The 114,626-nt window shown below is 65.4% G+C and carries 99 protein-coding genes and 1 tRNA gene (2 of these 100 cut by a window edge); 68 read left to right on the forward strand and 32 right to left on the reverse strand.

The annotated features are described in order from the left end of the window. The 13 genes from A3CW_RS0106985 to A3CW_RS0107045 form a co-directional block, all read left to right on the forward strand. On the forward strand, window positions 1-1,689 hold the 3' portion of the coding sequence (locus tag A3CW_RS0106985; RefSeq protein WP_063750816.1) for a FimV/HubP family polar landmark protein. The gene continues 654 nt to the left of window position 1, outside the view; the window shows 1,689 of its 2,343 coding nt (coding positions 655-2,343); its start codon lies beyond the left edge, outside the window; it ends in the stop codon at window positions 1,687-1,689. A 16-nt stretch (window positions 1,690-1,705) separates the two neighbouring features. Beyond that, window positions 1,706-2,521: a tRNA pseudouridine(38-40) synthase TruA gene (gene truA, locus A3CW_RS0106990; RefSeq protein ID WP_028202919.1), complete on the forward strand. Its 816-nt coding sequence runs from the start codon at window positions 1,706-1,708 to the stop codon at window positions 2,519-2,521. A gap of 90 nt (window positions 2,522-2,611) precedes the next feature. Then, window positions 2,612-3,292 carry a phosphoribosylanthranilate isomerase gene (locus A3CW_RS0106995; RefSeq protein ID WP_028202920.1) on the forward strand — a complete coding sequence of 227 codons (681 nt, stop codon included), beginning with the start codon at window positions 2,612-2,614 and terminating at the stop codon, window positions 3,290-3,292. Between the two features lie 77 nt (window positions 3,293-3,369). Further along, complete coding sequence (gene trpB / locus A3CW_RS0107000) at window positions 3,370-4,563, forward strand: tryptophan synthase subunit beta (protein ID WP_028202921.1); 1,194 nt, start codon at window positions 3,370-3,372, stop codon at window positions 4,561-4,563. A gap of 21 nt (window positions 4,564-4,584) precedes the next feature. Continuing rightward, complete coding sequence (locus A3CW_RS0107005) at window positions 4,585-5,487, forward strand: DNA-methyltransferase (protein WP_028202922.1); 903 nt, start codon at window positions 4,585-4,587, stop codon at window positions 5,485-5,487. 53 nt (window positions 5,488-5,540) lie between these two features. Continuing rightward, window positions 5,541-6,350: a tryptophan synthase subunit alpha gene (trpA, locus tag A3CW_RS0107010; RefSeq protein ID WP_028202923.1), complete on the forward strand. Its 810-nt coding sequence runs from the start codon at window positions 5,541-5,543 to the stop codon at window positions 6,348-6,350. 156 nt (window positions 6,351-6,506) lie between these two features. Then, window positions 6,507-7,379, forward strand: a complete 873-nt coding sequence (gene accD, locus A3CW_RS0107015) for an acetyl-CoA carboxylase, carboxyltransferase subunit beta (RefSeq protein WP_028202924.1) — start codon at window positions 6,507-6,509, stop codon at window positions 7,377-7,379. Window positions 7,380-7,569: 190 nt separating this feature from the next. Beyond that, window positions 7,570-8,880 carry a bifunctional tetrahydrofolate synthase/dihydrofolate synthase gene (folC, locus tag A3CW_RS0107020; protein WP_028202925.1) on the forward strand — a complete coding sequence of 437 codons (1,311 nt, stop codon included), beginning with the start codon at window positions 7,570-7,572 and terminating at the stop codon, window positions 8,878-8,880. A 62-nt stretch (window positions 8,881-8,942) separates the two neighbouring features. After that, the gene (locus A3CW_RS0107025) at window positions 8,943-9,866 is read left to right on the forward strand and encodes an SPOR domain-containing protein (RefSeq protein WP_028202926.1); all 924 of its coding nucleotides are present in this window, start codon (window positions 8,943-8,945) and stop codon (window positions 9,864-9,866) included. A 7-nt stretch (window positions 9,867-9,873) separates the two neighbouring features. Next, entirely contained in the window at window positions 9,874-10,368 is a 495-nt protein-coding gene (locus A3CW_RS0107030; protein ID WP_028202927.1) for a CvpA family protein, read from the forward strand. A 125-nt stretch (window positions 10,369-10,493) separates the two neighbouring features. Further along, complete coding sequence (gene purF, locus A3CW_RS0107035) at window positions 10,494-12,038, forward strand: amidophosphoribosyltransferase (protein ID WP_028202928.1); 1,545 nt, start codon at window positions 10,494-10,496, stop codon at window positions 12,036-12,038. A gap of 139 nt (window positions 12,039-12,177) precedes the next feature. After that, window positions 12,178-13,374, forward strand: a complete 1,197-nt coding sequence (locus tag A3CW_RS0107040) for an O-succinylhomoserine sulfhydrylase (RefSeq protein ID WP_028202929.1) — start codon at window positions 12,178-12,180, stop codon at window positions 13,372-13,374. An 80-nt stretch (window positions 13,375-13,454) separates the two neighbouring features. Continuing rightward, the gene (locus A3CW_RS0107045) at window positions 13,455-14,330 is read left to right on the forward strand and encodes an MOSC domain-containing protein (protein WP_028202930.1); all 876 of its coding nucleotides are present in this window, start codon (window positions 13,455-13,457) and stop codon (window positions 14,328-14,330) included. A 15-nt stretch (window positions 14,331-14,345) separates the two neighbouring features. Here the strand turns inward: A3CW_RS0107045 and A3CW_RS0107050 are convergent, their stop codons facing one another. Together A3CW_RS0107050 and A3CW_RS0107055 are read right to left on the reverse strand one after the other, a co-directional pair. Beyond that, window positions 14,346-15,149, reverse strand: coding sequence for an AraC family transcriptional regulator (locus A3CW_RS0107050; protein WP_028202931.1), 804 nt, complete (start codon window positions 15,147-15,149; stop codon window positions 14,346-14,348). Between the two features lie 54 nt (window positions 15,150-15,203). Then, on the reverse strand, window positions 15,204-15,545 hold the full coding sequence (locus tag A3CW_RS0107055; protein WP_028202932.1) for an FKBP-type peptidyl-prolyl cis-trans isomerase: 342 nt from the start codon (window positions 15,543-15,545) through the stop codon (window positions 15,204-15,206). 155 nt (window positions 15,546-15,700) lie between these two features. Between A3CW_RS0107055 and A3CW_RS0107060 the strand changes: the two genes are divergently transcribed. Together A3CW_RS0107060 and A3CW_RS0107065 are read left to right on the forward strand one after the other, a co-directional pair. Continuing rightward, entirely contained in the window at window positions 15,701-16,465 is a 765-nt protein-coding gene (locus A3CW_RS0107060) for a sensor histidine kinase (protein ID WP_051481286.1), read from the forward strand. Window positions 16,466-16,592: 127 nt separating this feature from the next. Next, window positions 16,593-17,993: a hemolysin family protein gene (locus A3CW_RS0107065; RefSeq protein WP_028202934.1), complete on the forward strand. Its 1,401-nt coding sequence runs from the start codon at window positions 16,593-16,595 to the stop codon at window positions 17,991-17,993. Window positions 17,994-18,011: 18 nt separating this feature from the next. On the opposite strand, the gene treY is transcribed toward A3CW_RS0107065, so the two are convergent. The 8 genes from treY to A3CW_RS0107105 form a co-directional block, all read right to left on the reverse strand. Beyond that, window positions 18,012-20,906 carry a malto-oligosyltrehalose synthase gene (gene treY, locus A3CW_RS0107070; protein ID WP_028202935.1) on the reverse strand — a complete coding sequence of 965 codons (2,895 nt, stop codon included), beginning with the start codon at window positions 20,904-20,906 and terminating at the stop codon, window positions 18,012-18,014. Next, window positions 20,903-23,158 (reverse strand): 4-alpha-glucanotransferase, encoded by a 2,256-nt coding sequence (gene malQ, locus A3CW_RS0107075; protein ID WP_028202936.1) that lies wholly within the window; start codon window positions 23,156-23,158, stop codon window positions 20,903-20,905. Before malQ ends, treY begins: the two co-directional genes overlap by 4 nt. Then, window positions 23,155-25,056: a malto-oligosyltrehalose trehalohydrolase gene (gene treZ / locus A3CW_RS0107080; protein ID WP_028202937.1), complete on the reverse strand. Its 1,902-nt coding sequence runs from the start codon at window positions 25,054-25,056 to the stop codon at window positions 23,155-23,157. The genes malQ and treZ overlap by 4 nt, the downstream gene beginning before the upstream one ends. A 26-nt stretch (window positions 25,057-25,082) precedes the next feature. Next, complete coding sequence (gene glgX, locus A3CW_RS45520; RefSeq protein WP_081771551.1) at window positions 25,083-27,302, reverse strand: glycogen debranching protein GlgX; 2,220 nt, start codon at window positions 27,300-27,302, stop codon at window positions 25,083-25,085. 78 nt (window positions 27,303-27,380) lie between these two features. After that, complete coding sequence (gene glgB, locus A3CW_RS0107090) at window positions 27,381-29,597, reverse strand: 1,4-alpha-glucan branching protein GlgB (protein ID WP_028202938.1); 2,217 nt, start codon at window positions 29,595-29,597, stop codon at window positions 27,381-27,383. Further along, window positions 29,590-33,045: a maltose alpha-D-glucosyltransferase gene (gene treS, locus A3CW_RS45525; protein ID WP_081771552.1), complete on the reverse strand. Its 3,456-nt coding sequence runs from the start codon at window positions 33,043-33,045 to the stop codon at window positions 29,590-29,592. The genes glgB and treS overlap by 8 nt, the downstream gene beginning before the upstream one ends. After that, on the reverse strand, window positions 33,042-36,536 hold the full coding sequence (locus A3CW_RS45530; protein ID WP_063750813.1) for a maltotransferase domain-containing protein: 3,495 nt from the start codon (window positions 36,534-36,536) through the stop codon (window positions 33,042-33,044). The genes treS and A3CW_RS45530 overlap by 4 nt, the downstream gene beginning before the upstream one ends. Window positions 36,537-36,870: 334 nt before the next feature. After that, complete coding sequence (locus A3CW_RS0107105) at window positions 36,871-37,527, reverse strand: DUF1345 domain-containing protein (protein WP_028202939.1); 657 nt, start codon at window positions 37,525-37,527, stop codon at window positions 36,871-36,873. A 355-nt stretch (window positions 37,528-37,882) separates the two neighbouring features. Here A3CW_RS0107105 and A3CW_RS0107110 point away from each other — a divergent pair, with 355 nt between their 5' ends. From A3CW_RS0107110 to A3CW_RS0107125, 4 genes are all read left to right on the forward strand, one after another. Further along, the gene (locus A3CW_RS0107110; RefSeq protein ID WP_051481287.1) at window positions 37,883-38,458 is read left to right on the forward strand and encodes a sugar dehydrogenase complex small subunit; all 576 of its coding nucleotides are present in this window, start codon (window positions 37,883-37,885) and stop codon (window positions 38,456-38,458) included. A 71-nt stretch (window positions 38,459-38,529) separates the two neighbouring features. Further along, a complete protein-coding gene (locus tag A3CW_RS0107115) occupies window positions 38,530-40,131 on the forward strand; it encodes a GMC family oxidoreductase (protein WP_028202941.1) in 1,602 nt (533 codons plus the stop codon). 13 nt (window positions 40,132-40,144) lie between these two features. Then, window positions 40,145-41,548 carry a cytochrome c gene (locus tag A3CW_RS0107120; RefSeq protein ID WP_028202942.1) on the forward strand — a complete coding sequence of 468 codons (1,404 nt, stop codon included), beginning with the start codon at window positions 40,145-40,147 and terminating at the stop codon, window positions 41,546-41,548. 183 nt (window positions 41,549-41,731) lie between these two features. After that, window positions 41,732-42,472, forward strand: coding sequence for a metallophosphoesterase (locus A3CW_RS0107125; protein WP_028202943.1), 741 nt, complete (start codon window positions 41,732-41,734; stop codon window positions 42,470-42,472). A 37-nt stretch (window positions 42,473-42,509) separates the two neighbouring features. Here the strand turns inward: A3CW_RS0107125 and A3CW_RS0107130 are convergent, their stop codons facing one another. Further along, window positions 42,510-43,211 (reverse strand): RES family NAD+ phosphorylase, encoded by a 702-nt coding sequence (locus tag A3CW_RS0107130; RefSeq protein WP_028202944.1) that lies wholly within the window; start codon window positions 43,209-43,211, stop codon window positions 42,510-42,512. Continuing rightward, window positions 43,208-43,636: an MbcA/ParS/Xre antitoxin family protein gene (locus tag A3CW_RS0107135; protein WP_028202945.1), complete on the reverse strand. Its 429-nt coding sequence runs from the start codon at window positions 43,634-43,636 to the stop codon at window positions 43,208-43,210. Before A3CW_RS0107135 ends, A3CW_RS0107130 begins: the two co-directional genes overlap by 4 nt. Before the next feature lie 135 nt (window positions 43,637-43,771). Between A3CW_RS0107135 and A3CW_RS0107140 the strand changes: the two genes are divergently transcribed. Next, window positions 43,772-44,251 carry a hypothetical protein gene (locus tag A3CW_RS0107140; RefSeq protein ID WP_028202946.1) on the forward strand — a complete coding sequence of 160 codons (480 nt, stop codon included), beginning with the start codon at window positions 43,772-43,774 and terminating at the stop codon, window positions 44,249-44,251. 7 nt (window positions 44,252-44,258) lie between these two features. Here A3CW_RS0107140 and A3CW_RS0107145 read toward each other — a convergent pair whose 3' ends face one another. After that, window positions 44,259-45,110 carry a LysR family transcriptional regulator gene (locus A3CW_RS0107145; RefSeq protein WP_028202947.1) on the reverse strand — a complete coding sequence of 284 codons (852 nt, stop codon included), beginning with the start codon at window positions 45,108-45,110 and terminating at the stop codon, window positions 44,259-44,261. Between the two features lie 100 nt (window positions 45,111-45,210). On the opposite strand from A3CW_RS0107145, the gene A3CW_RS0107150 reads away from it, so the two are divergent. Beyond that, window positions 45,211-45,594: a tautomerase family protein gene (locus A3CW_RS0107150; protein WP_028202948.1), complete on the forward strand. Its 384-nt coding sequence runs from the start codon at window positions 45,211-45,213 to the stop codon at window positions 45,592-45,594. Between the two features lie 62 nt (window positions 45,595-45,656). Here A3CW_RS0107150 and A3CW_RS0107155 read toward each other — a convergent pair whose 3' ends face one another. Further along, window positions 45,657-46,208 carry a TetR/AcrR family transcriptional regulator gene (locus tag A3CW_RS0107155; RefSeq protein ID WP_028202949.1) on the reverse strand — a complete coding sequence of 184 codons (552 nt, stop codon included), beginning with the start codon at window positions 46,206-46,208 and terminating at the stop codon, window positions 45,657-45,659. 193 nt (window positions 46,209-46,401) lie between these two features. On the opposite strand from A3CW_RS0107155, the gene A3CW_RS0107160 reads away from it, so the two are divergent. Then, window positions 46,402-47,013 carry a DUF3313 domain-containing protein gene (locus A3CW_RS0107160; protein ID WP_028202950.1) on the forward strand — a complete coding sequence of 204 codons (612 nt, stop codon included), beginning with the start codon at window positions 46,402-46,404 and terminating at the stop codon, window positions 47,011-47,013. A 234-nt stretch (window positions 47,014-47,247) separates the two neighbouring features. On the opposite strand, the gene ppk2 is transcribed toward A3CW_RS0107160, so the two are convergent. Both ppk2 and A3CW_RS0107170 read right to left on the reverse strand, forming a co-directional pair. Further along, a complete protein-coding gene (gene ppk2, locus A3CW_RS0107165) occupies window positions 47,248-48,339 on the reverse strand; it encodes a polyphosphate kinase 2 (protein ID WP_051481288.1) in 1,092 nt (363 codons plus the stop codon). Window positions 48,340-48,533: 194 nt separating this feature from the next. After that, the gene (locus tag A3CW_RS0107170) at window positions 48,534-48,752 is read right to left on the reverse strand and encodes a YdcH family protein (protein ID WP_028202952.1); all 219 of its coding nucleotides are present in this window, start codon (window positions 48,750-48,752) and stop codon (window positions 48,534-48,536) included. 238 nt (window positions 48,753-48,990) lie between these two features. On the opposite strand from A3CW_RS0107170, the gene A3CW_RS0107175 reads away from it, so the two are divergent. Continuing rightward, entirely contained in the window at window positions 48,991-50,649 is a 1,659-nt protein-coding gene (locus tag A3CW_RS0107175; RefSeq protein ID WP_028202953.1) for a CHAD domain-containing protein, read from the forward strand. Between the two features lie 102 nt (window positions 50,650-50,751). Then, window positions 50,752-51,675, forward strand: coding sequence for a TOBE domain-containing protein (locus A3CW_RS0107180; protein ID WP_081771563.1), 924 nt, complete (start codon window positions 50,752-50,754; stop codon window positions 51,673-51,675). Between the two features lie 36 nt (window positions 51,676-51,711). Here A3CW_RS0107180 and A3CW_RS0107185 read toward each other — a convergent pair whose 3' ends face one another. After that, window positions 51,712-52,413: a phosphatase PAP2 family protein gene (locus A3CW_RS0107185; protein ID WP_028202955.1), complete on the reverse strand. Its 702-nt coding sequence runs from the start codon at window positions 52,411-52,413 to the stop codon at window positions 51,712-51,714. A 287-nt stretch (window positions 52,414-52,700) separates the two neighbouring features. Here A3CW_RS0107185 and A3CW_RS0107190 point away from each other — a divergent pair, with 287 nt between their 5' ends. Continuing rightward, complete coding sequence (locus A3CW_RS0107190; RefSeq protein WP_028202956.1) at window positions 52,701-53,882, forward strand: extracellular catalytic domain type 1 short-chain-length polyhydroxyalkanoate depolymerase; 1,182 nt, start codon at window positions 52,701-52,703, stop codon at window positions 53,880-53,882. Between the two features lie 101 nt (window positions 53,883-53,983). After that, window positions 53,984-54,163 (forward strand): DUF3563 family protein, encoded by a 180-nt coding sequence (locus A3CW_RS0107195; protein WP_028202957.1) that lies wholly within the window; start codon window positions 53,984-53,986, stop codon window positions 54,161-54,163. A gap of 94 nt (window positions 54,164-54,257) precedes the next feature. Here A3CW_RS0107195 and A3CW_RS0107200 read toward each other — a convergent pair whose 3' ends face one another. The 3 genes from A3CW_RS0107200 to A3CW_RS0107210 all read right to left on the reverse strand — a co-directional run bounded on the left by A3CW_RS0107200 (window position 54,258) and on the right by A3CW_RS0107210 (window position 56,640). Beyond that, window positions 54,258-55,061, reverse strand: a complete 804-nt coding sequence (locus tag A3CW_RS0107200; RefSeq protein WP_028202958.1) for a BPSS1780 family membrane protein — start codon at window positions 55,059-55,061, stop codon at window positions 54,258-54,260. After that, on the reverse strand, window positions 55,052-56,059 hold the full coding sequence (locus A3CW_RS0107205) for a homoserine kinase (RefSeq protein ID WP_028202959.1): 1,008 nt from the start codon (window positions 56,057-56,059) through the stop codon (window positions 55,052-55,054). Before A3CW_RS0107205 ends, A3CW_RS0107200 begins: the two co-directional genes overlap by 10 nt. A 173-nt stretch (window positions 56,060-56,232) precedes the next feature. Then, complete coding sequence (locus A3CW_RS0107210) at window positions 56,233-56,640, reverse strand: hypothetical protein (protein ID WP_028202960.1); 408 nt, start codon at window positions 56,638-56,640, stop codon at window positions 56,233-56,235. Between the two features lie 244 nt (window positions 56,641-56,884). Between A3CW_RS0107210 and A3CW_RS0107215 the strand changes: the two genes are divergently transcribed. Further along, the gene (locus A3CW_RS0107215) at window positions 56,885-58,381 is read left to right on the forward strand and encodes an AMP nucleosidase (RefSeq protein WP_028202961.1); all 1,497 of its coding nucleotides are present in this window, start codon (window positions 56,885-56,887) and stop codon (window positions 58,379-58,381) included. A gap of 102 nt (window positions 58,382-58,483) precedes the next feature. Here the strand turns inward: A3CW_RS0107215 and A3CW_RS0107220 are convergent, their stop codons facing one another. Together A3CW_RS0107220 and A3CW_RS0107225 are read right to left on the reverse strand one after the other, a co-directional pair. After that, window positions 58,484-59,011, reverse strand: coding sequence for a chromate transporter (locus tag A3CW_RS0107220; protein WP_028202962.1), 528 nt, complete (start codon window positions 59,009-59,011; stop codon window positions 58,484-58,486). Beyond that, complete coding sequence (locus tag A3CW_RS0107225; protein ID WP_051481289.1) at window positions 59,008-59,613, reverse strand: chromate transporter; 606 nt, start codon at window positions 59,611-59,613, stop codon at window positions 59,008-59,010. Before A3CW_RS0107225 ends, A3CW_RS0107220 begins: the two co-directional genes overlap by 4 nt. Before the next feature lie 100 nt (window positions 59,614-59,713). Between A3CW_RS0107225 and A3CW_RS45535 the strand changes: the two genes are divergently transcribed. Continuing rightward, a complete protein-coding gene (locus tag A3CW_RS45535; protein ID WP_051481290.1) occupies window positions 59,714-60,640 on the forward strand; it encodes a transcriptional regulator GcvA in 927 nt (308 codons plus the stop codon). 89 nt (window positions 60,641-60,729) lie between these two features. Here A3CW_RS45535 and A3CW_RS0107235 read toward each other — a convergent pair whose 3' ends face one another. Beyond that, window positions 60,730-61,497, reverse strand: coding sequence for an LOG family protein (locus A3CW_RS0107235; RefSeq protein WP_028202964.1), 768 nt, complete (start codon window positions 61,495-61,497; stop codon window positions 60,730-60,732). A gap of 1 nt (window position 61,498) precedes the next feature. On the opposite strand from A3CW_RS0107235, the gene polA reads away from it, so the two are divergent. The 3 genes from polA (at window position 61,499) to A3CW_RS0107250 (ending at window position 66,887) form a co-directional block, all read left to right on the forward strand. After that, a complete protein-coding gene (gene polA, locus A3CW_RS0107240) occupies window positions 61,499-64,300 on the forward strand; it encodes a DNA polymerase I (RefSeq protein WP_028202965.1) in 2,802 nt (933 codons plus the stop codon). Between the two features lie 255 nt (window positions 64,301-64,555). Further along, window positions 64,556-65,932: an NAD(P)/FAD-dependent oxidoreductase gene (locus A3CW_RS0107245; RefSeq protein ID WP_028202966.1), complete on the forward strand. Its 1,377-nt coding sequence runs from the start codon at window positions 64,556-64,558 to the stop codon at window positions 65,930-65,932. 82 nt (window positions 65,933-66,014) lie between these two features. Continuing rightward, complete coding sequence (locus A3CW_RS0107250) at window positions 66,015-66,887, forward strand: dienelactone hydrolase family protein (RefSeq protein WP_028202967.1); 873 nt, start codon at window positions 66,015-66,017, stop codon at window positions 66,885-66,887. A gap of 27 nt (window positions 66,888-66,914) precedes the next feature. On the opposite strand, the gene A3CW_RS0107255 is transcribed toward A3CW_RS0107250, so the two are convergent. Both A3CW_RS0107255 and A3CW_RS0107260 read right to left on the reverse strand, forming a co-directional pair. Beyond that, entirely contained in the window at window positions 66,915-67,784 is an 870-nt protein-coding gene (locus tag A3CW_RS0107255; RefSeq protein WP_028202968.1) for a sulfurtransferase, read from the reverse strand. Between the two features lie 139 nt (window positions 67,785-67,923). Next, the gene (locus A3CW_RS0107260; RefSeq protein WP_028202969.1) at window positions 67,924-69,030 is read right to left on the reverse strand and encodes an aromatic ring-hydroxylating oxygenase subunit alpha; all 1,107 of its coding nucleotides are present in this window, start codon (window positions 69,028-69,030) and stop codon (window positions 67,924-67,926) included. Window positions 69,031-69,337: 307 nt separating this feature from the next. Between A3CW_RS0107260 and A3CW_RS0107265 the strand changes: the two genes are divergently transcribed. From A3CW_RS0107265 to folE2, 4 genes are all read left to right on the forward strand, one after another. Further along, window positions 69,338-69,652, forward strand: a complete 315-nt coding sequence (locus A3CW_RS0107265) for an exodeoxyribonuclease VII small subunit (RefSeq protein WP_028202970.1) — start codon at window positions 69,338-69,340, stop codon at window positions 69,650-69,652. Continuing rightward, entirely contained in the window at window positions 69,649-70,530 is an 882-nt protein-coding gene (locus tag A3CW_RS0107270) for a polyprenyl synthetase family protein (RefSeq protein WP_028202971.1), read from the forward strand. Before A3CW_RS0107265 ends, A3CW_RS0107270 begins: the two co-directional genes overlap by 4 nt. A gap of 84 nt (window positions 70,531-70,614) precedes the next feature. Further along, window positions 70,615-72,516: a 1-deoxy-D-xylulose-5-phosphate synthase gene (gene dxs, locus A3CW_RS0107275; RefSeq protein WP_028202972.1), complete on the forward strand. Its 1,902-nt coding sequence runs from the start codon at window positions 70,615-70,617 to the stop codon at window positions 72,514-72,516. Window positions 72,517-72,678: 162 nt separating this feature from the next. After that, window positions 72,679-73,485, forward strand: a complete 807-nt coding sequence (gene folE2, locus A3CW_RS0107280) for a GTP cyclohydrolase FolE2 (protein ID WP_028202973.1) — start codon at window positions 72,679-72,681, stop codon at window positions 73,483-73,485. A gap of 76 nt (window positions 73,486-73,561) precedes the next feature. On the opposite strand, the gene tsaD is transcribed toward folE2, so the two are convergent. Next, a complete protein-coding gene (gene tsaD, locus A3CW_RS0107285; RefSeq protein ID WP_035512511.1) occupies window positions 73,562-74,590 on the reverse strand; it encodes a tRNA (adenosine(37)-N6)-threonylcarbamoyltransferase complex transferase subunit TsaD in 1,029 nt (342 codons plus the stop codon). Between the two features lie 169 nt (window positions 74,591-74,759). On the opposite strand from tsaD, the gene A3CW_RS0107290 reads away from it, so the two are divergent. The 5 genes from A3CW_RS0107290 (at window position 74,760) to dnaG (ending at window position 80,110) form a co-directional block, all read left to right on the forward strand. Beyond that, window positions 74,760-75,980, forward strand: coding sequence for a BaiN/RdsA family NAD(P)/FAD-dependent oxidoreductase (locus tag A3CW_RS0107290; RefSeq protein WP_028202975.1), 1,221 nt, complete (start codon window positions 74,760-74,762; stop codon window positions 75,978-75,980). A gap of 112 nt (window positions 75,981-76,092) precedes the next feature. Continuing rightward, window positions 76,093-77,070: a universal stress protein gene (locus A3CW_RS0107295; protein WP_154677876.1), complete on the forward strand. Its 978-nt coding sequence runs from the start codon at window positions 76,093-76,095 to the stop codon at window positions 77,068-77,070. Between the two features lie 142 nt (window positions 77,071-77,212). After that, complete coding sequence (gene rpsU / locus A3CW_RS0107300; RefSeq protein ID WP_013434742.1) at window positions 77,213-77,425, forward strand: 30S ribosomal protein S21; 213 nt, start codon at window positions 77,213-77,215, stop codon at window positions 77,423-77,425. A gap of 225 nt (window positions 77,426-77,650) precedes the next feature. Beyond that, the gene (locus A3CW_RS0107305; RefSeq protein WP_028202977.1) at window positions 77,651-78,097 is read left to right on the forward strand and encodes a GatB/YqeY domain-containing protein; all 447 of its coding nucleotides are present in this window, start codon (window positions 77,651-77,653) and stop codon (window positions 78,095-78,097) included. A 132-nt stretch (window positions 78,098-78,229) separates the two neighbouring features. After that, on the forward strand, window positions 78,230-80,110 hold the full coding sequence (dnaG, locus tag A3CW_RS0107310) for a DNA primase (RefSeq protein ID WP_028202978.1): 1,881 nt from the start codon (window positions 78,230-78,232) through the stop codon (window positions 80,108-80,110). Between the two features lie 21 nt (window positions 80,111-80,131). Here dnaG and A3CW_RS53245 read toward each other — a convergent pair whose 3' ends face one another. Beyond that, window positions 80,132-80,371: a hypothetical protein gene (locus tag A3CW_RS53245; RefSeq protein ID WP_169739095.1), complete on the reverse strand. Its 240-nt coding sequence runs from the start codon at window positions 80,369-80,371 to the stop codon at window positions 80,132-80,134. On the opposite strand from A3CW_RS53245, the gene rpoD reads away from it, so the two are divergent. From rpoD to A3CW_RS0107340, 6 genes are all read left to right on the forward strand, one after another. Continuing rightward, on the forward strand, window positions 80,253-82,661 hold the full coding sequence (rpoD, locus tag A3CW_RS0107315; protein WP_081771555.1) for an RNA polymerase sigma factor RpoD: 2,409 nt from the start codon (window positions 80,253-80,255) through the stop codon (window positions 82,659-82,661). The two genes, A3CW_RS53245 and rpoD, sit on opposite strands and share 119 nt — an antisense overlap. A 166-nt stretch (window positions 82,662-82,827) precedes the next feature. Next, window positions 82,828-82,915 (forward strand) — tRNA-Ile (locus tag A3CW_RS0107320). 422 nt (window positions 82,916-83,337) lie between these two features. After that, window positions 83,338-84,495 carry a CaiB/BaiF CoA transferase family protein gene (locus A3CW_RS0107325; protein ID WP_035512513.1) on the forward strand — a complete coding sequence of 386 codons (1,158 nt, stop codon included), beginning with the start codon at window positions 83,338-83,340 and terminating at the stop codon, window positions 84,493-84,495. 119 nt (window positions 84,496-84,614) lie between these two features. Further along, window positions 84,615-85,916: a CitMHS family transporter gene (locus tag A3CW_RS0107330; protein ID WP_028202981.1), complete on the forward strand. Its 1,302-nt coding sequence runs from the start codon at window positions 84,615-84,617 to the stop codon at window positions 85,914-85,916. Window positions 85,917-85,951: 35 nt separating this feature from the next. Then, window positions 85,952-87,118, forward strand: coding sequence for an acyl-CoA dehydrogenase family protein (locus A3CW_RS0107335; protein ID WP_028202982.1), 1,167 nt, complete (start codon window positions 85,952-85,954; stop codon window positions 87,116-87,118). Between the two features lie 57 nt (window positions 87,119-87,175). Further along, window positions 87,176-87,928 (forward strand): IclR family transcriptional regulator, encoded by a 753-nt coding sequence (locus A3CW_RS0107340; protein WP_028202983.1) that lies wholly within the window; start codon window positions 87,176-87,178, stop codon window positions 87,926-87,928. 53 nt (window positions 87,929-87,981) lie between these two features. Here A3CW_RS0107340 and A3CW_RS0107345 read toward each other — a convergent pair whose 3' ends face one another. Continuing rightward, window positions 87,982-88,200, reverse strand: a complete 219-nt coding sequence (locus A3CW_RS0107345) for a hypothetical protein (RefSeq protein WP_028202984.1) — start codon at window positions 88,198-88,200, stop codon at window positions 87,982-87,984. 238 nt (window positions 88,201-88,438) lie between these two features. On the opposite strand from A3CW_RS0107345, the gene A3CW_RS53250 reads away from it, so the two are divergent. After that, window positions 88,439-88,615, forward strand: a complete 177-nt coding sequence (locus A3CW_RS53250) for a hypothetical protein (protein WP_169739097.1) — start codon at window positions 88,439-88,441, stop codon at window positions 88,613-88,615. Between the two features lie 11 nt (window positions 88,616-88,626). After that, entirely contained in the window at window positions 88,627-88,806 is a 180-nt protein-coding gene (locus A3CW_RS0107355) for a hypothetical protein (RefSeq protein WP_028202985.1), read from the forward strand. 18 nt (window positions 88,807-88,824) lie between these two features. On the opposite strand, the gene A3CW_RS0107360 is transcribed toward A3CW_RS0107355, so the two are convergent. After that, window positions 88,825-89,037 carry a hypothetical protein gene (locus A3CW_RS0107360; RefSeq protein WP_028202986.1) on the reverse strand — a complete coding sequence of 71 codons (213 nt, stop codon included), beginning with the start codon at window positions 89,035-89,037 and terminating at the stop codon, window positions 88,825-88,827. 349 nt (window positions 89,038-89,386) lie between these two features. Here A3CW_RS0107360 and A3CW_RS0107365 point away from each other — a divergent pair, with 349 nt between their 5' ends. Beyond that, window positions 89,387-89,923: a Uma2 family endonuclease gene (locus A3CW_RS0107365; RefSeq protein WP_028202987.1), complete on the forward strand. Its 537-nt coding sequence runs from the start codon at window positions 89,387-89,389 to the stop codon at window positions 89,921-89,923. Between the two features lie 49 nt (window positions 89,924-89,972). On the opposite strand, the gene A3CW_RS0107370 is transcribed toward A3CW_RS0107365, so the two are convergent. Next, window positions 89,973-91,265, reverse strand: coding sequence for a D-amino acid dehydrogenase (locus A3CW_RS0107370; RefSeq protein WP_028202988.1), 1,293 nt, complete (start codon window positions 91,263-91,265; stop codon window positions 89,973-89,975). Between the two features lie 391 nt (window positions 91,266-91,656). Between A3CW_RS0107370 and A3CW_RS0107375 the strand changes: the two genes are divergently transcribed. Together A3CW_RS0107375 and A3CW_RS0107380 are read left to right on the forward strand one after the other, a co-directional pair. Continuing rightward, on the forward strand, window positions 91,657-92,769 hold the full coding sequence (locus A3CW_RS0107375; RefSeq protein WP_028202989.1) for an alkene reductase: 1,113 nt from the start codon (window positions 91,657-91,659) through the stop codon (window positions 92,767-92,769). 561 nt (window positions 92,770-93,330) lie between these two features. Next, window positions 93,331-93,801, forward strand: a complete 471-nt coding sequence (locus A3CW_RS0107380; RefSeq protein ID WP_028202990.1) for a ribonuclease — start codon at window positions 93,331-93,333, stop codon at window positions 93,799-93,801. 39 nt (window positions 93,802-93,840) lie between these two features. Here A3CW_RS0107380 and A3CW_RS0107385 read toward each other — a convergent pair whose 3' ends face one another. Next, window positions 93,841-94,794: a LysR substrate-binding domain-containing protein gene (locus A3CW_RS0107385; protein WP_028202991.1), complete on the reverse strand. Its 954-nt coding sequence runs from the start codon at window positions 94,792-94,794 to the stop codon at window positions 93,841-93,843. Between the two features lie 176 nt (window positions 94,795-94,970). Between A3CW_RS0107385 and A3CW_RS0107390 the strand changes: the two genes are divergently transcribed. The 5 genes from A3CW_RS0107390 to A3CW_RS0107410 all read left to right on the forward strand — a co-directional run bounded on the left by A3CW_RS0107390 (window position 94,971) and on the right by A3CW_RS0107410 (window position 100,301). Next, the gene (locus tag A3CW_RS0107390; protein WP_154677882.1) at window positions 94,971-96,092 is read left to right on the forward strand and encodes a M20 aminoacylase family protein; all 1,122 of its coding nucleotides are present in this window, start codon (window positions 94,971-94,973) and stop codon (window positions 96,090-96,092) included. Window positions 96,093-96,160: 68 nt separating this feature from the next. Further along, a complete protein-coding gene (locus A3CW_RS0107395) occupies window positions 96,161-96,955 on the forward strand; it encodes an ABC transporter substrate-binding protein (RefSeq protein WP_028202993.1) in 795 nt (264 codons plus the stop codon). Window positions 96,956-97,074: 119 nt separating this feature from the next. Continuing rightward, window positions 97,075-98,265: a porin gene (locus A3CW_RS0107400; protein ID WP_028202994.1), complete on the forward strand. Its 1,191-nt coding sequence runs from the start codon at window positions 97,075-97,077 to the stop codon at window positions 98,263-98,265. A gap of 177 nt (window positions 98,266-98,442) precedes the next feature. Next, window positions 98,443-98,712, forward strand: a complete 270-nt coding sequence (locus A3CW_RS0107405) for a DUF4148 domain-containing protein (protein WP_028202995.1) — start codon at window positions 98,443-98,445, stop codon at window positions 98,710-98,712. A 203-nt stretch (window positions 98,713-98,915) separates the two neighbouring features. After that, a complete protein-coding gene (locus A3CW_RS0107410; protein ID WP_245623556.1) occupies window positions 98,916-100,301 on the forward strand; it encodes a porin in 1,386 nt (461 codons plus the stop codon). Between the two features lie 98 nt (window positions 100,302-100,399). Here A3CW_RS0107410 and A3CW_RS0107415 read toward each other — a convergent pair whose 3' ends face one another. Continuing rightward, window positions 100,400-101,416, reverse strand: a complete 1,017-nt coding sequence (locus A3CW_RS0107415; RefSeq protein WP_028202997.1) for an ABC transporter substrate-binding protein — start codon at window positions 101,414-101,416, stop codon at window positions 100,400-100,402. A gap of 197 nt (window positions 101,417-101,613) precedes the next feature. Here A3CW_RS0107415 and A3CW_RS0107420 point away from each other — a divergent pair, with 197 nt between their 5' ends. The 12 genes from A3CW_RS0107420 to A3CW_RS0107475 form a co-directional block, all read left to right on the forward strand. After that, window positions 101,614-102,564 carry a LysR substrate-binding domain-containing protein gene (locus tag A3CW_RS0107420; protein ID WP_028202998.1) on the forward strand — a complete coding sequence of 317 codons (951 nt, stop codon included), beginning with the start codon at window positions 101,614-101,616 and terminating at the stop codon, window positions 102,562-102,564. A 256-nt stretch (window positions 102,565-102,820) separates the two neighbouring features. Further along, a complete protein-coding gene (locus tag A3CW_RS0107425) occupies window positions 102,821-103,861 on the forward strand; it encodes a Bug family tripartite tricarboxylate transporter substrate binding protein (protein WP_028202999.1) in 1,041 nt (346 codons plus the stop codon). Between the two features lie 72 nt (window positions 103,862-103,933). Beyond that, window positions 103,934-104,788 (forward strand): amidohydrolase family protein, encoded by an 855-nt coding sequence (locus tag A3CW_RS0107430; RefSeq protein ID WP_028203000.1) that lies wholly within the window; start codon window positions 103,934-103,936, stop codon window positions 104,786-104,788. A 134-nt stretch (window positions 104,789-104,922) separates the two neighbouring features. Next, the gene (locus A3CW_RS0107435) at window positions 104,923-106,929 is read left to right on the forward strand and encodes a tripartite tricarboxylate transporter permease (RefSeq protein ID WP_028203001.1); all 2,007 of its coding nucleotides are present in this window, start codon (window positions 104,923-104,925) and stop codon (window positions 106,927-106,929) included. A gap of 197 nt (window positions 106,930-107,126) precedes the next feature. Then, window positions 107,127-107,657, forward strand: coding sequence for a carboxymuconolactone decarboxylase family protein (locus A3CW_RS0107440; protein ID WP_028203002.1), 531 nt, complete (start codon window positions 107,127-107,129; stop codon window positions 107,655-107,657). Window positions 107,658-107,748: 91 nt separating this feature from the next. Next, window positions 107,749-108,756 carry a LysR substrate-binding domain-containing protein gene (locus A3CW_RS45540; RefSeq protein ID WP_051481291.1) on the forward strand — a complete coding sequence of 336 codons (1,008 nt, stop codon included), beginning with the start codon at window positions 107,749-107,751 and terminating at the stop codon, window positions 108,754-108,756. Between the two features lie 304 nt (window positions 108,757-109,060). Next, window positions 109,061-110,032: an ABC transporter substrate-binding protein gene (locus tag A3CW_RS0107450; protein WP_028203003.1), complete on the forward strand. Its 972-nt coding sequence runs from the start codon at window positions 109,061-109,063 to the stop codon at window positions 110,030-110,032. A 31-nt stretch (window positions 110,033-110,063) separates the two neighbouring features. Further along, window positions 110,064-111,089: an amidohydrolase family protein gene (locus tag A3CW_RS0107455; protein WP_028203004.1), complete on the forward strand. Its 1,026-nt coding sequence runs from the start codon at window positions 110,064-110,066 to the stop codon at window positions 111,087-111,089. Window positions 111,090-111,114: 25 nt separating this feature from the next. Further along, complete coding sequence (locus A3CW_RS0107460; protein WP_035512515.1) at window positions 111,115-111,960, forward strand: amidohydrolase family protein; 846 nt, start codon at window positions 111,115-111,117, stop codon at window positions 111,958-111,960. Between the two features lie 70 nt (window positions 111,961-112,030). Then, the gene (locus A3CW_RS0107465; RefSeq protein WP_028203006.1) at window positions 112,031-112,888 is read left to right on the forward strand and encodes an HpcH/HpaI aldolase family protein; all 858 of its coding nucleotides are present in this window, start codon (window positions 112,031-112,033) and stop codon (window positions 112,886-112,888) included. Beyond that, complete coding sequence (locus A3CW_RS0107470) at window positions 112,888-114,438, forward strand: acetolactate synthase large subunit (protein ID WP_028203007.1); 1,551 nt, start codon at window positions 112,888-112,890, stop codon at window positions 114,436-114,438. The genes A3CW_RS0107465 and A3CW_RS0107470 overlap by 1 nt, the downstream gene beginning before the upstream one ends. 60 nt (window positions 114,439-114,498) lie before the next feature. Beyond that, on the forward strand, window positions 114,499-114,626 hold the 5' end (the start) of the coding sequence (locus A3CW_RS0107475) for a type 2 periplasmic-binding domain-containing protein (RefSeq protein WP_028203008.1). Its footprint extends 766 nt past the window's final position; 128 of the gene's 894 nt are visible here — the first part of the coding sequence; it begins with the start codon at window positions 114,499-114,501; its stop codon lies off the right edge, out of view.

Here is a 114,626-nt window from a genome sequence, read left to right on the forward strand (position 1 = left end):
GCGGCCGCGCAAGGCGCGTCGGGCGCCGCTGCGGTGGGCGCCAGCGCCGCCGTTGCGGCGTCAGCGGCCAGCGACTCGCACGTGTGGAGCGGTTCGATCCAGGCCCCGGCCAGCGGCGCGGCAGGCGCGTCGGCCCAGGGCGCGAAGGGCGCGCCCGTGACGGTCTCGAGCCTGCAGCAGCTCCTCGCGTTGAAGAACCGCGTATTGATGGCGCTGCAGCAGCACGGCATCGGCAAACCGGCGCAGACGGCGGGCGGCGCGTCCGCCGGTGCGCCTGCTGCACAAGGCGGTGCGCCGGTGCAGAACGGCGCGGCGAACGCCGGCCCGGCTGGCGGTCAACCGGAAGTCTCGCCGATCGCCATGGGGGCCGTGGCGGCGATCGTCGTGGCGCTGCTGGCGTTGTTCGTGCGTCTGCTCATGCGCAAGCGCAAGAAACCCGCTGAGCAGGCGACTGAGGTCTCGCCCGAAGCGCACGAGCCGACGCCGTCTGCATCGGCTGCTGCCGCCGTTGCCGCCGCGCCTGTGGCCGAGGAGCCGCCGGTGTTGCACGAGCCGATTTCGCGCGCCGGGGATGAACCGGCCGTGAACGAAGCCGCGCCCGTGGAGGAAGCGGAGTTTGTGCCGCCGGTTGCGCCGGCAGAACCCGCAGCGGACGAAGTCGCGATCACGCCGGTGCCCACGCCAGCCGTCACTGCGGCGCCGCTCGAACACGACGAAGCGCTGCCGCCGATGCTGACCGAGACGCTGCACCCAGCCACCCCGCAAGCGCCTTCGGCTGCGCAGGAAGCTCACGCAGCACACGAACTGCCGCACGGCGTGGAACCGGGCGAGCCGCAGACGCTTGCCGACGCGACCGACGCCGCCAGCCTCGCCGCCGCGGTGGAGCTGGGCGCGGATGCGCTGCCGCCCGAAAGTCTCGGCGCGCCGCGCGCGGCCGAAGACGCCGAAGCGCTCGCGCGCACGCTGGAAGAACCGTCGCGCGCCGAAAAGCCTGCGACGCCCGATATCGCGCTCGACTTTGGCAACGGCGCACCGCAAGCCGCACAACCGCAGCAAGCCGCGCAAGCGCCGCAGGCCGAACCGGCCGCCGTGCAAACGCCGCCCATCACCGAAGCCTTCGAGCGCCCGCCGGCGCCGCTTACCGCACCTGAAATTCCGTCTGTGCCCGCAGTCACCGCAGAAGACATGAGCTACGCCGAAGTCCCGATCGCGTTCCCGCACGATGCAATAGAAGCGCTGGGCGGCCTCGACCTGCCCCTGCCGCCGCGCATCGGGGAGCCGGTCATGCCCACGGCGCCGCTGTCGACCGAGCCGGCCGCCACGCCCGAGGCCTCGGCGCGTCTTGCGTCGCCGTTCTTCGAGCCGCCTGCGCCGCTGGCGGGCCAGGCCATCGAGGCGGGTACGGCGGGCGCAGGTGCGCTCGCGGGCCTCGGCGCGCCGCGCTTTGGCGCGCTCACGCTCGACTTCGACCTGAACCTGCCGCCCGATTCGGCCGAGCCGCTGCCGGTCTTCACGCCCGAGCAGCTCGCACGCATCGCGCGCAACAAGCTCGACCTCGCGCATGAATACATCGCGCTTGGCGACGTGTCCGGCGCCCGCTCGCTCATCAACGAAGTGATCGAGTCGAACGACCCCGCCACGCGCAGCGACGCGCAGGCGCTGTTGTCGACGCTCGCTCCGCTTTCGTGACGCTGCTGCAAGCCGTATGCGTATCGCGCTAGGAATCCAGTACGACGGCGCCGCGTTCTGCGGCTGGCAGTCGCAGCCGCACGGCAAGACCGTGCAGGACGCGCTCGAGCGCGCACTGCGCGAGTTCGCCACCGTGCCGCTGTCCACCATCGTAGCGGGCCGCACCGACACGGGCGTGCACGGCCTCGGCCAGGTGGTGCACTTCGACACCGACCTCGACCGCACGCCGTTCTCGTGGGTGCGCGGCACCAACGCGTTCCTGCCCTCCACCGTGGCCGTGCAGTGGGCCAAGCCGATGCCCGAGGCGTTCCACGCGCGCTTCGCGGCGTTCGAGCGCACCTACTACTACGTGCTCTACGTGAACCCCGTGCGCTCGCCGATGCTGGCGGCCCGCACGGGCTGGATCCACACGCCGCTCGACGTCGATGCCATGCGCGAGGCGGCCGCGCACCTCATCGGCGAGCACGATTTTTCGTCGTTTCGCTCGTCGGAGTGCCAGGCGAAGACGCCGGTCAAGCATCTGTACCAGATCGACATCAGGCCGCAGGGCGACTTCATCCACTTCCGCTTTCGCGCCAACGCGTTCCTGCACCACATGGTGCGCAACCTCATGGGTTGCCTCGTGGCCGTGGGGCGAGGGCGCTATCCGGCCGCGTGGATGGCCGAGGTGCTGGCGGGCCGCGACCGCACCGTGGCCGCGCCGACCTTCATGCCCGACGGCCTCTATCTCGCCCAGGTAGGCTATCCTGATGAGTTCGCGGTACCTGCGCCGCATACCGCCAGCGTGCCGTGGAGCACGATCTGGAGCGACGCGCCCGAAGGCCGTGCCTGACGCGGCCCGGCGTATTGAGCACCGCGAGCAATCACGTCGCAGTTGAAGCATCGGGATTGAATCATCGAGACCAACACCGCAGCCAGAACCATGACGTCAGCCGAGCAACTCGCCCCCGCGCACCGCACCCGCATCAAGCTGTGCGGACTTTCGACGCCCGAGGCGGTTGCGTACGCCATCGACCTCGGCGCCGACGCCGTCGGATTCGTGTTCTATCCGCCCAGCCCGCGTTCGGTGAGCGTGGCGCAGGCGGTCGAGCTTACGCACGACCTGCCGCCGTTCGTTTCGGTCGTGGGCCTGTTCGTGAACGCCACGCCGCAATGGATGAGCGAAGTGGCGAGCAATGTCTCGCTCACCATGCTGCAGTTTCACGGCGACGAAACGCCCGAGCAGTGCGAGTCGCTGGCCTCCGTTGCCGGTTTGCCCTGGTTGCGCGCGCTGCGGGTGGCGGCCGATACTCAGCAGGCCGATTTGATAGAATCGGCTAATCGTTATTCATCAGCCAGCGGCCTCTTGTTCGACACCCATGTCGAAGGTTACGGCGGCGGCGGAAAGGTCTTCGATTGGTCACTTATTCCCGCAGGGCTCGCGCGTCGGGCCGTTTTGAGTGGTGGCTTGAACGCGCAAAACGTCAGTGATGCGATTCGCCAGGTGCGTCCGTTCGCTGTCGATGTCTCCAGTGGCATCGAGGTTCCGGGCGCAAAGGGCGTGAAGGATCACGCCCGCATGGCGGCGTTCGTGCGCGCAGTGCGCGAAGCGGACGCGGGATAAATCCGGGGCGGATGCCCCTTTGGCCGGCACGGCCCGCGCAACGCGGGTCCTCCCAAGCCCGGCCGAGCGAGTGACTTATGTACAATTTGCCAGATGAACGCGGCCATTTTGGCCCTTATGGCGGCGTATTCGCTGCCGAAACCCTCATGCAGGCGATCGACGAACTGCGCGAGGCCTACGCGAAATTCAAGGACGATCCCGACTTCCGCGCCGAATATGAGCGCGAGTTGAAGCATTTTGTCGGCCGTCCGTCGCCGATTTATCACGCACAGCGGTGGAGCGAGCTGCTGGGCGGCGCGCAGATCTATCTCAAGCGCGAAGACCTGAATCACACCGGCGCGCACAAGGTGAACAACGTGATCGGCCAGGCGCTGCTCGCCAAGCGCATGGGCAAGCCGCGCGTGATCGCCGAAACCGGTGCGGGTCAGCACGGCGTGGCCACCGCGACGATCGCGGCGCGTTTCGGCATGGAGTGCGTGGTCTACATGGGCGCTGAGGACGTGCGCCGCCAGGCCGCCAACGTCTACCGCATGAAGCTGCTGGGCGCGACCGTGGTGCCGGTCGAGTCGGGCTCGCGTACGCTCAAGGACGCGCTCAATGAAGCCATGCGCGACTGGGTCACCAATGTCGAAAACACCTTCTACATCATCGGCACCGTGGCGGGCCCGCACCCGTACCCGATGATGGTGCGCGACTTCCAGCGCGTGATCGGCGACGAATGCCGCGTGCAGATGCCCGAAATGACGGGCCGCCAGCCCGACTCCGTGATCGCCTGCGTAGGTGGCGGTTCGAACGCGATGGGTATCTTTTACCCGTATATCGAGGACACTTCCGTGCAGTTGATCGGGGTCGAGCCTGCCGGCGACGGCATGGACACGGGCCGTCACGCCGCCTCGCTCGCGGCGGGCACCGTGGGCGTGCTGCACGGCAATCGCACGTACCTGCTGCAGGACGAGAACGGGCAGATCATCGAGACGCATTCGATTTCGGCGGGCCTCGACTATCCGGGTGTCGGTCCCGAGCACGCGTGGCTCAAGGACATCGGCCGCGCGCAGTACGTCACCATCGACGACGAGGAAGCGCTCAAGGGCTTCCACGACTGCTGCCGCATCGAAGGCATCATTCCCGCGCTCGAATCGAGCCACGCGCTCGCGTACGCGGCGAAGCTCGCACCCACGTTGCCGAAGGAGAAAATCCTGCTGGTGAACCTGTCGGGCCGCGGCGACAAGGACATGCACACGGTCGCTGAGCGATCGGGCATCCAGTTCTGAGCGCCCGGAGCGACACAAGCGATGCGTGACGAGTTCGACGAGCCGCAGATGCCGGCGCCGGTGGGCGAGGTGAACGCCGAAGCGGCTGCTCTGGAGGCCGCCGAGGCGGTCGCCAATGCAGCCGCCGAGTTACCCACACTCGCCACGGTGCCGGAAACCATCCGGCTCCTGAACCGCGATTTTCTGACCGATGCAGCCAACTTGCCCGATGCCTCGATCGACCTGATCGTCGCCGACCCGCCCTACGGGCTCGGCAAGGACTACGGCAATGACTCCGACATGCGCTCGGGCGAGGACTTCCTCGCCTGGACGTATGCATGGCTCGACCTGGCGATTCCGAAGCTCAAGCCCACGGGCTCGCTCTACGTGTTCTGCACGTGGCAGTACGCGCCCGAGATCTTCGTCTATCTCAAGTCGAAACTCACGATGATCAACGAGATCGTCTGGGATCGTCGCGTACCCAGCATGGGTGGCACGACGCGCCGCTTTACCTCGGTGCACGACAACATCGGTTTCTTCGCGGTGTCGAAGGACTATTACTTCGATCTCGATCCCGTCCGCATCCCGTACGATGCCGTCACGAAGAAGGCGCGTTCGCGCAAGTTGTTCGAAGGCAGCAAGTGGCTGGAGCTCGGCTACAACCCCAAGGACGTCTGGTCCGTCTCGCGGCTGCATCGCCAGCACGCGGAGCGCGTGGATCATCCCACCCAGAAGCCCCTGGAAATCGTCGAGCGCATGGTGCTCGCGAGCTGCCCGCCGGGCGGCCGCGTGCTGGACCCGTTCATGGGCAGCGGCACCACAGCAGTGGCTTGCGCACGTCAGCAGCGCGAATTCGTCGGCTATGAAATCAACGAAAGTTACTGCGCGATCGCGCGCGAACGCGTCAGCGCGGCCGCCGCAAGCGCCGTTGCGGCCGGCGCTTGATGCGCCGCCGCCGGACCCACGCGCAGTAACGCCTAAAAGCTGAGGACCCTGAAATGTCCCGTATCAAGACCACGTTCGAGGCGCTCGCCGCCCAGGGCCGCAAAGGCCTGATCCCGTTCATGACGGCCGGCGACCCCGATCCCGCGCGCACCGTCGAGTTCATGCACGCGCTGGCCGCCGGCGGCGCCGATGTCATCGAACTGGGCGTGCCGTTTTCCGACCCGATGGCCGACGGCCCCGTGATCCAGCAGTCGTCCGAGCGCGCGCTCGAGAAGGGCGTGACGCTCAAGAGCGTGCTCGCCGACGTGAAGCGCTTTCGCGAAACCGACAGCAAGACGCCCGTCGTGCTGATGGGCTACGCGAACCCCATCGAGCGCATGGGCGCCGATGCGTTCGCGCAGGCCGCGAAGGAAGCGGGCGTGGACGGCGTGCTCGTGGTGGACTATCCGCCCGAGGAGTCGGTCGAGTTCGCGGCGAAGATGAAGGCCGCCGACATCGATCCGATCTTCCTGCTCGCCCCGACTTCGACCGATGAGCGCATCGCCGAAGTGGGGCGTGCCGCAAGCGGCTATGTTTACTACGTCTCGCTCAAGGGCGTGACGGGCGCTGCGAATCTGGACGTTTCGAGCATCGCGGGTAAAATCCCGGCGATCAAGAAGCATGTCTCGCTGCCCGTGGGTGTGGGCTTCGGCATTCGCGACGCGCAAACGGCCGCTGCCGTCGCGCAGGTGTCGGACGCCGTCGTGATCGGCAGCCGCATCGTTCAGCTGCTCGAACAGGCTGCGCCGGAGACGGCCGCCGACACGCTCACGCAGTTCATCACGGGCATTCGCGCGGCGCTGGACGAAGTCTCCGCCGGGTAGTGCTGCAGGCTAGCCTGGTTGGCTAGATTCGAGACTGCTGTAAAATCCACTTTTCGCCATGCGCGGTCGGGGTCGGAACCCGGTCGGTTTTACCGATCGGTTGACTGGGTCGATCCGCCGCGCCCGCGCATCACGAAGGTCAAGGAAGGAACATCAATGAGCTGGCTCGATAAACTGCTGCCGCCCAAGATCAAGCAAACCGATCCGAAAAGCCGCAAGAGCATTCCGGAAGGGTTGTGGATCAAGTGCCCGTCGTGCGAAGCGGTTCTGTACCGCAACGATGTCGAGGCAAATCTCCACGTTTGCCCGAAGTGCGATCACCACATGCGCATCAACGCGCGCGAGCGTCTTGACGGCCTGCTCGATCCGGAAGGCCGCTACGAGATCGGCCAGGAGATCGTTCCGGTCGACGCGCTCAAGTTCAAGGACAGCCGCAAGTACCCGGACCGCCTGAAAGAGGCGATGGACGAAACCGGCGAAACCGACGCGATGGTGGTGATGGGCGGCGCGATCCGCACGCTGCCCGTGGTGGTGGCCTGTTTCGAGTTCTCGTTCATGGGCGGCTCGATGGGCTCGGTGGTGGGCGAGCGCTTCGCCCGCGGCGCGCAAAACGCGCTCGAGCAGCAAGTGCCGTTCATCTGCTTCACGGCTTCGGGCGGCGCGCGCATGCAGGAAAGCCTGCTGTCGCTCATGCAGATGGCCAAGACCACGGCCATGCTGACCCGGCTGGCCGAAGCCAAACTGCCGTTCATCTCCGTGCTGACCGACCCGACGATGGGCGGCGTTTCGGCGAGCTTCGCGTTCCTTGGCGACGTGGTGATCGCCGAGCCGAAGGCGCTGATCGGCTTTGCCGGCCCGCGCGTGATCGAGCAGACCGTGCGCGAAAAGCTGCCGGAAGGCTTCCAGCGCGCCGAATTCCTGCTGCAGAAGGGCGCGATCGACATGATCCTGGACCGCCGCAAGCTGCGCGACGAAATCGCGCAAATGCTGGCGCTGCTGCAGCGTCAGCCCGCCGACGCGGTGGCTTGAACCCTGCTTTGAGCGATCTGCGGCGCAGCCCGTGCCGCAAGCCGCAACGCTTTACCCAACGCGCCGCGAGCGAAAGCAAGCGGCGCGTTGTCATTTCCGCGATAATGCCGTTCTTTCGAAGCGGAACATTCGTGTGAACCCTCCGCCGTTGGCGGCGTCTCACGCGCAGCACCTGGCAATTTCTATCCTGATGAGTACCTTTCCCACCCTCGACGCGTGGCTCACGCACCTCGAAACTGCGCATCCGGTCGGCATCGACATGGGGCTGGACCGCATCCGTCAGGTGAAGGACGCGCTGGACCTTAAGTTCGACTGCCCGATCATCACCGTGGGCGGCACGAACGGGAAGGGCTCGACCTGCGCGATTCTCGAAACGATCCTGCTCAAGGCGGGCTTTCACGTGGGCTGCCACACCTCGCCGCATCTGCTCGAGTTCAACGAGCGCGCGCGCGTGGACGGCCAGCAGGCCAGCGACGCCGAGCTGCTGCCGCACTTCGAGGCCGTGGAAGCCGCGCGCAATTCGCTCGCCAAGCCCGTGACGCTCACGTACTTCGAGTTCACGACGCTCGCGATCATGCATCTGTTCGCTTCGCGCGGGCTCGACGCCGTGATCTTCGAGGTGGGTCTGGGCGGGCGTCTGGACGCTGTCAACGTGCTCGACACCGACTGCGCGATCATCACGAGCATCGACCTCGATCACACGGAATACCTCGGCGACACGCGCGAGAAGATCGCGTTCGAGAAGGCCGGCATCTTCCGTGCGGGCAAGCCCGCGATCTGCGCCGACCCGATGGCGCCGCAGTCGCTCATCGACCATGCTGAGGCGATCGGCGCCGAACTGTGGCTCTTCGGCCGCGATTTCCGCTACGAAGGCCAGCCGGGCAGCGAGCGCCAGCAATGGAGCTACGTGGGCCCGACGATGCGGCGCTCGGCGCTCGCCTATCCGGCATTGCGCGGCGCGAACCAGCTGATCAACACCTCGGCTGCGCTCGCGGGCCTCGAGTCGCTGCGCGACCGCCTGCCGGTTTCCGCGCAGGACATTCGCCTCGGCCTCGCCAACGTCGAACTGCCGGGGCGCTTCCAGGTGCTGCCGGGCAAGCCTTCGATCATCCTCGACGTCGGCCACAACCCGCACGCGGCAGCCGTGCTCGCGCAAAACCTCGGCAGCATGGGCTATTTCCCGTACTCCTACGCGGTGTTCGGCGCGATGCGCGACAAGGACATCGCGGGCGTGATCGAGCACCTGAAGGGCGAGATCGACCACTGGTGCGTGACCGATCTGCCGCTGCCACGCGCGGCCACGGCCGAGCAGCTCGAAGAAGTGCTGCGCGATGCGGGCGTGACGGACGGCGCCGATAGCAGCGTCACGCGCTACGAAAATCCCGCCGCCGCCTTCCAAGATGCGTTAAAACGTGCAACCGAAAATGATAGAATTATTGTTTTCGGAAGTTTTCTGACGGTTGCCGGGGTCATGGCCTGGCGAAAGTCGCAGCAACACTGACCGCCCGGCACCCGCACGCCGCCCACGTAAGACAGGCCAGGTAGGCCAACAGCAAGCCATACATGGGAATTTTCTCGTTCGGCAAGAAAAATGACGCTGACGCGCCCCGACGGCGCGGCACTGAGTCCGGCTCCAGCCGGCGCAGCAATCAGAGCACGCGTGTGGAGCGGCGCAGCCGCCGGCCGGACCGGTCGGGCGACGCCGAGGCGATGCTGCTCGACCCCACGCTCCCTGAAAAGCAACGCGCGCGCCGCCGTCTCGTCGGCGCGATCGCGCTGGTGCTCGCGGCCATCGTGATCTTGCCGATGGTGCTCGATTCGCACCCGAAGCCCGTTACCGACGACATCGCCATCGACATTCCGAGCCGCCCGGCCGACAAGGCCGCCGCGCGCCAGCACGAGGCCGAAGACACGCAAGCCGGCGTCGCTCCCGACAATCCCGCAGCCGCTGAAGCGACGCCTGGCGCGTCGGCCCTCGCGGCCGCTTCGGGCGCTGCGCCCACGCAGAACGCCCAAAGCACGGACAAGACGCCGGCAACGCCTGCCAAAAAGCCCGCCCAGGCGGCAGCCGCTGCGGCCCAATCGACGCAAACCGCCCAGACGCAAAAGCCCGCTGCCAGGCCGGCGGCGGCGGCCAGCACGACCGTCGCCGCGAACAGCAAGCAGACAACGACCGCCGCAAACGACAACGACACCAGCGACGGAAACGGCGCGAAAGCCGAATCCGGCACACCGGCGGCGCCCCCGGGCGCACGTTTCGCGGTGCAGCTCGGCGCGTTCTCGAACGGCACGACAGCGAACAATTGGGTAACCAAGTTGAAAGCAGCGGGGGTGCCCGCATATACCGAACAGCGAAAGGAAGCCGACGGCACGACGCGCACGCTGCTGCGCGCGGGCCCGTTCCCGGACCGCGCCTCGGCCACGGCGGCGATCGCCAGGGTGCGCGGCGCCGGCCTGATGGCGGGCTCGAACGCCAACGCGGAATAAGCCGTCGATGTTGACCGCATTCGACTACGCTGTAATGGCGGTGATAGGCCTGTCGGCCCTGCGCGGCGCGTGGCGGGGCTTGATCGGCGAGATTTTTGGATTGATCGGCTGGATCGCGGCGTTGCTCGTGGCCTGCCGCTACGTGGACCGCGTGGTGCCCTGGATTCCGGCGAACTGGCCGGGTGGGGCGCTGACCCAGTGGCTGATCGCCTTCGCGCTGATCGTCATTGCCGTGGTGCTCGTGGCCGGCGTGGGCAACGCACTGATCGGCCGTCTGGTGCAGGTGAGCGGATTGTCCGGCGTGGACCGTTCGCTCGGGATGATGTTCGGCCTCGTGCGAGGCGTCGTGCTGGTGCTGATCCTCGTCGTCCTCGGCGGGCTGACCGAGCTGCCCCAGCAGGACTTCTGGCGCCACGCGCTGCTGCGGCCCTATGCCGTGCAGGGCGTGCTCGAACTGAAACCCCTGTTGCCCGAGGCGCTCGCGGCCTACGTACACGTCTGATCAGAAACTGGTCGGACGCGATACGAGGCGCAGCTTCCCGGCAACACTGCCCATTTGCGGCGCTCGACCGGTGTTGATGAAGCTGGGCGACCCGCTACCGATTTCGCTTTTTTGAAGGACCTGCCATGTGCGGCATCGTAGGCGTAGTTTCCCGCTCTCCCGTCAACCAGCTCCTCTATGACGCGCTGCTGCTGCTCCAGCACCGCGGTCAGGACGCGGCCGGCATTGCCACCGCGAACGGCAGCACGTTCCACATGCACAAGGCCAATGGCATGGTGCGCGACGTGTTCCGCACGCGCAACATGCGCAGCCTCCCCGGCACCGCCGGCATCGGCCAGGTGCGCTACCCGACGGCCGGCTCGGCGTCGAGCGAAGAAGAGGCCCAGCCGTTCTACGTGAACGCGCCGTTCGGCATCGTGCTCTCTCACAATGGCAATCTCACCAACTGGCAACAGCTCAAGGAAGAGATGTTCCGCGTGGACCGGCGCCACGTGAACACCAATTCCGACACGGAAGTGCTGCTCAACGTGCTCGCGCACGAAGTGCAGCTCGCCACGTCGGGTCTCGAACTCGATCCGGCGACGCTCTTCAAGGCGGTTTCGGGCGTGCACCGCCGCCTGCGCGGCTCGTACGCGATCGTCTCGCTGATTGCCGGCCACGGCCTGCTCGCGTTCCGCGACCCGTTCGGCATTCGCCCGCTCTGCATCGGCAAGATGGAAACGCCGGAAGGCACCGAGTGGATGCTCGCATCGGAATCGGTGGCGCTCGAAGGTATCGGTTTCGAGTTTGTGCGCGACGTGAAGCCGGGCGAGGCGGTGTTCATCGACTTCGAAGGCAACTTCCATTCGCAGCAGTGCGCGCAGGCGCCGAGCCTGAACCCCTGCATCTTCGAACTCGTGTATCTCGCGCGTCCGGACTCGGTGCTCGACGGCGTGCCCGTGTACAACGCGCGTCTGCGCATGGGCGACTATCTCGCCGAGAAGATCAAGCGCGAGCTGCCCGACGTGAAAATCGACGTGGTCATGCCGATTCCCGATTCGTCGCGCCCCGCGGCCATGCAGGTCGCGAACAAGCTCGGCGTGGAGTATCGCGAAGGCTTCTTCAAGAACCGCTACGTGGGCCGCACCTTCATCATGCCGGGCCAGGCCATGCGCAAGAAGTCGGTGCGCCAGAAGCTCAACGCCATGGGCATCGAGTTCAAGGGCAAGAACGTGCTGATCATCGACGACTCGATCGTGCGCGGCACCACCTCGCAGGAAATCGTGCAGATGGCGCGCGACGCCGGCGCGACCAAGGTGATCTTCGCTTCGGCGGCGCCGCCCGTGAAGTACCCGAACGTCTACGGCATCGACATGCCCACGCGCGGCGAACTGGTCGCGCACGGCCGCACCGACGACGAAGTGGCGCGCATCATCGGCGCGGATTACCTCGTGTATCAGGACGTGGAATCGCTCAAGCAGGCAGTGCGTGACATCAATCCGGAGTTGAAGGGCTTCGAGGCTTCGTGCTTCGACGGCGACTACATCACCGGCGACATCACGAGCACGTACCTCGACAACATCGAGACGGCGCGCCTCGCGCCCCAGGCGCAGTCGGACCGCGACGCCGCAAGCGACGCGATGGACGGCGGCTCCCGCTCGCAGTTGCACCTGCAGCTCTCGGTGGAGTGATCCCTTCGGCAAACGCGAGCGTGAGGCTCGCGTTCCCGCCGATTCCGAAGCCCGCTTTCTGCCGACGCAAAAGCGGGCTTTTTTGCGCCTGCACGTGCAGGATTGAAGCCTGATTGTTCAGCACACGGAGAACACGAACATGGACGACACCTTCAACTTCGACACGCTGGCCGTTCGCTCGGGTACGCTGCGCAGCGAGTTCAACGAACATTCGGAAGCGCTCTACCTCACGTCGAGCTTTTGTTTCGGCAGCGCCGCCGAAGCCGCCGAGCGCTTCAGGAATTCCGAGACCGCCTATACATACGCACGTTTCTCGAATCCGACCGTCACCATGTTCCAGGAGCGCCTCGCCACGCTCGAAGGCGGCGAGGCGTGCATCGCCACGGCTTCGGGCATGGCCGCGATCATGTCGGTGGTGATGGCCGCGCTGCAGGCGGGCGACCATATCGTCAGCTCGCAGAGCATTTTCGGCTCGACGCTCGCGATGTTTTCGCAGATCTTCAGCAAGTTCGGCATCACGACCACCTTCGTCGATCCGACCGATCTCGATGCATGGAAGAACGCCGTGCGCCCCGAAACGAAGATGTTTTTCCTCGAAACGCCGTCGAACCCGCTCACCGAAGTGGCCGACATCGAAGCCGTGGGCAAGATCGCCCGGGCGGCGGGCGCGCTCTTCGTGGTCGACAACTGCTTCTGCAGCCCGGCGCTCCAGCAACCGCTCAAATTCGGCGCGGACGTGGTGATGCATTCGGCCACCAAGTTTCTCGACGGTCAGGGCCGTGTGCTGGGCGGTGCGCTCGTGGGCTCGAAGGCGTTCATCATGGAGAAGGTGTTTCCGTTCGTGCGCACCGCGGGCCCGACGCTTTCCGCGTTCAACGCGTGGGTGCTGCTCAAGGGCATGGAAACGCTCTCGCTGCGTGTGGAAAAGCAGTCCGGCAATGCGCTCGAAATCGCGCGCTGGCTGGAGACGCATCCGGCCATCAAACGCGTTTTCTATCCGGGCCTCGAGTCGCATCCGCAGCATGCGCTTGCCATGCGGCAGCAGAAGCTGGGCGGCGCAATTGTCTCGTTCGAAGTGAAGGGCGACACGCCGGAGCAGCAGCGCGCGAATGCCTGGCGCGTGATCGACGGCACGAAGATCTGTTCGATCACCGGCAATCTCGGCGATACGCGCACGACCATCACGCACCCGGCGACGACGACGCACGGCCGTATCACGCCTGAAGCGCGCGCGGCGGCCGGCATCACCGAAGGGCTGATCCGCCTGGCCGTCGGCCTCGAAAACGCGCAGGACGTGCGCAACGATCTCGCGCGCGGGCTCGATGCGGCGCAGTAAGCTGTTTTCAGCAGTGGTTGTATGATCGTGGGTCGGGCGCTGCCCGGCCCATTTCCTTTTTCCTTTCCCGTGAGTTCGCCATGCCCGTTGTTCGTGCGCTGTTCGTTTATCCCGTGAAGTCATGCGGCGCGATCGCGCTCGACGATGCGCAGCTCGGCCTGAAGGGCATCGAGTGGGACCGCCACTGGATGGTCGCCGACGAGAACGGCCGGCTCGTCACACAGCGCCAGTACGCCGCCATGGCGCGCATCGTGCCCGCGTTCGTCGAAGACGGCGTGCGCCTCAGCATGGAAGGCATGAGCGAAGCACTCCATCTGCCGTTCGCGCCGCGCGGCGGCGAGGCGCGAGTGCCGGCCTCGGTCTGGGACGACGATTTCGAGGCGCTCGACGAAGGCGATCACGCGGCGCAGTGGTTCACGCAGGCGATTGGCGTGCCGGTGCGCCTGCTGCGCTTCGCGCACGACGTGACGCGTCTCGCGAGCAAAAAGTGGACGAATGGCGAAGACGCGCCCACGCAATTCGCCGACGGCTTTCCGATTCTCGTGACGAGCGAGGCGTCGCTCGCGGTACTCAACGAGCGCCTCGCGGCGAAGGGCGCGCCGCCCGTGCCGATGGCGCGCTTTCGTCCGAACATCGTCGTCGGCGACATTGACGACGCATTCGAGGAAGACTTCATCGACACGCTCGCCATCGAATCGGCTTCAGGCGGCGAAGAGATCGTGTTGCGCTTCGTGAAGCCCTGCGCGCGCTGCCCGATCACGACGATCGATCAGCTAACGGGCGAGCGCGACGCGCAATGGCCCACCGAGCCGCTCGACACGCTTGCCGTGTTTCGCGCCGATCCGCGCGTGGACGGCGGCCTCACGTTCGGCCAGAACGCGATGGTCGTGGCGGGAGCGGGCCAGCATGTGACGGTGGGCGCACGCGCCGCGTGGGAATACCGCTTCGACGAATGAGCCGCGCCTGCGCGCTCAGTGTGACGGCAGCGCGCGCCACTGGCCGGGCGCGAGCCCAAAGCGGCGCGTGAAAGCATGTGTGAACGCGCTCTGGTCGCCGAAGCCCACTTCGAGCGCGATGTCGGTGAGCGAGGTGCGCGGATCGGCGAGCAGCGTGAGCGCCGTGTCGAGCCGCAGCCGCTGCAAGTAGCGATGCGGCGTCTCGCCGAACGCTTCGATAAAAAGCTGATGAAAGCGCCGCATGCCGAAGCCGCAATGCGTGGCGAGATCGGCAATGCGCAGCGGCTGCGCGAGATGCGCGCGCAGCCACCGGTCGATGCGGGCGAAGTCCAGCCCGGCAGCCGCGCTGAATGGGGCGCTCGTTGCCACGCCGGTTTGTGCGATGAATGCCGCGCACAGGCGCGCCGAGGCGTCCCAGTGAAATCGGCGCGCGCGCAGGTCGGCGCTGTCGCGCGGCGGCGTGGCCGCGGCGGCGCGCTGCGCGATCTGGCTCACGAGCTGCGTGAGCGCAGGGTCGAGGCGCACGGCGCGCGCGGTGTCGAAAAGCCGTTCGGGCACCGCGAGCGTTGCCGCGGGCAGGTCGAGCACGAGCTGGCAGTTATCGCCGATACCCATGTAGTCGTGCCGCGCGCCCGCCGGAATGAGCCACGCGGAACAACTGTCGATGCGCTCGCCCCGGCCGTTCACGGTCATCTCCATCTCGCCGTCGAGACCGAGCACGATCTGGTGAAAATCGTGCAGATCGGTTTCCTCGATCGCGCCATAGCGGCGCAGTTCGACGCCGGGCGCGGTGACGGGAGCGTGGTGATGCGGATTCATGTTGACCGGTTGCGGTTGCAAATCAGGCGAGCGCCGTGAAGCGTCAAGCGGGCATCAGACGTCGAGCAGCTCGACTTCGAACACGAGCGTCGCGTTCGGCGGAATCACGCCGCCCGCGCCACGCACGCCGTAGCCCAGTTGCGGCGGAATCGTCAGCTTGCGCACGCCGCCCACCTTCATGCCCTGCACGCCTTCGTCCCAGCCCTTGATGACCATGCCGCCGCCCAGCACGAAGGCGAACGGATCGTTGCGGTCCTTGCTCGAATCGAACTTCTGGCCGTCCGTCAGCCAGCCGGTGTAGTGCACGCTGACGGTCTGGCCGGCCTTGGCTTCGGCGCCGGTGCCTTCGGTCAGGTCTTCGTACTTGAGGCCGGATTCGGTGGTCACGATAGACATGGAAAAACTCCTGATTCGGATAGGTTGAACCCGTTATTGTAGGCGCTTTGCAGGGCCGGGCGGGCAGCGGCTAGTCAGGCACGCCGGTTGCTCGCTACCCGCTGCCTATAATGGGGGACCGCTCGCCCGGCTTGTGGCGAAATACGAGGAATCAGATGGTGTCGACTTCGCAAAACCGTACCGAGCGCACGGCCCGCCTGTGCGCCGAGGCAGCGCTGTTCATGCGCGACCACGTGCTTTCGCGCGTCTCGCATGATCTGCGCAGCCCGCTCAACGCAATCCATAGCTGGGCTTACGTGCTCGAGCGCAAGATCGACAACGCCGACGCCACCGCGCAACGTGCGCTGGGCGGCATTCGCACGGGCGTGGAGCAGCAGGTTCAACTGCTGGAAACGCTCGTCGATACCACGCGCGCCGAAACGCGCAAGCTGCGTGTCGAGCGCGCGCCATTCGCCGTCGCGGCGCTGATCGGCGAGGCCGTGAATGACGCCCACGTCGCGCTCGGCGATGCGCGCGGCGTGTCGTTCGCGGTGCAGGACGCGACAGGCGCGGCGACGCTCGACGGCGACCGCGAACGCATTGCGCAGGCGCTGTGGCTGATGCTGGTGTTCGCGGTGGAAACGAGTGCTCAGGGAGCCAGCGTGACGCTCGCGGCGAGCGCGAGCGCCACTGCCGCTCAACTGGAAGTGCGATGGCGCGCCACGCGTGCGGTGCTTACCGACGACGCGCTGGCGCACGTGCTGGAACCGTTCGCGCGCGCCCAGGCGAGCGAGCAGCAGGAAGCGGGGCGCTACGCCTGGGTGCTGGCGCTGTGCCAGCGCGTGGCCGAGGCGCATGGCGGACGCTTCGAGGCGCCGGCTCTCGTGGGCGAGGGCGAGGCGATGGTGCTTGCGCTGAATGTGCCGCTGAATGGCGTGTGAGCGGGGATCGAGCCGGGTCGCGCACGAACGACCGCCGCGTGCGCGGCGGGTCGCATTGAGCCCGCCCGCACCTTTCACTCACCTTGCACCCTTATACTGAGCGCTTCGTCTCTCGGAGCCATGTGTCTTGATCCAGCTTCTCGCCCTCATCGGGGCGTTCCTGCTCGTTGCCCTCAACGGTTTCTTCGTCGCGGCCGAGTTCGGCCTCGTCAAGCTGCGCGCCACGCGCGTGCAGGGCCTCGCGCAGCAGCACGGCCTGCGCGGCCGCCTGCTCGCCAAGGTTCACGGCCAGCTCGATGCCTATCTTTCCGCGTGCCAGCTCGGCATCACGCTCGCTTCGCTCGGCCTCGGCTGGATTGGCGAGCCGGCTTTCGCACAGTTGCTCGCGCCGGTGTTCGAATTGCTAGGCGTGCAATCGGCGAATCTCGTGCACGCCATCTCGCTGGTGTTCGCGTTCACGGTCATTTCGTTCCTGCACATCGTGGTGGGCGAACTGGCGCCGAAGTCGCTCGCCATCCGCCAGGCCGAGAAGATTTCGCTGTGGACGGCCATGCCGCTCTACGGCTTCTACTGGACCATGTATCCCGCGATCTGGGTGCTCAATTCGAGTGCGAACGCGGTGCTGCGTCTCGCGGGCCTTTCGTCGGGGCACGGCCACGACACGCACTATTCGACCGACGAACTCAAGCTGATCCTGCGCAGCCGCCGCGCCGCCGCCCAGGCCGAGGCGCATGACGCGACGCACGAGCCGCGCGGCGCAAAAGGCGGCGCGGTGCCGCTGCTCCCCGCGCCGGCCGCGAATGCCTATAGCGCCGACGAATGGAACACGCTCGCCCATTCGCTCGACTTCTCCCGCCTCACCATTTCCGACCTCATGCGGCCTACGCACGAGATGGTGGGCCTGCGCCGCGACCTGTCGCTGCGCGAGAACATGCAGATCGTGGCGCGCCACCGTTTCAGCCGCTACCCGCTGTTCGAGGACGCCGCGGGCGAGCGCGTGGCGGGCCTCATCCACCTGAAGGACCTGCTGCTTGCGCGCGAGGCGGGCAACGCGCTCAGCGACCTCGGCAAGTTCGTGCGCCCCGTGCAGTACGTGCGGCCCGACACGCCTGCGCTCGCACTGTTCCGCCGCTTTCGCAAGGGCGCGCCGCATTTCGCGCTGGTGGGGCACAAGAACGCGCGCCCGGTCGGCTTTCTCACGCTCGACAATCTGCTCGGCGCACTCGTGGGCCAGATTCACGACGAGTTTCACCAGGCCGACACCGACTGGACCCGCATGGACGACGGCACGCTGATGGGCCGCGGCAGCCTGCCTGTGGTGTCGCTGGAGCAGGCGCTCGGCATCGACATCGACGAAGGGCGCGCGGAGTCGGTGGGCGGTCTCGTGATTCACGCGCTCAACGATCTGCCCACCGAAGGGCAGCGCGTGGAGTTCGACCGCTTCGACATCGTCGTGAAGAAGATGAAGGGGCCGCGCATCGTGCTCGTGCGCGTGTATCCGAAAGATCTCGAGGACGAGGGCGGCTGAGCGCGCCTCGCGTGCCGCTCAGCCGCGCGCGAGTGTGGAGAGCACGGCTACGGGCATTGCGCCCAGGATGTCGCGCAGTGCGAACGTGCCGCCTTCGGGCACCGTGTGCGTGGCGTCGCTGAGCCAGTCGTGCAGCGTGGCTGGCGCGCATCCTTTCGGCAATTCGACGGCCGTATCTTCCCAGCGTTCGGGCGCGACGAGCGGGGTGTCGCCATCCAGCAACCCCGCCGCGAGGCGGGTGCCGATCACGACGGCCCACGCGTTGCCGTGATGGCGCGCGAACGCGATCACATGTGAGGCCTGCGCGCCGCTGACCGTGAGCGGCAGATAGTCGCCTTCGCGCAGCAGTTCGGGCGCGCGCGAGCGCAGCGCGAGCAGGCGGTGCACGGTGGCCAGCTTCACCTGCGCGTTGCGCCAGTCCTTCAGCTTCGCGGCGGGCGTTTGCTCATCGAGCGCGGCCGCGCGAGCGGCGTAATCGACGGGCCGCCGGTTATCCGGATCGACGAGGCTGAAGTCCCAGAGTTCGGTGCCCTGATAGAGATCGGGGACGCCCGGCGAGGTGAGCCGCAGCACCGTTTGCAGCAGCGAATTGAGCGCCCCTGCGGGCGCCACGCGCGCGACGAATTCGGCCAGCGCGTGCAGGAAGCCGTCGCGCCGTTGCGGTGCGAGGATATCGAAGAGAAATGCCTGGCACTCCGATTCATAGGTTTCGTCAGGCGAGAGCCAGTTCGTGCGCAGCTTCGCTTCGCGCAACGCTTTGAGCAGCCACGTCGAGACGCGCTCCGCGAGCGCGTGCACGCCCGCTTCGTCGCCGGGGTCCAGTTCGGGCGGCCAGCAGCCCACTAGCGTTTGATACAGCATCGCCTCGGCGGTCGGTCCGGGCGACCAGGCCGCGCCGGCCGCCCCTTCGTTGCGGCGATGCGTCTGGTTCAGCGTCGACCAGGCGCGCAGCGTGGCGCTCCAGTCGCCCGCAATCTCGCTCAATACGGCGAGCCGCGCGCGCACGTCCTCGCCGCGCTTGTGGTCGTGCGTGGCCGTGGCGAGCAGTCCATAAGGACGCCGCTGGCGCAGCCGGTTCGTCGCATGAAAGTCGTGCGGCGTGCGCGCGAAATCGTCGGGGTCTGCGCCCACTTCGTTACGCGAGAGCAGGCGGCCGTAGCGATAGAGCGCCGTGTCCTCCGTGGCCTTCGCCGCGAGCGGCGCGGTGAGCTGCGAGAACAGCGCGAGCGCCGTGCGTTGCGCGATGAGCGCGTGGCTGAGCGGCGTATTCGCCTGGTTGTTCGCTGCACTCGCGTTCGCGTTCGCGCCGGCAGGCGCGGCGCGTGGCGTCCTGGCGCCGCCGGTTGTGTTGCCACTGTTGCTGCTGCCGCTACTGGCGTTGGTCGCGGCCGGTTCGGGGGCGCGTCCGCCTAGCCAGCCGTCGACCAGGTCGAGCGCCGCGAGGCTCGCGCGCGGCAGCGCGCGTCGCGCGGCGTCGAGCGCAACGTCGAAATAGCGGTTGTCGAGCGTGCTGCGCAAGCCGTTCACCGGATAGATCCGGTAGATCGGGAAGGACATGGCCAGATGCGCGGCCACGCGATGCACCGACGCATAGGTGGTGTCGCGCGTGCCCGGGAGTTCGCGCGCGATGCGGTGCAGCGCGCGCGTCACATGGTCGAGTTCCGCGGGGAGATAGGCGGCCAGCATCTCGCGGCGCGCGTCGAGCGCGTAGGCCGCGAACGGCCGGTCGTCGCCGGCAATGGCGGCCCACGCCTCGGCGAGCGGCGCGGCGCCCGCGGGATCGTGCAGCAACGCGCCCACGTCGTTCATGAAGTCGTAGCCGGTCGTGCCTTGCACGGGCCAGTCGTCGCGCAGCGTTTCGCCTTGCGCGAGGATCTTCTCGACCACGATGAAGGGCGGCGTGGCGCGCAGCGCAGCGAGCCGCTGCCGCAGGCGTTCGCAGTACTCGCGCGGGTCCGCGAGCCCGTCGATATGGTCGATGCGCAGGCCGTCGATCACGCCGTCGGCGTAGAGGCGAAACACGAGCTTGTGCACGGCCTCGAACACGTCGTGACGTTCCACACGCACGCCGGCGAGCGCGGTGATGTCGAAGAAGCGCCGCCAGTTGATCTCGTCGGTGGCGGTGCGCCACCACGCGAGCCGGAAATGCTGGCGCTCCAGCAGGCGGTGCAGCCGCTCGCGCGGCACCGGGTCGCCGCTTGCATAGGATTCCAGAACGAAGTCGATGGGGTCCGTGCCGGCCCGTTCGACGAACGCGCGCAGCGCGTCGCGCCCCGCGGCGGCGCGCGCCTGATCGTCGGGCTGGGTCGTGATGCCCTGGAATGGCCCGGCGAGCGTGTTGAGATCGGCGCGGTTCGCGGACTGCAGGAGCGCCGCGTAATCGGTCGGGCAGATCGGGCATACGTGCGGCCCGTACTGCACGTAAAAGCGCGCGGCGGCGGGGTCGAACTTCAGCTCGATGCGGCCCGCGGCGAGTTCCTCGCCGTACTGTGCGCCGAGAAACGGCATCAGCACCTTGCCGCGCAGCGCGGGGTCGGGCGAGTGCCAGTCCACGTCGAAGTGGCGCGCGTACGCGCTGTGACGTCCCCATTCGAGGATGTCGAGCCACCAGGCGTTGTGGCCGCCGCCCACACCCATGTGATTCGGCACGAAGTCGGCGATGATGCCCATGCCGCGCTCGTGCACTTTCGCGGCGAAGCGGCGCAGCGCGCCTTCGCCGCCCAGCTCCGCGCTCACCGTGCCGTAGTCGACCGTGTCGTAGCCGTGCATCGATCCGGGCTGCGCGGTCGTGACGGGAGAAAGGTAGAGATGGCTCACGCCGAGCGCGGCGAAGTAGTCGAGCTGCGCGAGCGCGTCGACGAACGTGAAGCCGTGATGGAGCTGCAGGCGCAGCGTCGCGCGAGGGTGTGTCATGGCGTCGGCTTCTTTTCGGGCGCACGTGGCGCCGAGCTGGCGGTTGAGTTCGCGGTTGAGTTGGCGTCGTTCGCGCCTGCACCGGCGCTCGGGTCGGCCTGCGTGCGAGCGACAGCCTCGCGTGCGCGTACGACGGCTTCGACGCGCGCGGCGACGGCCGCATCGGCGAACAGCGTCTCGACGGGTAGCGGCAGGCGGCGGCGCCAGTTCGGATGCTCGTCGATCGAGCCGGGCAGATTCGGCTGCTCGGACAACGCTAGCAGGTCTTCGAGCGGGCAGGTGACGAGCGGGCTCCGCGTTGCCGCGACATAGGCGAGCGCGGCATTCACGGGCGGATCGTCGGCCGGCGGCGGATCGGTGTCGCGCGGCGCGAGCCCGCTGTGCTGCAACGCGTGCCAGAGCGCGACGCGATCCGTCGCGCGCCGCGCGTGGTCGAGAGCGACGGGGTCGAGCCCGTCGGCACGCGGGAGCGTCTGGCCGATGCGGTTGCGCCAGTCGATGTCCGCGCCGCTCCACCATCCCGCGACGGTCGGCAGGTCGTGCGTGGTGGTCGTCGCGACGCCGTGCGGGTCCCAGCGCGCGGGCGCGAGAAAACCCTTGCCGTCGTGCTCGAACCACAGCACGCGAATGCCGTAGAGGCCGTGCGCGGCGAGCCGTTCGCGCAGCCCTGGCGGGACGGTGCCGAGGTCTTCGCCAATCACGATCGCGCGATGCCGCCACGATTCGAGCGCGATGAGCCGCACGAGGTCGTCGAACGGATAGCGCAGATACGCGCCGTGGCGCGCGCTTTCGCCTTCGGGCACGAGCCAGAGCCTGCGCAGCCCGAGGATATGGTCGATGCGCACGCCGCCCGCATGGGCGAAGGCCGCGCGCAGCATGTCGATGAACGCGCGAAAGCCGTTGTTGTGCATGGCTCGCGGCGAGAACGTCGTGAGACCCCAGCTTTGCCCGGCCTGGTTGAAGATGTCGGGCGGCGCGCCGACCGAAACGCGTTGCAGCATGTCCTGCGGCAGCGACCACGCGTGCGAGCCGGCGCCGTCGCAGCCCACGGCAAGGTCGGCAACTAGGCCGATCGCCATGCCGGCCTCGCGCGCGCTGCGCTGCGCGCCCGAGAGCCCTTGCGCCGCGAGCCATTGCAGGAAGCAGTGAAAGTCGACTTCGCGACGGTGCTCCTGCGCGAACGTCGCCACGTCGGCGCTGCGCGGGTCGCGCAGCGGCTCGGGCCAGTCGCGCCAGTGGCGCTCGCCACCGGGGCCGCGCAGCATGGCTTCCTGCAGCGCCTCGAAACGCGCGTGGTCTTCGAGCGCCTCGCCGCCCTGTGCGCGGAATGCGTCGAAGGCGGCGGCATGCGGCGAGCCGCTCGCGCGCTCTTCGGTGTCGAAGCGCTCGAACAGCGCGCGCAGCACCTTGAGCTTGAGCGGCAACGCACGCTGCCAGTCCACGAGCGGCGCGGCTTCGAGTTCGCGCCAGGCGTCGAGCGCGTTCGCGGCCGCGCTCGCGTCGTGCGCGGCCTTGGCGCCGAATACCGCGGCGGGGTCGATATGTGCGACGTTGACCCACAGGCGCGATGAAGGCGAATAGGGGCTGAAGTGGCCCGGCTCGGCGCTGAACATCGCATGGGTCGGGCTGACCGCGAGCGCCTGTGCACCGCGCCGCGCGCTTTCCGCTGCCAGTGCGGCGAGCGCGGTGTAGTCGCCGATACCGCCGTCGCCATTGCGTCGGAGTCCATACAATTGTGCGGCGAGGCCCCACAGCGGCGGCACCGCGCCGCTGTCGCCGTGACGGGCGCGCCAGGCGTCGGCGACGGTATGGCAGTGCGGCGGCGCGACCGCAATCGTCAAGCGATGGTCGTTGACGGTGAGCGTGTGGTAGCCCGGCTCCGCAAGCGGCGCGAGCAGTGCGCTCTCGCCGCGCGGCGAGGTGAAGCGGCCTTCGATATGCTCGCCGCTTTCGAGGTCGATGCGATAGTGGCTGCCCGCGCGTACGGCCGAAGGCGGCAGTTCGATCGCGCTGTCGTATTCGGTGGTGATGAGCGGCGGCAGTCGCCGCGCCGACTGTTCCGCATTGAGCGCGGAGGTGCTCTGGCGGATTTGCGCGGCGTTGGCGCAAGGCAGGCTCGCGCATTCCAGCAGGGCGGCGAGCGTGCTGTCGGGCACGCGCTGCACGGCGCCGTGCGCGTCGGTCCATTCGACCTCGAAGCCCGCGCGGGCGGCCAGGGTCGCGAGCGTTTCGCTGCGGCGCGCCATGCTCATGCGTTGGGCTCCTCGCGATGCACGACGCGCGCGTCGTGTTCGCTCGAATACTCGGGTACGTTGCCGGTGAGCCATGCAATGCACGCGCTCTCGGGCAGCACGCCATTGTCGGCATGGTCGCGCGCACGCGGCGGCGTTTCGAAGATCACCATGCCCTCGGGCCGTGGATCGAGCGGCACGCCGTCGCGGCCCAGGTTCAGCGCGATCGTAAGCGTTTCGCCATCGTCGAGGCGCCAGCGCGCGACGAGCGCGGCGAGGCCGTTCGCGGCGTCGTCGGCGAGCACCGTCGCGCCGAGCGCACGTGCGTGGCGCAGGCGCGGCATCAGCAAATGCGCACGCACGCATAGCGCCGATTTGTAGAAGTGCATCCATTCGAGCCGTTCGCCGTCGAGCGGCGCGTCGGCCAGCGGCGACGAATTCAGGAAGGTCTGCAGATCGTTCGGATCGGGAATGCGCGCGCGGCTAGCCTCGTCATTGAACGCGGTGAATGCCTTGAATTCGCGGCGGCGGCCTTCGCGTACCGCATCGGCGAGCTGACCGGTGAAGGCGGTGAAGAACTGGAACGGCTGCGTCGAGCCGTATTCCTCTTCCATGAAGAGCAGCGGAATTTGCGGCGATAGCAGCAGCATTGCCGTGGCCGCGCGCAGGGCGTCGTCGTCGGCCAGCGTGCGCAGCCGGTCGCCGAGCGCGCGGTTGCCGATCTGGTCGTGGTTCTGCAAGAACATCACGAACGCGGTGGGCGGCAGGTGCGCGCTCGGTTCGCCGCGCGGCTCGCCCGCATGCACGGGCGACGGGTCGCCCTGGTACACGAAGCCTTCGCCGAGCACGCGCGCGAGTTTGCCGATGGGGGAGTCCGTGAAGGCGCGATAGTAGCCTTCCGATTCGCCGGTCAGTAGCACGTGAAAGCAGTGATGCGCGTCGTCGTTCCATTGCGCGCTGAAGTGCGATTCGAGCAGATTGGCTTCGTTGTGCTCGTTTTCGAGTACGAGGTGCACATGGCGGCCGGGCTCGACGCGCGCCTTCACGTGGTCGGCCAGTTCGCGCAGCCAGTCGATGTTGCCGATCGCGTGCGCAGCGTCGATGCGCAGACCGTCGAAGCGATATTCCGTGAGCCAGTAGAGCGCGTTGTCGCAGTAGAAGTCGCGCACTTCGAAGCGGTCGAAGTCGAGCGCTTCGCCCCACGGTGTCTTCACGTCCTGGCGGAAAAACGGCTTGGCATAGTGGCCGAGCCAGTTCCCGTCGGGGCCGAAATGGTTGTACACGACGTCGATGAACATCTGCAGCCCCAGCCCATGCGCGGCATCGACCAGCGCCTTCAGTTCTTCAGGACTGCCATAGGCCGCGTGCGGCGCGTAAGGCAGCACGACGTCGTAGCCCCAGCCGCGCTCGCCCGGATAGTCGTTGAGCGGCATGAGTTCGACGGCCGTCACGCCAAGCGCTGCCAGCGCGGGCAGTCGTTTCATTACACCCTGATATCCGCCCAGCGCGCCCACGTGCAGCTCGTAGATCACGGTCTCTTCCCAGGGGCGCCCTTGCCAGTGCGCATGCTGCCAGGCGTACGCGCGCGGGTCGAGCACTTCGCTCGGTCCGTGTACGCCCTGCGGCTGGAAGCGCGATGCGGGGTCGGGTACGCGTTGCTGGCCGTCGATGCAGTAGCGGTATAGCGTGCCCGGCCCGCACGGCGCCTGCGCTTCGAACCAGCCGTTGCCGCTCGGCGTCATGTCGAGCGGCGGTGCGTCTCTCACGTTCTCGAACACGACCTGCACCGTTTGACACGACGGCGCCCAGAAGCGAAAGCGCGTATGCGGCTGCGCGTGCGCCGCGCCGATCAACTGCGCGCCGAACGGCAGGCAATGCATGTACTGGCGGGTGTGCGGATCGTGCGAAAGCGGGGACATGGTGGATTCCTGGTTGCGTCCTGTTCCTATCCAGCGGCGGCTTCGTCCGGGCCCGCGGGGGCGACCGACCCGGACGCGCCCGGCGTGCGGCGCGGGTCCGGCGTGGGCGCGTCGCCGCGCGTGCCCGCTGGCCGGTGCGTGTCGGCTCGCGCCGGACGGGCGCGGAGCACGGCGAGCGCGCGCGCAGCCAGCTCGTACGTCGTGTCGGGCAGCGCGTAGGGCGCCGCGTCGGGACGCGCGGTATCGAGCAGCACCTCCCATGCCATGCGCGGCGCGGGCGCGACGAACGTCACCGCGCCCTGCGAGGCGTTCAGCATCATCAACAATACTTCCATTTGGCCGTGGAGTCCCGCTCCCGCGCGCCGCATGGTGAACGCGCTCGCTTCCGGGTCGTGCCAGGCCTCGGGCGAGAGCGACTCGCCGCGTTCGTCGAACCAGTCGATGTCGTGCACGCCGGGCATCAGTTCGCGCTCGCCGAACAGAAAGCGCGTTTCGTGCAGCAGCGGATGCTCGCGGCGCAGCGCGATCACGCGCGCGGCGAAACGCGTCATGGCCTTGCCCTGGGGCGTGTCGGCGAGCGCCCAGTCGAACCACGAAATGTCGTTGTCCTGGCAGTACGCGTTGTTGTTGCCGCGTTGCGTGCGGCAGGCCTCGTCGCCCGCGAGCAGCATGGGCGTGCCGAGCGCGATGAGGAGCGTGGCCATCATCGAGCGGGCCACGCGCGCACGCGTGGCGAGGATGGCGGGGTCGTCGGTCGGGCCTTCCACGCCCCAGTTCGCGCTCCAGTTTTCATTGTGACCGTCGCGGTTCTCTTCGCCGTTGGCCTCGTTATGCTTGCGCTCGTACGAAACGAGGTCGGCGAGCGTGAAGCCGTCGTGCGAGGTGACGAAATTGATCGACGCCCAGGGCCGGCGCTTGCGTTTGTCGAACAGGTCCGCGCTGCCGGTCAGGCGCGCCGCGAGGTCGGCGCGCTGGCCCGGCGCGCCGCGCCAGTAGCGCCGCACGCTGTCGCGAAACCGATCGTTCCATTCGGAAAAGCCGGGCGGGTGATTGCCGAGCTGATAACCGCCCGGGCCCACGTCCCACGGCTCGGAAATCAGCTTGCACTGCGAAAGCACCGGGTCCTGGCGCAGCACGTCGAAGAAGCCGCCGTTCGGGTCGAAGCCCGCGGGCTCGCGCCCGAGTGTCACGCCGAGGTCGAAGCGAAAGCCGTCGATGCCATATGACGTGGTCCAGTGGCGCAGCGAGTCGGCGACCATCTGCAGCACGCGCGGATGCGAGAGGTCGAGTGTGTTGCCGCAGCCCGTGTCGTTGATGAAGTGGCGCTCGTCGCCAGGCACGCAGCGGTAATAGCTGGCGTTGTCGAGGCCGCGCCACGAGACGGTAGGCCCCATTTCGCCGCCTTCGCAGGTGTGGTTGTAGACCACGTCGAGAAAGACTTCGATACCCGCCGCATGAAGCTGCCGCACGGCGATGCGCATTTCGTCGGTGTCGTAGCCCACCAGGTAGCTGGGCTCGGGCGCGAAGAACGCGGCCGCGTTGTAGCCCCAGTAGTTGCGCAGCCCGCGATCGATCAGAAAGCGCTCGGAGAGAAACGCGTGGACTGGCAGGATCTCGATGGCCGTCACGCCGAGCTTGTGCAGGTGCTCGATGAAACGCGGCGCGGCTAGCCCGGCGAAGGTGCCCCGCATGTGCGTGCGCAAATCGTGACGCTGCATCGAAAGACCGCGCAGATGCGCTTCGTAAATCACAGTGTCGCCCCACGGCGTATTGGGCCGCCGGTCGCGCGACCAGTCGAAGTTGTCGTTCACGACCACGCACTTGGGCATGGCCGGTGCCGAGTCGCGCCGATCGATCGAGAGGTCCACGCGGTTCGAATGCGCGCGGTAGCCATAGAGCGTGTCCGACCAGCGGAACTGGCCGATGAGCTGCTTCGCGTAGGGGTCCAGCAGCAGCTTGTGCGGATTGAAGCGGTGCCCCAGATGCGGCTGATAGGGCCCATGCGCGCGCAGGCCGTAGACGGTGCCGGGATGCGCGCCCGGCAGATAGCCGTGCCACACCTCGTCGGTGCATTCGGGCAAGGTGTAGCGAATGCGTTCCTTGCGGCCGGTGGGGTCGAAGAGGCACAGCTCGATGCGCCATGCGTGGGCGGAGAACACGGCGAAGTTGGTGCCGAGTCCGTCCCACGTCGCCCCGAGCGGCCAGGGGGAGCCGGGCAGCAGGCGCTCAGGCGGACCGTTTGCCATGACGATGCTCCATGTGTTGTTCTTCGTTTTGCATCGGGTTCCTGATCCAATCCCGCCGCCGTGCCGCGCCGCGCCGACTTATCGGCGCAGGCGCAGGATCAGCGTGCCGAGCGGCGGCAGGACGAGTGCGGCCGACTGCGGCTTGCCGTGGCTCACCACGCTCTCCGTGGTGACGAGGCCCCCGTTGCCGATGTTCGAGCCGCCGTACACCTCGGCGTCGGTGTTGAGTGCCTCTTCCCACTGTCCCGGCTGCGGCATGCCGATACGGTAGCCGTGGCGCGGCACCGGCGTGAAGTTGCAGATCACCACGATCTCGCGGCCCGAGCCGTCCACGCGGCGCCATGCGAGCACGCTGTTTTCGTTGTCGTCGGAAACCAGCCATTCGAAGCCGCCCGGTTCCGAGTCGAGCGTGTAGAGCGCAGGCTCGCTCGCGTAGAGGCGGTTGAGGTCGCGCACGAGCGTTTGCACGCCGCGGTGCAGCGGGTCGTCGAGCAGGTTCCAGTGCGGCGTGCCGTCGTGATCGAATTCGGCCATCTGCCCGAATTCGCCGCCCATGAACAGCAGCTTCTTGCCGGGGTGCGCCCACATGAAGCCGAAATACGCGCGCAGGTTTGCGAACTTCTGCCAGCGGTCGCCCGGCATCTTGCCTAGTAGCGACCCTTTGCCGTGCACCACTTCGTCGTGCGACAGCGGCAGCACGAAGCGCTCGGACCACGCGTAGACCATCGCGAACGTCATCAGGTGATGGTGAAAGCGGCGATAAACGGGGTCTTCGTGCATGTAGCGCAGCGTGTCGTGCATCCAGCCCATGTTCCACTTGAACTGAAAGCCGAGGCCGCCATCCTCGAGGCGCGCCGTGACGCCTGGCCATGCTGTGGATTCCTCAGCAATGGTGATGACGCCGGGGCGTTGCGGAACGTATTGAGTTTCGTGATTGAGGCGCTTGAGAAACGCAATCGATTCGAGGTTTTCGCGGCCGCCGTAGATGTTGGGCACCCACTCGCCTTGCGCGCGCGAATAGTCGCGGTAGAGCATCGAGGCGACCGCGTCCACGCGCAGCGCATCCACGTGGTAGCGCATGAGCCACGCAAGGCCCGACGCGACCAGGAACGCGCTCACCTCGCGGCGTCCCAGGTTGTAGATCATCGTGTTCCAGTCGGGGTGATAGCCCTCGCGCGGGTCGGCATGCTCGTAGAGCGCCGTGCCGTCGAAATCGATGAGACCGTGCGCGTCGTTCGGGAAGTGCGCGGGCACCCAGTCGAGAATCACGCCAAGGCCCGCTTCGTGCGCACGATCGACGAATGCCGCGAAGTCCACCGGCGCGCCAAGACGCGCGGTGGGGGCGAACTGCGCTAGCGGCTGATAGCCCCACGAGCCGCCAAACGGATGTTCCGCCACCGGCAGCAATTCGATGTGCGTGAAGCCCATGCCCTGCGCGTAGGGGATCAGGCGCTCGGCGAGCGCGCCCCAGTCGGGCGCGGGGGCGTCCGCGCCTTGCGTAGGCAGCCATGAAGGCGCATGCACCTCATAGACCGACATGGCCGCGCGCGCGTTCTGCCGTTCGGCGCGCGTTTGCAACCACTCCTGATCGCGCCAGGCGTAGTGATCGATCGCTTCGACGGGCGCGACGATCGACGCCGTGCCCGGCGGGCATTCCGTCTGCAGCGCGCAGGGATCGGCTTTGAGCGGGAGGACCACGCCGCGCGCGCCGAGTATCTCGTACTTGTAGCGCGCACCGGGCGCCACACGCGGAATGAAAAGCTCCCATACGCCTGCTTCGTGGCGCAGCCGCATGGGGTGACGCCGCCCGTCCCACGCGTTGAAGTCGCCCACCACGGAGACGCGCTTCGCATTCGGCGCCCAGACAGCGAAGCGCACGCCGGGTACGCCATCGCAAGTCACGGGCCGCGCGCCGAGGCATTCGAGCACGGCGTAGGGGTCGCCGTCCGCGAGACGTACGAGCGCTTCGTGGGAGAGATGCGGGCCGAATGAATAGGTATCCTCGATTTCCTGGCTCACGCCATGCCAGTCGACCACGAGCCGGTAGGGCACCGCTTCCGCGAGCGGCCCTGCGTAGAGTCCTGCGGGATGCACGAGCGAGAGTTCGCCGAGCGTGTGGGCGCGGTCGCGCGCCACCACGCTCGCGCCCGAGGCGTTCGGCAGCCAGGCGCGCACGTAGGGGGCGCCGTCCACCCAGTGCAGCCCGAGCACAGAGAAAGGATCGGAGTGGTACGCACCGGCGAGTGCGTCGGCGTCGTGGGGATTCAGGCCGGCTTGGGCCGCGCGCTCAACCATGGCCACCTCCGCCGGAATGCGATTGCGTGGACTGCGTGGGCGTGAGCCCGAGCACGCGGGCCGCCAGCGCCGCGAGACCGCGTACCGGCAGCGCGAGCCAGGTGGGGCGGTTGGCCGCTTCGTAGCGGATCTCGTAAGCCGCTTTCTCGATCAGGAACAGGTCGAGCAGCGCCTGCTCCTGCGAAGCGCTGACGAGCGTAAGCGGTCCTTCTGCCACGGCTGCGCGGTACTGGCTCAGGAACGCTTCGGCCGCATAGCCGCGGAAGCGTTCGAACAGGGCACGCTTGCGATCGACGACTTGCTGCGGCGCGCTTTCGAGCGTCGATTGCGCGGCGGCGCCCGCATACGAGAGCGAGCGCAACAGGCCCGCCACGTCGCGCAGCGGCGAGGCCTTGGCGCGCCGGTATTCGAGCGCCCGCGCGGGCTCGCCTTCGAAGTCGATCAAATACGCGTCGCCCTGGGAAAGCAGGACCTGGCCCAGGTGGAAATCGCCGTGGATGCGGATGCGCGCGGCCTTGGTGTCGTCCGGCACGAGTTCGTCGATCTTCGCGACAAGCGCCTTGCGCCGATCGATCAGGCTGCGCGCGAGATCGCGTGCGTCGTCGTCGAGCATTTGCTCGTCTTCGCCCGTATGCCGCGCGACGATGTCGAGCGCTTCGTTGAGCATGGACTTCGCGTCGGCTATCCAGGCGCGCACGTCCTCGGGGGTCGCGGCAACGGGCGCGAAGGCTTCGTCGTCACTGGGTCTCGAGAGCAACGCGTGCAGCTCGCCCAGCCGCTTGCCGATGGCGCCGATCACCGCGCAGTAGCCCTGCACGGCTTCTTCTTCGTGCGCCTGGTCGGCGCTCGTGTCGTCGTCCACCGCGAGAGCGAGTTCGTCGATCGTGCGGCGCAGATAGTCGAGCGCCCAGTCCCACGCGTTGCCCTGATTGTCGATGAAACCTTGCACGATGATGAGCGTATGCGGCACGCCCGCGGGATCGACGCGCACCACTTCGCCATACAGCGGCGCGGTGTTCGCGTAGCCGAGCTTCGTGAGGTAGCGGCTCATTTCCGCTTCGGGGTGCACGCCCGCCATCAGGCGGCGCACGATTTTGAGCACGAGGGTTTCCGCGATCACGAGCGAGCTGTTGCTCTGCTCCGCGGCGAGCCAGCGCACTTCCGGCGTGTCGCCAAAGTCGAGTTCGTCGAGGCGCTCGGTCGGCTCGAAGCGGATCGTGCTCTGCTGCACGGTAGGCACCGCGGCGCGCTCGCGCAGCTTGCGCAGCACGCCGTAGGCGAACCACGGCAGCGAAAACGCATCCGTGAGATAGCCCACCGTGCGGCCGCGCCGCACCCGCGAGAGCGCGAGCTGAATGTGCAGCGGCGTGGTGATTTCGGTGCCCCACGTAATGGCGATTGGGAGGACGTAGCGCTCGCTCGTGCCATCCGCAAGCTCGGCCTCGATCTCCGTGAACGCGAAGCCCGCGCCGTAAATCGTCGTGAGCGCCGCGAGACGCACGGCGCGCAGTGGCTTGTCCTTGGAGGCGAACCAGCGGCGACGCGAGAGCCACGAAGGCAGCACTTCCGATTCGAGCAGCCGCACGTTTTCGGGCGTCGCACCGGCTTGCCCTTCGCGGATCACCACAGTCACGAACTCGGGCAATTGCTCCGAGGTCGGCTGGCTCCACGAAGGCCGCTGATCGCCCGCGCTCAGGAGGAACCACAGGAAGCCGTAGGGCGGGAATGTCAGCAGATAGGGCAACTGCCCGACGGCCGGGAACACGGAGTCGGCCGTCATCTCGACGGGGGACATGCCCGCGAACTCGGAAAGATCGAGTTCCACCGCCTGCGGCGCGCGCGACAGATTCGCCACACACAGGATCGGCGCTTCGCCGGGCATTTCGCGCAGGTACGCGAGGATCTTGCGGTTCGCAGGCCGCAGGAAGCGGATCGTGCCGCGCCCGAACGCCTGCTTCGCGCGGCGCGTGGCGAGCATGCGGCGCGTCCAGTTGAGCAGCGAATGCGGGTCGCGGCTTTGCGCTTCGACGTTGATGGCGTCGTAGCCGTAGAGCGAGCCCATGAGCGGCGGCAGCACGAGCTGTTCGGGGTCGGCGCGCGAGAAGCCACCATTGCGGTCCGACGACCACTGCATCGGCGTGCGCACGCCGTCGCGGTCGCCCAGGTGAATGTTGTCGCCCATGCCGAGTTCGTCGCCGTAATAGATCACGGGCGTGCCGGGCATGGAGAGCAGCAGCGAGTTGATGAGTTCGATGCGGCGCCGGTCGCGCTCCATGAGCGGCGCGAGACGACGGCGAATGCCGAGGTTCAGGCGCGCGCGCCGGTCGCTCGCGTAGGTGTTCCAGAGGTAGTCGCGCTCGGAGTCAGTCACCATTTCGAGCGTGAGTTCGTCGTGATTGCGCAGGAAGATCGCCCACTGGCAGCTCGGCAGCAAGTCAGGCGTCTGCTTCATGATGTCGAGAATCGGGAAGCGGTCCTCGCTCGCAATCGCCATGTAGAGGCGCGGCATGAGCGGGAAGTGGAACGCCATGTGGCATTCGTCTTCGTTGCCGAAGTACTCCTGCACGTCTTCCGGCCACTGGTTCGCTTCGGCCAGCAGCATTCGGTTCGGGTAGTGCTCGTCGATGGCCGCGCGGATGCGTTTGAGAATGCCATGCGTTTCGGGCAGGTTCTCGTTGTTCGTGCCTTCACGCTCCACGAGGTAAGGCACGGCGTCCAGACGCAGCCCGTCGATGCCCATGTCGAGCCAGAAGCGCATGACCTGCAGCACCTCGCGCAGCACGGCCGGATTGTCGAAGTTCAGGTCGGGCTGGTGCGAATAGAAGCGGTGCCAGTAGTACGCGCCCGCCACCGGGTCGTGCGTCCAGTTCGATGGCTCCGTGTCGATGAAGATGATGCGCGTGCCCTGGTACTTCTGGTCGGTGTCGGACCACACATAGTAGTTGCGATGATTCGAGCCGGGCTTGGCACGGCGCGCGCGCTGGAACCACGGGTGCTGGTCCGAAGTGTGGTTGATGACCAGTTCGGTGATCACGCGGATGCCGCGCGCATGCGCTTCCTGAATGAAGCGTCGCACGTCGGCGAGCTGGCCGTAGTCGGGGTGCACGTTGCGATAGTCGGCGATGTCGTAGCCGTCGTCGCGGCGCGGCGAGGGGTAGAACGGCAGCAGCCAGACCGCCGTGACCCCAAGGCTGGCAATGTAGTCGAGCTTCGCGAGCAGGCCGGGGAAATCGCCCACGCCATCGTTGTTCGAATCGAAGAACGATTTCAGGTGCACCTGGTAGATGATCGCGTCCTTGTACCAGAGCGGGTCGTCGGAAAGCATTGACGGCCTGCCGCGCCGTTGCGTGGCGCGCTCCTCATCGTGTGGGTCGTGTGCGGTCGAGTCTCGCGTGACGGTCTGCACGTTCGTTGCCACAGGCTCGTGCGTAGCGGGGTCGCGTTTCATGTCGCTCCTCCGGGCGGGAAGTCCGCGTCCAGTTCGGGATGGCCCTCGATGTGCTCGTCGGCGTGTTCAGGCAGCGGTTCTTCGCGCGGCAGGCCCTTCGCGGGCTCGATGCGCCAGATCGCAAACGGGCGCGCATGCGGGTCGAGCCGCACATGCTGCCAGCGCCCACGCCACTCGAAGCGCTCGCCGGTCATTTCGTCGACCACATTGAGGGGGGCGTGGTCGTCGAGGTGCCAGCGCTGGAACGTTGCCCACGAAAGTTCGAAGTCGGCGCCCTGCTCGGTGAAGGCATCGAGATTGATGGCCACGACGAGCACGTTGTCGCGCGCGGGCGTGGCCTTCTCGAAGCACAGCAGCGAGTCGTTGCGCGCGTCGAGGAACGTGATGCCGAGATGCGTGTGCAGCGCCGGGTTCGCGCGCCGGATGCGGTTGAGCGTGGCGATCTCCGCGACGATGTTGCCGGGGCGATGCCAGTCCCATGCGCGCAGCTGGTATTTTTCGGAGTCCAGATATTCTTCCGAATTGGGCATGGCGCGTCCTTCGCACAGTTCGAAGCCGCAGTACACGCCCCACAGCCCGGATAGCGTCGCGGCCAGGGCGGCACGGATCAGGAAGCTCGAGCGCGCGCCGGTCTGCAAATGGCGCGGATTGATGTCGGGTGTGTTGACGAAGAAGTTCGGCCGATAGAAGTCGCGCACCTCGGTTTGCGTGAGTTCGGTGAGGTACTCGGTGAAATCGCGCTTCGATTCGCGCCATGTGAAATACGTGTACGACTGCGAGAAGCCGAGCTTGGCGAGCCGGTACATGAGGCGCGGCCGCGTGAAGGCTTCGGAGAGGAAGATCACGTCGGGGTGGCGCGCGCGCACGTCGGCGATCATCCATTCCCAGAACGGCAGCGGCTTCGTGTGCGGGTTGTCCACGCGGAAAATGCGCACGCCCGTGTCCACCCAGAACAGAATCGCGTCGCGCAGTGCGAGCCACAAATCAGGCTTCGAGTCGTGCGCGTAGAACTCGGGGTTCACGATGTCCTGGTACTTCTTCGGCGGGTTTTCGGCGTAGCGCAGCGTGCCGTCGGGCCGCCATGCGAACCAGGTGGGATGCGCCTTCAGCCACGGGTGGTCGGGCGAGCATTGAATCGCGAAATCGAGCGCGATTTCGAGGCCTTGCTCGTGCGCCGCGGCAAGCATGCGGCAGAAGTCCTCGAGCGTGCCCAGTTGCGGGTGCACCGCGGTGTGGCCGCCTTCGGCCGCCCCGATGGCGTAGGGGCTGCCCACGTCGCCGGGCTGCGCATTGAGCGTGTTGTTGCGCCCCTTGCGGTTCGCCTGGCCGATGGGGTGGATCGGCGGGAAATACAGCACGTCGAAGCCCATTTCGCGAATGCGCGGCATCTTCGCGATCACGTCGTCGAAGGTGCCGTGGCGCGATTCGTCGTCGCTCATCGAGCGCGGGAAGATCTCGTACCAGCTCGCGAAGCGCGCGGTGCCGCGCTCCGCATCCACGCGATTGACGATCGTGTCGCGTGAGAGAAACGGGCGATGGCGCGCGGCGCGAACGGCCGTAGCGGTCGAAGGCGCGGCGATGATCGCGCAGCGTGTTTCGGTGTCCGCAGCAATGAAGCGTTTGACGATGGCGTCGAGTGTTTCGTTGGTGCGCTTCTGGTCGTCGTCGCCCGTGCCCGATGTTTCCGCGGTGGCGAGCACGAGCGCGAACAGGCGGCTCGCTTCCTCCAGCTCGAGATCGACGGGCTGGTTCGCCGCGCGCTTCTTGTGCAGATGTTCCGCGAGCGAGGCGAAGTCGTCGCGCCACGCAATCACGACGTACTCGTAGCGTCCGACGCGATCGAGCGGAATGTGGCCCGCCCACAGGTCGGTGCCCGCGGGCGGCACGGGCGTCATTAGCGACTCGTGCCAGGCGGTTTCGTCGACGGCGCGCCAGAGCACGGCGGCGTCGATGCGGTCGTGGCCCTCGGCGAAGATCGCCGCGCGCACTTCGCAGCGCTCGCCCACGGTGCGCTTCGCGGCGAAGCGGCCGTGATCGACCGAGGGCTGCGCGCTCTCGATGGCAATGCGCGGCGCGGCGATCGCCTCGAGCACGCTCTTGTGTCCGCTCGTGTCCGTCTTGCCGCGATCTTCGGGCGGCGCGAGCACCACGAGCGGGCTCGCGAGCGCGCGGAACATCCAGCATGCGCCGGCGGGCAGCGTGAACGCGTCGGGGATCGCGCTCGCGTCGCGCGGCGCGGGCAGGCGTGCGCCGCGAAGCGTTTCGGCGTCGAGCGGCGCGAAGCGCGTGAAGCCGCCAGGCACGCCGTCGAGCAGGCGCGAGAGATCCACACGCACAGGCGCGGCGAGCGCGGGATTGATGAGCGTGAGGATGGCGTCGTCCGCTTCGCGCAGGTCCGCGCGGTCGCCGCGCAAGAGCGCCGCGACGCTCGCGCCAGGGCCATTGAGCGCGCGCAGTTCACCGTTGGTCTGCAGCGTCCACGTTTCGCGTTGCAGCGCGTTGGCGTGCGCGACATCGGCGCTCAGATCGAAGGGCGCGCGCGCCTTCGCGGCTTCCCACGCCTGTGCGCTGTTGCCGCTGTGCGAGGTCGCTTCGTCCACGCCATATTCGAATCCCATCGGCATGAGCCAGCCGGTGCCGAGCGCGGTGGCCGCGCGCAGCATGCGGCGATAGGCGCGCTCGAGCGCGCGCGCATCGGCGGCGCCTTCCTGGTCGTGCGCGTAGCGCGCGCCATAGGGCGCTTCTGGAAACGTTATCGGCGAGCCCACGCGGCGCAATGCGGCGTGTTCCTCGATCATCCAGCTCGACGAGAAGTCCCACCAGCGCAGCGAGGAGAAGGCCGCGTCGAAGCCCGCACCTTCGAGGTGCGCGAGCGCCTCGCGCGGCAGGCCTGGCGTCGCGGCGAGCCAGCGCGTTTGCGGAAAGCGCGCGCGCACGGCATCGAAGATCGCGCGCAGCACATGGGGCGGCGTGCGGTGCGGCGAATCCACACGAAAGCCGCTGATGCCCGCTTCGACGAGCGCGATGGCGCGCGCCGTCCACCATGCGATGAGCGGCGCGCTCGCGCGCTCGAAATCGGCATAGGCGACGTTGGCTTCGCGATGGCCGTGGCGTGGGTTGAGGCGCGCGTCTTCGGGCTCGAAAGGGTGGAACCATTCGGGATGCGCGGCGTAGAGCGCGCCGTCGGCGGCGCTGCGATCGAGCACGAGATCGGCGAGCAGCGTGACGCCGCGCGACTGCGCCGCGAGCGCGAGTTCGCGCACGGCGTCGTCGGCGGATAGCTGGCTGCCGAAGGCCGCGTTCAGGCGCGCATGGTCGGCGACGATGCGGTCGTCGCCCGACGCGCCCGAGGCGAACAGCGCGCCGACCAGGACGTGATCGAAGCCCAGCGACGCCGCGCGGGCGATGTGCGCCGGCCACGCGTCGAGTGGTCCTGCCAGGACGGAATGGACGAAGTAGATCCGCGGCGCATAGGCGTGGGGGGGTTCCATCGGTCGTATTCCAGGTACGTCAGGCGAAGGGGATGCAAGTCGGGGTTAGCCGAAATGCGATCGCGCCGCCCGGGGGCTGCCGGAGCGTGCCGCGCTGCGCGTGGTGACAGGCACCTGTTCAGAGTAGTGCAAGAGCAGGCCGGAACCAAACCGCTTGCGCCGCGTGGCGACTTGCGGGGGAGTCGAGCAAGGCACATGCCCATGAGCGAGCCAGGCGCGCGGCGCCGCGCGCAGGCGCATGTTCGCAAAGGCTGGGCTCAAAGGCGGGCGAATCGAGCGGCGAAACCGGCGGCGATTGCCGGTATCCGTTGCAGCGGTGAAAAAGGCAACGCGCTCAGCTACCGACCATGCTCGCGGCGATGTTCACGCACAGGCCTAGCACAGAAACGTTGAAATAGAACGACAAAATCGATTGCGCGAGCACACCGCGCCGCGCGTTGCGCCCGCGCAGGCCGATATCGGCGGTTTGCGATGCGCATGCGATGGTGAAGGAGAAGTACAGAAAGTCCCAGTAATTCGGCGTGAGCTTTTTGTCGGGAAACACGAGGGCAGGCTCGTTGGGATCGGAGCCGTAGTAGACGCGCGCGTAGTGCAGCGTGAAGATGGTGGGAATGAGAAACCACGCCCCGATGAGCGTGAGCCCCGTGAGCAGCGAATGCAGCACTTTCGAGGCCGTGCCGAGATCCTTCGTCGTGCCCAGTTCAATGACGATGGCGACGATGCTCGCCACCGTCGCGGTGCAGATCAGAAACAGTACGGTGCCCGCGTTTTCGTCTTCGCGGCGAGCGTTCGCGCGTACGCTCTCTTCGTTTGCTAACACCATGTGCAGCCAGATCAGCACGAGGTAAGTCCATACCGTTGCGTCCCAGCCGAGCAGCACGCGCGCGGAAGTATGGATCGAGGCGGGCGCGAGCAAGCCGAGCACGACGCCCACGGCGATGGCGATCATCATGTGCGGCCGGTTGCGCAGTACCAGCGGAATGAAGTTCATGGCGTGGCGCGGATTGGCGCGGGTTGGCAATCAATTGCGGCGATTCTACCGTGCGTGGCCTGCCGCCGTGGCCCGCTGTTCGCTGTTATGCCGGGCATGCAAGCTTTCGGTTTGTCTTATCGGGCCATAAGGGGCTATATTGCTTGCGCAACGCGGCAGCGCGCTCTCGCAGTCAGCGCAACAACGATGGTGCATATGCATTGATCGCGTTGTACGACGATAGCAAACGTTTTTCGTATGGCCTGGTTTCAGGCGCCGCCCGCGCCGGCGGCAAGCGTGTTTCGCCCCCAGCCAGGGGAACCTGGCGGGATCGACCTCATCTGGAGTGCCCATGACAGATGTGACACAACACGGGATGTCTCAGGCGCCGCACGATCTTCCCGCCTTGATTGATCGCCTCGGCCGTCCCGGCCGCAGGCGTTTCGTCTCGGGAACGTGCGCAGCGGCGCTGCTCGCCTTCGCGGCTGCCGGGCGCTCTCGCGCGCCGTTCGGCATGGGCCGCGCTTTCGCGGCTACACCGGCGAGCGCATCCGGCAGCGGTTATGAAGCCTTCATCAAGCTATCGCAGCGCCTCACTGGCCGCACGAGCTTCGACGCCGTGCTCGGCAAGCGCGTTTATGCCGCGCTCGACCACGCGAGCAGCCAGTTCGACGCGAACGTCGCGACGCTCAACACCTGGATTCAAGGTCACGGCGGTGTGCCCTCCGATACCGTGACCGCCGCGCTCAAGCCCGATCAGCCGGAGCTCGCCTCGATGGTGGGCGACATCATGCGCGCGTGGTATCTCGGTCTCGTGGGCGAGATGCCGAAGGTGCAAGTGGTGGCCTTCGAAAAGGCGTTGATGTTCGACCCCGTCAACGACGTGCTCGCGATTCCCTCGTATTGCCGCGACGTGCCGTTCTACTGGGAGCACAAACCCGCAGGCGAATAGCGGAGTAATGGGCACGCACATCACGGGCCGCGCCAGGCCCCCACAACGAAAGCCAAAGGATGAGGTCGACAATGGCGACAGGACATTCCGCCGACGTGGTCGTCGTCGGTTCCGGCGTGGCGGGCAGTCTGGTGGCGCACCAGCTCGCCCGGGCCGGCGCTTCCGTGGTGCTGCTCGAAGCGGGGCCGCGCCTCGCGCGCTGGCAGATCGTGGAGAATTTCCGCAACTCGCCCGCCAAGGCCGATTTCGCCACGCCGTATCCGTCCGCGAGCTACGCGCCGCATCCGGAATACGAGCCGCCCAACGAGTATCTCGTGCAGAAGGGCGATTATCCGTACAACTCACAATATTTGCGTCTCGTGGGCGGAACCACGTGGCACTGGGCCGCCGCCGCGTGGCGGCTGCTGCCAGCGGACTTTCGTTTGAAAACGCAGTACGGCGTGGGTCGCGACTGGCCCTATCCCTATGAGACGCTGGAGCCGTGGTATCAGCTCGCGGAAGAGGAACTGGGCGTGTCCGGACCGGACGCGACGTACGATCTCGGCTCGCCGCGCGCGAAGCCGTATCCAATGAGCATGCTGCCGCTTTCCTGGATGGATCAGCGCTTCTCGCAAGTGCTGAATGCGAATGGCTTTCACGTGGTGCCCGAGCCGGTCGCGCGCAATAGCCGCCCGTTCGATGCGCGTCCTACCTGCTGCGGCAACAACAACTGCATGCCGATCTGCCCGATCGGTGCGATGTACAACGGCGTGGTTCACGCGGACAAGGCCGAGCGCGCGGGCGCGAAGCTCGTGCCGCAGGCCGTGGTCTATCGCATCGAGGCCGACAACAAAGGGCTCGTTACCGCGGTCCACTACAAGGACCCGAGCGGCAGAAGCACGCGTGTGACCGGCAAGCTCTTCGTGCTCGCCGCGAACGGCATCGAGACGCCCAAGCTCATGCTGATGTCGAAGAGCGACGCGTTCGCCCACGGCATTGGCAACAGCTCCGACCAGGTGGGCCGCAATCTCATGGATCATCCGGGCACGGGCATCACGTTCATGGCCAACGAACCGCTATGGCCGGGACGCGGGCCCATGGAGATGACCTCGGTCGTGAACTTCCGCGACGGCGCGTTCCGCTCCGCGTATGCCGCGAAGAAACTGCATCTGTCGAACGCGGTGCCCACCTTGGCCGTCGCGGCAGCGCTCATCAAGAACGGCTTGACCGGCGCGGAGCTGGACCGGGAGATACGCGAGCGCACGTCGCGCACGCTCACCATCAACAGTTTCCACGAGCATTTGCCCGAGCCGCAGAACCGCGTGCTGCCCTCGGGCGAGCACAAGGACGGACTCGGCATTCCACAGCCCGAGATCTATTACTCGATCAACGACTACGTGAAGAAGAGCGCGGCGAACACGCATGAACTCTATGCGCAGATCGCGCAGCTCTTTGGCGGCACCGACATCGCGTTCGACGACACGTTCGCGCCCAACAATCACATCATGGGCACGACGATCATGGGCGCGAACGCCGCCGATTCGGTCGTCGATGCCGATTGCCGCACGCACGATCATGCGAATCTGTTCGTCGCCAGCAGCGCCGTGATGCCCTCGGCCGCCTCGGTGAACTGCACGCTGACGATTGCCGCGCTGTCGCTGAAGCTGGCCGACAAGCTGCGCCACGAGCTTTGATACGAGCCAGACGATGAAAACAGCGAAGTCCTCCACCGCGGCCACCACGAATCACGAGCGAGAGAGACGCGCGCGTGCCGCCATCGCGGCCGCGCTGTTCTGCGCCTTCGCGCTCTATATCGCGTGGCACGCGTCGCACGAATCGCAAACGCGTCCCGTCGACGAACTGCCGATCTCCACGGCGCGCGGGGACGACACGTCGACGCCCATTGCGGACGCGGACAAGCCCGACCTCATCAAGCGCGGCGCCTATCTCGCGCGCATAGGCGACTGCGTCGCGTGCCATACCGCCGACCCGGGCAGGCCATTTGCGGGCGGCCTGCCCATCAGCACACCGTTTGGAAAAATCTACACGCCGAACATCACGCCGGACCCCGATACCGGCATCGGCCAATGGAGCGATACCGACTTCGTGCGCGCGCTGCACGAAGGCATCGGCCGAGGCGGCAAGCGGCTGTATCCCGCGTTTCCTTACGTCGAATTCACGCGCATGACCGAGCAGGACATGCTCGCGGTCCGCGCGTATCTGAATACGGTCGCGCCGGTGCATTACACGCCGCCCGCCAACGAGCTGCGCTTTCCGTTCAACCAGCGCTGGCTGATGATCTTGTGGAATCTCTTCAACTTCAACGAAGGCCGCTTCGTGCCGGACCCGAAGCAGAGCGCCGAATTCAACCGCGGCGCCTATCTCGTCGAAGGCCTCGCGCATTGCGAGGAATGTCACACGCCGCGCAACTTCATGCAGGGCCTCAAGACGACCGGGCGCTTCTCGGGCGCGACGCAAGCGGGCTGGCAGGCCTACAACATCACGCCCGACCGCACGAGCGGCATTGGCAACTGGAGCGACGACGCGCTGATCGCCTATCTGTCCACGGGCATTGCCGCGGGCCACGCCAGCGCAGCAGGCCCGATGGCCGACGTGGTCCAGCACTCGACGCAATACCTGACGCATGAGGACCTGCGCTCGATCGTGGCCTACCTGCGTGCGCTGCCGCCGGTTTCGGGCGGCGTGACGCGGCCGCGCGATGCCTGGGGCAAGCCCGCTGTGAACGACGTCACCGCGTTGCGCGGCACGGCGATCACGACCGTGAACGGCTTGCAGCTTTTCGTGGCGAACTGCGCGAGCTGCCACCACTGGACCGGCGAGGGCGTGGGGGGAAGCGCGCCAGGCGCCTATCCATCGCTCATCCATAACAGCGTCGCGGGCGCGCCGAGCCCGAACAATCTCGCGATGGTGATCCTGCACGGCGTGAGACGTCAGACGAAGGACAGCGACGTGCTGATGCCGGCATTCGGCGATGCATTGAGCAACGAACAGGTGGCGGCCATTTCCAACTACGTGACGACGCAGTTCGGCGAACCGCGGGCCACCCTCACGGCCGGCGAGGTTGCGGCGCTGCGTGCCCAGCCCCAGTAACGCCTCAGTCACGCCGGGACTTTGCGCCGCGCTCGCGGCGGCGCTGGCAGCCGCAAACGCGTATGCTGTGAGCGCAGGCACGCCGCTTGCGTGTAGTTTGCCTCGTGACGCGCCTGTCGCAATCGCATTCGGTACGATATTTGGCGCTCATATGGCCCACTCACACAGCGCTATGATTAAGTGATGACGCATACACCCGACGCTCTCGTGCAGCACCATGCCGCCAACCTTGCAGGTCGCGACTTCGTAGTAGGCGATTTGCATGGTTGCGTGGAGGCGTTGCGCTATCTTTTGCGCGAGGTCGAATTCGACACCGCGCGTGACCGGCTGTTTTCGGTGGGCGATCTCGTTGACCGGGGCGAACGCGAGCAGTGCGAACAGGCGCTTGCTCTGCTCGACAAACCGTGGTTCTACGCCGTGCTCGGCAATCACGAAGATGCACTGTGCGCCGTGGCCGAGGGGCGCATGCCGCGCAATCGCTGGTATGGCATCGGCGGCGGCTGGGCGCAGAGCGTGCCCGACGCCGAACTCGTGCACTACGCGCAACGGCTGCGCCAATTGCCGCTCGCGCGCGTGGTGGGCGAGGGCGAAAAGCGCTTCAACATCATCCACGCGGAATTTTTCGGCGACGACGCCGCGCTCGACAGCGGCCAGTTCGATTCCGACGTGCGCGAACGCATGCTTTGGGGCCGCGATCTCGTGCTCGGCACGGGCGACCCGGCGCGCCATGCGCTCTCGCTCACGTTCTGCGGGCATACGCCGGTGCGTGAAGTGCGCCAGATCGGCTCGCAGGTGTTCATCGACACCGGAGCGTTCATCACCGAAGGACGCCTCACCATGGTCGAGGCGCTCACGTCGCGCATCTGGTCGGTCTCGCAGGTCGAAGCGCTTGCGCACGGCGCGGCCGCGATCGTGCTGCCCTGAGGCCTGGCGCCTGCCGGTCTCTCGTTGGCCGCTCGGGCTATACGATGCGGTTCAACTCGAACACCATGTCGATGGTGTGTCCATTCCAGTTGTATTCCAGATACGCCGCGTGATGGCACGCGCGCAGCAGCGTCGTGCTGAGGGCGGCGAGACATTCGCCGTCCTCGTCGCGCACCGACGGATACGCAATGCCTGGCGCGCGCGCCTCGCGGGCGGCGCGGCCTAGCGCCTGGCCGGCCGTGTAGTCGTCGGGCGAGAGCACGCCCGGGTCGAGCGCGGGGTCCTCGCGCAGATCGATCACCTCGCCATGCGCGATCACCGTATAGAGCCGCATTTGCTGGCGGATGGGCGGCTCGTTCGTGGCGGCGAGAAAAAGCCCCGAGTGATAGCGCGTTTCCGCCACGGCGGTGGCGCGCGAGCGCGCGCAGTAGAACACGCCGTAGGTGCCGTCGGAAAAACGGCTGCCCTGCGGATTCAGGTGCGTGAAGGCCGCCATGATCGGACCGTAGCCGGGGCCGAAGCGGCGCTCCTCGCGCGGCACGAGATCGAGGTCGCCGGTCTCGGTGCGCAGGCGGTCGTTGGTGAGCGCTTCGAGCGCGTAGAGCGCCTCGAAGTCGTCCGCGGAAGCCACGCGGTCGAACAGGTTCACGGCGGGAAACCGGGTGGGAATCACTCTGAACGCAGGTGACCAGGTGAGCTGCGCGCTGTGCCAGCGGTCTTGCCAGTTCGTTTGCGTCACGCCCAGCCGCCTCGCATTGCATCGAGATACTGGCGCACCGCCACGAGGTCGCTCACATTGCCGGCCAGCATGCGGTCGAGCGCGCGCCGTCCGCCAAAGGGCGGCGCGCTGTTGGGGCGCTTGATCCAGGTGTCGGCGGAGGTGGGTTGGGGCAGGAGAATCTGCAGCGCCTTGTAGATGCCGAGCAGCAACGAAAGGCGTTCGAGAGTGTCGCGGCCGAGCCGGGCGGTTTGCGGGGACTGCTTCCACTTGAAGAACGTGGATCGGCCCGGCGAGCCGAGCAGAATAATCTGCTCTTCGGCGCTCAGGTCCCAGTCGCGCGCAATGTTGAAGAATGCCCTGAGCCCCGCCGCCGACATTTCGGTGAGCGAGGGTTCGGCGCGGGGACGTCGCGACGGAGTGACGGAAGCAGTGGCGGGTGACATGGTGGTCGAGTCCTGAATTGAACTTTTAATAGATATTAGTCCATATGTGGATTATTGCAAGTTTTGACTCGGTATAATCCTCGCCGGACATTGGGACGGCATTTGGGGAGAGACGGGGTGCGGGCAGGCGTATTGATGGTCGCGGCAATGGTTTTTGCCGCGCCGGTGTGGGCATCGGGGCAGGGGAAGACGGCAGGGGCGCATGCGCGGCAGGGAGCGGCTGCCGGGCAGCAGTCGCATGGCGGGCAGGCGTCCAAAGCGCGTGGCGGGCACGGCGGTGCGGTGTCGCACACGGCCGGACGCCATCCGCACGCGACGGGTGCCACCCATGCGAGCGCCCCGCGCCATGTTGCGAAGGCCGGCAAACTGTCGCACGCGAAGAGCCACGCCGCGGCGCAACGGCACACGCCCGGCGAGGCACACGCGGCGGCACGCGCCCATCATCCGGCTTCTGGCGCGGTACCTGCGCCCAAAACCGTCACGCAAAAGCGCCCCGCGCCGAAGCCGGCCGCCGTGCGGCCCGCGCCACGCCACAGGCTCGTGGTGGATGCGCCGCCGCCGCGCATCCAGCGTGCGATTCCCGCGCCGCACGCGCTGCCGCCCATCCTGAGCTGAGCGCCAGCTAGCCTGTGCCGAGCCCCGAGGCGAGCAATTGCAGCGCTGCCGCGGTTCGAGGCTCGCGTACCCGCGAGTGAAGCAGGACTTGCGAAACCGGTAGCGCAGGCAAACCGAGCCGCGCGCCGACGTCGATCAGTTCGCGCGGCGCGACCCGGCGCGCCAGCGGCGAGATCGCGAGCCCGGCGGCCAGCGCCGCGCCCACTGCGGCGACGCCGCCGCCCACGAACACTTCGGTCCACGCCACGCCTGCGGCGTCGAGCGCGCGAATCGCCGCTGCCCGCACCGCGCATGGCGCGGCGAGCAGCGCGAGCGGCAGCGCCGTGCCGGGCTGCCACTGCCATTGCGGGGCGGCGAGCCAGACAAGCGGCTCCGCGAAGAGCCGGCGGGCATCGCCGCGTGGCGCCTCCCCTTCTTCCTGACGGACGATGACGGCATCGAGCCGCCGCTCGTCGAACTGCGCGAGCAGATGCGCCGAGAGTCCCAGATGCAGCTCGATCACGAGCCCCGGATCATGAACGCGAAGCTGGGCAAGCTGGCGGGCCAGGTTGGCGTCCGCAACATGCTCGCTCAGGCCAAGCGCGAGGCGCCGCTCGTCGCCTGAAAGCGCCCCGAGCGCGCGCTCATGCGCGCCCAGCAGGTCGCGCGCCGCGGCGAGGAACGTGAGGCCGTCAGCCGACAGCCGCACGACGCGCGGCGTGCGTTCGAGCAATTGCTTGCCCAGATGCGCTTCGAGGCGCTTGAGCTTGAGGCTCACGGCCGATTGCGTGGTGTCGAGGGCGTCGGCGGCGCGCGTGAAGCTGCGCAGCTCGGCGACGAGCACGAAGGCGCGCACGGCGTCGAGATCCAGTGGTTTCATTTCAGTTGGAAATGGATGAAATATCTATCTATGCCTGTTTATTATGATAGATCGCGCCTAAGCTGATGTCATCTCAAACCCACGGAAGCAGGAGATCGACATGCCGTTCACTCGTATCGCTGTTCGCGCAGGCAAGCCCGCCACGTATCGCAAGGCGCTCACGCAGGGCATTCATCAAGCACTGATGGAGGTGTTCAAGGCGCCTGAAGACGACATCTTCATGATCATCACCGAGCACGATGCCGATAACTTCGTGTTCGGCCGGCATTACCTCGGGATCGAGCGCAGCGACGATCTGGTCATGATCCAGATCGCCGTGAGCAACACGCGCGGGCAGGATCAGAAGAAGGCGCTGTTCGCGCAGATTGCCGAAAACCTCGCGCGCGATCCGGGGGTGAGGCGCGAGGATGTGTTCGTGAATCTCGTGGATGTCGCGCGGGAGAACTGGTCGTTCGGGAATGGGGTGGCGCAGTACGCGACCTGAGTGCGGCGCTTGAGGCCGATTCCGTCAGCATGCCCCGCGATTGCTCCCGCGAGGCAGCCGCATCACCACTTCTTCTCGTCGAGCAGGCGGTCGAAGAGCCGTTCCCGCAGCGCGTCGGGCACGGCCGAAAGCCCGAGCAGCGTGCTGAACGCGATGCCGCTCGCGGCGAAGTAGCGTAGCAGCGAGAGTTCGAGGTCGCGGGCCTCGGCCTGCAGCTTTTCCATCTTGGCCGCGTCCCGGGCCTTCAGGTCTTCGAGCAGCGCCGGGCTTTCGACCAGGGCCGCGAGCACGGCGCGCGCGACAGAGTCCGGCTGGTTGATGGACTCCCTGAAAATCGCGATCTGCGCCGAAAGCACCGGTTCTGCGCGGGCCTGGCCGGCCGCCGCCAGGTGATCTTGCGAGATCTGCTCGAATTGTTCCCGCTGACGATCCAGCAGCGCGCGCAGCACGCCCAGTTTGTTATGGAACTGGTGTAGCAATCCGCCTTTGCTGATGCCGCTTTCGCGCGCGAGCGCATCGAATGTCAGTCCGCCGACCCCGTCGCGGGCCAGGATCGCAAGCGCCGCGTCAATCGCCTTTCTGCGGGAAATCTCGGAACGTGTCTGGTTATCCATGGGCGTGATTGTACCCCTGCATCACCCCGTAAACAAACCGGATAGACGGTTTACATCCTTTGAGACCGATGTTACGCTTCGTCTCGTCGTGAACTCGGCCGGATGCCAGGCGGTATCCGGCAACTTTTGAAAGGATGCCTTCGTGCTCAACAACCGTCTTCTCCACACGTCGTCGGCTTGCGTAGTACTCCTGATGTTGTCGGCGTGTGCGGGCGTCCAGCCCGTTGCCTATAGCAGCCTCGCCTCGTCTTCCCAGCTCAAGGAGAACCGGGATAGCGACGCCGCGCAGACGCCATTCCGGTATGCGGCGCCGGTGCCCTGGTCGCGCTATACGCAGGTCATCGTCGATCCGGTCGCGGTGTACCAAGGCGGCGACAATCAGTTCGGCGACCTCTCGGACTCGGACAAGGACGTGCTCGCCGCCTACATGCACAAGACGTTTGCCGACACACTATCGAAGCGTTTCGACCTGGCGACCCAGCCGTCGCCCGCGACGCTGCGCGTGAAGCTCACATTGACCGGCGCAGAGAAAACGACTGCCGTGATCGGCCAGGCGATGCATTTCGACATCGCGGGCAATCTCTATAACGGCGTCCAGGCGATCCGGGGCGGCAAGGGGGCATTTAGCGGTTCGGTGTCGTATGCCGTGGAGGTGTACGACAGTGCGTCGGGGCGCCTGCTTCGCGCCTATGTGACGAAGCAATACCCGAATGCGATGAATCTGCCCGCCGCGTTCGGCTCGCTGAGCGCGGCCGAAACCGGCATCGACAAGGGCGCCGATGCGCTCGTCGAGCAGTTGCGCTAACGGCAAAGCCGCCTGCGGGCAGGGGCGTCGCCGGTCCGAACTTCATCGACTTTCTCGCCAGATCTTCAACGCACCGTGAATCTCTCTCGCTTCTTTGCATCCGCACTCGCCTTTGCATCCCGATGTGCGAGGCGCGTATGGGATGTCGTCGTGGGAAAGTTTTGAGTGACCGGCGGTTGTGGCACTCCGCATGATCTGGGGGAAGCGCGCAGACCCGTGAATCGGCAAGGCCGCCTATAGCGCCCGACTCACCAGCAACGGATCGACTACCCCAATCGCCTCTCCATCCCGGCTCGCGTATGGCAGCTTATGCAGCACGAATCGCAAGGCGTTGAGCCGCGCGCGTTTCTTGCAATCGGAGCGGACGACCGTCCAGGGCGCATCGGCGGTGTCCGTCTGCGAGAACATCGCTTCTTTCGCCTGCGTGTACGCCTCCCACTTGTCGAGCGAAGCGAGATCGACAGGACTCAGCTTCCATTGCTTGAGCGGATGCACCTTGCGTTCCTTGAAGCGCCGCCGCTGCTCGCCACGGCTTACCGAAAACCAGAACTTGATCAGGTGGATGCCGCTACGGATCAACTGCCGTTCGAACTCCGGCACCTGCCGCATGAAATCGGCATATTCCTCAGGCGAGCAGAAGCCCATGACATGCTCGACGCCCGCGCGGTTGTACCAGGACCGATCGAACAGCACGATCTCCCCCGCCGAAGGCAGATGCTGCACGTAGCGCTGGAAATACCACTGGCCGCGCTCCACTTCGGTGGGCTTTTCGAGTGCGACGACGCGCGCGCCGCGCGGGTTCAGATGCTCCATGAAGCGCTTGATCGTGCCGCCCTTGCCGGCTGCGTCGCGGCCCTCGAACAGGATCACCACGCGCTGACCGGTTTCGCGCACCCACGCCTGGAGCTTGAGCAGTTCGACCTGCAGCCGGTACTTCTGCCGCTCGTAGGCGCGACGCGACATCAAATTGCGATACGGATAGCCGCCTTCGCGCCAACCGGAGGCGAGTTCCTCGTCGGGGTGGCGCGTGCGCGAGTGGCGCCAGTCGGCAGGGTTGCCTTCGAGGATCAGGCTGCGTAACTGGGCGGCTTCGTCGGGCGACATGCCTTGCATCAATGCCGCGATCGACTCGAGCAGCATGGCGGGCGGATTGTGCCCGGCGCGAGTGCGCGCGACGAGATCGTGGACTGCGCCTGCGATGGCCTCGCTCGCGGACTCGACGGCACTGTCGACGGTGCGCAGCTCGGCGCTGTGGGGCGTGACGAGCGGCAGTCGCGCACCTGGGCTGGCGGTGTCGGAAGCGGAGTAGGGGATGGATTTGGGCATGGTGTCGGCGGATGCGGGGGATGGGAGTGCGTGCGGAGTGACTCGCATTCAAGGCGGATGCGTCGAAGCGCGCGCGGCAATGGCGCGCAGGGATAGTCGTCGCGGCTTGATTGGCAGGGCGGCGCCGGGGCAAAAGCCGGCGCGCCGATGGCCAGCGCCAGCCCGCTAGCAGCCGGCGCTGGACGCCGCCGGGTTCAGGCGTTTGCCGCTTTTTTGAGGATGAGGTAGAGCGAGTCCTTGAGTTGAAGCTTTTCCTTTTTCAGCTGCTCGACTTCCATGCCGTGCGAAGCCACGACACCGGCCTCCATGTTCTTGATCTGCTGGTCGAGCTCGTTGTGACGATGAAAAATCCGGGCGAAATGGTCGTCCTGGATCTTGAGGCGCGAAATCAAATCTCTGTACTCAGGGAACACTCAACACTCCTTACAGACAGGCAAAATAAGAAAGATTGAAACGTAATTATTTTTCCACCGTCTCGCCGTGGCAGTCTTGACCATCATCAGAGTCCGGTCGCCGGAAGGTCAGGGACGTTACCTGGGGCGTCGAGGCGCGCTCGCGTGTACCATCGATCGCGTCGTCGCAGTTCCTGGCCCTCCATCCGCTTGCACTGTTCTAAGCCGTCGCGCCCACCCACAGAACCCTGGAGCGTTCATGGATCGCGTTCTGGAAATCGTGCTGGATGTCGTGATCCCGGCAGCGCCGGATAGAAAAAGCGCAAAAGCCGCCGCCGCCACGGGAGCGGCATCCAGGGCGCACGCCAGCCCGAAACCATCGGAGCGGGCCGCCAGCCTGTGCGCGGCTTTGCCGCCGCTCGTGGCGCTGCCCGATATGCGCGAGTGCGTGACGACGGTCGCATTCGACCGCGGCGGCGTCCTTGGGGGGCTCGGCTGGCGCGTGGCGGTCGAATCGCGCGGCGACACGCAGCGCGTCGTCGTGTCGAGCCGGCGCGTTCATACGCCGGGGGTCACCGTGGTCGCACCGATCTTCGAGGCGGCGCTCGATGCGCACGGCATCGCGCATGCGCTCTTCGACGCCGCGCCCGAGCCGTTTCGCGAGGCGCTGGGCAGCGCGGACGATCTCGCTGCATCGGCCACGCTCGTGGCGACGCGCAGCCGCTGGCACTGGCCGCGCGACGGCATCGAGGTGCTGCTCACGTTCGACGAAGACTTGCACGAGCCGTCGGCAGCGCCGCAAGAACCGGTGGCTCAGGACACTTACCGCGCGGATGCGGCGCCCCCGCCGACCTTGCACGAGTTGCACGAGTTACGCGTGAGCGCGCCCTGGCCCGAAGGCGAGGACGAGCGGCCCATCGTCGATGCGCTGTTTGCCTGTGCTGGCGACCTTATCGAGGCGCTGCCCGCATTCGTGCGCCTGACCGACGCGCTCGAGCGCGCCAGCGCCGGCAGCGTGACCGGCGACGCCGAAGCCATCAAGGCCGAAGCCGTGGATCTGGCCGGCGCGGCTACGGCCGAGGCCGCGCTCGTGGCGATCGGGCGCAACATCAGCGCGCAGTGGTTCGGCAATGACGCCGGCGTGCGCGACAGCACGAACGGCGAGTTCATCCATCAGATGCGCGTGTCGCAGCGGCGGCTGCGCACCGCCATGCGCATCTTCTCGCGCTGGTGCGACGAGACCTGGGAGACGCGCATCGAGCCGGAGCTCAAATGGCTCGGCGGCCTGCTCGGCGATGCGCGCGACCGCGATGTCTTCGTCGAATCGACGCTGCCGGCGCTCGCCGCCGCTGACGTCGAGCCGGGGCGCTGGGACGCGATTCGCGACGCGGCAAACGCGCAACGGCTCGCCGCGCGCGCTAGGCTGCGCGAGGCGCTGGCTTCGCCGCGCTATGCGCTCGCGGCGCTGGCGTGGCTCCAGTGGCTCGACCTCCTCGCGCGGCGCGCGCACGACGCCGGCAGCGCCGGGTTTTCGCTGCACCGCCACGCGAAGAAGCGCGTGCGGCGCTACTACGATCAGCTAGCGGGCACGCAAAAGCTCACGGCCATCGACGAGGCGAGCCGTCACCGCGCGCGCATCAATGCGAAGTATTTGCGCTACACCATCGAATTCTTCGCCACGCTCACGTCGCGCCGCACGCGCGTGGAGGTGGCGCGCACACTCGCGCGGCTGCAGAGCGTGCTCGGCGACGGCAACGACGCCGCAGTGGCCCTGCGCTATCTCGAGCGCATGGATGCCGAGCCGTATCAGCTCGGCTTCGCGCGCGGCTGGTGCGAGGCCGTCAAGCGCTATACCGCGAAGGAGGGTGAGCGCCTGCTGCGCGAACTGGGCGAGCCGAAGGTGCCGCGCGGCGCCTGACGCGCGTCTCTATAATCGTTGGCGCAGATTGGCGGTTTGGCGGATGGCGAACCACGCCGAACCATCGCTCATTTCGTCTTGTTTTGGCTTGTTTTGCGCATGATGAATCCCACTGACCCGAACTCCGCACCCACCGGAGCCGGCCACGCCGACGCCGGTTCCACTGACACGTCCCCACCCGCCGAAGCGCCGGAACTGGGTCTGGGTGGCTCGGTCTGGTTTCAGTCCGGCCAGCAGATGCTGGGTGGCGCGGCGCGCATTGCGCTGCTGGAAGCCATCCATGCAACCGGTTCGATCACAGGTGCCGCGAAAGCGGTCGGCATGAGCTACAAGGGCGCCTGGGATGCCGTCGACGTCATGAACAATCTCGCGGGCGAGGCGCTCGTGGTGCGCGCGACGGGCGGCAAGGGCGGCGGCGGGACGACGCTCACGCCGCGGGCGCTGCGGCTCGTCGAGACGTTTCGCGCCATCGAGCACGAGCACCAGCGCTTCATCGAGCGCGCGGCGCATGCGCTCGGGGCAGTTTCGACCGAAGGCGACGATGCACACGCTGGCGGGTTCGCGCGCGACCTGGCCGTGCTCGGCCGCTTCGCCATGCGCACGAGCGCGCGCAATCAGCTCTTTGGCACCGTCTCGGGGATCGTGCGGGGCGCGGTGAACGACGAGGTGTCGATCGCGCTGCCCGGCGGCGAAGTCCTCGTGGCCACGATCACGCACGAGAGCGCCGAAGCGCTCGGGCTTGCCATGGGCGCGCCCGTGGTGGCGCTCGTGAAGGCGACTTCGGTCGTGCTGGTCGCGAGCTCGGCGGATGCGGCGCGGCTTTCGGCGCGCAACCGGCTGAGCGGGACGATCGAGGTCGTGCGTCACGGCGCCGTGAACGCCGAAGTGACGCTCGCCTTGCCGGGCGGCACCGTGATCGCCGCGATCGTGACCGAAGCGAGCGTGGACGCTTTGGGATTCGCCGCAGGGCAAGCGGCGACGGCCGTGTTCAAGGCCTCGAGCGTGTTGCTAGGGGTGGCCGGCTGAGCGGCGGGCGAGCGGGGTGCCGCCAGTCAGGCGGGTTCAGGCGTGCCGCTGCGCGGGCGGGGTGAGTCCGTTGCGGGTTTGCGAGACGGGCGCGACCGGCGCGCGGTTAGCGCGGTTGGCCTTCCATTTGGCGCGCACGTAGGGACGGTCGTGACCTGAAACCGTGAGCGCGATGTTCGTGACCCAGCGATGCGTGGGCACATGCACGTTGTGCAGCGCGATAGTCAGTGCCGCTAGGCTAAGCGCGACGACCGCCGCCGAAATTCGCTGGGCCTGCGCCTGCCACCAGTAGCGCGCGAACACGAGCGCGGTGAGCGCCCCGACCACGCAGCCCGTGACGGCCTCGGAAGGCGAGTGAGCGTCGAGCACCACGCGCGAGAGCGCGACCGCGAGCCCCACCGCGAGCCCGATCGTCACGCCCGCGGCGCGCACGAAGGACGGCGCGCCTTGCAGCATCAGGAAGAACGCGACGGGATAGACGGCCGTGGACAGCATGGCGTGGCCGCTGATCCCCGTGAAATCCAGTTCTCTTACCCCCACGCCCCAGCCGAGAAACGCGATCTTGGTGAGCGTCACGAGGCCGATTGCGAGGCCGAGCACCAACACCCAGCTCGCCGTCATGCGCCACGAGTAGCCGACCATGAGCCACAGCGCGATCGCCAACGCGAGCGGCAGGGTGAGGCCTGCGCCGCCGAGGTTGGTAATCGAGTACCAAAGGTGAATGGGCAAATCTGGCATGAGTCCGCGCTGCCGGCTATCTGAAGAGAATCCTGGGGTTGCAGGTGCTTAACCGCTACTTCATAGCGACTTAACGCGCGAGCCGCCTCGCCGGCCGACACGCGCGTAAGACGAGCTTCCAGTATAGCTGCCTCGCATGGAGGAAGGCGTGCGTCGTCGAAACCACACGAGAACGGAATCGAACGGGTCCGATCTGCAGCGTCGTTCAAATGGTGTTATTGTGCGTTGCACAATGACGGATCGCGGCAAAACGCCACGATGTGTCAGACCCTTTTACGAGGCCATAGATGACGAAAAATCTGACGAAGCTATGGGCCGGTGGCGTGCGACGTCTGCTCGCCATCCAGACCCGGGCGACCCGCGATGCCCTGAAAGGCGCGGGGATCGATACGCCCAGGCCGCAGGCAATCTGGCGCGCCGCCCAGGCCGCAGCCGAGCAGGCGGCCAAACACGTCACGCCGGCGCAGGCGCGCAGCGGCGCGCCGGTGCGCGAGTCGCGCGTGGGTCCGCGGGCGACCGCCTGGGCCGCGGGCGAATGGCGCCGCGCGGAGCACCTTGTGCCGGCGAACGACCAGCATGCCGGGCGCTCGCTTTCCTACGGGCTCTATTTGCCGCCGGGGGGCAAAACGGCGGGCATGCCGCTCGTCGTGATGCTGCACGGCTGCAAGCAGTCGATGGACTCCTTCGCCGAAGGCACCCGCATGAATCTGCTCGCCGACCGCCATGGTTTCGCGGTGGCGTATCCCGAGCAGTCGGAACGCGCGCACCCGCACCAATGCTGGCATTGGTACGACTCGCGCGACGCGGCGGGCGGCGGCGAAGCGGCTTCCGTCGTTTCGCTGGTCGATTCGCTCGTCGAGGAGCACGGCTTCGACCGCTCGCGCGTCTATCTGGCAGGGTTGTCGGCGGGCGCGGGGCTCGCGATGCTGCTCGCGGTGCGCTCGCCCAGCCGTTTCGCCGCCATCGCGCTGCATTCCAGCCCCGCTTTCGGTGAAGCACGCTCCGGCGTTTCGGCGCTCGACGTGATGCGGCGCGGCGTGCACCACGATCCGGTGGCGCTCGTCGATACCCAATTGGGCGCGCGCATCCACCCGGGCATGCCGGCGATCGTCGTGCAGGGCGATGCGGACGCCGTCGTCGCGCCCGTCAACGCGGAACAGCTCGCGGTGCAACTGCTGCGTCTGAACGGTCTTGCGGATACGCGCGGCGTGCGTCAGGGCGTCGTGTCGCGCGAGACCTTCAAGGACGGCTATCGCGAACAGGATTACGAGCTCGACGGCGCGAGCGTCGTGCGGCTGTGCCGCGTGGCGGACCTCGACCACGCCTGGAGCGGCGGCGACGACACGGTGCCATTCCATTCCTCGACGGGACCGGACGCGAGCACGCTGATCTGGGACTTTTTCGAGGCTCATCGCCGCGAGGCCTTCGACGAGGCCTACGAGGCTGAATTGACACAGGACGTTGGTTAAAAGCGACTACGGGCAACTTAGGTGTTTACCCTTAACAGGGTTTACCCTATAATGGCTTCATTCGATTCGCGGGCACGTGCCCGTCAAAGAAGGGCCAAATCATGTACCTGCTCAGCCGTCTTTTCCTGTTCCTCTCCGAAACCGCCGAAGCTCGCCGCCAGCAGCGCGAGGAAGCGTATCTCGCGCAGTCCGTCGACATCTACGATCTCGAATTCCGCATGCAGAAGATGGATCGCGAGAAGGCCACGCGCCACCCGTCGTGGATGAACCACTACGGCTAAGCAGGAATGCTGTGCCCCGCTAACGGGGCAACATTGAAAACGGCGCCCCGAGGCGCCGTTTTTGCGTGGTGCGCGTGAAGGACTGCCGCGCCGTTCAGCGGCCCGAGTCCGGCATTTCGGCGGCCTGCTTTTCCTGCACGCCGAAGCAGCCGCGGTAAGTCGCGTAGAACGAGCAATAGAGCATCGTCGTCACGATGATGAGCGCTGGCATCAGGATCGCGATCGTGAAGTCGCCGGCACCGAGCGCGCGCAGAAGCGTCGACAGTCCGATCGATACGACAGTCGAGACCGCGAACCACAGCGCCCCGTACACCATGAACGCGCCCTTGTTGCGCCAGCAGCTCACGATGCTGAAGAACATGGCCTTGACGGGCGGCACGTCGTGCCACGCCGTGAGCACGGGCGCAAACCAGAACAGCATCGACACCGGCACGTAGCAGAGCAGCGAAGCAAGCACCGCGAGCGGCACGTCGCTGTTGGCGAGCGCTTGCGCGTCGAGGTCGCCGCCGATGGTCATCAGCCGCAATAGCGCGCCGCCGTCCACGAACGCAGACGCGGCCAGCACCAGCAGCATCGCCACCACGTAAATCGCCCCGAGCGCCAGCAGGTGCTTCGCCACGTTGCTGCCGTACGAACGAAAGCCGTCGATCAGAATGGTCGGGAACACCGGTTTGCCCGCGATCGTGTCACGGCACGCCGCCATGAAGCCGACAGCCACGCCGGGCACGAACAGCAGCGGCAGCACGCCGCCGATCACGGGAATGGCGGAGATCAGCGTCATCGCCAGCAAATAGGCGAAAAACAGCGTAAGAAACGCGAGCGGATTGCGGCGGAACAACCAGATACCCTGGCGGAACCAGACGTAACCCGTCTTCGCGGAGACTTCGATTAGTTGCATGGGCGATGGGGCAAGGCGTGAAGGGAGCCCGCCTCGCTGCCGGCGAGGCGTTCGCGCAGAATGCGCTCGAAGTGGCCGGGATCGTGCGGCTTGAGCAGTTCGGCCGAGCGGGGCAGGTGGAAATCATACAGGCGCGAGACCCAGAAGCGGTACGCGCCTGCGCGCAGCATGTCCATCCAGTGCCGCGTTTCTTCGGGCGTGAACGGGCGCACGGTCTGGTAGGCGCGCAAGAGCGCGTCGGCGCGTGCGGTGTCGAGCTTGCCCGTGGCGAGGTCGACGCACCAGTCGTTCACGGTCACGGCCACGTCGAAGAGCCACTTGTCGCAGCCGGCGAAATAGAAGTCGAAAAAGCCGCCTAGCCGAACTTCGTGGCCCGGCGCCGGGTGCGAGTGCGCGAACATCGCATTGTCGCGGAACAGGTCGCAATGGCACGGACCGCCCGGCAGCGCCGCGTAGTCGGCCGAGCCGAAGAATGCGCGCTGGTGGTCGAGTTCGCTCGTGAGGAGCGTGCGCTGGGCGTCGTCCAGAAACGGCAGCACCGCCGGCACCGTTTCTTCCCACCACGAAAGGCTGCGCAGATTCGGCTGGTCGCCGCGGTAGTCGCGGCCCGCCAGGTGGAGGCGCGCGAGCATCTGGCCCACTTCCGCGCAGTGCTCCACCCCGGGCGCGAGTTCGGGCTTGCCTTCGAGCTTCGAGACGATGGCGGCGGGCTTGCCATGCAGCAGGCCGAAGAGCGCGCCGTCCTTGCGCGGCATGGGGTCGGGTACCGGCACGCGATGCGAGGCGAGATGCCGCATCAGGTCGAGGTAGAACGGCAGTTGTTCGGCCGTCAGCTTTTCGAAGATCGTCAGCACGTATTCGCCGCGCGTCGTCGTCAGGAAGAAGTTGCTGTTTTCAATGCCGGACTGGATGCCGCGAAATTCGACGACATCGCCGAGATCGTAGTCGTGCAGCCATTGGGCAAGCTCTTGGTCGGTGACAGCGGTGAAGACGGCCATGCAAGAAGGTCGGTTGATTGGTAATGGCGGGTCGGCGAACGCTGCGAGATGCTGCCCGAGGGGCTTGCAGGCGTGTCCGGCTCAAGCGCGATGGCCGCGGCCCGGCTTATGGGGCGGCGCACATGGCGTTGGCGCGGGCATGCCCCATCAAGGCATGCCCGCGCCCGGATGGCTCAGTAATGCAGGTTGATCGACGGCAGGCGCGTGCTGGCCTGGCCGTTGTTGCGCACTTGCGGCGAGGTGTCGGGGTTCGCGCTCATCGTGTAGCGCGTGCCGAAGTTCGAATGCACGTTGATCTCGACGGGCTTGCCCTTGTCGCGGAACTCGGTGATTTCGGTGCCGTTCGGGCTCACTTCGTGATAGCTGGGCACGCGTGGCACGTCGTTGATGTTGACCTTCGAGGTGACGCGTGCGGCCGGCTTGTTGTTGATCGCAGCCAGATCGGGCAGGCCCGCGCGTTCGTTCTCAGACTGCGCGGATTGTGCCTCGACGGCGGTCTTTGCGTCGTCGGCCGGCGCGGCCATGGCGACCCCGCTGAAAGCGAGCGTCACCGCGACGGCGGCAAGAAGGTGCGACTTCATGGTCTTTCTCCGATGGATGCCCCAATTCTAGCAAATCCGGGCGCTATACCCCATGTCGCGCAAGCGCTGCGGCCCGCGCCCGGCGGGCGGTGCGCGGCGCCCGCAGCGCTCGCCCGGCGGGGGCTTCAAAAGCCCTGGGCGCGGCGAGGTCCGTCGCCAGAAAGTCGCACCTTCCGTGGTAATGTGGATCCATCAAACGGAGAGGCGAACGACGATGAACAACGATAGCTACCCGCGGCCCCTCATGACGCCGGCGCACGACTTCCCGGACGAATTTTTCGAAGACGCCGCCGACGCCGTGGCGCGCCTCTCGAGCATCTACGAAGCGAATACGTCGTTCCTGCGGGACGCGTTTGCGCGCTATCGCCGCGGCGAGGCGTTCGAGCGCCGCGTGCGCGCGTGCTACCCGTTCGTGCGCATCCGCACCAACGTCAACACGCATATCGACTCGCGCCGCTCGTATGGCTTCGTCGCGGGCCCCGGCGTGTTCGAGACCACCGTCACGCGGCCCGACCTTTTCGGCAATTACTATCGCGAGCAGTTGCGTCTGCTGGCGAAGAACCATCATGTGGGCATCGAAGTGGGCGTATCGGATCAGCCCATTCCCGTGCACTTCGCGTTCGCCGAAGGCATCCACCTCGAAGGCGATCTCGACCGCGAGCGCCTCTTCGCCATGCGCGACGTGTTCGATACGCCCGATCTTGCGCAGCTCGACGACCGCATCGTGAACGGCACCTACGAGCCGGAGCCGGGCGAGCCGCATCCGCTTGCGCTCTTCACCGCGCCGCGCGTGGACTTTTCGCTGCACCGGCTCAAGCACTACACAGCCACGTCGCCCACGCACGTGCAGAACTACGTGCTCTACACGAACTACCAGTTCTATATCGACGAGTTCGTGAAGCTCGGCCGCGCGATGATGGCGCATACGGACGACGCCGACCTGCGCAACTATCGCAGCGAATACACCTCGTTCGTGGAGCCCGGCGACGTGGTCACCTACAACGCGAACCTGGGCGAACAGGACGACGAAGGCACGGTGCCGGCGCGCCTGCCGCAAATGCCGGCCTATCACCTCAAGCGTGCGGACGGCAGCGGCATCACGATGATCAACATCGGCGTGGGACCGTCGAACGCGAAGACAATCACCGATCACATTGCCGTGCTGCGTCCGCATGCGTGGATCATGCTCGGCCACTGCGCGGGCTTGCGCAATACGCAGCGCCTGGGCGACTACGTGCTCGCGCACGGCTACGTGCGCGAGGATCACGTGCTCGACGCCGATCTGCCGCTGTGGGTGCCGATTCCGGCGCTCGCCGAAGTGCAGCTCGCGCTCGAGCGTGCGGTCGCGGAGGTCACGAAGCTCGACGGCGTGGAACTCAAGCGCGTGATGCGCACGGGGACGGTGGCGAGCGTCGACAACCGCAACTGGGAGCTGCGCGATCATCGCGAGCCGGTGCAGCGCCTCTCGCAAAGCCGCGCGATCGCGCTCGACATGGAAAGTGCGACCATCGCCGCGAACGGCTTCCGCTTTCGCGTGCCGTATGGCACCTTGCTGTGCGTTTCCGACAAGCCGCTGCACGGCGAACTCAAGCTGCCGGGCATGGCCGATTCGTTCTATCGCGCGCAGGTCGATCAGCATCTGCAGATCGGCGTGAAGGCGATGGAGATTCTGCGCACGAACGGCTTGCACAAGCTGCATAGCCGGAAATTGCGCAGCTTTGCGGAGGTGGCGTTTCAGTAGACGCTTTATGGCTGGCTGGCGCATGGTGTGCGCCGGCCAGTCTGTCGAATTGCGCTGTTGCCTTGCATAAATTCGGATGCCGAATCATTTTCTGGCGGTCGTTTACTGCCCGAACCCCGTCAACCCGATCAGGCTCCCCGCGCCAAGCAGCCACAGCGGATGAATCTTCGTGCGAAACGCGAGCACGGCGCACACGCCGGTAATCGCCCAGGCGATCCACGAAGGATCGGAGGCTCTCGCGATCAGCACGGCGCTCGCGGCCACGAGGCCCGCCGTCACCGGCACGAGCCCCTTTTGCGCGATGCGCCGCCACGGGCGGTCCTTGAAGCGATCCCACGCATGCAGCGCGGCGATCGTGACGAGCGACGACGGCCCGAACTTCGCAATCGACGTGACCAGCATGCCTGCCCAGCCGGCCACGTGCCAGCCCACCAGCGTCACGACCATCATGTTCGGGCCCGGGGCGGCCTGGGCGAGCGCGAATAGCGCGCTGAACTCGCTCGCGGGCATCCAGTGGTGGACCTCGACGACCTGACGCTGCATCTCGGGCAGGATCGTGTTGCCGCCGCCGAAAGCGAGCAGCGAGAGCTGGCCGAAGATCCCGGCGAGCGCAACGAGTGTGGCGCTCATCGCGAGCCTCCTTCCTTGCGCGCCGCGCGGGCCGCGAGCGCGATGCCGACTGGCGTGAGCACGAGCATGGTGGGCAAAAGCGGCGTGCGCAGCACGGCGATGGCCACGAAGCCGAGCGCGGCGACGACGGCCGCGGCGGGATCGCGCCGCAGCGGCAGCACGATTTTCAGGGCCATCGAGACGAGCAGCCCGGCGGCCGCCGCGGCGAGCCCGACGAACAGATGCCGCACGTGCGGGTCGTCTTGCGTGCGCTCGTAGAGCACGCCAAGCCCGATCACGACGAGCGACGGACCCGCGATCAGGCCGAGGATGCCCGCGAGCGCGCCGCGCCATCCCTGAAAACGCATGCCGAGCGCGACCGAGAGATTGATGACGTTGCCGCCCGGCAAGAACTGGCAGAGGCCGAGCAGGTCGGTGAACTCGCTGGCGGTGAGCCAGCGGCGCTGCTCGACGATGGTGCGGCGCGCCAACGGCAGTGCGCCGCCAAACGATGTGAAGCCGAGACCGAGAAAGCCGAGGAACAGATCGCGCACCGTCGGCGTGTGGAGGCCGGCGGCCGTGCCATGGCCGGCAGCGGCGGGCGATGAGATGGGTTGTTTCATGAATGGAAGGGACCTCTGAGGCAAGTTCGGAGATTAAGCCCAATCGCGCGCACGGCAAAACGATTTCTATGGCGCGCTCTTGTGACCTACACTCACAAGCATGGCACGCTCCCTTCCTCCCTTTCCCGCGCTGCGCGCGTTCGAAGCCGCCGCGCGGCACAATAGCTTCTCCGCTGCGGCGGGCGAGCTCAATGTGACTCACGGTGCCATCAGCCGGCAGGTGGCCGCGCTCGAGGCGTGGGTCGGCGTGCAGGTGTTTCACCGGCACGGCAAGCGGGTCGCGCTGACCGAGGACGGGCGGCGCTACCTCGCCGCCGTGCAGTCGGCATTCGATGACATCGCGCGCGCAACCAGCCAGTTGCGCGACACGGGCGTGGTGCACGTGCTGCGCGTGAGCGCGCTGCCTACCTTCGCGATGAAATGGCTGCTGCCGCGGCTCTCGCAGTTTCAGCGTCTCGCGCCGAACGTCGAGTTGCGCCTGTCGACCTCGAACGCGCCGGTCGAGACGCTCGAAGGCTTCGACGTGGCCGTGCGGCGCGGGCCGGCCCACTGGCCCGACTGCGAGGCCGGTCATTTTCTCGACGAGACGGAACTGCCGGTGTGCAGTCCGGCGCTGCTCAAACGCGCGCCGATTCATCAGGCGAGCGATCTCGCACGCCACGTGCTGCTGCACTCGGATACGCGGCCCGATGCGTGGCGCACCTGGCTCGCGGCTGCAGGCGTGAAAGCCAAATGCCGCAAGAAGCAGTCGTTCGACCACTTCTATCTGGCCTTGCAGGCCGCCGTGGATGGTCTTGGCGTTGCGCTCGGCCCGCTGCCGCTGCTCGACGACGAGCTCGCGTCGGGGCGTCTCGTCACCCCGCTCGCGGGGCCGCATCTCGACGCGCGCGGCTACTGGTGGGTGGCGCGCCGAGAGGTGGCGCAAGCGCCGCTGGTCGCGCAGTTTTGCCGCTGGCTGGAAGAGCAGGCGAGCGCGCGGGCGCCGCTCGGTGCGTCCGGCGTGCCCGCAAGCGCGGAGAAAGCATGAGGGGAGCGATGCGCTGAGGCGCGAGCGGTGCGCAGGCCTACGGAAACATTAACCGCAGGCCATCCGCACGCCGCGCCGCAAGCGATGCATCAGAGGTAGAACATCCGGTCTTCGTCGGAGTCGCGGTCGCGGCGCGCCGGGTGCTCCTTGCCGGTATCTTCGGCGGTGTCCGCATCTTCGTAAAACTTGAGAACGGCTTCGAGCACCTGGTCCGGGTCGTCGATCACCTGCATCAAGTCCATGTCTTCGGGATTGATGAGGCCCATGGGCACCAGCGCCGAGCGGAACCAGTCGAGCAGGCCCTTCCAGAATTCGGCGCCCACCAGAATGATGGGCACGTGACGCGACTTTTTCGTCTGGATGAGCGTGAGCACTTCGGCCAGTTCGTCGAGCGTGCCGAAGCCGCCGGGCATGACGATCACGGCGTCCGAGTTCTTCACGAACGTGACCTTGCGTGTGAAGAAATGGCGGAAGCGCAACGAGATGTCCTGCCACTGGTTGCCCGACTGCTCGTGCGGCAACTCGATGTTCAGGCCCACCGAAGGCGACTTGCCCGCATGCGCGCCCTGGTTCGCGGCTTCCATGATGCCGGGGCCGCCGCCGGAGATCACGGCAAAGCCCGCATCGGACACCTTGCGCGCGATGGTGCTGGCGAGCTGGTAGTACTTCGACTCCGGTTTCAGGCGGGCGGAACCGTAGATGCTGACCGCTGGCCGGATCTCGGACAGGTACTCGGTCGCCTCGATAAACTCTGCCATAATCGTGAACATCTGCCACGATGCGCGTGCCTTCTTGGCCGTCGCGCGCTCTTGATCTGCGAGTGAACGCAGACTCGGAATCACTTTTCTCTTGTCCATAATGCCTGAAGAACTACGCGTGGAAACGAAGCTACAAAATGAGCTGGAAGGTAAGACCCTGCTGCTGGTCGACGGTTCTAGCTATCTCTATCGGGCCTTCCATGCGATGCCGGATCTGCGCGGTCCTGACGGCGAACCCACGGGCGCGCTATACGGCATCATCAACATGCTGCGTCGCATGCGCAAGGACGTTACGGCAGAGTATAGCGCGTGCGTGTTCGATGCAAAGGGCAAGACGTTCCGCGACGACTGGTACCCCGAGTACAAGGCCAACCGGCCTTCCATGCCCGAGCCGCTCGCAGCACAAATCGAGCCTATTCACACGGCCGTGCGCGCGCTCGGCTGGCCGCTCGTGATGATCGAAGGCGTGGAGGCCGACGACGTGATCGGCACGCTCGCCCGTGAGGCCGAGAAGCTCGGCATGAAGGTCATCGTGTCCACGGGCGACAAGGACCTCGCGCAGCTCGTGACGGACCACGTCACGCTCATCAACACGATGACGAATGAAACGCTCGATCGCGAAGGCGTGATCGCGAAGTTCGGCGTGCCGCCGGAGCGCATCATCGATTATCTGTCGCTCATCGGCGACACGGTCGACAACGTGCCGGGCGTGAACAAGTGCGGCCCGAAAACGGCGGTGAAGTGGCTCACGCAATACGACTCGCTCGACGGCGTGATCGCGCATGCGGATGAAATCAAGGGCGCCGTGGGCGGCTATCTGCGCGACGCGCTCGACTTCCTGCCGATGGCGAGAAAGCTCGTCACGGTGGAAACGGCTTGCGATCTCACGCCGCATCTCGAGTCGATCGAAGCGTCGCTAGCCACGCGAGCCGAAGCGCGCGAAGAACTGCGCGATATCTTCGCGCGCCACGGCTTCAAGACCTGGCTGCGCGAAGTCACCGAAGCGAGTCAGCAGAGCGAGACGGTGCCCGCTGCGACCAAAGGCGACGCGCCTGAGAAAGACGCGATCGTGCAGCCCGCGCTGTTCGTCGATGCTCCGCGCCATTACGAAACGATCCAGACGTGGCCGCAGTTCGACACGTGGCTCAGGAAGATCGAAGCCGCCGAACTCACCGCGTTCGACACCGAGACCACGGCGCTCGATCCGATGGTCGCGAAGCTCGTCGGCATGTCGTTCTCGACGGAACCTGGCGTGGCCGCCTATTTGCCGCTCGCGCATCGCGGTCCGGACGCGCCCGATCAACTGCCGCAGGACGAAGTGCTCGCGCGCCTGAAGCCCTGGCTCGAAAGCGCGAAGCACAAGAAAGTCGGCCAGCACATGAAGTACGACGAGCAGGTGCTGGCGAACTACGGTATCGAGCTGAACGGCGTGGAGCATGACACGCTGCTCGAATCGTATGTGCTCGAATCGCATCGCAGCCACGACATGGACAGCCTCGCGTTGCGCCATCTCGGCATCAAGACGATCAAGTACGAAGAGGTGGCGGGCAAGGGCGCGCAGCAGATCGGCTTCGACGAAGTCTCGCTCGAACGGGCCGCCGAATACGCAGCCGAAGACGCCGATGTCACGCTGCAACTGCATCGCGCGCTGTATCCGCAGATCGCGCCCGAGAAGGGCCTCGATTACGTGTATCGCGACATCGAATTGCCCACGTCGCGCGTGCTGCGCAAGATGGAGCGCAACGGTGTGCTGATCGACACTGAAAGGCTCGAAAAGCAGAGCGCGGAAATCGCCGTGCGGCTCATCGCGCTCGAAGAGGAAGCGTATGCGCTCGCGGGCGGCGAATTCAATCTGGGCTCGCCCAAGCAGATCGGCCAGATCTTCTTCGAGAAGCTGCAACTGCCGGTCGTGAAGAAAACGCCCAGCGGCGCGCCTTCCACCGACGAAGAAGTGCTGCAAAAGCTCGCCGAGGATTACCCGCTGCCCAAGATCCTGCTCGAACATCGCGGTCTTGCCAAGCTCAAGTCCACGTACACCGACAAGCTGCCGCGCATGGTGAATGCGCAAACGGGCCGCGTGCACACGAACTACGCGCAGGCCGTGGCGGTCACGGGCCGTCTCGCGTCGAACGATCCGAATCTGCAGAACATTCCCGTGCGTACGGGCGAAGGCCGGCGCATTCGCGAGGCGTTCATCGCGCCGCCGGGGCACAAGATCGTTTCCGCCGACTACTCGCAGATCGAACTGCGCATCATGGCGCATATCTCGGGCGACGAGTCGCTGCTCGCGGCGTTCGCGCGCGGCGACGACATTCACCGCGCCACGGCCTCCGAAGTGTTCGGCGTCACGCCGCTCGAAGTGAGCGCGGACCAGCGGCGCATCGCCAAGGTCATCAATTTCGGCCTGATTTACGGCATGAGCGCGTTCGGGCTCGCATCGAATCTCGGCATTACGCGCGATGCGGCGAAGCTTTATATCGACCGCTATTTCGCGCGCTATCCGGGCGTGGCGCGCTATATGGACGAAACGCGCATGGACGCGAAGTCGCGCGGCTATGTGGAGACCGTATTCGGCCGCCGGCTGTGGCTGCCCGAGATCAACGGCGGCAACGGTCCGCGCCGCCAGGCCGCCGAGCGCGCCGCGATCAACGCGCCCATGCAGGGCACGGCCGCCGACCTGATCAAACTTTCCATGGTCGCGGTGCAGAAATGGCTCGACGAACGCAAGATCGGCACGAAGATGGTCATGCAGGTGCACGACGAACTCGTGCTCGAAGTGCCGGGCGACGAACTCGCCGAAGTGCGCAAGCGCTTGCCCGAGCTGATGTGCTCGGTGGCGCAGCTCAAGGTGCCGCTCGTCGCCGAAGTGGGCGTGGGCGAGAACTGGGAAGAGGCACACTGAAGGCGCGTCGAAGCGCTTAGTGAAGCTCTACTAAGTACATACTGAATGCGCAGCGCCGCAAAAGCCGTAACCAGGACGTAACTGCACGCGTGCGATAAGGCAAGCCTCGCGTGCGTGATGTCGCGAATGCGCGCCGCAAGGGTTGCCGCCGCGCGCTCCGTCAGCCGACAATGACTTGATTGAAGGCCGGTGCCTCGCACGTATGTTGTCGACGCATCGGCCTTTCTATCGCCTTTCGACATGCACGGAGAGTCTATGCATCGCTTTATCGTTGTGGGAGGAGGCGCAGGCGGGCTGGAACTGGCAACACGGCTCGGCGATCGTTACGGCGAAGCGCGCGCGAAGCGGGGCAAGCCGCAAGCGGCATCGATCACGCTGGTCGACCGCAATCCAACGCATATCTGGAAACCGCTCCTGCACGAAGTCGCGGCGGGCAGCATGGATCCATTCACGCATCAGCTCGAATATCCAGCGCAGGCGCGCTGGCACGGCTTCGAATTCCAGCAGGGCGAGCTGACCGCGCTCGACCGCGCGGCGAAGCGCATCACGCTCGGGCGCGTGCTCGACGAAGACGGCGCGGAAATGCTGCCCGAGCGCGTGCTCGAATACGACACGCTCGTGCTCGCAATCGGTAGCACGACGCACTTTTTCGGCGTGCCGGGCGCGGCCGAGAATTCCATCGCGCTCGACACCGTCGAGCAGGCCGAGCGCTTTCGCAAGCGCCTGATCGCCGCGTGCATGCGCGCCGAACATCAGGCGCCCGAAAAAGTCGCGGCGGAGGTGACGGCGGACGACCTCGCGCCGGCCATGGACGCCGGCGCCGCGCCGCGCGTGCAGGTGGCGATCATCGGCGCGGGCGCGACGGGCGTCGAGCTTTCCGCCGAACTGCGCAACACCGCGCAGGTGCTGTCGGCCTATGGACTGCACAAGCTCGATCCGCGCCACGACGTGGGCATCGTGCTGATCGAGGCGGGCCCGCGCATCCTGCCTGCATTGCCCGAGCGCGTTTCGTCGGCAACGGGCGAGCTGCTGCAGAAGCTCGGCGTGAAGCTGCTGACGAGCGAACGCGTGATCGAAGTGGCGCCTGGTGTCGTGCGCACCGCGAGCGGCAAGAACCTGCGCGCGGACCTCACGGTCTGGGCGGCGGGTATTACCGCGCCAGCTGTGCTTTCGCGGCTCGACGGCCTCACCGTCAACAAGCTCGGCCAGCTGATCGTGCGCCGTACGCTGCAAACGGAACTCGACGACAACATCTTCGCGCTCGGCGACTGCGCGGCCTGCGAATGGCCGGGTCACGAGCGCGGTGTGCCGCCGCGCGCACAAGCCGCGCACCAGCAGGCCACTTTCCTGTTCAAGTCGCTTGGCAATCTGCTCGCCGGCAAGCCGCTCGAGGAGTTCACCTATCGCGACTTCGGGTCGCTGGTGTCGCTCGGCCACTTCAGCGCGGTCGGCAACCTGATGGGCGGGCTGATCGGCGGGAATATGTTGATCGAAGGGTTGTTTGCCCGTTTCATGTACATGTCGCTGTACCGGCTGCACATCGCGGCGCTGCACGGCTACGCGCGCATGGTGCTCGATACCTTCGCGCACTGGCTGCGCCGCACGACGTTGCCGCGCGTGAAGCTGCACTGAGCGGCTACATCGAGCGGCGCTTGCGGCCGGGGCGCGGCGCTATTCTGCCTGTTTCCGCTGTTTGATCTTCAAGGAGCGCTGCATGCTGAAACCCGAAGTCGATAGCCTCGTCCCGCACGTGCCGTTCGATCGGCGCACCTTCATCAAGGCGGCGCTCGGCGGCGGATTCGCCGCTGCCGTGCTGCCCGTCTCCGCGCAAACCATCCACACCGACAGCGAAGGTCTCGAAGCCGGCGAGATCGGCTTCCAGTCGGGCGGCACGCTCATCCCGGCGTATCGCGCACAGCCGCGCGGCAAGACGCACTTGCCGGTGATCATCGTGATTCACGAAATTTTCGGCGTGCACGAGCATATCGCCGATGTGTGCCGGCGCTTTGCGAAACTCGGCTATCTGGCCATCGCGCCGGATTTCTTCGTGCGCCAGGGCGACGCCTCCGTGTACCCGACGATTCAGCAGATCAACGAGAACATCGCGAGCAAGGTGTCCGACGCCCAGGTGATGGGCGACATCGACGCGGCCATTGCCTGGGCGGGCGAGCATGGCGGCGACACGAAGCGCGTGGGCGTCAACGGCTTTTGCTGGGGCGGGCGCTATGCGTGGCTCTACGCGGAGCACAACCCGCACATCAAGGCGGCGGTGGTGTGGTACGGGCGCGTGGCGGGCCCGCACACGCCGAATGCGCCGAGCAATCCGCTCGATCTCGCGAGCAACCTGCAAGTGCCGGTGCTCGGGTTATATGGCTTGCAGGATCCAGGCAACCCGCAGGACTCGCTCGAGCAGATGAAGGCCGCCATCGCACAGGGCCCGCAGGGCGGGCGCAGCTCGCAAATCGTCGTGTACAACGACGCGGGCCACGCGTTCTTCGCGGACTACCGGCCGAGCTATCGCAAGGCCGATGCGCAAGACGGCTGGAAGCGCGCGCTTGCCTGGTTCAAGGAGCACGGCGTGATGTGACGCCGTGCCCGTTTCCGGACTCCCGGCTCAGGGGTTGGGGCCCGTCGCGACCGGCCGCGACGCGTCGGCGCTCCATTCGCTCCACGAACCGGGGTAGAGCGCCGCGCCGTGCAGGCCGGCAATCTCCATCGCGAGCGCATTGTGGCAGGCGGTCACGCCCGAGCCGCATTGCAGGACCACGTGTTCGGGCGTGATGCCCGGCAGCACCGCCGTGAAATCCTCGCGCAGCGCGTGCGCCGATTTGAAGCGGCCATCCGGCGTGAGATTGTCCTGATAAAACCGATTGCGCGCGCCAGGAATATGGCCGCCCACCGGGTCGATCGTTTCGTTTTCGCCGCGATAGCGGTCGGCGGCGCGGGCGTCGACGACCGTGAGTTCGTGCGTGGCGAGATTGCGGACGATGGCCTGCGCGTCCACCGTCACCTGGAGCGGTGCGGCCGCCTTGAAGGTGCCGCGCGCGGGCGCGGGCACGTCGCGCACGAGCGGGAAGCCCGCCGCCTCCCACGCCTTGAGGCCGCCGTCGAGCACGGCCACCGAGTCGTGGCCGAGCCAGCGCAGGAGCCACCACAGGCGTGCGGCGTAGGCGCCGCTTTGCGCGTCGTAGGCCACGACCTGCTGGCCTTCGTTGAGCCCGCGCAGCAAGAGCGTGGCGACGAGCGCCGAGCGGTCGGGCAGCGGATGGCGGCCGTTCTTGCCGGTCTTCGGGCCCGAGAGGTCGCGGTCCAGATGCAGGTATTGGGCGCCGGGCAGATGGCCGAGCGCATAGGCGTTCTCGCCCGCGGCGGGATCGGCGAGATCGAAGCGGCAGTCGAAAACCAGCACGCTGCCTGGCGCGGCGGTCAGGCGTTCGTGCAGATTGGCGGCCGAGATCAGCGTGGTGTAGTGCGTGTGGGGCATGACGGCTCCTTGAATCGTGCAAGGCCGCCCTCTCTCGCTATGCGACGGCCCGGTGCCGTCAGTCTAAACAAAAAGACGGGCCTAAGCCCGTCTTTCCGTGATGCGTTCGAGTTGCCCGAGGCTCGCGCCTGGCCGTGCGTCAGAGCGGTCCCAGCTCGCGGCGCAGAAACTCGTGGAAGTGCTGCATGCCGTCCTCCATCGGGCTCTGATACGGGCCGACCTCGGAAACGCCGCGCTCGAAGAGCGCACGACGGCCGGCGTCCATGCGCTCGGCAATCTCGTCGTCTTCGACGGCGGTTTCCATATAGGCGGCGCGCTCGGCCTCGACGAATTCGCGCTCGAATAGCGTGATTTCCTCGGGGTAATAGAACTCGACGATGTTGGTCGTTTTCTGCGTGCCCTGCGGGATGAGCCACGAGACCACGAGCACGTGCGGATACCACTCGATCATCAGATTCGGGTAGTACACCATCCAGATCGCGCCGAACTCGGGCGGCACGCCGTTGCGAAAGCGCAGGACTTCGTCGTGCCACTTGCGGTACGTCGGGCTGCCCGGCTTGCCGAGGTGCTTGTGCACGCCGACCGTCTGCACGCTATACCACTCGCCGAACTCCCACTGGAGGTCGTCGCACGAGACGAAGTTGCCGAGGCCCGGGTGGAAGGGCACGACGTGATAGTCTTCCAGATAGACCTCGATGAAGGTCTTCCAGTTGTAGTTGCACTCGTGAACCTCGACGTGATCGAACATGTAGTCCGTAAAGTCGAGGTGTTTCGCCGGCCCAAGGCGTGCGAGATCGCGCGCGACGTCGCGGCCCGCGGATTCGAACAGCAGCCCGTTCCACTTCTGCAGCGGCGAGCTGTTCAGGTTCAGACACGGCTTGTCCGCGAAGTGCGGTGCGCCGAGCAGTTCGCCCTTGAGGTCATAGGTCCAGCGATGCAGCGGACATACAATGTTGTCTGCCGTGCCGCGACCGTTTAGCATGATGGCCTGGCGATGCCGGCACACGTTCGAGAGCAGCTCGATTTCGTTGCTCTGGTTGCGAACGAGCACGCGGCCTTCTTTTTCGCCGGGCAGCGCAAAATAGTTTCCCGCCTCGGGCACCATGAGTTCGTGCCCGACGTAGCGAGGACCCTTCTGGAAAAGCGTGTCGATTTCGCGCTTGAGTAGCGCTTCGTCAAAATAAGCGGTGACTGGCAGCTGGCTGTGGATAGACTTCAGCTGCAATGCATTGCTCAGATTGGACATTCCCACTCCCGATGAAGACGTGAAAGCAGTGAACAACCCAACCATCGAAGATTCGATTTAGGGAGCCGGCGATTATACCCGGTTACCCCCTCATGGGGTAGCTAAGTGACTGATTTTTGCCAAAATTACACCGGAAAGACGGCAGGAATTCAGGAAATATGAGACAAATGCACGGGTAATCGGGCCGTCAGGAACCGATTTGTACTGACCCCGAGCGTGTGGTCGAGAGGGCACACAAGCCGGGGAGCGGGTCGAAATGGACCTTTTGCCGTAGAATGTCCGCCTTGTTTCATTCTGGCTACGACTCATGGCGAAATCCGCAACAAAAGACCGCGCTGGCGCGGGCGAAAGCGCAGCCGGGCTGGCCGAGGGCGAAGCCCTGCCCGAGAGCTATGAGGCGGCGCTTGCGGAGCTCGACGGGCTCGTTGCACGCATGGAAGGCGGCAGCCTGAGCCTGGAAGAATCGCTGGCAGCCTACCGCCGCGGCGCGGCGCTCGTGCGGTTCTGCCAGCAGCAGCTCGAAAAGGTTGAACAACAGGTGCGCGTGCTCGACGGCGAGACGCTGCGGCCCGTGCCCCTCAATACGACAGACTCCGCAGCGGGCGGAGACGACGATCTATGACATTTGACCAATGGACCCGGCAGGTACTCGACCGGGTCGAAAGCGCGCTCGATCACTATTTGCCGGCTGCCGACGTGCTGCCGGCGCCGCTGCATGACGCCATGCGTTATGCCGTGATGGGCGGCGGCAAGCGGGTGCGTCCGCTCCTGTGCCACGCGGCCGGCGAACTCACGAACGCCACGCCGGAAGCGCTCGACGCGGCGGCCTGTGCGCTCGAAATGATCCACGTCTACTCGCTCGTGCACGACGACATGCCGTGCATGGACGACGACGACATGCGTCGCGGCAAACCCACCGTACACGTCAAATATGACGAACCGACGGCGCTGCTGGTGGGCGATGCGCTGCAGTCGCAGGCCTTCATCACGCTGACCTCGGATGTGCTCGGTGCCCAGCACCAGGCATCGCTCGTGCGCGAACTCGCGCTGGCCAGCGGCTCGATCGGCATGGCCGGCGGCCAGGCCATCGACCTCGCGAGCGTAGGCCATTCGCTTACCCGCGAGCAGCTCGAAACGATGCACCGCCTGAAGACCGGCGCGCTCCTGCGCGCCGCGGTCCGCATGGGCGCGCTGGCGGGCGAGACGCCTTCGGCGGAAAGCCTTGCCGCGCTCGACAGGTACGCGGCGGCCGTGGGCCTCGCATTCCAGGTGGTGGACGACATTCTCGACGTCACCGCCGACTCCGCAACGCTCGGCAAGACCGCGGGCAAGGACGCGAAGGACGGCAAGCCGACCTACGTGTCGATTATCGGTCTTGATGCCTCGCGTGCGCTCGCACAGCAGTTGCGCGCCGACGCGCATGCGGCGCTCGAACCGTTCGGCGCGCGCGCTCAGCGCCTCGCCGAACTCGCTGACCTGGTGGTGAACCGGGTGAGCTGACCGCGCAACCCGCCCACGCGCATGAAACGGAAGTAATGCGCAGAAAAAGTGCGGGAGCGCCAGTTTTCCTACAATGGAACGACGATGTACGACTTGCTGAAAACCATTGACGACCCGGCGGATTTGCGCCGCCTTGATCGCCGCCAGTTGCAACCGCTTGCCGACGAACTGCGTGCCTTCGTTCTCGAGAGCGTCTCGCAAACGGGCGGCCACCTGTCGTCCAACCTTGGTACGGTCGAACTGACGATCGCGCTGCACTACGTGTTCGACACGCCGCGCGACCGCATCGTCTGGGACGTGGGCCATCAGACCTATCCGCACAAGATCCTGACGGGCCGCCGCGACCAGATGTCGACGCTGCGTCAACTCGGCGGCATTTCGGGCTTCCCGAAACGCGACGAGTCGCCGTACGACACGTTCGGCACCGCGCACTCGAGCACGTCGATTTCGGCGGCGCTCGGCATGGCCGTCGCGAGCAAGCTCAAGGGCGACAACGCCATGGGCATCGCCGTGATCGGCGACGGCGCGATGACGGCCGGCATGGCCTTCGAGGCGCTGAACAACGGCGGCGTGGAAGACGACGTGCCGCTGCTCGTCATCCTCAACGACAACGACATGTCGATTTCGCCGCCGGTTGGCGCGCTCAATCGCCATCTCGCACGCCTCATGTCGGGCCGCTTCTACGCCGCAGCACGCGCGGGCGTGGAGCGCGTGCTGCGCCATGCGCCGCCGGTGCTCGACCTCGCGCGCAAGCTCGAAGAGCACGCGAAGGGCATGATCGTGCCGGCTACGCTGTTCGAGGAATTCGGCTTCAACTACATCGGGCCGATCGACGGCCACGATCTGGATTCGCTGATCCCGACGCTGCAGAACATCAAGGAACTGCGCGGCCCGCAATTCCTGCACGTCGTGACGAAGAAAGGCCAGGGCTACAAGCTCGCCGAAGCCGACCCGGTCCTGTACCACGGTCCCGGCAAGTTCAACCCGGCCGAAGGCATCAAGCCGTCGGCAACGCCCGCCAAGAAGACCTACACGCAAGTGTTCGGCGAATGGCTGTGCGACGCGGCCGAACTCGACCAGCGCGTGATCGGCATCACCCCGGCCATGCGCGAAGGCTCGGGCATGGTGGAGTTCGAAAAGCGCTTCCCGGACCGCTACTACGACGTGGGCATCGCCGAGCAGCACGCCGTGACGTTCGCGGGCGGTCTCGCGGCCGAGGGCCTGAAGCCCGTGGTCGCGATCTACTCGACCTTCCTGCAGCGCGCGTATGACCAGCTGATTCACGACGTGGCGCTGCAGAATCTGCCGGTCGTGTTCGCGATCGACCGCGCGGGCCTCGTCGGTGCCGATGGCGCGACGCACGCGGGCGCATACGATCTCGCGTTCATGCGCTGCATCCCGAACATGATGATCATGGCGGCGTCCGACGAAAACGAATCTCGTCAGATGCTCTACACGGCGCTCCAGCAGGACTGCCCGACGGCCGTGCGCTACCCGCGCGGTGCGGGCACGGGCGTGGCGACCGTCAAGCAGATGGCCGCGCTGCCGGTGGGCAAGGGCGAAGTCCGCCGCGAGAGCAAGGCGCCGGCAGGCAGCCGTATCGCGATTCTCGCGTTCGGTACGATGGTCGCGCCATCGCTCAAGGCAGCCGAGGAACTGGACGCCACCGTGGCGAACATGCGCTTCGTGAAGCCGCTCGACGCGGACCTCGTGAAGCAGCTCGCCGAAACGCACGATTACCTCGTGACCATCGAGGAAGGCAGCATCATGGGCGGCGCCGGTTCGGCCTGCGTGGAAGCCCTCCTTGAAAGTGGGGTTATCAAGCCCGTACTACAATTGGGCCTCCCCGACCGCTTCATCGACCACGGCGACCCGGCGAAGCTGCTGGCGGGCTGTGGGCTCGACGCAGCAGGGATCGCGAAGTCGATTCGCGAGCGCTTTCTCGACAAGGCGGTGTCCGGCAAGTCGGTGATGCGCGTCGCGTAAGGTCGATTGAGGTCGCTATGGTTTGCCTGGCGCCTCGCGGCAGCCCAATTCACATTTGAACTGGCGGGCGGGTTTCCTACCCGGCTTTCCGCCAGCAAACGCCGGCTCATGCCGGCGTTTGTTATTTGCGCGCCACGTACGGCGCGGCTTGAGGATAAGAACATGAATCAGATGAACCCGGCCTTCGTGATGCCGGACGTCCAAAGCTCCGTCGATACCCGTCAGATCGTGATCCAGCGCGTAGGCGTGAAGGCCGTGCGCCATCCGCTCACGGTGAAGACGGGCGCGGGCGACGTCCAGCCGAGCGTCGGCACGTGGAATCTCGACGTTCATCTGCCGGCCGACCAGAAGGGCACGCACATGTCGCGCTTCGTCGCGCTGCTCGAAGAGAACAAGGCGCCGCTTGAGCCCGCCACGTTCCGCGCGATGCTGGCCGCGATGCTCACGAAGCTCGAATCGCAGGCGGGCCGTATCGAAGTGACGTTCCCGTACTTCGTGAAGAAAGTGGCGCCGGTGTCGGGCGTGGAAAGTCTGCTGGACTACGAAGTGACGCTCACGGGCGACGTGCGCAACGGGCAAGCGCGCCTGTTCCTCAAGGTGCTCGTGCCCGTGACGAGCCTGTGCCCGTGCTCGAAGAAGATCTCGCAATACGGCGCGCACAACCAGCGCTCGCACGTGACGATGAACGTCGAGTTCGAAGGCGATCTGCCGGTGGAAAACCTCATTCGCATCGCCGAAGAAGAGGCATCGTGCGAGCTGTGGGGCTTGCTCAAGCGTCCGGACGAGAAGTTCGTGACCGAGCGCGCGTATGAGAACCCCAAGTTCGTCGAAGACCTCGTGCGCGACGTGGCCGTGCGACTGAACGCCGACGCACGCGTGATCGCCTATACGCTCGAAGCCGAAAACTTCGAGTCGATCCACAATCACAGCGCCTACGCCGTGATCGAGCACGACAAGCGCGCGGCGTAAAGCTGGCCGCCCGGTTGCGCCGTCAACAAAAAAGCCGCCTCAGGGCGGCTTTTTTACGTCTGCGGCGGCAAACGGATTACTGCTGCGCGAGCGACGTCAGATCCCAGCGCGGCTTCACCGTGAACGCGTAATCGCGCGTGGCCTGCTCGGGCCAGCGCGCGAGGCGCAGCGCACCCGCGAGCGCAATCATCGCGCCGTTGTCGGTGCACAGCGACAGGTCCGGGTAATGCACCTCGAAGCCGCGCTTTTGCGCTGCCGCCGAAAGCGTCTCGCGCAACTGCTTGTTCGCGCCCACGCCGCCCGCCACCACGAGGCGCTTCATCTGCGTGCGCTTGAGCGCGGCGAGCGATTTCGCGGCCAGCACTTCGACGGCTGCATCGACGAAACCGCGCGCGATGTCGGCCTTGCCCTGCTCGCAGATATTCGTGCCGAGCTTTTTCACTTGCGTGAGCACAGCCGTTTTGAGGCCGCTGAAGCTGAAGTCGAGATCGCCCGAATGCAGCATCGGACGCGGCAGTTCGACTGCGCCTGGCGTGCCGAACTCCGCGAGGCGCGAGACTTCCGGGCCGCCCGGATAGCCCAGGCCGAGCAGCTTGGCCGTTTTGTCGAAGGCTTCCCCGGCGGCGTCGTCGAGCGTCTCGCCGAGGGTTTCGTAGACGCCCACGTCGGTCACGCGCATGAGTTGCGTATGGCCGCCCGACACGAGCAGCGCGACGAACGGAAACGGCGGCGGCGCATCGACCAGCAGCGGCGAAAGCAGATGCCCTTCGAGGTGGTGAATCCCCACGGTCGGCCGATTCCAGGCCATGGCGAGCGCATTGGCGATGCTGGCGCCTACGAGCAGCGCGCCCGCGAGGCCGGGGCCTTGCGTGAACGCGATGGCGTCGATGTCGCTTTTCGCCGCGCCGCTCTTCGCGAGCACTTCTTCGAGCAGTGGCAGCGCGCGGCGGATATGGTCGCGCGAGGCAAGCTCCGGCACGACGCCGCCGTACTCGCGGTGCATGGCGATCTGCGAGTGCAGCGCGTGCGCGAGCAGGCCGCGCTCGCTGTCGTAGAGCGCGAGGCCGGTTTCGTCGCAGGAGCTTTCGATGCCGAGAACGAGCATGATGTGGGGCAGGGCAACGGTATCGCGCGGCGCGAGCCGCCAAAAACCGTCGCTAAATCAAGAATTAACGGAGCATAAAAGTATAGCAGCGCGCGTCAAAGCCGGTTGAGGGCGGCAAGCGGAGCCCCCCGCGGACAAGCCCCGCCGCGGCGCAGGTAGAATGCGCGCCATGGAATCTTTCGACATCGCCGTGATCGGCGCAGGGGCGGCCGGCATGATGTGCGCGGCGGTGGCGGGCCAGCAGGGCCGCCGCGTGGCGCTGATCGACCACGCGCCGCGCCTCGCGGAAAAAATCCGCATTTCGGGCGGCGGGCGCTGCAACTTCACGAACCTGCACGCGAGCCCCGCCAACTATCTCTCGAGCAACCCGCATTTCTGCCGTTCGGCGCTGGCGCGCTACACGCCGCGCGACTTCCTCGCGCTGCTGCGCCAGCATCGCGTGACCTGGCACGAAAAGCACAAGGGCCAGCTTTTCTGCGACCAGTCGAGCGACGCGATCATCGACGTCCTACGCGCCGAGTGCGACGCGGGCCAGGTGGCGTGGCGCCGGCCGCTGCCAGTGGAAGCGGTGAGTCATGCCGACGGCGCGGGCTTCACGCTCGGCACGCCGCAGGGCGAGATACGCGCGAAAGCGCTCGTGATCGCGACCGGTGGACTGTCGATCCCGAAGATCGGTGCAACCGACTTCGCTTATCGCATCGCGAAGCAGTTCGGCCACAAGCTCATCGACATGCGCCCCGCGCTCGTGCCGCTTACGTTCGCGCAGGACGAGTGGGCGCCCTATGTGCCGCTCGCGGGCGTATCGCTCGAAGTTCACGTGACGACGGGCGAGCGCAAGACCGGCGGCGCGTTCGACGAAGACCTGCTCTTCACGCATCGCGGCCTGTCCGGTCCCGGCGTCCTGCAGATTTCGAGCTTCTGGCAGCCCGGCCAGCCGATCCGCGTGAACCTGCTGCCCGAGCACGATCCGGCGGCGGCAATGATCGAAGCCAAGGGCGCGACGAAACGTCAGATCGGCAACCTGCTCGCTGAATGGGTGCCGGCGCGCCTCGCGCATGTGTGGCTGGAGGCGCATCAGGTGAAGGCCGACGCGCGTATCGCCGATCTGCCCGATAAGACGTTGCGCAAGATCGGTGAAGGGCTCTCCCAGTGGACGCTCACCCCCACAGGCACCGAAGGCTACAAGAAGGCCGAGGTCACGCGCGGCGGCGTGGACACACGCGAACTCTCCTCGGCGACGATGATGAGCCAGCGCGTGCCGGGCCTCTATTTCGTGGGCGAAGCCGTGGACGTGACCGGTTGGCTTGGCGGCTATAACTTCCAGTGGGCGTGGGCCTCGGGCGTTGCGGCCGGGGAGGCCGCCGCCCAATATTCGCTGGGCGCAGGCTGATTTTCTGACCGATACGCCCTGCCGACTCTCTCGCGGTTGACCCCTGTCATTGTTGGCTCGGCGTCCGAGGTTCACGCTTGAATGCCTGACCCACGAGGAAAAGGTACGAAACGTGAATCGAGAGGAACAGCAGCACAGCGTGCAAATGCGCGGGCCACTGCGGCGAATCATGATTGCCGCGGACGATTCGAAGGCATCGACGCAGGCACTGCGTTTTGCGTCGCGTGTGGTGCCGCGCGACGCCCAGGTGCGTATCGTGTGCGCGGCCGAACCGCCGGGCGCGTGGAATGCCGGCGGCGCTTACACCGCAGGCGATGCGTGGATGTCGGACGCGCTCAGCGCGGCGCGCGACGAATATCTCCACGCCGCCGAGCGCACGCTCGAGCACGCGATGTCGGCGTTCAATGGACAAGCCGCCCTGGTCGAAGGGCAGGTGGTCGGCCTCTCCGCCGAGGCCGGCGCCGTCGTGCCTGCGCTAGCCGACGCGGCGCGCGACTGGCAGGCCGACGTGCTGATCGTCGGCACGCGGCACCAGGGGCGCATGAAGCGCTGGGTCGACGGTTCGGTTTCGGGGGCGCTCGCCGTTTGCGCGCCCTGTCCGCTGCTGGTCGTACCCGTGGAGTACGAAGAAGCGAACGGTCACGCGCCGCTCGGCCGTATCCTGCTGGCGACGGACGGCAGTCCGGCCTCGGCGCAGGCGATTGACGCGGCGCTGCGGCTGGCCGAACCGCAAGCCACGTTGCGCGCGGTTTATGTCGTGGACCGCAGCAGCGTGGCCGGCGACCCGGTGCCGGGCTCGGTGCTGGAAGATGCGCTCGCCGACCTTGGGCGCAAGGCGCTCGCGGGCGCGCACGCGCAACTCGACGCGTCAGGCCGTGCCTACGAAACGGCCCTCGTGCCCACCGGGCGCATGCGCGACGACATCGCCCACACCGTTTTGCGCGACGCGCAGGATTGGCAGGCCGATCTCGTCGCGCTTGGGACACAGGGCCGGCGGGGCGTCGCGCGCTGGCTGCTCGGCAGCGTCGCCCAGCGCGCCATCGAGATCACACATCTGCCGTTGCTGCTGGTCGGGCCGGGCGCTGCGTGATGCTGCGCAGCCCCGCCGGGGAAGGCTCTGGGGGCGGTCGGCCCGGTTGCCGGAATTGGGGTTTCCCCCCGAACCGGCACGCAATGCCCAAATCCGGAACTGCTATACTCAGGCCTCTTTACCCCCGATCCGTTATTGGAAAATGACGACCATCCGCGTAAAAGAAAACGAACCCTTTGAAGTCGCCATGCGCCGCTTCAAGCGCACGATCGAAAAGAACGGTCTGTTGACCGAACTTCGCGCGCGCGAGTTCTACGAGAAGCCCACGGCTGAACGCAAGCGCAAGAAGGCGGCGGCGGTGAAGCGCCACTTCAAGCGTCTGCGCAGCCAGATGTTGCCGAAGAAGCTGTACTGATTCCGGCGTCGCCGTGGCGCGTGGCCGCGCAGTTCCAGCGTGGGCCTCGCGTAAATCTCGCGGCGACGTGGACAGCCGGTCCGCGGCCTCTGGTTACATCGCGCAACGCGGCCGCCGCTGTCCTCTGGTGTGGTCGCAACCATGTCGAATTTGCGCCAACCCGCCTGGAAGCGTTTCCAGGCGGGTTTTTGCATTCCAGCAACCCCAACGTAATTCAGGTGAGTGATGAGTCTCAAAGACCAGATCAACGACGACATGAAAACCGCGATGCGCGCGCGCGAAAGCGAACGCCTCGCCACGATTCGTCTGCTGCTCGCCGCTATCAAGCAACGTGAAGTCGACGAACGCGTGACGCTCGACGACGCCGGCATCACCGCCGTCATCGACAAGATGATCAAGCAGCGCAAGGACTCGATCAGCCAGTTCGAGGCCGCGGGCCGCACCGATCTCGTCGACAAGGAAGCCGCCGAGCTGACCATCCTGGCCGCCTACATGCCCGCGCAGCTCTCGGACGCCGAGATCGCCGCCGAGGTGCAGGCCGCCGTCGCGCAGGTGGGCGCAGCCGGCCCGCAGGACATGGGCAAGGTGATGGGCGTGCTCAAGCCGAAGCTGGCCGGGCGCGCCGACATGACGGCCGTGTCCGGGCTCGTCAAAGCCGCGCTCTCGAAGTAAGCGCACCCGGCTCGCACACGGCGCCGGCCCGGCCCAAGGGCGACGCCGCGAGGCCCGTACGTCACGCGTATGTCACGCGCATGTCACGTATCGGGCCGCGCGAGCCCCGGCTGCCCAAGCGCGCTCGCTTCGATGATTCCGCATTCGTTCCTGCAAGACCTGCTGAACCGCGTCGATATCGTCGACGTGGTGGGTCGCTACGTGCAGCTCAAGAAGGGCGGCGCGAACTTCATGGGCTTGTGTCCGTTCCACAACGAGAAGAGCCCTTCGTTCACGGTTAGTCCAACCAAGCAGTTCTATCACTGCTTCGGCTGTGGCGCGCACGGCACCGCCATCGGCTTCCTCATGGAGCATGCGGGGCTGACGTTCCCCGAGGCCGTCAACGAACTCGCCCAGTCGGTCGGCCTGACCGTGCCGCAAGAGCCTTCGCCCTTGCGCGGTGGCGGCGGTGGGGCCGGTGCGGCGGGCGGCTATGCTCCGGCTGCCTCGAAGGCCGTTACCACCGCGCTTTCCGACGTCATGCAGACCGCCTGCGACTACTACCGCAAGCAGCTGCGCAGCGCGACCAACGCCATCCAGTACCTCAAGAAGCGCGGCCTCACGGGCGAAATCGCCGCGCGCTTCGGCTTGGGCTACGCGCCCGATGGATGGCAGAACCTCGAAACGGCGTTTACCCACTATCGCGACGATGCGCTGGTCGAGGCGGGCCTCGTCATCGTCAGCGAAAAGCAGGACGCGCAAGGCCAGTCGCGCCGCTACGACCGTTTCCGCGATCGCGTGATGTTCCCGATCCGCAATGTCAAGGGCCAGGTCATCGGCTTTGGCGGCCGCGTGCTGGACGGCGGCGAGCCCAAGTATTTGAATTCCCCGGAAACGCCGCTATTTAACAAGGGCAGCGAACTGTACGGGTTGTTCGAGGCGCGCCTCGCGATCCGGGAACAGCGCTATGTTCTGGTGGTCGAGGGGTATATGGATGTCGTCGCGCTCGCGCAGCTGGGTTTCCAGAACGCCGTGGCGACGCTCGGCACCGCGTGCACGCCGATCCACGTGCAGAAGCTGATGCGTCAGACCGACACGGTGATCTTCAGCTTCGACGGCGACTCGGCGGGCCGCCGCGCCGCGCGCCGTGCGCTCGACGCGTGCCTGCCGCACGCGGCCGACAACCGCACGATTCGCTTCCTGTTCCTGCCGGAGGAGCACGACCCGGACAGCTACGTGCGCGAATTCGGCACCGAGGCGTTCTCGGAGCAGGTCGAGCGGGCCATGCCGCTGTCCCAGTTCATGCTCAACGAGGTGCTGGCGGACAAGGAGCTGGACCAGCCGGAAGGGCGCGCCCGGGCGCTGTTCGACGCGAAGCCGCTCCTGCAGGCGCTGCCGGCGAACGCCCTGCGGGCGCAGATCATGCACATGTTCGCGGACCGCCTGGACGTGCCGTTCGAGGAAGTGGCCGCGCTGTGCGAAATCGACTCGCGCATTGCCCAGGCGGCGCGCCAGGCGCCCGCACGCAAGGACCGGCACCTTGTGACCGGTATCGAGCGCAAGGCGCTGCGCAACCTCGTGATGCACCCGCGCATCGTGCTGCAACTGGACGAAGAGTCCGAACAGGCGCTGATCGGACTGACGCGCCACGGCGAGTTGTTCGAGGAAGTGACCACTCACGCGCGGGCACTGGGCGACTCGGTGGAATTTCAGCTGCTTTCGGACCTGCTGAGAAATGGGGCCAATGCTCCAACCTTCGAGGAGATTTTTCGCGAAATTCTGGACTATGATGAAAACGTTCGGGATTTGCTGATGAAAAATCCGGAAGATGGCGCTGCGGTGGAGGAGCGCCGCGAGCAGGAGCGGCTCGTGAGCGAAGAATTGACGGCGGCAATCCTGAAAATGCGGTACGACGCCTGTTGCGATCGCCTGGACGCGCTTTCGCGGCAGTCGCGACATACGCCTGAGGAACTTGCCGAATTGATGTCACTGAATCAGACGCGGGCTGACATGAAACGTCAGCTCGGTTTGTAAGGGAAGGACCGCGCGGGGGGATTATTGCCCTGCGTGGTAAAATAACAGGTTTTCAGCGGTTTGTTTTTGTTTTTTCCGGGTGGGCATAATGGGTTGGGGTAATCCGTGAATGTCCAGTTTTCCAGCAAGGGGCGGAATGGCAATGGCAAAGACTACAGGCGGAAAAAAGGCAACAGGCAAGGGCTCGACGGAGCCGACCAGCGAGGTCACAGCGACCACAGTTGCCCGTTCTTCCGCCCGGTCGTCGGGCAGTGAGTCCACCAACCGTTCTGAACCGGCTACCCGGAAGAGGTCGATGACTGTTTCGGCTGCGCGAGCAGCGCCTGTCCGTGCGGCGAAAGCCGCTACGCAGCCGGCAACGAAGCGGTCCGGTTCGAGAAGTGCAAGGGAAGTGCCTGCCGTCGAGGACGATGCGGCAGAGCGCGAGGCTCAAGCATCCACGGTTCAAGAGGCTGTTGTCCAGCAGCCGCGAGTCGAGACACTAGCCGGTACGGCGAACTCCATGACGAAAAAGCTGAATGAAGTACCCGTCGATGACGACGCAAACCAGAGCGAAGACAGCCCCCCCGCCGCGGGCAAGGTCGAAAAGACCACCCGTGCGCGCGACCGGCGAGCGAAGGAAAAGGCGCTGCTGAAAGACGCGTTCGCGTCGTCGCAGCCCGGCACCGTCGAGGAGCTCGAGGAGCGGCGCACGAAGCTGCGTGCGCTCATCAAGCTCGGCAAGGAGCGCGGCTTCCTCACCTATGCGGAAATCAACGATCACCTCCCGGACAACTTCACGGAAACCGAGGCGATCGAAGGCATCATCAGCACGTTCAACGACATGGGCGTGGCCGTCTACGAGCAGGCGCCCGACGCCGAAACGCTACTGCTCAACGACAACGCACCCAACGCTTCTTCGGACGACGAAGTGGAAGAGGAAGCGGAAGTCGCGCTCTCCACTGTCGACTCCGAATTTGGCCGCACGACCGACCCGGTGCGTATGTACATGCGCGAAATGGGCACGGTCGAGCTCCTCACGCGCGAAGGCGAAATCGAAATCGCCAAGCGCATCGAAGACGGCCTCAAGCACATGGTCATGGCGATCTCCGCCTGCCCGACCACCATTGCCGACATCCTCGCCATGGCCGAGCGCGTGGCGAACGACGAGATTCGCGTGGATGAACTCGTCGACGGCCTGATCGATCCCAACGCTGAAGACACCGACGGCTTCAACGCCAAGGAAGCGGAAGAGATCGAAAACGAGGACGAAGAGGAAGAAGCGGAAGAGGAAGAAGAAGAGGAGGAGGAGGAGGACGACGGCGCGGCGCAGGCGACGGCCAACGCGGCACAGCTCGAAGCCCTCAAGCGTGCCTCGCTCGAAAAGTTCGCCCTCATCAGCGAATGGTTCGACAAGATGCGCCGCGCGTTCGAGAAGGAAGGCTACAAGTCGAAGTCTTACCTCAAGGCGCAGGAAACCATCCAGAACGAGCTGATGTCGATCCGCTTCACGGCGCGTACCGTCGAGCGCCTGTGCGACACGCTGCGTGCGCAGGTGGACGAAGTGCGCCAGGTCGAACGCCAGATTCTTCACACGGTCGTCGACAAGTGCGGCATGCCGCGCTCGGAGTTCATCGCACGTTTCCCGGGCAATGAAACCGACCTCGAGTGGTCGGAAAAGATCGTCGGCGAGAGCCATGCGTATAGCGGCATCCTCTCGCGCAACATTCCGGCCATCCGCGAACAGCAGCAGCGCCTGCTCGATTTGCAGGCGCGCGTGGTGCTGCCGCTCAAGGACCTGAAGGAAACCAACCGCCAGATGGCGGCCGGCGAACTCAAGGCACGCCAGGCGAAGCGCGAGATGACCGAGGCGAACCTGCGTCTCGTGATCTCGATTGCGAAGAAGTACACGAACCGTGGCCTGCAGTTCCTCGACCTGATCCAGGAAGGCAACATCGGCCTGATGAAGGCGGTGGACAAGTTCGAATATCGGCGCGGCTACAAGTTCTCGACCTACGCGACGTGGTGGATCCGTCAGGCCATCACGCGCTCGATCGCGGACCAGGCGCGCACGATCCGCATTCCGGTTCACATGATCGAGACGATCAACAAGATGAACCGCATTTCGCGGCAGATCCTGCAGGAAACCGGTCTCGAGCCGGATCCGGCAACGCTCGCCGAGAAGATGGAAATGCCGGAGGACAAGATCCGCAAGATCATGAAGATCGCGAAGGAGCCGATCTCCATGGAAACGCCGATCGGCGACGACGACGATTCGCATCTGGGCGACTTCATCGAGGACAACAACACGGTGGCGCCTGCCGATGCCGCGCTGCACGCCTCGATGCGCGACGTCGTGAAGGATGTGCTCGACTCGCTCACGCCGCGCGAGGCGAAGGTGCTGCGCATGCGCTTCGGTATCGAGATGAGCACCGATCACACGCTCGAAGAAGTGGGCAAGCAGTTCGACGTGACGCGCGAACGCATTCGCCAGATCGAAGCGAAGGCGCTGCGCAAGCTGCGCCACCCGAGCCGCTCGGACAAGCTCAAGTCGTTCCTCGAAGGGAATTGAGTCTGGTTAGATTTAATGCACGGAAGTCACGTGCACGATGGCCAGGCCGACCCGCTTTCGTGTAGTATGTCGGCCTGTCGTCGAAAAGCCCGGCCTTTGGGTAGACCGGGCTTTTTTGTTGACACGTCATCGTAGTTTCGTTTGTCGCTACGCTTCGTAGCTTCGTGGGCCGGACGCCGTGTTGGTTGCAGGCAGCGGACTCATAATCCGCCTCCGAAAGGACGTCGTGGGTTCGAACCCCACCCGGCCCACCAAGGGTTTCAGCGATTGCTGGATGCACATGCTGCTTCAGACTCTCGCTCCGCAAAACCCTGACCGCTCCAGAATTCCTCTCATCTGGTCGGATCGACCTTTTCCCTCGCCTTTCCGTTTCTGCCTTGTTCTCCCCGGGCTCACCCCTGCCGCCGATAAGAGCCGGCAGGGCGACGGCCGTTGGCCATCCAGCACCAGGGACATTCCTGGGGCGGCTTTTTGGGATCCGGCTTGACCTCGCATATTCCTGTGTGTGAATATTCATTCACTGCGGTGAATTTCAATGCGCACACTCGCGTTGAGCCGGTACGCACGACGTTACGGTTCTCCACTGCTGGATACCTGTCGGCTGTTCACCAGCCGGCCGCACCGGCATGGGTGATTGCGCGATTTCAGTTCCAATCAATAAGTAGTGCAGATAAAAATGGACATTCCTTCACTTTCAACGACAGGATCGCTGCACGGCTTGCGCGTCGTGGACCTGTCCCGTGTCCTCGGCGGCCCATACTGCACGCAGATTCTCGCCGACCATGGCGCGGAAGTGATCAAGATCGAGCCGCCTGGCGGCGATGAAACGCGCGGCTGGGGGCCCCCGTTCGATGGCGAGACCGCGTCGTACTTTCAGGGCGTCAATCGCAACAAGCTGGGCGTCGTGCTGGATCTCACACAGCCTGCGGAGCGCGAACGGCTGCTCGCACTGCTCGAAACGGCCGACGTCCTGGTCGAGAACTTCAAGATCGGCACGCTCGAGCGATGGGGGCTCGGTTACGACACCGTGCTCGCCACGCGCTTTCCCCGCCTCGTGCATTGCCGCGTGTCCGGCTTCGGCGCGGACGGTCCGCTCGGCGCCTTGCCCGGCTACGACGCGGCGATCCAGGCGATGACCGGGCTCATGAGCGTCAACGGCGAGGCAGGCGGTGCGCCGCTACGCGTCGGCGTGCCGATCGTCGATCTCGTGACGGGGCTCAATGCCGCCCTCGGCGTCCTGATGGCGTTGCGCGAGCGCGAGGTTAGCGGGCGCGGCCAGTTCGTCGAATCGACGCTGTTCGATTGCGCGCTCTCGATCCTCCATCCGCACACGCCCAATTACTTCTACTCGGGCAAGGAGCCGCAGCGCACCGGCAACGCCCATCCGAACATCACGCCTTACGACATGTTCCACACCGGCAGCGGCGACATCTTCCTCGCGGTCGGCAACAACACGCAGTTCGGGGCGCTCTGCCGGCTGATCGACGTAGCGCACCTCGCCGACGACCCACGCTTTGCCGACAATCGCTCGCGCAGCCAGCACCGCAACGAACTGCGCGCGGAACTCGAACAATCTTTCGCCGGCTGGGATGGCCCACAGCTTGCCGACCTGCTCGTGCGCCACGGCGTGCCATGTGCGCCGGTGCTTGGCGTGGGGGCGGCGCTCGCGCATCCCCACGTCGACCACCGCGCAATGAAGGTCGAGATGGGGACCTACCGCGGCATCGCATCGCCGATCAAGCTGGGCCGCACGCCGGCCACTTACCGGAGCGCGCCGCCGGCACTCGACGAACACGCGGCGCAGGTCTTCGGCGAGCGGACACGCGAGACCTAGCCAGCGCATCGACAGGCGGCCGGACATCACCACAACGGCGGCGCACGCAACGCCGCGCAGGAGACTGAAATGGCACTTACCCACGAGGCAAGCAGCCTCACGCACAGGGAGACCGGTTCATGCTCGCGCTAATCGGAACGCTCGCGATCATCGCCCTGTTCACGCTGATCATCACGAAGCGGCTCTCGCCGCTCGTCGCACTGATCGCCGTGCCCATCGTCGCCGCGCTCGCTGCGGGATTCGGGCTCTCCACCGCGAAGTTCATCGTTCACGGGGTGCAGAACATCGGTCCGGTTGCGGGCATGTTCGTCTTTGCGATTCTTTTCTTCGGCATCCTGACTGATGCGGGAATGCTCGACCCGATCATCAACGGCGTGCTGCGCGTGGTGGGCTGCCATCCTCCGCGCATTGTCATGGGTTCCGCACTGCTTGCGCTGCTTATCCACCTCGATGGGTCGGGCGCCGTCACGTTCCTCGTCACGCTGCCCGCGATGATGCCGCTCTATACCCGCCTCGGTCTCGACCGCCGGATTCTCGCGTGCGTCGCCTCGATGGCCGCGGGCGTCAACTTCCTTCCCTGGGTCGGGCCCATGTTGCGCGCTTCCGCGGCCTTGCATATTCCGGGCACCGTGATCTTCTATCCGATGATTCCCGTGCAGATCGTCGGTCTGGTTTTCGTGTTCGGCACGGCCTACGTGCTCGGCAAGCGCGAGGAAAAGCGTCTTGGTCTCACACGCGAACATGCGGCCGGCATTGCCGCGACGCCGCGCGTGCTCACCCCGGAGGAACTCGCGCTGCGCCGGCCTGAGCGTTTCTGGATCAATCTGGTGCTGACGCTGGTCGTGCTCGTGACGCTCGTGTCGGGCATTGTCGATCCCATGGTCATGTTCATGATCGGCACGGTGCTGGCGCTGGTCATCAACTATCCCGATGTGAACCAGCAGCGCGAACGCGTCGACGCGCATGCGAAGGCGGCCCTGATGATGGCGAGCGTGCTGCTTGCGGCGGGGGCTTTCACCGGCATCATGACCGGCACCGGCATGCTCAATGCCATGGCCGACGTCGTCGTGCAGCATGTGCCCGCCGATCACGCCCGTCATATGCCATTCGTGCTGGGACTCGTTTCGATGCCGCTCAGCCTGCTTTTCGACCCCGATTCGTTTTACTTCGGCATCCTGCCGGTTCTGGCGAAGAGCGGGGAAATGCTGGGCGTGCCGTCCGTGCAGATGGCGCAGGCGGCGCTCCTCGGTCAGATGACCACCGGCTTTCCCGTCAGCCCGCTCACGCCGGCCACGTTCCTGATCGTCGGGTTGACGGGCGTGGAACTCGCCGAGCATCAGAAGTTCACGATTCCATTCCTGTTCGCCGCTACGGTGCTGATGGTGTTCACCGCGGTGCTGGTGGGCGTGTTCCCGCTGTAACACCGTTTTCGTTTATGCCTTGAGAGGAAGTCCGCATGAATTTCAACCTCAATGAAGACCAGCAGTCGATCGTCGCCGCAATCGAAAAGATCTGCGAGCGCTTCGACGACAGCTACTGGCTCGAACGCGACCGCGAAGGCGGCTTCCCGCACGACTTTCACCGCGCACTCGCCGATGCCGGCTGGCTTGGCATTGCGATGTCGCCGGACTACGGCGGCTCGGGGCTCGGCATGACCGAGGCGGCGCTGATGATGCGCACGATCAGCGCGTCCGGCGCGGGGCTTTCGGGCGCGTCGGCCGTGCATATGAACATCTTCGGACTCAATCCGGTGCAGGTGTTCGGCAGCGAAGCGCAGCAGCGGCGGTTTCTTCCGCCGCTCATCGAGGGCCGCGACAAAGCGTGTTTTGCTGTGACCGAGCCCGACGCCGGCCTCGACACGACGCACCTGAAAACGCAGGCCGTGCGCGACGGAGATCACTACGTGCTCACCGGCCGCAAGATCTGGATCTCGACGGCGCAGGTCGCGAACAAGATGCTCATCATCGCGCGCACGACGCCGCTGGACCAGGTGGCGAAGCCGACCGATGGTCTGAGCCTCTTCTATACCGACCTCGACCGTACGCGCGTCGAAGTCCGCGAGATCGAGAAGATGGGCCGCAAGGCCGTCGATTCGAACATGCTCTTCATCGACGGCCTGCGCGTGCCGGTGGACGACCGCATTGGGGAGGAGGGCAAGGGCTTCCACTATCTGCTGCATGGCCTGAATCCCGAGCGCATCCTGATCGCCTCGGAAGCGGTTGGGCTCGGCCAGGCGGCGTTGCGCCACGCAACGCAGTATGCGAAGGATCGTGTCGTGTTCGGACGTCCCATCGGGCAGAACCAGGCCATCCAGCATCCGCTCGCGCAGGCGTGGATGGCGCTCGAGGCCGCGAACCTGATGGTGATGAAGGCCGCCACGCTGTACGACGCAGGCGAGCCGTGCGGCGCCGAAGCCAACGCCGGAAAATACCTTGCGGCCGAAGCCGCGTTCCAGTCATGCCAGACGGCCATTGCAACGCTGGGCGGCATGGGTTACGCGAAGGAATACCACGTCGAACGCTATTTGCGGGAGTGTATGATTCCAAGGCTCGCGCCCGTCAGCCCGCAAATGATCATGTGCTTCATCGCGGAAAAGGTGCTCGGGCTGCCGAAGTCTTACTGAACAGTGCAAGGGGCATCGCGCCGCCTTGCGATCAAATGCCCGACCCACGCCCGACCCATGGACGTCAAACTCGTTGCCCGCACGCTCGACCTGTTCGAGCTCTTCGCCGCCGAACAGAGGCCGCTGGCCCTTGCCGAAATGGCGCGGCTTCTTGAGGTGCCGTCGTCGAGTTGCCTCGCGCTTGCCCGCACGCTCGTGAGCCGCGGCTATCTCTACGAAGTGCGCAAGCGGGGCGGCTACTATCCCACGCGGCGTCTGCAGTTGCTCGCCAACGCGATCAATGCCGTCGATCCGGTGGTGCAAATGCTGCATCCCCGGCTGGTCGAACTGCGCGACGCGACGGGAGAAACCATCGTGCTCGGCAAGATCCATGGCACGCAGGTCATCTATCTCGACGTGGTCGAATCGGAGAAGGCCGTGCGCTATGCATGCGCGCCCGGGTCACTGCGCCCGTTGCATGCGAACTCGATTGGCAAGGTGATTTGTGGCGAACTCGATGCGTCGACACGCGAAGCACTCTGCGCAAAGCTCCATTTCGAGCGATTCACGGCTGCCACGGTTGCCGACTGCGCCACGTTCATCGATCAGGTCAGTTCGGCGCACGAGCGAGGCTGGTACGCGAATATTGGCGAGAGTGCGCCCGAGCTTTCAGCGGTGGCTGTCGCTCTCGATTTCGGCGGCGACCTGTACGGACTCTCGATCGGCGGCCCGACCGAACGGATCCGCGAGCAACTGAGCGAGCACGTGGCAACGCTGACCACGGCGAAGCAGCAGATCCTTTTGACCTGGCAAAAAAGCGAGGCGGACTGAGCGGCAGCGTTGTGACGCTGACGCACGGATCCAGTACCCAGGGAACCTGCGCGCTAGCCGTGCGTGTCGACCCACGCCTTTGCCCAGGCGATTCCCGCGTCCTGCGCGTCCTCCTCCGAATCGAACAGATCCAGGACGCCGGAAGTGCAGATGAGCTTGTTACCCTGGATGATGGTCCCGCCCCCCGCGTAGCGCTCTGGCGTCAGCAGTTCTGCCTGTTGCGCGATGGCGTGACCCCACAAGTCGTAGCCTTTGTATGTCTCTCGTTCCATCTTTCTGGTGCCTGAAGAGGGGAGCCGTTGCCTGTCTCGCTCTCATCTTAACTTCTCTCATGGACGATGGCGTGCCGTCAGCCGCCGCGGCGGCAGCGTGCGCTTTTAAATTGCCGGCCCGGCAAGGCTTTCGTCCTGTCGGCGTTGTTTAAGCTCGATTTAAGTGACGCTACGTACTCTTCGAAAGAATCCTTGAGTGGACAACGACTCCAGGCACCCCGGACAGAAAGAGGTTGAGATGGTGTACTTGATTACCGACCTGAAGATGGTCGAGAGCTACGGCCGCATCAAGGCTGACAGCGGCAAGGATGCGCTGGAGGCGTTTGCGCTCAGCGAGGGCTTCCTCAACCTGATGGAGTTCGCTTCCGCCCAGCCCACGTTCGTCAACGACCTGATGGCTGTTCAACTGCAATAAGGAATACTGACGTGGCCATGACTTTGGGGCAGGCCCTGGTGCACGCTGAGCAGCTGGAAGTTTGCGGTGTGATTTCCAGAACGGCGCAGGCGCTCATCCGGCTGAAGCAGGAGTACCGCGACGTAGTCGGCGCGGAAAAATACGAGCAGATTATCGAGGAAGCGGGCCTGGCGCATCCGCGAGCGCAGTGACCCTGGCGCCGCCGGCCGCTACTTTTGCGACTCGAGCATGTCGATGTTGGCTTGCGCGGTCTCCTCGGGATGCTTCGAGCAGTAAGCGTCGAAGAGGGTCGAGCATAGTTGCGCGAGTGCCGCGAGATTCACAGCCTGGCCCGCATGTTCAACTTCCCCGGCGTTGAGTACGTCGTCAACGACGGGGGCGAGACGGCGCAGTCGCCGGAAAGTCTCCGCATCGATTTCCATTGCACTTCTCGTGTTCAAGCGCCGGGGCGCACTCGACAAACCCTTACGGTAACACTTCACCGACGCGCGCGCAGAACGCGACTTCGGCAAGAACTCAATACCAAACTCCGATATTACCCTTTGTGGTGACGTTGATGCGTTGCACAATAAAGACGATTGCCAGTCAGATTCGGCCGCGATGTCACCATGTGGCTCTGGCGCAAGACCTCCAGATATGGCACCGATAACGGTGCAGAATCGAATCCATGCATATTGCGTTGTCTATGGTGCGATGCACAGAAACAATGGCTTTTCAGCAATCGACAAAGGGAATACCCTTAGATAATTCCCCTATCGGAGGCTTGTGGTTGTGTCGACTCTTCTCGAGCAGGACGGGCTGGTAGCGACCTGGCGTCGGATGCACCCCAGCGCTGATTCCGGGGCGTGGGAATGCTGTGAACTCGATGGCCGCGGTGAAGCGGTGCCGCATCCTCAACCCTCGGCACGGCGCCAGATTGTTCTCACCGACGTGTACTGCCAGATCGCCGAGCAGATTGGTCACGTGGCCGCAATGTCGGTTGCCGTAGCGACACCGTCATTTGGCATCCGCGTACCTGACGTCGTCTGGATGCCGCCTGAAAAGTGGGAAGGGTTTGACCGGGACGATCCCGTTCCGTTTGTGCCGGATTTGTGCGTCGAGGTGCTCCTTGACCGCAAGTTTGCGCATGACATCGGCGCGCGGGTCAGGGCGTACCTGGAGGGCGGCGCCCAGGAGGTCATTGTTGTCGGCCAGCGCGGAGAGCTGCAATTCTGTGGCGCCAATGGACTGCGGCAAACTTCGCAGTTCGGCATAACGCTCGCACTCGAGCGCATGTACTTCGAAGCGTTCGCCCCGTCTTCGCACTGATCCAAAGGCGAGCGCCAGTCGACGCTCACAACTCCACCAGCAGTACTGACTAGTCCAGCGCGAAATCCGCCGGGGCCTCCGGCTCCCTGGCGTAGCGGAACACGTTCAAATCATCGTGCTCGATAGCGGGCTTTCTGCCTGAAATCAGGTCGGCGAGAAGCTGCGCCGAACCGCACGACATGGTCCACCCAAGCGTGCCATGGCCCGTGTTCAGGAAAAGGTTGGGCACGGCGGTGCGGCCGACAATGGGCGTGCCGTCCGGCGTCATCGGCCGCAGCCCGGTCCAGAACGTCGCCTTCGATGTATCGCCGCCGCCCGGGAACAGATCGTTCACGCACATTTCGAGTGTCTCGCGCCGAGCCTCGCGCAGGCGCTTGTCGAACCCGACGATTTCAGCCATGCCGCCCACGCGGATTCGTTTATCGAAACGCGTGATGGCGATCTTGTAGGTCTCGTCGAGGACAGTCGAAACCGGCGCGCGTGCCTCGTCCACGATAGGCGCCGTGATGGAATATCCCTTGAGCGGGTAGACCGGAATCTTGATGAGGCCGGACAGGAAACTCGTCGAATAGGCGCCAAACGCGACAACGAACGCGTCTGCATGGATGAGCCTGGTTCCGTGACGGACGCCAACGACCTTGCAGTCTTCGACGACGAGCGTATCGACGGTCGTGTCGTAGCGGAACGTCACACCGGCCTCCTCGGCGAGAGCGGCAAGCCGGGTCGTGAACAGCTGGCAGTCGCCTGTCTCGTCGCCGGGCAAGCGAAGACCGCCGGTCAGTTTATGCGATGCCGCGGCGAGGGCCGGCTCGGCCCGCGAGAGTTCGCCTGCAGTGAGCAACTCGTAGGGAACGTTCGCCTCTTTCAGGACAGCGATGTCCTTTGCCGCGCCGTCGAATTGCTGCTGCGTCCGGAATACCTGCAGCGTGCCGCCGGTTCGTCCTTCGTACTGGATGCCCGTTTCCGCGCGCAGCGCCATCAGGCAATCGCGGCTGTACTGCGCGAGCCGCACCATCCGGTTCTTGTTGATGGCGTAGCGCTCCGCCGTGCAGTTCTGCAGCATCTGCCACATCCACTGAAGCTGGAACTGCTTGTCCGCGTCATCCGGGCGGATGGCGAGTGGGGCGTGCTTCTGGAACATCCACTTAACGGCTTTGAGCGGAACGCCGGGTGCCGCCCACGGCGCCGCGTATCCCGGAGAAATTTGCCCGGCGTTTGCGAAGCTTGTTTCAAGCGCAGGACCGTGCTCGCGGTCGATGACAGTGACTTCATGGCCGGCGCGCGCCAGATAGAACGCGCTCGTCACGCCGACGACCCCACTACCCAATACCAGAACTCGCATATCCGTCGTCTCCCCAGGAGGCCGCCAATACCTGATAAACGCTGCCCGTATTCGATTTGGCAGTCGATGGATGAATGCTAGCGACATGCGAGCAGTTTTCAATAATGTTTAGTTGGTCCTTTCTGGTTGAAATAGCCATGCCGACTGGAGAGGGCGCGGAAGTTTCCAAACCACACGACTCGGTCGATTCCCGCAAACGCCTTCACGGCTGAGGAATTGTTTGCGAAATACGCGAACAGTATTGGAAGGAATCGGGACAAATTAATCGATGTGTGCATATACACTCTATCCCATCGATGTCGCGGTGAACGAAGCAAGCTCTGCGGCTTCGCCACTGTCACGTCGGACAACCAGTAATCGACGCGCCTTCTCATCTTTCTTCGGGTAAATCATGTCCAAGCTTTTTTCTGAAGTCAAAGTCGGCCCTTACACGTTCTCGCACCGGGTCGTTCTTGCACCACTCACCCGTATGCGCGCCGAAAGCGGGGCGATTCCCGGCCCGCTCATGGCGGAGTATTACGCGCAACGCGCTTCGGCCGGCGGCTTCCTGATCGGCGAGGCCACCATCGCTGCGCCGGACGGCAACGGCTATCTTGGTGCGCCTGGCCTGTATGACGATAGTCAGATTGCTGGCTGGAAGCGCGTGACCGATGCCGTCCACGCGAAAGGCGCGAAGATTTTCCTGCAGCTGTATCACGCTGGACGCCAGTCGAACTCGGAGCTGCAACCCGACGGCGGCCGGCCCGTGGGTCCCTCGGAAGTGCCTCACGGGGGCGTCGCATATACGGACGCCGGCTGGGTTCCAAATACGCCGAATCGCGCCCTGGAGACACATGAAATTGCGAGCATCGTCGAAAGTTTTCGCGCTGCGGCGGCACGCGGCGTCGTGGCAGGCTTCGACGGCGTGGAACTGCATGCCGCAAACGGCTATCTGTTCGACCAGTTCCTGCAGGACGGCAGCAACAAGCGGACGGACATCTATGGCGGTTCGTTCGAAAACCGCGCCCGCCTGTTGATGGACGCCACACGTGCTGTGATTTCCGTGTGGGGAAGCGACAAGGTTGCCGTGCGCCTTGGACCGAGCGGGTCGTGGGGCGATATGTCGGATAGCGATCCTGTCGGCCTGTTCACGTATGTTGCGCGAGAACTCGCGAAGCTGAATCTCGCGTATTTGCACCTCATCGAGCCCCGCATTCTCGGCAATGTCGAAGACGAGGGCGCCGATCCGAATCCGGTTGCTGCGCAGCTCATTCGCAAGCACTATGCAGGCACCATCATCGCGGCCGGCGGTTTCGATGGTGATAAGGCCGAGGCTATCCTGCAGGCCGGCGATGCCGATCTGGTCGCATTCGGTCGCCACTTCATCGCGAACCCCGACCTTCCGGAGCGGCTGCGTCGCAAGCTGTCGCTCAATCCGTACGACCGCCCGACGTTCTTTGGCGGCACACACATCGGCTATACGGACTACCCGTTCTATCGGTACGAAGCGCAAGTGCTAGCCTGAACAGCGAGGCCGCCCAATTGCGCGAACTCGGCGCGATATTGGGCTCGTTTCGGGCAATTGCTTCGTCCCGTCTACGTCTACACTGTCTTTCATGGAGCGAGACGTTGGCTCCATCCCAGGATTCCCCTCCTGCGGTCGAGTTGGACCATACCGTGTACCCGTTGCAGAACAGCAGTCCAGCAGCAGTAGTCGTAGGTGGCAGAGTTGATCGGTTAATGTCGAAGCAGCACGCTGTTGAATCAATGAGGAGTGCAGGGCAACTCGTAGTTGAAGTGCAGGGCAGCATGCAGTTGAAGAGCAGGGCATCACGCAGTTGAATCACGCAGTTGAAGTGCGGAGCAACACGCAGTTGAAGTACCGCGTCATCCAGGCATTATGCGATTGCAAGTCCAGGCCGCTTACATCGGAACGGGTGTAGGCGGCCGCCGTTCGTCTGCCGGGGTGTCGTGTATCGGTATCGGGTGCGTGTTCCCGGCCAAGCATTGATTCGCTCCGCCATTAGCGCTACCTTTACGTTTGTCCTGTTCGTCGAGTGCTGGTCAACGAGGGGAGAATCGTTTCGTGAAGAGAGCGTGGGTTTTCCCTTGCGTCGTCGCCTTGAGCGCGATCCTTGGCGGTTGCGGCAAGGAGAGTTCGCGAAACGTCACCGAGGCGTCGGGCGCATCCGCGAGCCAGGCGCCGGGTCAGCCAGCGCAGGGCGCAAGCGGCACACCTGCCGCATCAGGCGCGCAGGTTGCGGGCGCGCTGGGTACCGTCACCATGAAGCAGTTGCCGGGAGAAGCGGCCGAGACTCTGCGGTTGATCAAAGCGGGCGGCCCCTTTCCTTATGCGGACGACGGCGTCTTGTTCCGTAACACCGCGCAATTGCTGCCGAAGCATCCGCGCGGCTACTACCACACATACACGGTTCGCACCCCGGGCATGACGGATCGTGGGCAGCGCCGGGTCGTATGTGGTGGACCGCGCAAGCAGACCGGCGACTGCTACTACACCGACGACTACTACGTCAGTTTCAAGCGCATTGCCGAGTAAAGGCCAGATCGTCGTCGTGCCTGAGCGCACGCTCAGGCGCTAAATCAATAGCTCCAGGGTTTTGAACAAGGCGAGGTCTTCTTTCTTCGCCGAGCGTGCGTGCCGGCGTATCACCTGCAGCAAACATTCGATGAAAGCAACGGCCGCGCGGCTCAGCGTGCTGTTGCGGCGCGTGACGATGCCCAGTTGTCGGGGTTCGAACGCCTCGCGCAACGGGAGCGAACGCAGGCGGCCTCCGAACGGCGGCACGTGGCTCAGGATCGTCGGGCTCCACGTGCACATGTCGGCCTGCTCCACCATGGTTTGCAGCGTCGCTACCGACTGCGCGCGCACGATGCGGCGTTCGTCGATCTGCGCGCCGTGGCGCGTGAACAGATAGTCGACCAGGTCGCGTTTGCCGTCCGGCGCGAAGTTCAGCACCCAGTCTTCATCGAGCAGTTCGTGGATCGAGCGCGCCCGCACTTTCCGGTGTCCTTCCCGCACCATCACCGACGATTCGTAAGTGAGCACAGCCTCACATGCGAACTCCTGCTCGCTCGCGCCGGGCTGCAACTGGCCGACGGCGAAATCCATGCTGCCGTCGCGCAGCAGCGGCTGGGCAACGGCCATCAATCCTTCGACCAGTTCCAGACGGATATCGGGCATGCGCTCGCGAAACAGCCGTACGGCCTCGGCCAGAAAGGTCAGCGTAATCCACGGCGTGACGCCCACCGTGAGACTGCCTTCCACGCGGCCCCTCAGTCGCTCCAGGTCACTGTGCGCGTGTTCGAGTTGATTGAGCACGATACGCGCGTGCGTGAGCAGCACCTTGCCGTGCTCGGTGAAGGTAATGCCTTCGGGCGCGCGGATCAGGAGCGGCAGGCGCTCGTTTGCCTCCAGTTCGCGCAGCGCGCGCGTGACAGCCGCCTGCGAGAGCCCGAGCGAACGGGCCGCGCCGCGAATACTGCCGGCGTCCGCGCTGGCGACCAGCGCTTCCAGTTGGTGCAGTTTCATGTCAGGGTGCGCGGCGAGAGGCGGGGTGACAACGGTAGGTTGTCATCATAACAAAACGCTGGCTGTTCCCCGGAATTTGCGCTGCATACGATTCGCTCCACGATGCACGAATGGACTGAGGAGGCGAATTGAGCAGACAGTGGGTTTTGCCCGAGGTGGCGGCAATCGAAGCCGACATGATTGCGTTGCGCCGCCAGTTGCATGCGCAGCCCGAGCTGGGCTTCGAAGAACATGTGACGAGCGCGCTTGTCGCCGAAAAGCTCGAAGCTTGGGGCTATCGCGTGACGCGGGGCGTGGGCGGCACGGGCGTGGTCGCCACGCTGGAGCGCGGCAAGGGAGGCAGTCTCGGCCTGCGCGCCGACATGGACGCGCTGCCCATACGCGAGGCGACGGGCCTTCCCTACGCCAGCGGCAACGAAGGCGTGATGCATGCCTGCGGTCATGACGGCCACACGGCGATACTGCTGGCAGCCGCACGATGCCTCGCGCAAACCGCACAGTGGCGCGGCACGCTGCACCTGATTTTTCAGCCGGCCGAAGAAGGCCTGGGCGGCGCGCGCAAGATGATCGAGGACGGCCTCTTCGAGCGCTTTCCCTGCGACGCCGTGTTCGCGATGCATAACGTACCTGGCTTTCCCGCAGGACGAATCGGCTTTCACAGCGGCGCCTTCATGGCCAGCGCGGACGAGGTGACGATCCGCGTGATCGGCCGCGGCGGCCATGCGGCCGCCCCGCAGCAGACGATCGACCCCGTTGTGGTCGGGGCCTCGATCGTCATGGCGCTGCAAAGCGTGGTGGCGCGCAACGTGGCGCCGCACGATCAGGCTGTCGTCAGCGTCGGCGCGCTCCATGCGGGGAGCGCCTCGAACGTCATTGCATCGCACGCCGATCTGCACCTGAGCGTGCGCGCGCTTTCTGCGCCGGTGCGCGAGCTGCTGGAGCGTCGCATCCGCGAAGTGGCGCAGGGGCAGGCCGCGAGTTACGGCGCGCGCGTGGAGATCGACTATCGCCACGACTACCCAGTGCTCGTCAACCACAGCGACGAGACCGAGATGGCGCGCCGCGTCGCGCTCGAATGGGGCGGCCCGGAGATGCTGATCGACGGCCTGCGCCCGCTCATGGCGAGCGAGGACTTCGCGTACATGCTGGAGCGCTGCCCCGGCAGCTACCTCTCGATCGGCAATGGTGACGGCGCGCAGCACTGCTCTCTGCACAACCCCGGCTACGACTTCAACGACGCGAGCCTTGCCATTGGCGCGAGCTACTGGGTCAAGCTCGCAGAGCACATTCTGCAATAGCACCACGGAAATCGCAGAAACCACCGAAGCAATTGAAACAACCGAAACGACACGAAGGAGACGGGCAAATGAAGCAATGGAAGATGGCGCTTTCGCTGGCGCTCGCTGCGGCGGCAACGGCGGGACAGGCGCACGCGGTGGACCTGAAGGGCCGGGAGATCCGGCTCGCGGTCGATCCCACTTACCCGCCGCTCGAATACAAAACGCCGGACGGCAAGCTTACGGGCTTTGGCGTGGACATTGCCAATGCGTTGTGCGCGCAACTGAACGCGCATTGCGTATGGGTGGAAACGAGCTTCGACGGCATGATTCCAGGCCTCATCGCGCGCAAGTTCGACGTCATCTCCTCGTCGATGACGATCACACCCAAGCGCGCGGAGCAGATCGCCTTCACGAGCAAGATCTCGAATGCGCCCGCGCGGCTCGTCGTGCGCCGCGGCTCGCCGCTCCTGCCCGATGCCGCCTCGCTCAAGGGTAAGCGCGTGGGCGTGGAGCAGGGCACGAGTCAGGAAGATTACGCGCGCGCGAAGTGGCAGCCCGCGGGCGTGGAGATCGTCCCCTATCAAAACCAGGACCAGGTCTATGCCGATCTGACGTCGGGCCGCCTGGATGCCGCATTTCAGGCGTCAATTGCCGCCAGCGACGGCTTTCTGAAGCGCCCTGAAGGCAAGGACTTCACGTTCGCGGGCCAGGCCATCGACGACCCGAAATTTTTTGGTCAGGGCGACGGTCTCGGCCTGCGCAAGCAGGATACCGAACTGCGCGAAGCCTTCAACGGCGCGCTCGCCGACATTCTCGCAAACGGCACCTACGCGCGTATCAACAAGAAGTACTTCGACTTCGATATCTACGGTTCGAAATAACGCCCGACGGGCCGCGCAATTGACCAGGGCGGGCGCGAGGCATGCGGTCCGCCATGGCGAGGACAAGAGGGCTGTGTATTCGCCTGACAGTTAGCATGACTTATAAAAATGGAAGGCATATGAGAAAGAGGAAGATCGTTTGTGTCATGGCGCTGTGCGGTGCGACGGCGCCAGCCTTTGCGCAAAGCAGCGTGACCCTGTACGGTTTGATCGACGAGGGCATTGACTATACGAACAACGTGGGCGGTCACGCCGTCTACGAAATGACGAGCGGCTACGCCCAAGGCAGCCGCTGGGGCCTGAAGGGCACCGAAGACCTGGGCGGCGGCAACAGCGCGGTCTTTCAGATCGAAAGTGGCTTCAATGCGAGCAACGGGGCGCTGGCACAAGGCGGCCGCGCCTTCGGACGCCAGGCGTATGTCGGTCTCGCCAATGAACGCTACGGCACGCTCACGCTCGGGCGTCAGTACGACGCCGTGGTGGACTATCTCGCGCAGACGACGGCGAACGGTAACTGGGGCGGCTATCTGTTTTCGCACCCCTACGACAACGACAATACCGACAACACCTTTCGCCTGAACAACACGATCAAATACGCGAGTCCGACGTTCGGCGGCTTCTCGTTCGGCGGCACGTACAGTTTCAGCAACGACACGAACTTCGCGAACAACCGCGCGGTGAGCGTGGGGGCGCAATACACGGTGGGCGGCTGGCTCATCGCCACGGCCTATCTGAACGCCAGCAACCCCGCGCTGACCTCGGGCGGCGCGATTGCGGGCGCGAGCAGCACGAACGGCGCGGACGGCAATTTCGCTTCGTCGCGTCTGCAGATTTTCGGCGCTGGCGTGAGCTACACGGCTGGGTCGGCAACGGTCGGCTTCGCGTACACCAATACGTACATCGGCCAGCCTGTGGCGAACGTCGGGTATCTCACTGGCGACGAGACGATCCAGCCGGTGGCGGGGCCGCTCGCCGGCGGCCGGGTGACGTCGCTCAGGTATCAGAACTTCGAGGTGAACGGCAAGTATCAGCTGACGCCGGCTTTCTACGTCGGCGCAGACTATGTCTACACACTCGAACACTATGTCGCGACGACAGGCGGCGTGAAGCCATCGATCCACTCCGTGGGCCTGATGGCCGACTACAACCTCTCGAAACGCACGGACGTGTATCTGCAGGGCGCATTCCAGCTCGTGGCGGGCGACAAGACCGGCTCGTCGCTCGACCAGGCTTATGTGCCCGGCGCGCAGGATCTCTCGTCCACTTCCCGCCAGGTCGTGGTGCGTGCCGCCATTCGTCACAGCTTCTGACCTCGTAGCCTGCACGCGGCGCTCTGCACGGTCTGAGCGCCGCCCGCAGTGACTTTACGAAAGACTCAACACGTCGGCGTTTTAATTCAATAGCCTAAGTATTTACCCTGGTGTCGAATACTAACTTCGTCGCTGCAGCGAACGCTGCGGTCAACCTAAAGTTAGAAGGGTAAGCACATGAACTTGTCGATCAAAGCCGCTTTCGTCATCGCCGTCGCTCTGGTTCCGGCGCTCGCATTCGCGCAGTCGAACGAGCCTCTCACTCGCGAGCAGGTTCGCGCGCAACTCGAAGAACTCGAAAAGGCCGGCTACAATCCGCTCGCCGATTGCACGGGGGAATGCCCGGAAGGCCTGCTCCGTGCCGAGGCGCGCGTCGCGCAACAACGGGCCGACGCGAACGCGGGTTACGGTCCGTCCCTGGACGGCACGGTTCAGTCCGGGAAATGAGCGGGTATCACGCTTACCGCAGCTTCACCGCCACGCCTTAACCCTACGCGCAAACATCCGGAAATATTCATCGATGGGGTGGCGGTGATGCACTGGTAAAAATTCGTTTCCCTAAATAACTATGCGATGCATTCCACATTCACTGGATGGAGTGCTCATTGGCTCCGGATCTATTCAGGACGAACGTACGTGCGACGATGTGATTGACACACGCGCACAGGCACGCGCGTTCAGACTCCATCGCCATACAACGCCCCCCGCACCTCGCGAACTTTAACCGTTCGCTCAAGCACGACGCTTTTTTTCTCAATAGACCTATAGCGGCGCGCTGGCCAAAATTTCGTTGCATTAAAAAGAAACCTAAAAGCGTGGCCCACACCGCGGCAATGACTGAGTTCGGTTTGTTGCCAAGGCGAATCGAGGCCCAATACAAGGAGACAGCAACGATCATGAAGTACACGACCGCAATATGTGCTTGCGCGGCGCTGATGAGCATTGCGCCGACGTGGGCACAAGCTGAAGACGAGAGCGCGGCCGAGAGTCAATCCATGGGTGCCAGCTCGGTCACCATGTACGGGTTGATCGACCAGGGGGTGGAGTACGTCAACAACGTGGCCCAGGGTAAGCACGCGACCACTCAAACCGTTCGCACGGGGGATGGGACGGCAACTTCCTACTTCGGGATTCACGGTATCGAGGACATCGGCGGCGGCACGAAGGCCATATTCGATCTGCAGGGCGGCTTTCAGCCGAACAACGGCGCTTCCCGGCAGGGCGGACGCCTGTTCGGACGCCAGTCGTATGTGGGTCTCGACGGGCCGTACGGTCGCCTGACGTTCGGTCGCCAGTACACGATGCGTTTTTTCGCCACCTCGTTCATCAATCCATTCGGCACCGGTGCACAAGGCCTGACCACGCTGGATAACGGCATCGCCAATGCGCGTGCCGACAATTCCGTGAGCTACCGCTTTTTCCTCGGCAGTCTGGAAGGCGGCGTGAACTATAGCTTCGGCCGCGACGCCGTGGCAGGAGGCAGTGCTGCCGCCTCGAATTGCCCCGGCGAAACCACGCCTTCAAACGAATGCCGCGAATATTCGGCAATGCTCAAATACGACGCCCACTTCTGGGGCGTGGCCACTTCCTATGAACGCAACTACGGGGGCACCTCGGCGACCTGGGGCGGTCTCACGTCGCCGAAACTCACGGACAGCCGCTTCACGTTGGGCGGTTACTTCAAGATCAAGGACGCCAAGTTCGGCGTCGGCTGGATCCGGCGCGATGACGAAGGTATCGCGACACCCAGGAGCAACCTGTTCTGGGTGACCGGTACCGTGCCCGTGACGCCCTTCGTTTATGTCGACGGCATGGTGGCAGACCTCAAATACGATCATTCGCCCAACAGCGCGCTGGTGTTCGTCTTGCGCGGCGAATATCTGCTGTCGAAGCGGACGTTCCTCTACCTGACGGCTGAGCATATTCATAACGACGGCAACCTTGCGCTCGCGGCGACGACCATTACCCCCGTGCCCACGCCCCCGGTTGGCGGCTCGCAGATCTCCGTTATCGCCGGTATCCGGCACACGTTCTGACGCAGGGCGCGTCACACGCAGAGCCGTTGCATCAAGTGAACCCCAAAGGCCGGATCGTCGATCCGGTCTTTGGGGCTTTTTTATGGGGAAGCCGGAAGTCAGGCGTGCAGCTTCGCGGCAGCATTGGCGGCCGACATGTCCGCCACGTCGTCGAACGGCTGCTTCTGCTGCAGGATACCGAGGCCGATGTACATGTCCTGCAGATAGCCGATGTCGTCGCCGGTGAGCGTTAGGTCTTTCGAGTAGGGGCGCTGCGTCTCGTTGAACGTCCAGATCGCCTGGGCCGACGCCTTGTCGAATTTCTTTTGTGCGTGTTTGCGCGCTTCGAAGAGGGCATCGCGCGAGGCCGGCGACATCAGGAATTCGTAGAGCGCGCCGTAGGCCGCCATCACGGCGACCATGCCCTCATGCTTGTCGCGGATCGCGGAGTTCGAAGCATAGGCGGTCTGGAAAATGCATCTGGGTAGCGCTTGCCACATGTTGGCGTCGTTGAGCACCACGAGCCCGTCGCGATCGTTCAAATGCGAAATGCTCGAGCAGCAGGCGTCGACTTCGCCCTTTACGACAGCCTCATGGCACGCGTCGTTGCTGCCTTTATCCACGAAAATGACCTGCGAAGCGTCGAGCCCTTTTTCTTTCATGAGCTGCAGCATCAGCGAATGCAACAAGCCGCGAGCCGGGCCGACAGCAACCGTCTTGCCCATCAGGTCGGCGAGCGTATGGATGCCCGCTGGCCTCGCGAAGACCGTCAGTGCACATTGCTTCATGCCTGCGCCGACGATCTTGACGTTCGCGCCTCGTGCGATGCGCGACAACACCAGGTTGTAGCCGGAGACCATGCAGAGGTCCCCGTCGCCGGCTGCGATGGTATTGAAGGGGCCCGTTGCGCCGGGCATCTCGGCGATCAGCGCATTCACGCCGAATTGCCTGAAATAGCCCAATTCGTCCATCAACGCATTGAGCGTGGCGTTCTCGAGCCCAGGGTTGCTGACGATCCGGAGCTGCGAGGAAGCGCCGCGCGCGATATAGGGCGCGGCGAGTCCGGCGGCAGCGATGCTCAGGCCGAGAACGCCGGCGCTGCGCAAGAAGCCGCGTCGAGTGAGGGTTTGCGTCATCAGGTGTCTCCCTATGCCGGTTGAGCCGGCTAGTCGTTGTGATGGATTCGAGAGTCGCCGCCGGCGCGGCAAAAGACAGGGAATGCCATATGCGCAATGACGCGCAGCGTGATCCTGCCTGCGAACCCGACCGTGCGGCAATTGAGTAAAATGGCCACAGGCTTAACCAGATCGTAAAACGGGGAGAGGTATGCGACGTGTCGGCGCTTGACTGGTACTTGCAGATCAACCTGAAGGCACGGCATTTGCACCTTCTCGCGGCAATTGATACCTACCGCAACCTCACACAGGTGGCAGATGTTACCCATGTGACGGTGCCTGCCGTCTCGAAGGCGCTCGCCGAACTCGAGCGTGGGCTCGGACTCACGCTGTTTTCCCGCACCGCGCAAGGCCTCGTGCCCACGCCCTACGGCGATTGCCTGATTCGCCACGCGCGGGAAATGCTGACCATCCTCCATCAGGCGCGCGACGAGTTAAAGGCCCTGAGTTCCGGCGCCGAGGGCAAGGTGCATATCGGCATGCTGCCGGCTTCCGCCTCGGTGTTGTTGCCGCAGGCGCTGGGCCTCTTGAAGCAGCGCTCGCCCGGCACCAATGTGGTGGTGATCGAAGGCACGACGGCCTCGCTGCTGCCCGAACTCTGGCAAGGCAAGCTCGATCTGGTCGTGGGCCGGCTCCCGGCTCCCGATACGCTTGGCAGCTTCGAGGAGAAGGAGCTTCTCGAGGAACCCGTGACGCTGGTGACGGGGCGCCACCATCCGTTGGCGCGCAAGAAGCACCTCAAGTGGGAGGACCTGCATCCCTATCCGTGGATCTTGCCGCCGCCCGGCTCGATATTGCGTGACCCGCTGGAGCGCGCGCTCGAAGTGCATGGCGTGCCGCTCACGAGCAACTACATCGAAACGCTTTCGATTCACGTCGTGCGCGCGCATCTGCAGGTCTCCGATTTCATTGCGGTGATGGCCGACACGCCCGCCAACGACCCCGCCCAGCCGCTCCATACGCTGCCGTTAGGCTTGCCGCGGCTGCTGCGCCCGGCAGGCGTGCTGTGGAACCGTAATCGCGGCCTCACGCCGAGCGCGCAACTCATGGTGTCGTGCCTCGAAGAGGCCGCACAGCATCTCGCCGCGAAGAGCCACGGCGAGCAGTAAGCGTCTTCGAACGATCGTGCCCTCCGCCCGCAATCCCATGCGGGCGCCCCCAGCCTTAACCCCTCGCAAGCCTTAACCGTTTGCTCAAACCTCGGGCATATTTTCTCAATTCACCCCCTGTCGGCGGGCTGGCAGAATTTCACTGCGTTCACTCGATTGTTGAACGCAGACGTCGCGATTCACGCTAAGGGACTGCAATGGTCTCAGGCTTGCCACGACGGCGCATCGCGAAACATGACCGGAGACAGGGACGACCATGAAGTTCACGACCGCAATACGCGCTTGCGCGGCGCTCATTTGTTTTGCCGCGATGGCGATTGCCGGACCCGCATATGGTCAATCGGTCGAGGACTTCTATCACGGCAAGATCCTGACGATCGTCGTGAGCGCCGACGCCGGCACGCCGACCGACATCATCGCCCGCCAGTTCGCGCGTTTCTTCGTGAACTACATTCCCGGCAAGCCCCGCGCGGTGGTGATGAACGTGGTGGGCGCAGGCGGGATGGTTGCGGCCGCATCGCTTCAGACCCGACAGCCGAATGACGGCACCGTGATCGGCTTCCTGCAGCGCAATAACCTCTATATTCCGTTGCTCGATCCGCGACAGAACCGCTTCGATCCGCGCAAGGTGCGGTGGCTCGGCAGTCTCAACAAGGTCGAGTACTGCATCGTTTCCATGACGCGCTCCGGCGTCACCACGGCGGACGATCTCACGAAGAAGAAGATGTATATCGGCGCGACGGGCTTCGCGAACGAGGACAGGACACTGCCCGCGCTGCTCGACGAGTACCTGGGCGCGAAGATGAGCATCGTGCCTGGCTACACGGGGCGCGGTGAAGTGTATCTCGCGATGCAGCGCGGCGAAGTCGACGGCTGGGCCTCGACGATCGACGGCCTGCAGCAGGGCGAGCCGGTGCGCATGCTCGCCGACGGCAAGATGAAGGTGTTGCTGCATCTCGGCTGGAGCAGTCCGGCGCCGTTTGCCAATGTTCCCAACCTGAGCACCTACATCACCAATCCCGACGTGAAGGCGCTGTTTAACCTGTTCCTGCTGCCATTCGATGCGGGACGGCCGATCGCGGTGCCGCAGGGCGTGCCTGCGGATCGTCTGGATGCGCTGCGTGCGGCCTTTGCGAAGACGATCGCGGATCCCGCGTTCATCGCGGCCATGAAACGTTCAGGTTACCCAATCGATCCGATCGACGGCAGCGCGGTTGAACAGATCGTCAGCAAGCTGTACGCGACGCCCGAACCGCAGATCGAGAGCGCACGCAAGCTCATTTTCAGTTCGCACTGAACGCACCGAAACAGAGAATGTCATGAACCTGCTGCGGGTGCGTGACAGTCGTTCACCGAGAGGTTAAATCGCATGACACCCGAAATCATCGACATTCATCCCCATATCATCTCGACGGATACGGTTCGTTATCCTGTCGCTCCCCAGCACGGGCATCGCTCGAAGTGGTCTGCGACGCGTCCTGTCACGTTCGAGCAGCTGGTCGCCGAGATGGATGAGGCTGGCGTCGCGAAGGCGGCAATCGTGCATTCGTCGACGACTTACGGCCACAACAACGCGTATGTGGCCGACAGCGTGGCGCAAGATCCGACGCGTTTCACGGGTGTCTACTCATTCGACGTGATGGCGCCCGATGCGTTGAAGACTTTCGATCACTGGCTGGCCAACGGCATGGGCGGCATCCGGCTCTTCACGGGCGGCGCGACGCATCAGACCGATGGCAGCTGGCTCGTCGATCCTGCGACCTTCCCGATCTGGGAGCGCTGCGCCGAAATCGGCATGACCATGGTGGTGCAGACCACGCCGGACGGCTTGTCGATGGTGGCCGAACTGGCCACGCGTTTTCCCACGGTGAAGATCGCGCTCGATCACTGCGGCAGGCCCGATCTCGAAGACGGCCCTCCCTACGCGCGCTGCGCGGCGCTGTTCGATCTGGCGAAGTACGACAACGTGTACCTGAAGATCACGCCGAAAACGTTCGATCTCGCGCAGGCCGCGCCGGGCGGGGCGGAAGCGTTTTTCCCGCAACTGGTGAAGGTGTTCGGCGCGGATCACCTGGCCTTTGGCTCGAACTATCCGGCCTCCGCAGGGCCGCTGAAAAAGCTGATCGAGCAGGGCAACGCCTGTTTTGCGGCGCTGAGCGAGCCAGAGCGCGCATGGGTTTGGGGCCGCACGGCGAAGGTTCTGTATCCGTCGCTTGCCGACTGAACGCGTAACGACGTCGAAGCTTCAGGCGGCTTCACCCGCTTCGATGCCCCCTGGCTTCGACGCTCGCTGGCTCGCCAACCCGGGCCGACGAGCCGATTGAGCCGATCGAGCCGGCCATTTCATCAGGATGACGCATGGAATTTTTCAACGACGCAACGGTAATGGCAGCAGGCCATGCGCTGTCGACGCTTCTGCAATTCAACCGTCTGATCTTCCTCGTTTTCGGCGTCGTGGTCGGACTGGCGATCGGCTTGCTGCCGGGCATTGGAGGGCTGACGGGCTTTGCGTTGCTCGTGCCGTTCACCTACACGATGGACCCGTATGCGGCGTTCGCCATGCTGCTCGGCATGGCGTCGGTCATCACGACTTCGGACGTGATTCCCGCCGTGCTCTTCGGCGTGCCGGGCCATGCCGCTTCACAGGCGACCGTGCTGGATGGGCTGCCCATGACAAAGCGCGGTGAAGCGTCGCGCGCGTTGAGCGCCTGCTATATGTCCTCGTTGATGGGCGGTTTGATTGGCGCCATCATCCTGGCCATTTCGCTGCCGTTGGTGCGCCCGTTCGTACTCTCGATCGGCACCCCGGAAATGCTTGGGCTCACGATATTCGGCGTGTCGATGGTGTCGGCGCTCTCGGGCAACGCGCCGCTCAGGGGCGTGGTCGCTGCGTGCTTCGGCATTCTCGTCGGCATGATCGGCACCAATGTCGAAACCGGACAAATGCGCTGGACGGGCGACCTCCTTTACCTGCAGGACGGCATTCCGCTGGTGCCGATCATTCTCGGCATCTTCGCGCTGCCCGAGTTGTGCGAACTCGCCATCCGCCGTACCGCAATCGCCGACAACGTGCAATTCAGTTCGCGCGAGGGCATGCGGCAGGGTGTGACCGACAGTCTGCGCAACTGGTTCCTCGTCCTGCGCTGCGGCGGGCTCGGCGCGATTCTCGGTGTCGTACCGGGCATTACGGGCGCGGTGACGGACTGGATCGCTTACGGCCACGCGCTGCAGACCTCGAAGGGTGCGAAGGAATCCTTCACAACCGGCGACGTGCGCGGCGTGATCGCACCGGAAGCGGCGAATAACGCGCGCGAAGGCGGCAGCCTCGTGCCGATGCTTTCATTCGGCGTGCCGGGCGGTGCCGCGCAGGCCATCCTGCTTGGGGCGATGATGGTGCACGGATTCATTCCCGGCCCCGACATGCTGACCAAGCACCTGGACTTTACCTATTCGATGGTGTGGTCCATCGCGCTAGCCAATATCTTCGGCGCGGGCCTGTGCTTTTTGCTCAGCGGGCAATTCGCGAAGATTTCGACGCTGCGCTACACGCTCATTCTTCCGGTCATCATGCCGATCATCTACGTCGGCGCTTTCCAGGGCTCGCGCAGCTGGGGCGATCTGTTCGTTCTGCTGATCGCGGGGGTGATCGGCTGGACCATGAAGCGCCTGCGGTGGGCGCGGCCGCCGCTGATCCTGGGTCTCGTGCTCGGTACGCTGATGGAGCGCTACATGACGATCTCCTTCGTGCGCTACGGCACGGACTGGGTCACGCGCCCGGTCGTCATGGTGCTTCTCACGCTCGCCGCGCTGGTCTTCTTCAAGCCCCTGTTCAACGCGCTGCGCAGCGGCGGTCTCGCGCGCATGCGGCCGAGCGGGAAGATCGTGTTGAAGCTCGAAGACCTGGTCTATGTGTTCTTCGTCGGCATCGGGCTCTACATGCTGGTGACGGCGCAGAGCTGGCTGCTGATGGCGAGAATCGGGCCGACGGTCATCGCGAGCATTCTCGTCATCGCCGGCACGCTCAGTCTTGCCTACAAAGTGTTCGTCATTCCGGCGCAGGCAGGCGCGCCAAAGGCCGGTGGCGGCATCCACATGGACGTGTCGAGCGACCACGGCGAAAAGCTCTCGAACAAGGTCACGCTGATCCGGGCCGCGCGGTTCTTCGGCTGGTTCGTGGCGTTTCTCGTGTGCATGTCCCTGATCGGCATGATCCCCACGGTGCCGATCATGATCGTGGCGTTCATGCGCGTAGAGGGCGGCGAATCCTGGAAGCTCAGCCTGATTCTCGCGGCGTGCGTGACGGCGCTCATCTACGGCGTTTTCGACCAGATCATCCATCTCCCCTGGCCGAGCAGCCTCTTTTAAAGCGGCAATCGAGACGATGCGAGAGGGCGCCGTGCACAAGTGCTACTTCCGTTTTCTTTGGCGCACGCGCGACAACGAGATTCGATGGGTTTGTCGCACATGCGGGGTGCTCCTGATTCGCGGAAGACTCTACGAGCCATTGTGAGCATTAGCGCGCGGCACGCCGCGAATACAGATTGAACATGGAAGGAAATGGAATGACGAAGAACCGACTCGAACGTATCGATCCGGATAAGGCCACGGACGAGCAGAAGAAGGTCATTGCGCGGCTGGGCGAAGGGCGGGGGCGCATCCCCACGCCGTTCAACATCTGGCTGCACAACCCGAACCTGGCTGCCGGGATGGAGATCATCGGCACACACGTCGATCGTTCGCCCGTGCTCAGCGAGGCGGAAAGCGAGGTGGCGATTTTGTCGACGGCCGTTTTCTGGAATGCGCCCTATGTGATCGCCAATCATCGCCGGCATGCGTTGAAGGCAGGCGTACCCGAGGCGGTGGTCGCGGCGATTCTGGAGAAGCGCCGGCCCGAGGCGGGCGACGATCGCTTTGGACTCGTCTGCGAGGCGGTCTGCGACATCCTCGCGGGCGGCGCGATCGACGACACGCGTTTCGCCCGTTACGACGCCGGGCTGGGCCGTGCGGTGATTGCAGAACTGCTGGTCACCGTGGGCTACTTCACCTCGATTTCGCTTGGCATGATGCTGCACGCGCTCGAGCCCAGGGACTGACCTGAAGGATCCGGCGGCGAACGCACTCAGCGGCTTGCGCCGCCCTGGCATGCTGCCTTAACGAGCTGGTGAAACCGCGGAGGTACACGACGTGTCCGCTCTCGACTGGTACCTGCAGATCAACCTGAAGGCGCGGCACCTGCGCCTGCTCGTGACGATCGACACATACCGCAACCTGACCCAGGTGGCCGATGTCACTCATGTGACCGTGCCTGCCGTCTCGAAGTCACTGGCCGAACTCGAACGGGGTCTCGGCCTCACGCTGTTTGCACGAACGGCGCAGGGACTCGTTCCCACGCAGTACGGCGATTGCCTGATTCGCCACGCGCGAGAAATGCTGACCATCCTGAATCAGGCCCGCGACGAGTTGAAGGCGCTGAGTTCGGGAACCGAAGGCAAGATCCATATCGGCATGCTGCCCGCCTCGGCCTCGGTGTTGCTGCCGCAGGCGTTGAGCCTGCTAAAGCAGCGCTCGCCGGGCACCAACGTGATGGTCACGGAAGGCACGACCGCGTTGTTGCTGCCCGAACTCTGGCAAGGCCATCTCGACCTCGTGGTGGGCCGTCTGCCGCCACCGGATACGCTCGGCAGCTTCGAAGAGAAGGAACTGCTGGAGGAGCCCGTGACGCTGATGACGGGCCGCCACCACCCGCTGGCGCGCAGGAAGACGCTGACCTGGTCGGACCTGCGTCCCTTTCCCTGGATACTGCCGCCGCTCGGCTCGATACTGCGCGACCCGCTCGAGCGCGTGCTCGAAGCGCATGATGTGCCGTTGACCAACAACTACATCGAAACGCTCTCGATTCACGTTGCGCGCGCGCATCTGCAGATTTCGGACTTCATTGCGGTGATGGCGGGCGCGCCGGGTGGCGACACGGCCCAGCCGCTTCATACGCTGCCGTTGAGCCTGCCCCGCCTGCTGCGGCCGGCGGGCGTGCTGTGGAATCGCAATCGCGGCTTGACGCCCAGCGCTCAACTCATGGTGTCATGCCTCGAGGAGACCGCTGAGCGGCTGAGAACGGGGGCTGGGACCGCCGCGCGGGCGGCGGTGCAGTCAGTTAAGCCCGGGCGGCCACAGTTGCCTGCCGAGACGCATTGAGCGGCCTGAAAAACCGCCCTTAGCCATTCGCTCAACATAACCGAAGCCTCAAGCCTGAAGCCGTGCCTCGAGGCGCATTCATCCTGTCAATCCAGGCCCGTCGCGGCATCCAGCCATGGCGCTCGCCCGGGCCTTTACCGAATGGTTAACTCACCCGCAGGTTAATTCAATAGACGGAAAACCAGCGCGGAAAGATCATCTAGCCAACGAGATCACCTGAGCAGCCACGCCGCTTTCCCACAGTGGGCATGCAACAGCGACGCGAAGCAGGTTGAATCGATTGTCCAGGTCCAAGGAGACTAAATTGACCAAGAAAGTCCACCTCAAACTCGCGATCGCCGAGCATCCGCACACCGCTGCCATCCGTAACGGGTCCATTCCCATCGAAGGCGTCGACGCCGAATTCATCACGGTTCACCCGCAGATCGGTGCGTTCCGCCGCATGGTCCGCGATGTCGAATTCGATGTGTGCGAACTGGCGCCGACCACGTACATCATCGCGCGCGCCTATGGGGCGCCTTTTGTTGCGCTGCCGATCTTCGTGGTCCGCCGCTTCCATCACTCCGGGCTGCTGGTGCGTCCGGATGCCGGCATCAAGACGCCCAAGGACCTGGAAGGCAAGAAGGTCGGCGTGCGCGCCTATTCGGTGACGACCGGTGCATGGACGCGTCAGGTCCTGATGGACGAATTCGATCTCGATTCCTCGAAAGTCACGTGGGTGGTCGACGACGAGGAGCACGTCACGCAACTCGAGCTGCCGCCGAACGTGATTCACGCGCCGGCCGGCACGTCGCTCGCCGAGATGATGGCCAAGGGCGAGCTCGTTGCGGGCTTTCACGGCAATGCGGGTATCGGTCGCACCGGCGACCCGACGGGCGGCTGGCAGGAAGTCGAGGCGAACTACCCGGACCTGTTCCCGAACGCCGACGAACTCGAAGCCGAGTACTACGCGCGCACCGGCGTCTACCCGATGCACGGCACCATCGTCGTGAAGGACTCGGTGCTGGCCGAGCATCCGTGGGTGGCCAAATCGATCTACGACGCTTTCGACAAGGCCAAGAACGACTGGCTCGCGAAGCTCGACGCGGGTGAACTCACCGACAAGAAGAACAAGAAGTACGTAGAACTGCAAAAGATCGTTGGCCGCGACCCGCTGCCCTACGGCATCGAGGAAAACCGCAAGACCATCGAAGCGCTCGAAGCGACCGCGTTCAAGCAGGGCCTCACGCCGCGCCGCATGAGCATGAGCGAGCTGTTCGTCGATCCCCGCGCCTGAAAGTTGCGCTGAACTGCACACGGAAGAAAAAATGATCATCGATTGCCACGGTCACTTCACGACCGTTCCTGCCTCGTTCCGCGACTGGCGCGCAAAGCAGATTGCCGCCGCCAACGATCCGGCCAACGCGCCGCCGCTTTCGGGCGCGCACGTCAGCGATGACGAGATCCGCGAAGGCGTCGGCAACGGCCAGTTGCGCTTGCAGAAAGAGCGCGGCGGCGACCTCACGCTGTTCTCGCCCATCGCGGGCCTGATGAGCCACCACCTCGGCAACGAACGCACGAGCCTCGAGTGGGCCGAGGTCTCGAACAACCTCGTGCGCCGCGTGTGCGACATCTACGCGGACAACTTCGTGCCCGTCTGCCAGTTGCCGCAGTCGCCGCTCGCGCCGCCGAAGAACTCGGTTGCCGAACTGCGCCGCTGCGTCGAGGAAATGGGCTTCGTCGGCTGCAACCTGAATCCGGACCCGAGCGGCGGCTACTGGACCGGCAAGCCGATGACGGACCGCGAGTGGTATCCGCTCTACGAGGCGCTGTGCGATCTCGACGTGCCGGCCATGATCCACGTCGCCGCTTCGTGCAACGCGTGCCACCACGGCACCGGCGCGCATTATCTGAACGCCGATACGTCCGTCTTCATGCAGTTGCTGCAGGGCAATGTGTTCAAGGACTTCCCAACGCTGCGCCTGGTGATTCCGCATGGCGGCGGCGCGGTGCCTTACCACTGGGGCCGCTACCGCGGCATGTCGCTGGAGATGATGGACCGTCCGCTCGAAGGACTGCTGAACAATATCTTCTTCGACACCTGCGTGTATCACCACCCAGGCGTGGAGCTGCTCACCAAGGTCGTGCCGACGAGCAACGTGCTGTTCGGCTCGGAAATGATCGGCGCCGTGCGCGGCCGCGATCCGGACACCGGCGAGTACTTCGACGACACCAAGCGCTACGTCGACGCCTGCACGGCACTGAGCGACGCCGACCGCCACGCGATTTTCGAGGGCAATGCGCGCCGCGTCTATCCGCGCCTCGACGCGCACCTCAAGGCCAAGGGTCTGTAACGAAGCCGATAGTTGAACGGACATCATGAACTTCATCGACATTCATCCTCACATCATCTCGGACGATGAGAAGCGCTACCCACCCGCGCCGCTGTTCGGCAAGCGCTCGGACTGGTCACAGGAGCGCCCCAACACGGTCGAGGCGCTGATCGAGGCCATGGACGAAGCCGGCGTTTCCAAAGCTGCTGTCGTCCATTCGTCGACGACCTACGGTTTCGACAACCGCTACGTCGTGGACGGCTGCAACCAGTACAAGGACCGGCTCGTGGCCGTGGGTTCCGTGGACATGCTGGCCGACGACGTGCCTGCCGTGATCAAGGGCTGGGCCGACAAGGGTCTTGCCGGCCTGCGCATTTTCACCGGCGGCTCGACCAAGGACTTCGATCCGAGCGAGCTGGACAACCCCAGGTCCTTCAAGGCATGGGAAATGCTCGCGGAACTGCAGTTGCCGATGTGCATCCAGACGGGGCCGATCGGTCTGCCCCAGGTGCGCATGCTGGCGGAGACGTTTCCGGGCGTGAACATCATTCTCGACCACCTTGGCCGTCCCGATGTGCTCGACGGCGCACCGTACGCGAATGCCGCGAGCCTCTTCGCACTGGCCGATCTGCCGAACCTCTACATGAAGCTCACGCCGCGCATTTTCGGTGACGTGAAAAAGGAAAAGGCCAGCGCGGAGACGTTCTTCCCGCGCGTGGTCGAAGCCTTCGGCGCGCAGCGCATGGCATGGGGCTCGAATTTCCCGACCTCGCCCGGCACGCTCGCGGAGATTCTTGCAACGGCGGAAGACGGGCTCGCCTGCCTCGGCGCGGAAGACCGCGCCTGGATTTTCGGCAAGACCGCACAGAAGCTGTACCCCGGCCTGGGCTGATCGAACATTGCCAACAGCGCGCGCGCCGCGACCGCAGCGGCGCCGCGCAGCGAGAAAAAGAGAGATTCACATGTCCACCAATCGTCTGAACAGCATCATCCGCGCGTTCGAGTCGGGCAAGGCCGCGCATGCCGCCTTCTCCAAGCTCGACAAGCAGAGCGCCATCGAAATGAGCGATTCGCCCTATGACGGGATCGTCTTCGAGATGGAGCACAATCCGTACGACGTGGCCGCGCTCGGCGACGCGCTGCAATACATGCTCAGCCGCAAGCAGATCGCCGAGTCCGCATCGGTGGCGCCGAAGGTCACGCCGATCGCGCGCATCCCCGCCAACGGTGTGGAGATGAACCAGAGCTTCGCCAAGCAGGTGCTCGATCGCGGCGCCTACGGCGTGATCTGGCCGCACGTGGCGACGGTCGAGCAAGCCTATAACGCGGTGGCGTCCTGCCGCTATGCACGGCCGAAGAACGCGCCGCTGTATGAGCCGAAGGGCGTGCGCGGCGACGGCCCGGCCAACGCGGCGCGCTACTGGGGCCTCAGCATGGCCGACTACTACAAGAAGGCCGACGTGTGGCCGCTCGTGCCCGAGGGCGAGATTCTCGTGGGACTGATGTGCGAGAGCACCCAGGCGATCGAGAACCTCGACGACATGCTCGCGAATGTGCCCGGCATCGGCTTCATCCTCATCGGTGAAGGCGACCTTAGCCAGGAACTGGGCTTTCCGCGCCAGTACGAGCACCCCGAAGTCATCGACGCCATGCGCCAGATCGTCGAGACCTGCAAGAAGCACAATGTGATCGTGGGCCACCCGCACGTCACGGCCAAAAATCATCGGCGCCTCTCCGAAGAGGGCTATCGCTTCCTGATGTCGGCGCCGCAGCGCACGTACGGCGTGGTCGGTCTCGCTCGCGATATGGCAGGCTACTGATGAACGGCGCCGAAAGTCTCGTCGCGACCCTGGTCGATCAGGACGTCGACATCTGTTTTGCGAATCCCGGCACCTCGGAGATGCACTTCCTGGCCGCTCTCGGCAACAACCCGGGGATGCGCAGCGTGCTGTGCCTGTTCGAGGGCGTGGCCACCGGCGCCGCCGATGGCTGGTACCGGATGAAGGACAAGCCGGCCTCGACGCTGCTGCACTTGGGCCCCGGTCTTGCGAACGGCCTCGCGAACATCCACAACGCGAAGCGTGCGTCGTCGGGCATGGTCAATGTCGTCGGCGAGCATTCGGTGTCGCACCTCAAGTATGACCCGCCGCTCACCTCGGATATCGAGGGCCTCGCGCGCCCGCTGAGCCACTGGGTGCGCCGCGCCGGATCGGCGGACACCATCGCCTGGGACACGGCGCAAGCCGTGGCCAAGGCCAGCGAGCATCCGGGGCAGATCGCCACCTTGATCCTGCCGGGCGATACCTCGTGGCAGCGCACGGAAGCGGAGCCGGTGCTGCCGCCTGCGGCCGTGACGCGTCGCAAGACGCCGGGCGCCGCGCGTATCGAACATGTCGCGCGGGTGTTGCGCTCCGGCGAGCCGACGCTGTTCATTCTCGCCAACAAGGCGACGCGCGGCGCGCCGCTCGAGAAGGCCGGCCGTGTGGCCGCGGCCACCGGCGCGCGGCTGGGATCGCAGTTCTTCTCCGCACGCATCGAGCGCGGCGCGGGACGCGTGCCCATTGCGCGCATTCCGTACGCGGTGCCGCAGGCCATGGCGTTTCTCGAGGACTTCAAGCACATCGTCACGGTCGAGACCACCGAGCCGGTGGCCTTTTTCGCCTACCCGGACAAGCCGAGTTTGCTCAAGGCCGAGGGCACGCTGGTGCACGCGCTCGTCGAGGCTGACGAAGACAGCGAACTCGCCTTCGACATGCTGCTGCAGGCGCTGGGCGCCGCCGATGCGACAGCGCTCGTGCAGCCGCGTATCGAAACGCCGGTGCCGACGGGCGCGCTCAATCCCACGAGCATCGCTCATGCGCTGGCAGCCGCGTTGCCCGAGCACTGCATCGTCGTCGATGAATCGCTCACCACGGGCCGTGAATCGATGAGCCTCACCATGGGCGCGCGGCCGCACGATCTCATCAACAACATGGGCGGCTCGATTGGTTATTCGACGCCTGTCGCGACCGGCGCCGCGCTCGCGTGCCCGGACCGGCGCGTGTTCTGCATGGTCGGCGACGGCAGCGCGATGTACACGATCCAGTCGCTGTGGACCCAGGCGCGCGAAGGACTGAACGTCACGACGATCATCTTCGCCAACAACAGCTACGCGATTCTCAAGGCCGAGTACGCCAACATGGGCGCGGGCACGCCGGGAGAACGCGCGCTCTCCATGATCGACATCGACAAGCCGCGCATCGACTGGCTCGCGATGGCGAAAAGCATGGGCGTGCCGGGCAAGGCAGTCGAGACGGCCGAGGACTTCTACAAGGCGATGGCCGATTCGACCCGCGAGCCGGGTCCGTGCCTCATCGAGGTCCGGCTGTAATCCGGCTTCGGTTCGGCATTCATTCGCGATTTCAGAAAACAAGCATCAGGAGAATCATTCATGACAACGACGCTGACTGGCGTGCCGACGTTGCGCACCAATCTGGCTGAATACGCAGTGACGAAGGCAATGCGCGACGGGCGCGTGGCGTCGGATCTCGTGACGCTGGACTTCTGCGGGCCGACCCC

The sequence above is a fragment of the Paraburkholderia nodosa DSM 21604 genome (assembly GCF_000519185.1).
GTDB lineage: Bacteria > Pseudomonadota > Gammaproteobacteria > Burkholderiales > Burkholderiaceae > Paraburkholderia > Paraburkholderia nodosa.

Bases quoted from the DNA above. Each gene is read 5' to 3' on its own strand.
- A3CW_RS0107370 (WP_028202988.1), bottom strand. From the start codon at position 91,265: ATGCGAGTTCTGGTATTGGGTAGTGGGGTCGTCGGCGTGACGAGCGCG.
- A3CW_RS0107460 (WP_035512515.1), top strand. From the start codon at position 111,115: ATGAACTTCATCGACATTCATCCTCACATCATCTCGGACGATGAGAAG.
- A3CW_RS0107250 (WP_028202967.1), top strand. From the start codon at position 66,015: ATGCTGAAACCCGAAGTCGATAGCCTCGTCCCGCACGTGCCGTTCGAT.
- folE2 (WP_028202973.1), top strand. From the start codon at position 72,679: ATGAATCAGATGAACCCGGCCTTCGTGATGCCGGACGTCCAAAGCTCC.
- A3CW_RS0107060 (WP_051481286.1), top strand. From the start codon at position 15,701: ATGGTGTCGACTTCGCAAAACCGTACCGAGCGCACGGCCCGCCTGTGC.
- ppk2 (WP_051481288.1), bottom strand. From the start codon at position 48,339: ATGCCCAAATCCATCCCCTACTCCGCTTCCGACACCGCCAGCCCAGGT.
- A3CW_RS0107455 (WP_028203004.1), top strand. From the start codon at position 110,064: ATGATCATCGATTGCCACGGTCACTTCACGACCGTTCCTGCCTCGTTC.
- tsaD (WP_035512511.1), bottom strand. From the start codon at position 74,590: ATGCTCGTTCTCGGCATCGAAAGCTCCTGCGACGAAACCGGCCTCGCG.
- A3CW_RS45535 (WP_051481290.1), top strand. From the start codon at position 59,714: ATGGCACGCTCCCTTCCTCCCTTTCCCGCGCTGCGCGCGTTCGAAGCC.
- A3CW_RS0107345 (WP_028202984.1), bottom strand. From the start codon at position 88,200: ATGGAACGAGAGACATACAAAGGCTACGACTTGTGGGGTCACGCCATC.
- rpsU (WP_013434742.1), top strand. From the start codon at position 77,213: ATGACGACCATCCGCGTAAAAGAAAACGAACCCTTTGAAGTCGCCATG.
- A3CW_RS0107175 (WP_028202953.1), top strand. From the start codon at position 48,991: ATGGATCGCGTTCTGGAAATCGTGCTGGATGTCGTGATCCCGGCAGCG.
- rpoD (WP_081771555.1), top strand. From the start codon at position 80,253: ATGGCAAAGACTACAGGCGGAAAAAAGGCAACAGGCAAGGGCTCGACG.
- purF (WP_028202928.1), top strand. From the start codon at position 10,494: ATGTGCGGCATCGTAGGCGTAGTTTCCCGCTCTCCCGTCAACCAGCTC.
- treS (WP_081771552.1), bottom strand. From the start codon at position 33,045: ATGAAACGCGACCCCGCTACGCACGAGCCTGTGGCAACGAACGTGCAG.
- A3CW_RS0107255 (WP_028202968.1), bottom strand. From the start codon at position 67,784: ATGCCCCACACGCACTACACCACGCTGATCTCGGCCGCCAATCTGCAC.
- trpA (WP_028202923.1), top strand. From the start codon at position 5,541: ATGTCCCGTATCAAGACCACGTTCGAGGCGCTCGCCGCCCAGGGCCGC.
- accD (WP_028202924.1), top strand. From the start codon at position 6,507: ATGAGCTGGCTCGATAAACTGCTGCCGCCCAAGATCAAGCAAACCGAT.
- glgB (WP_028202938.1), bottom strand. From the start codon at position 29,597: ATGGTTGAGCGCGCGGCCCAAGCCGGCCTGAATCCCCACGACGCCGAC.
- A3CW_RS0107120 (WP_028202942.1), top strand. From the start codon at position 40,145: ATGAAAACAGCGAAGTCCTCCACCGCGGCCACCACGAATCACGAGCGA.
- A3CW_RS0107270 (WP_028202971.1), top strand. From the start codon at position 69,649: ATGACATTTGACCAATGGACCCGGCAGGTACTCGACCGGGTCGAAAGC.
- A3CW_RS0106995 (WP_028202920.1), top strand. From the start codon at position 2,612: ATGACGTCAGCCGAGCAACTCGCCCCCGCGCACCGCACCCGCATCAAG.
- A3CW_RS0107125 (WP_028202943.1), top strand. From the start codon at position 41,732: ATGACGCATACACCCGACGCTCTCGTGCAGCACCATGCCGCCAACCTT.
- A3CW_RS0107360 (WP_028202986.1), bottom strand. From the start codon at position 89,037: ATGGAAATCGATGCGGAGACTTTCCGGCGACTGCGCCGTCTCGCCCCC.
- A3CW_RS0107185 (WP_028202955.1), bottom strand. From the start codon at position 52,413: ATGCCAGATTTGCCCATTCACCTTTGGTACTCGATTACCAACCTCGGC.
- dnaG (WP_028202978.1), top strand. From the start codon at position 78,230: ATGATTCCGCATTCGTTCCTGCAAGACCTGCTGAACCGCGTCGATATC.
- polA (WP_028202965.1), top strand. From the start codon at position 61,499: ATGCCTGAAGAACTACGCGTGGAAACGAAGCTACAAAATGAGCTGGAA.
- A3CW_RS0107430 (WP_028203000.1), top strand. From the start codon at position 103,934: ATGACACCCGAAATCATCGACATTCATCCCCATATCATCTCGACGGAT.
- A3CW_RS0107435 (WP_028203001.1), top strand. From the start codon at position 104,923: ATGGAATTTTTCAACGACGCAACGGTAATGGCAGCAGGCCATGCGCTG.
- A3CW_RS0107205 (WP_028202959.1), bottom strand. From the start codon at position 56,059: ATGGCCGTCTTCACCGCTGTCACCGACCAAGAGCTTGCCCAATGGCTG.
- A3CW_RS0107330 (WP_028202981.1), top strand. From the start codon at position 84,615: ATGCTCGCGCTAATCGGAACGCTCGCGATCATCGCCCTGTTCACGCTG.
- treZ (WP_028202937.1), bottom strand. From the start codon at position 25,056: ATGTCCCCGCTTTCGCACGATCCGCACACCCGCCAGTACATGCATTGC.
- A3CW_RS0107145 (WP_028202947.1), bottom strand. From the start codon at position 45,110: ATGAAACCACTGGATCTCGACGCCGTGCGCGCCTTCGTGCTCGTCGCC.
- A3CW_RS0107400 (WP_028202994.1), top strand. From the start codon at position 97,075: ATGAGAAAGAGGAAGATCGTTTGTGTCATGGCGCTGTGCGGTGCGACG.
- A3CW_RS0107135 (WP_028202945.1), bottom strand. From the start codon at position 43,636: ATGTCACCCGCCACTGCTTCCGTCACTCCGTCGCGACGTCCCCGCGCC.
- A3CW_RS0107025 (WP_028202926.1), top strand. From the start codon at position 8,943: ATGGGAATTTTCTCGTTCGGCAAGAAAAATGACGCTGACGCGCCCCGA.
- A3CW_RS0107235 (WP_028202964.1), bottom strand. From the start codon at position 61,497: ATGGACAAGAGAAAAGTGATTCCGAGTCTGCGTTCACTCGCAGATCAA.
- A3CW_RS0107190 (WP_028202956.1), top strand. From the start codon at position 52,701: ATGACGAAAAATCTGACGAAGCTATGGGCCGGTGGCGTGCGACGTCTG.
- A3CW_RS0107220 (WP_028202962.1), bottom strand. From the start codon at position 59,011: ATGAGCGCCACACTCGTTGCGCTCGCCGGGATCTTCGGCCAGCTCTCG.
- A3CW_RS0107395 (WP_028202993.1), top strand. From the start codon at position 96,161: ATGAAGCAATGGAAGATGGCGCTTTCGCTGGCGCTCGCTGCGGCGGCA.
- truA (WP_028202919.1), top strand. From the start codon at position 1,706: ATGCGTATCGCGCTAGGAATCCAGTACGACGGCGCCGCGTTCTGCGGC.
- folC (WP_028202925.1), top strand. From the start codon at position 7,570: ATGAGTACCTTTCCCACCCTCGACGCGTGGCTCACGCACCTCGAAACT.
- A3CW_RS0107195 (WP_028202957.1), top strand. From the start codon at position 53,984: ATGTACCTGCTCAGCCGTCTTTTCCTGTTCCTCTCCGAAACCGCCGAA.
- A3CW_RS0107290 (WP_028202975.1), top strand. From the start codon at position 74,760: ATGGAATCTTTCGACATCGCCGTGATCGGCGCAGGGGCGGCCGGCATG.
- A3CW_RS0107160 (WP_028202950.1), top strand. From the start codon at position 46,402: ATGTTGTCGGCGTGTGCGGGCGTCCAGCCCGTTGCCTATAGCAGCCTC.
- A3CW_RS0107040 (WP_028202929.1), top strand. From the start codon at position 12,178: ATGGACGACACCTTCAACTTCGACACGCTGGCCGTTCGCTCGGGTACG.
- A3CW_RS0107215 (WP_028202961.1), top strand. From the start codon at position 56,885: ATGACGCCGGCGCACGACTTCCCGGACGAATTTTTCGAAGACGCCGCC.
- A3CW_RS0107415 (WP_028202997.1), bottom strand. From the start codon at position 101,416: ATGACGCAAACCCTCACTCGACGCGGCTTCTTGCGCAGCGCCGGCGTT.
- A3CW_RS0107335 (WP_028202982.1), top strand. From the start codon at position 85,952: ATGAATTTCAACCTCAATGAAGACCAGCAGTCGATCGTCGCCGCAATC.
- A3CW_RS0107155 (WP_028202949.1), bottom strand. From the start codon at position 46,208: ATGGATAACCAGACACGTTCCGAGATTTCCCGCAGAAAGGCGATTGAC.
- dxs (WP_028202972.1), top strand. From the start codon at position 70,615: ATGTACGACTTGCTGAAAACCATTGACGACCCGGCGGATTTGCGCCGC.
- A3CW_RS0107325 (WP_035512513.1), top strand. From the start codon at position 83,338: ATGGACATTCCTTCACTTTCAACGACAGGATCGCTGCACGGCTTGCGC.
- A3CW_RS0107055 (WP_028202932.1), bottom strand. From the start codon at position 15,545: ATGTCTATCGTGACCACCGAATCCGGCCTCAAGTACGAAGACCTGACC.
- A3CW_RS0107340 (WP_028202983.1), top strand. From the start codon at position 87,176: ATGGACGTCAAACTCGTTGCCCGCACGCTCGACCTGTTCGAGCTCTTC.
- A3CW_RS0107385 (WP_028202991.1), bottom strand. From the start codon at position 94,794: ATGAAACTGCACCAACTGGAAGCGCTGGTCGCCAGCGCGGACGCCGGC.
- A3CW_RS0107030 (WP_028202927.1), top strand. From the start codon at position 9,874: ATGTTGACCGCATTCGACTACGCTGTAATGGCGGTGATAGGCCTGTCG.
- A3CW_RS0107225 (WP_051481289.1), bottom strand. From the start codon at position 59,613: ATGAAACAACCCATCTCATCGCCCGCCGCTGCCGGCCATGGCACGGCC.
- glgX (WP_081771551.1), bottom strand. From the start codon at position 27,302: ATGGCAAACGGTCCGCCTGAGCGCCTGCTGCCCGGCTCCCCCTGGCCG.
- A3CW_RS0107390 (WP_154677882.1), top strand. From the start codon at position 94,971: ATGATTGCGTTGCGCCGCCAGTTGCATGCGCAGCCCGAGCTGGGCTTC.
- A3CW_RS0107465 (WP_028203006.1), top strand. From the start codon at position 112,031: ATGTCCACCAATCGTCTGAACAGCATCATCCGCGCGTTCGAGTCGGGC.
- trpB (WP_028202921.1), top strand. From the start codon at position 3,370: ATGTACAATTTGCCAGATGAACGCGGCCATTTTGGCCCTTATGGCGGC.
- A3CW_RS0107200 (WP_028202958.1), bottom strand. From the start codon at position 55,061: ATGCAACTAATCGAAGTCTCCGCGAAGACGGGTTACGTCTGGTTCCGC.
- malQ (WP_028202936.1), bottom strand. From the start codon at position 23,158: ATGAGCATGGCGCGCCGCAGCGAAACGCTCGCGACCCTGGCCGCCCGC.
- A3CW_RS0107440 (WP_028203002.1), top strand. From the start codon at position 107,127: ATGACGAAGAACCGACTCGAACGTATCGATCCGGATAAGGCCACGGAC.
- A3CW_RS45530 (WP_063750813.1), bottom strand. From the start codon at position 36,536: ATGGAACCCCCCCACGCCTATGCGCCGCGGATCTACTTCGTCCATTCC.
- treY (WP_028202935.1), bottom strand. From the start codon at position 20,906: ATGACACACCCTCGCGCGACGCTGCGCCTGCAGCTCCATCACGGCTTC.
- A3CW_RS0107110 (WP_051481287.1), top strand. From the start codon at position 37,883: ATGTCTCAGGCGCCGCACGATCTTCCCGCCTTGATTGATCGCCTCGGC.
- A3CW_RS0107105 (WP_028202939.1), bottom strand. From the start codon at position 37,527: ATGAACTTCATTCCGCTGGTACTGCGCAACCGGCCGCACATGATGATC.
- A3CW_RS0107260 (WP_028202969.1), bottom strand. From the start codon at position 69,030: ATGTCCAATCTGAGCAATGCATTGCAGCTGAAGTCTATCCACAGCCAG.
- A3CW_RS0107210 (WP_028202960.1), bottom strand. From the start codon at position 56,640: ATGAAGTCGCACCTTCTTGCCGCCGTCGCGGTGACGCTCGCTTTCAGC.
- A3CW_RS0107005 (WP_028202922.1), top strand. From the start codon at position 4,585: ATGCGTGACGAGTTCGACGAGCCGCAGATGCCGGCGCCGGTGGGCGAG.
- A3CW_RS0107045 (WP_028202930.1), top strand. From the start codon at position 13,455: ATGCCCGTTGTTCGTGCGCTGTTCGTTTATCCCGTGAAGTCATGCGGC.
- A3CW_RS0107470 (WP_028203007.1), top strand. From the start codon at position 112,888: ATGAACGGCGCCGAAAGTCTCGTCGCGACCCTGGTCGATCAGGACGTC.
- A3CW_RS0107265 (WP_028202970.1), top strand. From the start codon at position 69,338: ATGGCGAAATCCGCAACAAAAGACCGCGCTGGCGCGGGCGAAAGCGCA.
- A3CW_RS0107305 (WP_028202977.1), top strand. From the start codon at position 77,651: ATGAGTCTCAAAGACCAGATCAACGACGACATGAAAACCGCGATGCGC.
- A3CW_RS0107425 (WP_028202999.1), top strand. From the start codon at position 102,821: ATGAAGTTCACGACCGCAATACGCGCTTGCGCGGCGCTCATTTGTTTT.
- A3CW_RS53250 (WP_169739097.1), top strand. From the start codon at position 88,439: ATGGTGTACTTGATTACCGACCTGAAGATGGTCGAGAGCTACGGCCGC.
- A3CW_RS0107140 (WP_028202946.1), top strand. From the start codon at position 43,772: ATGGTCGCGGCAATGGTTTTTGCCGCGCCGGTGTGGGCATCGGGGCAG.
- A3CW_RS0107050 (WP_028202931.1), bottom strand. From the start codon at position 15,149: ATGAATCCGCATCACCACGCTCCCGTCACCGCGCCCGGCGTCGAACTG.
- A3CW_RS0107375 (WP_028202989.1), top strand. From the start codon at position 91,657: ATGTCCAAGCTTTTTTCTGAAGTCAAAGTCGGCCCTTACACGTTCTCG.
- A3CW_RS0107245 (WP_028202966.1), top strand. From the start codon at position 64,556: ATGCATCGCTTTATCGTTGTGGGAGGAGGCGCAGGCGGGCTGGAACTG.
- A3CW_RS0107180 (WP_081771563.1), top strand. From the start codon at position 50,752: ATGAATCCCACTGACCCGAACTCCGCACCCACCGGAGCCGGCCACGCC.
- A3CW_RS0107150 (WP_028202948.1), top strand. From the start codon at position 45,211: ATGCCGTTCACTCGTATCGCTGTTCGCGCAGGCAAGCCCGCCACGTAT.
- A3CW_RS0107115 (WP_028202941.1), top strand. From the start codon at position 38,530: ATGGCGACAGGACATTCCGCCGACGTGGTCGTCGTCGGTTCCGGCGTG.
- A3CW_RS0107405 (WP_028202995.1), top strand. From the start codon at position 98,443: ATGAACTTGTCGATCAAAGCCGCTTTCGTCATCGCCGTCGCTCTGGTT.